The sequence below is a fragment of the Flavobacterium sp. 38 genome, from assembly GCF_057799715.1.
Map to the genome: position 1 here is coordinate 115,344 of NZ_JBYNWZ010000002.1, position 115,343 is coordinate 230,686.

The window sequence follows — 115,343 nt, forward strand, 5'->3', positions numbered from 1 at the left end:
TTAATTTCGATTTTAAAAGAAAAAATAGAAGCTGTAAAACCAACTTTGTTTTTGATTTCTGTTCCTTTTCCAGGGAATTTATACAGTGCTTTTAGATGCGCACAATGGGTAAAAGAAAATCATCCTGAAATAAAAATTTCGATGGGAGGCGGTTTTCCTAATACGGAATTGCGTTCGCTTTCTGATAAACGTGTTTTTGAATTTTTCGATTTTATTACTTTGGATGATGGTGAAGTTCCAATTGAAGAATTAATTTTTAATTTAGAAAATCCAGATATTGTCACTTCGAGCGAAGTCGAGAAGCGCTTTAAAAGAACATTTTTATTAGAAAATGGAGAAGTGGTTTACAAAAACAATTCTCTAAAACACGATTATAAACAAGCTTATGTAGGAACGCCTGATTACTCCGATCTTCCTTTAGATAAATATATTTCGGTTATAGAAATTGTAAATCCGATGCATCGAATGTGGAGTGACGGGCGCTGGAACAAACTGACCATGGCGCACGGCTGTTATTGGGGAAAATGTACGTTCTGTGATATTTCTTTAGATTATATAAAAGTATATGAGCCTGTTGCGGCAAGTTTGCTTTGCGACAGAATAGAAGAATTGATCGAGAAAACAGGTCAAAACGGATTCCATTTTGTTGATGAAGCTGCACCGCCAGCCTTAATGCGTGCTTTGGCTCTTGAAATTTTAAAAAGAAAATTAGCTGTAACGTGGTGGACGAATATTCGATTTGAAAAAAGTTTTTCAAAAGATTTGTGTCTTTTGCTAAAAGCTTCTGGCTGTATTGCTGTTTCTGGAGGTTTAGAAGTAGCTTCGGACCGATTATTAAAATTAATCGATAAAGGTGTAACGGTTGAACAAGTGGCAAAAGTAACCCGAAATTTTACTGAAGCCGGAATTATGGTTCATGCGTATTTGATGTACGGATATCCCACACAAACAATTCAAGAGACTATTGATAGTCTAGAAATGGTTCGCCAGTTGTTTGAAGCGGGAGTTTTGCAGTCTGGTTTTTGGCATCAATTTGCTCTAACTGCTCATAGTCCAGTTGGATTGTATCCAGAACAATTTGGGGTTACTAAAAAAACAGAAGCCATAGGAACTTTCGCCAATAACGATATTGAATATACTGATTCTACAGGAATCAATCATGATAAATTTAGTTTTGGCTTAAAGAAATCGCTTTTTAATTTCATGCACGGAATTTGTTTTGATTACGAATTGCAAGATTGGTTTGATTTTAAAATTCCGAAAACCAAAATTCATCCTGATTTTATTTTTAATGCCTTAGAAGAACAAAACGATTTCAATACCAAACCAAATGCAAAAGTAGTTTGGCTTGGCGGAAAACCTTCTGCATCTGCATTTACAAAATCAAAAAAAGGAAGAAGTTGGGAAATGATGTCGCTGACTTTTCACGACAAAAAAGAAAGTTTTGATATTCAAACCAGTAAAGAAGAAGGCGAGTGGCTAGTTTCTATTTTATCGAAAATAAACGTTTCTGGAGCTAAAAATTATACTTTTCAAGAAGTCAAAAATGACTTTGAAACTTCACTTGAAGATTTTGAATTGTTCTGGTATTCTAAACCTGTCAATACTTTAAGAGAATTTGGATTATTGGTCCTTTAATATTCAATACATTCTCCATCATTCGGAATAGAAGTTTTATTCAAAAGACCATGATCTGAAAGTGCAGTTCTCAATTGCAGTCTTGTTGTCGGACAATGATTTAAAGCTTCTAAATGATTAGCGAGAACTTTTCCCGGAGCAAGTGTAGCAAATTTCAAAATATCATCCATTCGCATTAACAGCGGTTGTCCAAAATCTAATCTTGCGGTACCACAGGCAACAATAGATATGTCCGGTTTCAATTGGGTTAGCACTTTTTCTACGTGTTGTGTAAAAATAGTGTCAGAGCTTATATAAACCGATTTTTGATCTGCCAATTCAATAAGAAATCCCATAACATTTCCCATCAATTTGGCTACAAAACCATAACCGTGAATAGCAGGAATTCCAGTAATTTTTCCGTCCAAAAACTTTTGTGGTTCCCAATATTCCAAAGTCTGAATTACGCTAAGACCTCTTTGGACTAGAGCTTTTTCATCTTTAGAACTGCAGATAACGGGAATGCTTTTTCGTCTTAAAAAAACTTCTCCCGCTTTGTCGATATGATCAGGATGCAAATGCGTGATCAAACAATGTGTAACACGACTTAATATCTCACGGCTGTTTTTTGGCAGCGCGACTAAAGGATTTCGTTTCGGTTTGTATCTGAAAATAGTAAAAGGCGGAATTGTTTTTCTTTTACCTAACATTGGGTCAACTAAAATGACATGCTTTTCTGTTTCAATTACCAAAGTGGCATTTCGCAAATGATGTAATTTCATATCCGAGAAAATTAGATATTAAAAATACAAAGTTTTTAGAAAAAATATTTACAGATTTTTCTTTATTTTTAGCAGAATTGTTATTATTTAATTTTATGTATTTACAAGAAGGTTTTCATACCTATTTCATTTATATTTTGACTAATAAAGCTAAATCTGTTTTTTATACTGGTGTTACTAACGATCTTAAAAAGAGAATACAAAAGCATAAAGACAATATTTTAGTACAGAATAAAACTTTTGCTTCAAAATATAATGTAGAATTTTTGCTTTACTACGAAAAATTTACTTGGATTCAGGAAGCAATTGCTAGAGAAAAAGAGATAAAAGGTTGGACAAGAGAGAAAAAGCTCGCACTAATCAAAACGATGAATCCTGATTTAGAATTTTTAGAATATTAATTCAGAATCCTAATTTAAGTCAAGTTTGTCATCCTGACGTAGGAAGGATCTCCGCAAGAAACTCCGCAATGTAAATCGACAAACTTTGTCGAGCTACTTGCGTAGATTCCTCGTTCCTCGGAATGACAAATCGTTGTGGTTATTCTGTGTGTTAAGATATTTTAAGTCTAGTTTGTCATTTCTGACGAAGGAAGGATCTCCACAAGGAACTCCGCAATGTAAATCGACAAACTTTGTCGAGCTACTTACGGAGATCCTTCCTACGTCAGGATGACAAATATTACGTGTTAGGATAATGCTCAGAATTTACCCAATAGAAAACCGAAACCCAATTCCGTGGAGGTTTTCAATCGAAATTCCCTGTTCATTGGCTAAGATTTTACGCAGACGCGAAATAAAAACATCCAAACTTCTTCCCATAAAATAGTCGTCGGTTCCCCATAAAGAGGTTAAGATTTGCTCTCTTTTTAAAACTGAATTTTTATGATCTAGAAAAAGTTTTAATAATTCAGCTTCTCGCTGAGTTAACCCAACTTTTTCTTCATTGTTGAAAAGAATAAAGTTTTTCGTGTCAAACTGATATTTTCCTACTTCGTAAATTGTTTTTGTTTGCGGAATGTTTTTCTGAGAACGCTTTAAGAAAATCTCAATCTTCAATAATAATTCTTCGATGCTGAAAGGTTTTACCAAATAATCATCGGCACCCAAACGCAGGCCTTTAATTCGGTCTTCTTTTAAAGTTTTAGCCGAAAGAAAAATAATAGGAACGTCAACATCTATTTTTCTAACCGCTTCTGCAAGTTCAAAACCGTCCATTTTTGGCATCATAATATCAAAAATGCAGATGTCAAATTCTTCTTCTTCAAAAATTTTAAGCGCCGATTTTCCGTCAGAACAATGAATAACTTCATAATTATTCTGCTCCAAATTGTCTTTGGTTAAAAACGCAAGAGTTTCGTCGTCTTCGGCATAAAGTATTTTGAAGTTTCTCATTTTTTGTAAGGAATTGATAAAGTTAAGGTAACACCTTTTTCTTGATTATTTTCGGCTTTTATTTTCCAGTTTTGCAGACTGCATATTTCTTTTACATAGTATAAACCAAGTCCAAACCCATTAACTTCATTGCTCTTTTCATTTTGAACTCTATAAAACTTATCAAAGATAAAAGATATTTTTTTAGGATTAATCCCAATTCCATTATCAATAAACTCCAGTTTTAGACAGTTATTATCTTCGGTAATTTTAATAGTAACTTCTGGCTTTTCGTTACAGTACTTTATCGCATTATCCAGCAAATTGTAAACTAAATTGGCAAAATGAAAAGTATCTGTCTCTAATACATAATCTTTAGATGAAGATTCAATTTTGATGGAAGCATCTGGATATTTCAGCTGAATATTTTCGATTGTTTCTTCAATAATAGGAACAATTAAAACACTTTCTTTCTTGATTTCCAAAGGCGCATAATCAGATTTTGCAATATTTAGAATTTTCTCAATATGCCCGTTTAACTTATTTCCTTGATTGATAATAATATCTGTATACGTATAAAGTTTCTTGTCTTCTTTAATTGGTTTTTGTTCAATCAAATATTTGGACGCAATAAGTATAGAAGCCAACGGCGTTTTAAACTCATGCGTCATATTATTAATAAAATCACGCTGCAATTCTGAATATTTTTTATGCTGTAAAAGGGTAAAAATCGAATAAACATAAATCAGTAAAATCAGAATTAATGCCGTTGAAAGAATAAACCAAAATCGCATCGAACTAAATAAATAAGTCGTTTCATTTGGGAAACGAACAGCGAAATAATAAACCAGATTTTTATGCTTAGGAAAATAAACCGTCTTTTTGCATTCGGCCTTTTTCTTATAAAGCGAAATATAATCTCCATAAATCATTTCGTCGCTTTGACAGTTGTACATCGCATATTCAAAATCGGTCGTGATATTCATTTTTTTGAATTCTGTTTTCAAATAAAATTCTAAAATATCAGGCTCAAATTCGTTATCGACATTTACGATATAATAATCATTTGCAATTTTCTGTACCGGATTCTGTACTGGAAGTTCGTGATTCGTTCCTTCGTATAATTTTTTAGCCACTTCAAGCAAGGCAATATGCGCTTTCTGGCTCAGTTTTTTTTGTTCAATTGTAAAAGCCTCTTTTGTCCATAACAATTGTGCCACCAGAATACTAATGATGGCTACCAATCCTAAGATAATGATGCTGTTGAGTTTATTAATTTTCAAGAATAGGAAATTTTGAGAGTGTAATATTAATGAATTTTAACCTGAAAATAAGCGATTAACAAGTCATTAACAAACGTTTGAAACCAGTTAACAGCGATTTGAATTTGTCTGAATTATCTTTGTAATATCAAGTTGAACTAAAAACCATTTTAAATATATCAGTTATGAAAATGATCAAAATTTCGATGTTAGCTTTGGCGTTAGGCCTAATGTCTTTTTCAGCAATTGCTCCAGTACAATCTTTAGTTTCAGAAACTAAAATTGTTGCAGAAGCTGGATCTACAATTGTTTGGAAAGCAGAAACAATTGACGTTGGACAAATTCCACAAGGAACTCCAAAAGCAATTGTTTACGAATTTAAAAATACAGGAAAAACAGCTGTAGTAATTAAAAACGTGCAAGGATCTTGCGGATGTACAGCTACAGATTATACAAAAGAACCAATTCAGCCAGGTAAATCTGCAAAAGTTACTGCAACTTACAACGCTGCAAACAAAGGTGCTTTTACAAAAACAGTTACTGTAACAACTAGTGCAGAAACAACACCAAAAGTACTTACTTTAAAAGGTACGGTTATCTAAGATTTTTAATAGGTTGGTTATATGGCAAAAGCTCCAGACATGAAAATTGTTTGGAGCTTTTTATTTATTGCTTTGTCTACAAATTTTTACCGCAAAGAACACAAGGATTTTTTAATTAAGGTTTCGCAAAAGAGTAAGTTCTCGAAGCTTTGACACATAAGCTTTGCGAACTTAAATTATTTAAGAAGAAAAATGTTTTCGATAAAAAACCTTTGCGCTCTTTGCGGTTAAAAAATAATCAGCCAGTAAGAAAACACATTCCCTTTAAATATCAAGTGTTAAGTTTAGTTTCTAAATTTTGATTTAATAGAATTTTTTTTACTTTTAATGAAAATTATAAGCTATGAAAATTTGGTATTCGCCTCTTATTGCAGTTGTGTTTTTTGCTTTTTTTTCGTGTAATTCTAAAGCAGATAAAAAAGAAGAAAATTCAATAAAAACAGTTGAAAAAATTCCAGAATTAAAACTTACAATCGACAGCGTTCGCATTGCAAAATTCTATGAAAATTATCCGAAATTGGATAAATTTAAAGGTGATGTAACTTCTCTATATCAAAAAAATAAATCGACTCAATTGTGGCAAGATAATAAAGGAATTGTCGAATTTGCCAATACTTTATTCAATCAATATAAAAATTTGGGTGAGGAAGGATTAAAAACCAATTATCCGTACAATGAACAGCTGAATTCTGTTTTTGAAAATAATCCAGCTAAAAAACTTTCCAAAGAAGATACAGATTTACTGCTTTCTAATTTGTATTATTTCTACGCCGAAAAAGTGTATGCAGGTTTTGACGAAAAAACTAGTATTTCGTTAGAATGGCTTTTACCGCGAAAAAAGTTCAACTACCAAGTGCTTTCTGATTCTATTTTTAAAAAATCGACCATTCTTGACGATAAGAAAAGAAAGATGTTCAGCCAGTATTACAAACTTCGTGATGCACTGAAAGAATATCGAGAAATTGAGAAAAATGGAGGTTGGAAAACTATTGAAATCGGAGAAGATTATAAAAGCTTAAAAGTTGGAGATTCTTCAAATACAGTTGCACAGATTAGAGAAAGGCTTTTTGTAACCAAAGACATTAAAGAAGATACTAAAAGTGCGATTTGCGACACGACTTTGATAAAAGCGATTAAGAATTACGAAATTCGTCATGGTTACGCGCCAAAAAACATCATTTTAAAAGAGCATATTAACGATTTAAATATTCCAGTTTCTGAGCGTATTAAAACCATTATTGTCAATATGGAGCGCTGCCGTTGGATTGATCCAGAATTGGAGAAAGGGCAGAAATATATTGAAGTCAATATTCCTGAGTTTAAATTGTATTTAATTGAAGACGGTAAAATTGCTTTTACGTCGGCAGTTGTGGTTGGAAGAGCCTTGACAAAAACCGTTGTTTTTAGCGGAATGATGAATAATATTGTATTCAGTCCGTATTGGAATGTGCCGCCGAGTATTATCAAAAGCGAAATCAAACCTGGAATTGCTAGGGATAAAAATTATTTAGCAAAGAAAAATCTGGAGTGGAATAATGGTGCCGTTCGTCAATTGCCTGGAAAAAACAATTCTTTAGGCTTGGTAAAATTTTTATTTCCGAATTCAAGTAATATTTACCTGCACGATACACCTTCAAAAAGTTTGTTCGAAAGAGAAAGCCGAGCGTTTAGCCACGGCTGCGTGCGTGTTGCAAAACCAAGAGAATTGGCTATCGAATTATTAAAACCAGATCCAGCCTGGAATCCAGCAAGAATAGATAAAGCCATGCACGCCGGAAAAGAAAACTGGTATACGCTTAAGAAAAAAGTACCCGTTTATATCGGCTATTTTACCGCATGGGTTGACCGCGAAGGAAATTTAAATTTCTACAAAGACATTTACAGCCGAGATGAAAGTTTGATAAAATTATTGACTGAAGAGTAGTTTTTTAAACCACAAATTACACAAATTTTCGCAAATTTCTTTTTTTGCCACTCCCGATAGCTATCGGGATAAAAAGATTTCACAGATTAATCTTTTTTAATCCTTTTAATCTGTGGCATATTTAATCGTAGCGAAATAAAATTTGTGAAAATTGCGGTAAAAAGAAATTCGCGACAATTCGTGTAATTTGTGGCTAAAAAAGCTATTCAGACAAAACATCAATACACTTATAAAAGCGTTTGGTGTAATGTTCGGTATCGAGCGCTGTAATTGTAACTTGTTGTGCTTTTCCAGAAGAAGCATGAATAAATTTAGAATGCATTCCGTTGGCTTCGCAGATTATGCCGAGGTGTCCAATAATGGTTTTGTCTTTATAACCATAAAAAACTAAAATATCGCCGACTTTAAAGTCTTCAGGTTTTACCGTTTTTCCTAAATTCTTATAAGCGCCAGAACTTCGCGGAAGCGTTAATCCAAAATTTTTAAAAACATAACTTACAAATCCCGAACAGTCAAAACCTTTTTGCGGATTACTGCTCGCATATACATAAGGAGTGCCCAAGTATTTTTTAGCGTAAACAATGATAGAATCGCGATTGATTTCAGTTTGAATTTTAGTGTTTGAAACGGCTGTTTGAGTTTCTTTCTTTTTTAAGGTAAAAGAAGAAAGCAAAATAGCAGAAATTAAAAATAATAATACGCGCGATCTCATTTTTTTAGTTTTATATCAATTTTAAACGCTAAATATAAACTGTTATTTTATTTTAAAAAGAACAAAAACACCCTAAAAAATACAAATAAGCCAAGTTTGTTTTCAAATGATGTGTTTATGTGGTGTTTTTTTATTGCTTTTTGACATTTTAGTATCTTTCTAGATATTCTCTTTCCAATATATTTGTGAATCGTATTTATATTTTAACAAATAAATTATGTTTCTCAAAAAAAGAGCACTTTTAATTTTGTTTTTGCTGATTTCGGTCCTTTTGACATCACAAACCCAAAATACCAACAAAACTTTCTTATACGAAGGAAGAGTCGAAAAATTGCAGAATGATCAAGTCATTTTAATCGGAACTGCGGCTTCGGTTTCATTCAATTTTACAGGAAATGAATGTTCGATTTCTCTTCAAAGTGTTGATTCTTATGAGCATCATAATTATGTTCAGTTGGTTTTAGATGGGAAATACATAGGAAAGATTAAAATCGAAAAAGGAGCAGTGCAATCTTTTCCAATTAAAATTAATTTAGAAAAAAAAGAACACCGACTAGAAATCTATAAAAATACCGAAGCACAAAGCGGTAATATTTTATTTGCTGGAACTACAGCAAAACTGACTTCGATTTCATTTAAAAAGAGAAAGAAAATCGAATTTATTGGTGATTCTATTACATGTGGTGCTGCGAGTGATCCTGCTGATGTTCCTTGCGATAAAGGCGAATATATGGATCATCATAACGGTTATTATGCGTACGGACCAAGAATCGCGAGAGAAATTGGAGTTGATTATTTAATGAGCTGTGTTTCTGGAATCGGAATGTACCGCAATTGGAACGACGAGAATAAAGACGAGGCCATAATGCCTGATGTTTATCAGAATCTCTATTTAGCGAAAGATGCTTCTAAGCCAAAATATGATTTTGCTTTTCAACCTGATATTATAAGTATTGCGTTAGGCACGAATGATTTTTCTGGCGGAGATGGAAAGAAAGAACGTCTGCCTTTTAATGCTGAAAAGTATGTTTCGAATTACATTAATTTCATCAAAATGCTTTACGAACACAATCCGAATGCGCAGATTGTAATTACAAACAGTCCGATGGTGGGCGGTGAACGTGGCGTTGTTTTCGAAGATTGTCTGAATAAAGTAAAAGCCGCTTTCGCGAAAGATAAAAAGCACAAAGAAATTCAGATTTTCAAATTCAAACCGATGACACCAAAAGGTTGTTCTGGACATCCAGATGTTGAAGATCATAAAGTTTTGGCAGATGAATATGCTCCATTTTTAAAGAAGTTACTAAATGAAAAATAATATCTATAAGTTTGTTTTCTTTTTATTGATTTCCAGTACTATGATGGCAAACGTGGCTCTTCCGAATATTTTTGGTGATAATATGGTTTTACAGCGCAACTCCGAAGTTAAAATTTGGGGCTGGGGAAATCCTAAAGAAGAAATCAAATTGGTTTCTGGCTGGAACAATCAGGAATATAAAACCGTTACCAATAATCAGGCGAAATGGGAATTGACGATTAAAACTCCTGAAGCGGGTGGGCCTTTTACAATTTCTATAAAAGGTTATAATGAAGTAGTTTTAAAAAACATTTTAATCGGCGAAGTCTGGCTTTGTTCGGGACAATCGAATATGGAAATGTCTGCAAGCTGGGGAATTGACGATGGCGAAGAAGAAATGAAAAATGCCACGAATCCAAACATTCGTTTTTTTACGGTTCCGAAATTAACCGCGACAACACCGCAAAATAATCTGTTGGGAAATTGGACAGAATCGACTCCAGAAACCATGAAATATTTTAGTTCAATTGGTTACTTTTTTGCGAAACGCCTTCGTGAAGATTTAAAAAATGTTCCTATTGGATTAATTTCTTCGAATTGGGGCGGAACTCCAGCTGAAATATGGATGCCCGAAGAAGTGGTAAATAACGATCCGCTTTTATTAGAAAATGCTAAAAAACTAAACGAGCAAGAATATGGGCCAAGACAGCCAGGCCGCGCATACAATGCAATGATTTATCCAATTGTTGGTTTTAAAATTGCAGGAACGCTTTGGTATCAGGGAGAATCGAATGTTGGTTCTTTGGTTTACGATAAAACTCTTGGCGCTTTAATAACTTCATGGAGAAAAGAATGGAAAGACGAATTTCCTTTTTATTATGTTCAGATAGCTCCGTTTAAAACGGGAAGTAATAATTTCTCGAATGTCACGGTTAGAAATTCGCAACGAAAATTATTAAAAGAAGTGAATAATGTTGGAATGGTTTTAACTTCAGACATTTCGGATACTATTGATATTCATCCAAAAAATAAAAAATCGGTCGGAATTCGTTTGGCAAATTTAGCTTTAGCGGAGACGTATAAAACCAATTCCAATTTGGTAAACGGGCCTTTATTTAAAGACATTAAAACCGAAAAAAATAAAGCAATTGTTTCTTTTGATTATGCTGAAGGACTTTATTTTAAAAACAAAAAATCGAATCAATTTGAAGTCGCAGGAGCAGATGGAATTTTCTATCCAGCAGAAGCTTCCATACAAAATAATCAGGTGGTTTTGACAAGTAAGAAAGTAGTTAATCCTGCAAAAGTGAGGTTTGCATGGGGAAATACAACGCAATCAGATTTGTTTAATAAAGCGAATTTGCCTGCTTCTTGTTTTACGAGTGAAGATTAGATTTTAGATTTTAGAATGTAGATTTTAGATTGTCAGGCTGAGCGAAGTCGAAGCCCGCGATGTATGATTTAATCTCGCAAAGACACCAAGTCGCAAAGAAAAAACCTTTGTGCCTTAGCGTCTTTGTGGCAAAAGCAAAAAAAACTTAGAACCTTAGTATCTCAGTACCTTAGAGGCTTAAAAAAAAAACTAACTAAACCACAATATGAAAAATAAAAAAATAATTATTATTGGGGTTTTGTCCCTGTTTACTGTTGGAAATATGAATGCACAGAAGAAACCGTATTTGGATAAAAATAAAACTATTGAACAGCGTATCGATTTGCTTTTGCCTTTGATGACTTTGGAGGAAAAAGTTGGGCAAATGAATCAGTACAACGGTTTTTGGGATGTTACTGGGCCGGCTCCAAAAGGCGGAACAGCCGAATTAAAATACGAACATTTAAGAAAAGGATTAGTGGGTTCGATGCTGACGGTTCGTGGCGTGAAAGAAGTTCGTGCGGTACAGAAAATTGCGGTTGAAGAAACCCGATTGGGAATTCCGTTAATTATTGGTTTTGATGTAATACATGGCTATAAAACGTTAAGTCCGATTCCGTTGGCAGAAGCAGCAAGTTGGGATTTAGAAGCCATTAAAAAATCGGCGACGATTGCTGCAGATGAAGCTTCGGCATCTGGAATTAACTGGACTTTTGGACCAAATGTTGACGTTGCCAATGATGCCCGCTGGGGACGTGTGATGGAAGGCGCGGGAGAAGATCCGTATTTAGGAAGTAAAGTGGGTTATGCGAGAGTAAAAGGTTTTCAGGGTGAAACGGTTGCTGATTTGGCAAAAGTAAATACGATTGCAGCCTGCGCGAAACACTTTGCGGCTTACGGTTATGTTGAAGCGGGATTGGAATATAATATTGTAGATATCAGTAATTCTAAATTATATAATTCAGTTTTGCCTCCTTTTGAAGCGACGGTTGAAGCGGGAGTTCGTACGTTTATGAATTCGTTTAATACTTTGAATGGAGTACCAGCAACTGGAAATGCCTTTTTACAAAGAGATATTTTAAAAGGAAAATGGAAGTTTGATGGATTCGTAATTTCGGATTATGCGTCAATCCGTGAAATGATCGCGCACGGATACGCCAAAGATGAAGCCGATGCAACGACAAAAGCGGTAATTGCTGGTTCTGACATGGATATGGAATCGTATTTATACGTTGCCAAACTTGTCGATTTAGTAAAATTAGGGAAAGTTAAAGAAACTTTGGTTGATGATGCCGTTCGCAGAATTTTACGTGTGAAATTTGAATTAGGTTTATTTGATGATCCGTACCGTTATTGCGACGAGAAACGCGAAAAAGAAGTTGTTGGAAGTAAAGGCAATAATGAAGGCGTTTTGGATATGGCGAAAAAGTCAATTGTTCTTTTGAAAAATGAAAAGAATTTGCTTCCGCTAAAAAAATCTGGACAGAAAATCGCTTTGATTGGCGCTTTGGCAAATGATAAAAACAGTCCGTTGGGAAGCTGGAGAATTGCGGCTGATGATAATACTGCGGTTTCGGTTTTAGAAGGAATGCAGCAATATAAAGACAATCAATTAACTTTTGAAAAAGGCGCTGATTTATTAAAACAAAAAGCAACTTTCTTAACTGAAACTGTTTTTAATACCACAGACAAAAGCGGATTTGAAGCGGCGAAAACGGCTGCTAAAAATGCTGATGTTGTCGTAATGGTTTTAGGTGAATATGGTTTTCAAAGCGGTGAGGGAAGAAGCCGTACTGATTTAAATTTGCCAGGTTTACAACAAGAATTATTGGAAGAGATTTATAAAGTGAATCCGAATGTGGTTTTGGTTTTAAATAACGGACGTCCGTTGAGTATTCCATGGGCAGCAGAAAATGTTCCGGCAATTGTAGAGGCTTGGCATTTAGGAACTCAAACCGGAAATGCTGTAGCACAGGTTTTATATGGAGATTATAATCCGAGTGGTAAATTGCCGATGTCATTCCCTAGAAATGTAGGTCAGGTGCCAATTTATTACAACAAATACAGCACTGGAAGACCAATTGATAGTGATAAAAATGTTTTCTGGTCGCATTATATGGATGTGGAGAAAACGCCTTTATTTCCGTTTGGTTTTGGATTGAGTTATACAAAATTTGATTATAAAAACTTAAAAATTAATAAAACCGCTTTTGCGAAAGGTGAAAAAGTGGAGGTTTCAGTTGAGGTTACCAATTCAGGAAATTATGACGGAAAAGAAGTGGTTCAGTTGTATATTCATGATGAATTCGCAAGTATCGTTCGCCCAATTAAAGAATTAAAAGGTTTTGAATTGGTGAATTTGAAAAAAGGCGAAACGAAAACGGTAACTTTTACTTTAACGGATAAAGAACTTGGTTTTTATAATAATGAAGGAAAATATTTAGTAGAACCGGGAACTTTTAAAATCATGGTTGGAGGAAGCTCTGATAAAGGGTTGACTGGTGGTTTTGAGATTAAGGAATAAAGTTTTTTTGCCACGAAGGCGCTAAGGCTCAAAGATTTTTTTCTAAGCTGTAAGTTTATAATCTCGCAAAGGCGCAGTCCCGAGACTTCGGGAGCAAAGTTTTTTGAATAGCCCCTAGCTTCAGCTGGGGGAAGTTGATTTTAATTAGAAAGGGCTTTAGCCAAACTATCTAAAGTTTGGCTAAAGCCCTTTTAATATTTGCTGTTTTCATCCAGCTAAAGCTGGACGCAATTCATCTTAATTTAAAAAGAAAAGCTTTGCTCCCGAAGTCTCGGGACTGCGACTTTGCGAGATTAATTTAATTTTTAGCAAAAGCAAGAGAAGCAAGAATATGTTCTCTTTTCAGTTCAGGAAAATCTTCAATAATTTCTTCAAAAGACAGTCCCGTTGATAACCAGGAAAGAATATCAGAAACACAAATTCTTGTTCCTGTAATAACAGGTTTTCCAAATCTGATATCTGGATCTATTGAAATTAAATTTTGCCAGTTACTTTCCATGTTTTTTGTATTTAAAGCAAATTTACAAAATTAAAAATGATTTAATATACTAAGTTTTTCGCCACGAAGACGCTAAGACACAAAGTTTGTTTGAATAGCCCCTAGCTTCAGCTAGGGGAACAAAGATTTTAATTATAAAGGGGCTTTAGCCAAACTTTATTTAGTTTGGCTAAAGCCCCTTTACATTACATTTGTATTTTTCATCCAGCTAAAGCTACACGCAATCCATCTTAACTTAAAAAGAAAAACTTTGCTCCCGAAGTCTTAGGACTGCGCCTTTGCGCGATTAATTTAAAATAGAAAATATTTTCTCATGCAGATTTAGCAGATCAAGCGGATTTATTTAATCTCCTAAATCTGCAAAATCTGCGGGAGTTTTTCGTATTTTTAAAATCTATTTAAAACTCCAACCAAAAAATAAAACATGAAATACAGCAGATGTGGCAGAAGCGGATTATTACTTCCTGAAATTTCTTTAGGGTTATGGCATAACTTCGGATCGGTCGATAATTTTGAGAATGCAGAAAGTATCGCCATTGAAGCTTTTGATAAAGGAATTACTCATTTTGATCTGGCGAATAACTATGGTCCAGTTCCAGGTTCTGCGGAAGAGAATTTCGGGAAAATATTGTGGCATAATTTTCAGGGAAATCTTCGCGATGAAATTGTAATTTCTACGAAAGCGGGTTACACAATGTGGAATGGTCCTTATGGCGACTGGGGTTCAAGAAAGTATTTATTATCTAGTTTAGACCAAAGTTTAAAACGAATGAATGTGGATTATGTCGATATTTTCTACTCGCATCGCCCAGATCCTGAAACACCCGTTGAAGAAACGATGATGGCTTTAGACCACGCGGTTAGAAGCGGAAAAGCATTGTATGTTGGAATCAGCAATTATTCGGCAGAACAGACGAGAGTTGCAGTGGATATTTTGAAAGAATTAGGAACGCCATGTTTGATTCATCAGGCGAAATATTCGATGTTGGAACGTTGGGTAGAAAATGGACTTTTGGATGTTTTAGAAGAAAAAGGAGTAGGCTGTATCGCGTTTTCGCCTTTGGCGCAAGGACTTTTGACAGATAAATATTTAAACGGAATTCCTGAAAATTCGCGCGCGCATAATCCAAACGGGCATTTGAGAGAAGATGAGGTGACGCAGGAAAGAATTCAGAAATTAATTCAGCTGAATGAAATTGCGAAGAATAGAAATCAGTCTTTGGCGCAAATGGCTTTGGCTTGGCTGCAAAAAGATAAACGAATTACTTCGGTTCTGATTGGAGCGAGTTCTGTAAAACAATTATGTAATAATATTGATTGTTTGCAGAATACAGAGTTTTCAAATGATGAATTGAATGCGATTGAGAAGATTTTATCATAGTGAAATGTAGAGACGCACCGCAGTGCGTCTACGTTTCGTATTAAAAAATAGTAAACCCGACAGGTTTTTAAAACCTGTCAGGTTTCTAAGCGTAAAAAATATTTCATTTATAGAATAATCATCGCCAAACCTCCGCCGTTTGCCAAATGATATTTTATTTTTGAATTAGAATCTACCGTAATAATTTCTCTTTTATAATCAACAGCTGCTTTATCGGCATTTACACCATCAGAGAAAACTTCTGCTTGGAATTTTTTACCTTTTTCAAGGAAAGAAAAATCGATTGTGATATCTCTGGAATCCCAGTTTGTTATGGCTCCTAAATACCAAATATTTCCTTTTTTACGTGCAATCGAAACAAACTTTCCAACCTCGCCGTCCAACGCCACAGTTTCATCAAAAGTAGTCGGAACTTTAGCAATAAAATCGGTACTTTCTTGTTCTTTCATAAAAGCAGTCGGACTATCGGCCATCATTTGTAATGGTGCTTCAAAAATCGTGTACAAAGCCAATTGATGGCATCTTGTTCCCTGACTCATTGGTGTGGAATGACTTGGTCTAAATTCGCTTTTTGTAGCATTTCGCATTGCACCTGGCGTATAATCCATTGGACCGGCCATCATTCTTATGAATGGAATTGTAGTATCGTATAATGGAACATCATCGTTTGGTGTCCATTTATTATTTTCTAAACCTTTAACACCTTCAAAATTTAAAATATTAGGATATGTTCGTTGAATTCCAGTTGGTTTGTACATGCCGTGGAAATCCAAAATCAATTTATAATTGGCCGCTTTCTGCGAAATATCATAAACCGAATTGACCATTTTAGCATCGTCACGATCCAAGAAATCTACTTTAAAACCTTTAATTCCTAAATCGGCATAATTTTTTAAGATGCCGTCTGTGTTTTTGGTGAGAGCCATCCATGAACTCCACAAAATAATACCGACATTTTTTTCTTTTCCGTACGCGATCAAAGCTTCCAAATCTACATTCGGATTGTGTTTCATGATGTCTTCTTCCAAACTCCAGCCTTCGTCTAGAACTACATATTCGACTTTGTTTTTCGAAGCAAAATCAATATAATATTTATAGGTTTGTGTGTTAATTCCAGCTTTAAAATCGATGTTGTAAATATTCCAATCGTTCCACCAATCCCAAGCCACTTTTCCAGGTTTGATCCATGAAATATCTTTTATTTTTGAGGGTTCGGCTAATTTCTGAACCATATCATTATTGGCTAAATCGGCATCATTTTCGGCAATAACAATTGCGCGCCACGGAAAATTTCTGGTTCCTTTTGTTTGAACTAAATAATCGGCTCTTTCAGAAATTAATCGATTAATGTTGTTGAAACCTCCATTAGTTTCTTTTGTTGGATATTTCGAAAAACGTGATTCAAAACCCGATTTGTTTTTATTATTCGTTACAAACAATCCAGGATAATCTTCTAGATTGGCCTCTAAGAAAACGGCTTTTTTATGGTTTTTATAATCAATTAAAAAAGGCAAAAATGCTAAAGTATCTTTGCTGAATTCACTAATTTTTTTGTTTTCATAATGTGCTTCAAAAGAAGAAATATAAGGATCTTTCGGATTTCTTAAATCGCGAACATAAGGCATTAAAGTTGCATAATCCTGATCGAAATTTAAGCTGACATTTTCCCATTTTACTGTAATATTTTTTTTCTTTTTAGTCACAAACCGATACGCTGCACCATCGTCAAAAACGCGATATTCAATGCTGAAATCGTTTTTAAAATTTACAGTCAGCTGATTGTATTGATTTTTTACTGACTTCTTTTTGTACAAAGGCGTTTCAAAAGAAGTATTTACACTTTCTTTCTTCGAATTTAAAACCACAGGATTTTTGCCCAAAACTTCATTTTGATCCAGAGTTAGAGACATTTCCGATGGAGCTAGAATCAAATTTTTTCCACTAGAAAGTGACCATGAAATTTTATCATTCACAGAAACTGTAACTTCAATTTTTCCATCAGGAGAAGTAACCGTAAAATCCTGTTTCTTCTGCGAAAAAGAAATATTTACAAATACGAAACAAAAAAGAACAAATATATTTTTCATGCTGGGTGTTTTTTGAAACCATATAAGTTATATAAGTTTATTTAATAAATTTTGCTGTTTAAGCTTTTTCTAAAATAAACTTAAAAATGGTTTTCTATGGACTTATATGTTTTAAAACCTTCTTTACACAAGCCTATTTAAATGAACTTATATAACTTATATGGTTTAAATATTTTATTTTTTCTTCAATTCCAGATTATATTTTTTTACAATTTCCAAGGTTGATTTGTCACCATTAAAAACAGAATTCAAGCCTTGGGGTTCTTGCGGAGGATCGGTTGTAAAAGGTTCGCCAGGATTCCATTTTCCGTCTGAGTGAATGGCTTTTCCTTCACCGCCGTAGCCCCAGAAATTGGCAGCTTGCAAAGGGCCATTATTTTTGCGACTTTCTACCACTCTTCCAAAAATATAGCTGTAAAACTGATCACGATAAACAGAAGGCGCTCCAGCATTTAGATTTTCATTTTCTCTCGGAAGTCCGAATTCTTCAATAATAATTGGTCTTTTCAAATTGTTAGCCACTTTAATGTGATCGTCAATATATTTCCCAGCGTTTTCAATAGTTTTTGGCATTGTAGCTTCGGCATTATCGGCTTTAAACCAGTTCCAGTTTTTTGGCCAAATGTGCATCGTCAGATAATCAATATTCGGATTTTGATGTGTTCTTTCAAAAATTTCCATGCTGTCGTTTGAACTGTTTTTTCCTTCAGAACCTGTAGAAACCAAATGATTTTTGTCTAAACTATCAATTAAGTCGACAATATTATTGAGCCATTTGGTAAATTTAGCTTTGTTTTCGATTGTAAAAAGTCGCGGTTCGTTTCCGACCTGCCATGCCATAATCGTATTGTCTTCGTTGTATTTCTTTTTAGAATACGCATTTGTTCTGCCAATAATAAATTTGACATGATTATTCAAGGCTTCCATACAAGGTTCGCAACTGTGAAACTGCTCCGTATACGACATAAATTGTGGCCAAGTATTTGGCGGAATAGCAGGAACCGGAACGGGACCTTTGCCATTCCATTCTAAATATTGAGACATTCCGCCCGACCATTCCCAGTTATTGGTCAAATACAAAACGGCATACATATTACGTTTCTGCATTTCATTCAATAAAAAATCCAATCCGTCCAATAAATCTTCATCATATTTTCCTTGCTCGTATTGTAAAGCTGGACGAACGGTAAAATCGTATTTTCCTCCATCAGCTCCAACCAAAACACGAAGATTATCGATTCCATTTTTCTTCATGAAGTCTAGTTCGCGTAAAAGTCTTTTACGGTCGCCAATTTTTTTAGACGCCAGCATACTTCCGTACCAATAATTGGTTCCAATATAAGCGTATGGTTTGTCGCCTTTATAAAATTCGTTTCCTTTTACAGTGATTTTTTCCTGTGCTTGACAAGCGATTACAGTAAAAATCATAACTAGTGAAAGGTTTTTTAGAAGTCTATTTTTCATAATTTATCTTTGTAATTAAACCTGACAGGTTTTAAAAACCTGTCAGGTTTCAGGATATCTTTATTTTAGTCTTTAATTCGATTGATCAATTCTAAACAAGCCCTTCCGTTATGATAAGGGCATTTCCAGAATCCAGCTTTGTCTTTTTTTATGGTATAATAATCGTCATAAATACCCCAAAACCATTCTCCATTTTTTTTGTCGAGAATGTGTTTTTTGATAAAAGACCAATTCTTAAAAACAATATCTAGATATTCTTCTTTTCCCGTTAATTGATACGCATTGTAAAAACCAATTAAAGCTTCGGCTTGCGGCCACCAATGTTTTTCGGCAATTAATTCTTTTTTTTCAGGATCATATTCATACCACAATCCGCCGTCAGTATCTAAACCTTCTTTGGTGACTTCGGCAATTTGAATGGCGTGTTTTTTATACTTGGCAATTAATTTTTCGTTTTCTGAAATTTCGGCGCATTGCAATAAAAGCCAAGCTGCTTCGATGTCATGCCCGTACGAAATAACATCTGGTTTTTCTTTCCAGTTTTCGTCAAAAAACAAGCGTAAATGACCTGTTTTGGTATTGATGAAATATTTTTCGATTGTTTCTAATAATTCAACAATGTCTGCAAGCAGTTTTTCGTCTTTCCAGACTTTATACAAATTTGCATAACCTTCAATAATATGAAGATGCGTGTTCATTGTTTTCTTTTCGTTGGCATCTTTTTCGCTTAAACGTAAATCTTCAATCGGTTTCCAGTCTCTCGTAAAAGCTTCAAAATAACCTTTGTTTTCAGGATCGTAGCTGTATTCTTGAATCTTATGATATAAGTTTTTAGCCATTTCTAAAGCTTTTTCTTCCTGTGAAATCGAATAATATTCAGACAATCCGTAAATGGCAAAAGCCAACGCATAGATCTGATTTTTGGTGTCCTTTGGAGTTTTATCCTCATTTATACTCCAAAAAAGACCTCCAAATTGGGTGTCATAAAAATAAGCTACTAGAAAATCAAATGCTCTTTCTGCCAGTAGTTTGTGGTTTTCGTTTTTTGTGGTCTTGTAACTGGCAGAGAATGTCCAAAGAATTCGGGCATTTAAAACCGAACCTTTTTCTGCATTCGCAATAAGGTGATCATTAAAGTCGATTTGTCCCACAAAACCACCATTTTGGTCGTCAATAGTACGCTTCGACCAATAATTTAGAATAGAATCAAGTTCTGCGGTTAGTTCCGATTTTAAAAGCTTTATTTGTAGTGACACGATATTTTAAATTGCGTTATTTTTTTCGATTTGATTGATAATAGTCTGCACAGAACCTGCAGAAATAAAGGTATCTGCTGGAGTATTGGTTACATAATCAACCAATTTGTCAACAGATGAAACCGCCACATGCATGCGCGTATCCGATGAAGCGTAGTAAATGTAAACAGTTCCGTCTTCATCTTCGATCCATCCGTTAGAAAATAAAACATTCGAAACGTCGCCAACTCTTTCAATTCCTTCTGGTCCCATAAAATGACCTGCGGGAACGTGAGTAACTTTCGAAATATCATTTAAATCAGTCATGAACATGTACAAAGTATAGCGTAATCCTGCGGCAGTATTTCGAACTCCGTGCGCCAAATGCAACCAGCCTTTTGAAGTTTTGATAGGAGCAGGACCCAAACCATTTTTCAATTCGTAAATAGTATGATATTGTTTTCCGAAAATGATTTTCTCGTCTTTTACAACTGGATTTGTCATGTCGTCGATATAGCCCAAGCCAATTCCGCCTCCAGAACCAACATCTATAAAACCATCTTGGGGACGAGTATATAAAGCGTATTTTCCGTTTACAAATTCTGGATGCAACACCACATTTCTTTGCTGTCCTGTATTTGAAATCAAATCTGGAAGTCTTTCCCAGTTTACTAAATCTTTAGAACGAACGATTCCTGCATTGGCTACAGCCGAACTTGTATCGCCTTTTGGTGCTTTTGGATCTTTTCTTTCCGTACAAAAAATTCCGTAAACATAACCATCTTCGTGGCTGATCAGACGCATGTCATACACATTTGTGTCTGGTTCTTCCGTTTGTGGAATCACGCAAGGTTTATCCCAAAACTTGAAATTATCGATTCCGTTTGGACTTTCTGCGATAGCGAAAAATGATTTTCTATCAATTCCTTCTACGCGAACTGCCAGTAAATGTTTTCCATTCCATTTCATTGCGCCCGCATTAAAAGCAGCATTTACTCCAATTCTTTCCTGTAAAAACGGATTTGAATTTTCGTTAAAATCAAAACGCCAGTTTAACGGAATGTGCGCTGCGGTGACAACGGGATTTTTGTAGCGTTCGTATATACCGTTTCCAACTGTTTCTTGAGGTTCATTTTTTTGCTCAAGCAGTGTTTTATGTTGTTTTTCTAATGCCGATTTTCTTTCCTGAAAAGTGGCTGAAGAGGTTATTGTTGTCATATAGATTTATTCTTTGTCTTTATTTTTAATGATTTTGATTTCTCTTTTCGTTTAAATCCTGTTCTATAAGCTGTAATTTTTCTTCAGATAAAGGATAAAATAATATGAATAAAACTGATATTGCCGCAGCGATTGCCGGAAGAATACTCAGCATTAATTGAATTCCGTTTTGTGTGAAGGCAGTTTGTTCTACATTGGCCTGAAATCCGAAGTAGCCTAAAAGCCAGCCTGCTCCAGCGCCCCCAATTGTCCAACCAAATTTTTGAGACATTGAGGAAGCTGAGAAAACCAAACCTGTTGCTCTTCGCCCTTGTTTCCATTCAGAGTAATCGGCACTGTCAGCATACATCGACCAGATCAATGGGAAAATGCAACCCGCACAAATACTGATTAAAACTTGGAAAGTCATGATTAGGAAAACATCTTCTTTTCCGAATGCATAGAAAATCAGACTTAAAATTGCAGCCAAAGCCATTGCCCCGAAAAAGGTTTTCTTTTTACCTATTTTATTGGCAATTGGTGTGGCTAGAATTACTCCGATGATATTTGCGGCTTGCCCTAAAACCAAATAAATTGAAGTTGGTGTCATGTGAAAATCGGTTCCGAAAAGCGAAAAATCGAAGTTTACCGAACTGCTTACATAATATTTGAAATAGTAAACTGCCGCACCGTCACGAATAGAATTGAAAACCAAAGCGCCAATTCCAGCACCTAATAAAATCCACCAAGGTTTATTTTTTAGAAGATCCTGTAAATCTTCTTTTAAGTTATTTTGTTCGTCACCAATTGGCTGTACTCTTTCTTTAGTAAATAAAAAACAAGCCCAGAAGAAAATAGTTGTGATTAGTCCGAAAACGGCGATTGTGGCTAGCCAGCCCGTTTTAGAATTTAAATTTCCGCCAAAATAATTTACCAAAGGCTCAATTAACCAAAGCGCTAATAAACTTCCTCCAAAAGCAAAAACCATTCGGTAAGACGATAATGTATTTCTTTCTTTTCTATCAGAAGACATTACGCCCAAAAGTGATGCATACGGCACATTGATTAACGAATAAATCATCATCATTAAAGAGTAAGTAACGTAGGCATAAATGATTTTTCCTTTTTCGTCAAAATCTGGAGTATAAAAAGTTAACACTCCAATCACGGCAAATGGTATGGCTACCCAAAGTAAATACGGTCTGAATTTTCCCCATTTGCTTTTGGTTCTATCAGCTAGAATTCCAACAATTGGGTCAAAGCAAGAATCCCAGATTCTAGTAATTAGAAACATGGTTCCAACTACGGCAGGCGCCAATCCGAAAACATCGGTGTAGAAAAATAGGAGATACATGCTGAAAATTTTCCAAAACATGGATGAAGCGGCATCTCCAAGTCCGTAACCGATTTTTTCTTTTAAACTAATTTTGTCGTGCATTGGTTAATTATTTGAGGTTTAAATTGAGTTAGTTTATTTTAGAGCTTTTTTAATGTCTTTTTCAAATATAGTCTGATTGAGATTATAAAAATCAACAAAATCTTTTTCGCTTACCTGACCAGAAAATGGCGCATAGTAATGCATTTTTTGCTCTTTTTCCTGCCAGCCGTGGTTTCTCCATAACAGCACATAAGAAATTTTATAATCTCCAATAGCTTTCAATAAAGTTCCTGTCCACCATTTTGGATCCGGAACTGCTTCGTAACCCGCTTCTGCTAAAGCCATTAATTTATGTTTTTTAAGGCTTATTTCGTTAAGGATTTTAAACTGATTTTGAACTTCAGAGATGAACTTTTCACCATTGGGATCATTGTTATTTTGATAGGTATCAAAACTTAACATATCAGCATATTGATCGCCAGGGTAATTAGTTAGGAAATCATTTTCACTGCCAAAACTTCCTGTATTGTACACATAAATTAAGTTGTGAACACCTTTTTTCTGCAGATAGTCGAAGGTAAATTTCCATGCAGTTTTGAATTCTTCTGGCGTGCAGTTTCCTTTCCCCCACCAGAACCAACCGCCTGTAAGTTCATGAAACGGACGGAAAAGAATTGGAATGTTTTTTCCGTTTTTATCTTTTAAAGAAAGAAAAAATACTGCCGCTTTATCTAACCAAGAAGTAAATTTTTTATGGTTTACTGCACCAGGCAAAATCGTTTTTAAAGAATTTGGCTGATTATCCCATGCGTTTTTTCCTGTTGCAGGATTATCAAAATGCCAACTGATTGTCGAGATTCCGCCTCTGGCATCTGCTTCGATAATATATTGTTTCATTTTGCTAAATGGAACGCCGTCAATATTATTTGGGCTGTCATTTTCTAAACCCGCAATATCCCAACCATAAACCGCAGGATAATCGCCGACTACATCTTTTATGTCGCTTCTTCCATCTTCATATTTCCATTTTACACCATACGCCAAATCGTCTTGATGTCCGAATAAAAAACCTTTTTGAGAAAGTGTGTTAAGGTTTTTGTATAAAGTTTTAGTTTCTGAAGTTGCTTTTTTATCTGAAAGTGACAAATTAGTATTAGCGGTGTTTTTTTGAGACAAACAGGAACTGCTTATTAAAGTTACGGTCAAAAGCGTTAAAAAATGTTTTTTCATTTCGAAATATAAGTTGGTTGTTTAGCTAAAAGCAAAATAAACAAGGGTTTACGGTTTGTAAAACTTAGTGTTTTTTCTTTCGAAAATTCTCTAAGCTATTATTGCTAAAATTATTAAAACTATAAAAAGTTATTTAATAAAAAATGATTAATGTTTATTATTAATGTTGTTTTTAAAGAAATGATAATTAATTTTTTCAAAGATAAACGGATGATTAAAGTGTAATTAATATTATTTTATCAATTATATATCATATTATTGCAGTCAAAAAACGAATACTTACTTCCTGAAAATAGTTTTTAAGATGGGTACTACTAAAAATTTTTATAGAGAAATTGCGCCGCTTGCTGCGAGTGACAGCTTTTTGGTTTTTGATCGCGTAAAAGACAGTTTTGATTTTCCGGTTCATTATCATCCTGAATTTGAGATCAATTTTATTTTGAATGGAAAAGGAGTGAAGCGGGTTGTGGGAGATAATATTGAAGAAATTGATAATGTGGAACTGGTTTTAATTGGTCCGAATTTATATCATGGTTGGGAGCTAAATAAATGTACCAGTAAAAAAATACACGAAATAACCATTCAGTTTCATAACGACTTATTTCATGAATCTTTATTGTCTAGAAGAATCATGAATCCGATTCGAGATATGTTTAATAGATCTATTCACGGAATTCTTTTTTCGAAAAAAACAGCAGAAGAATTGACTCCAAGGCTTGTGAGGCTTTCTAAACTCGATGGTATGGATTATTTTCTAGAAATCACTTCTTTATTATATGATCTGGCAAATTCTAGAAATCAACGTTTGCTTTCGACTTATACGGTAGACTACGATACTTTTGATGATTATGATAAAATGAAATTGGTTTACGAATATGTGCAGAAACATTTTGCTGAAAAAATAACTTTAGAAGATGTAGCAAATGTAGCGAGCATGTCGATTATTTCTTTTAACCGATTTATAAAAAAGCGTACCGGAAAAACATTTGTGAATTATATCAATGATATTAGAATCGGTTACGCGGCGCGCTGGCTTGTGGAGAAAGACATGAGTGTTTCTGAGGTTGCGTTTAAATCTGGCTTTAATAATATTGCGAACTTCAATCGCAGTTTTAAAGCAACTAAAAATTGTACTCCAAGTCAATATCGTGAAGAGTTTTCAGGTCTGAAGCGTATTTTATAGTGATACTTTTTTGTCACTCATAAATATTATTTTTAACGAAAACGTTTGATTTTTGCGTTTTCGTTGGTTTTTATTCATTAGATATGTTCTTTTAGGGTATTGTGATTGCGAATTATTTAAAATATATATGATTTTATTTTCATATCTGTTTTTTAAATCGATTCTAGTAAAAATATTATCATTAAATGATATAATACTATCGATTTGATAATTCTCTCTGTTATAGATTTGTTAAATAATTTTAAAGTAAAATCTACCCTGGCATTTACTTCTAGATTATGCAATAAACAAATAACTAACCAAACACTTATTATGAAAAAACTAATGACTAGCTTCATTCATTGGATGGCTGACCACACGGCCGTGCCTTTGATATTATTTCTGTTACTGACTAGTAATTTTATTACGGCTCAGGTAAAAGTTTCGGGAACGGTTTCTGATGAAAAGGGACTTTCTATTCCTGGTGCTAACATAGTAGTTACAGGTACAAAAAAGACGGCTTCAACCGATTTTGATGGAAAATATTCGATCGATGCACCTGCAAATTCTACTATTACTGTTTCTTTTATTGGATATGTTGCGCAAACAATCAACGTTAAAAATGGAGGAACTGTAAACGTTATTTTGAAACTAAGCGCCGAAGATTTACGCGAGGTTCTAGTAAACGTAGGGTATAGAAGTGTTAAGAGAAAGGATTTAACAGGAGCTATTTCTACTGTTACTTCTAAAGATTTTGCAGATTCTCCACAAGTGTCTGTAGATCAATTGTTACAAGGACGTGCTGCAGGGGTGACAGTGACAAATAATTCTGGACAGCCTGGAGGTAGTGTCTCAGTAAAAATTCGTGGAACTACTTCTATTTCAGGAACTAATGAGCCATTGTATATTGTAGATGGTATTCCGATTTCCGGAGATGCTGCTAATACTGCTACCGGAGGTTCAATCGTTACAGGTTATTTGGGAACAAACACAGGAAACGTAACTTCTAGTCCTATTGCTTTCTTAAATCCTAATGATATAGAAACATTAGATATTTTGAAAGATGCTTCTGCAACTGCTATTTATGGTTCTAGAGCGTCGAATGGGGTTGTTATTATTACTACAAAAAGAGGAAAAAAAGGAGTGGGAAAAATCGCGTATGACACGTATTTCTCCATTCAAAATGTAACTCGCTTATTAGATACTATGACTTTAAGTCAATATGCTGCACAGCAAAATGCTTTGGCGGCTGTCTATGGTGTGGCTCCAAGAGATGAATTTGCTGTTCCGTCTGTTTTGGGTAACGGAACAAATTGGCAGGATGAGATTTACAAAACGGCGATAATGAATAATCATCAGATTTCGTTTTCAGGGGCAAAGGATGGTACTAACTATTACATTTCTGGAGGTTACACCAATCAGGAAGGAATTGTTATTGGATCTGGTTTTAAAAGATATAGCTTTAAAACGAATGTTGATAGTAAGCTAAAAGATTGGTTAACTGTTGGAGTGTCTATTGGTGCAGGTATAACAAATGAAGATATTACAATCAACGGTGCGAGTAACGGTATTATTAGCACGTCTATATTGTCTACTCCAGATGTTGCAGTAAAAGATACTAACGGAAATTATGCTGGTCCACCGGCTGACGGCTCTATAGGAGTTTGGATTAATCCTGTGGCTTCGGCTTTGATGAATACTAATAAGTTAATTAAAAAGAATTTTATTGGGAATTTTTACGCCAATTTTAGAATAGCAAAAGGGCTTGAATATAGATTTGATCTTGGAGGATCTACTAATATTGATAATTTCGAAGGATTTCAGCCTACTTATAAATGGGGTGCAGCGGTTAGAGAAACAAATCAGTTGACAGAGCGAGCAAACAATTGGTATCAACTTAATATTAAAAACGTTTTAACTTACAAGGTTGATGCGGGTAATCATCATTTTAATATTCTGGCTGCTCAAGAGGCTAATGATAGTCATTGGTTCGGAAACTCGCAAACCGTTTCTGGCTTGTTGAGTAATGATATTCATTCTATCAGTTTAGGAGATCCAGATACAATTGTAGCTTCAGAATATAAAGGAAGTTCTGCTTTTTACTCTTTCTTCGGAACTTTTAATTATGATTATAATAATCGTTATGGATTGCAGGCAACGATGAGAGCGGATGGAAGCTCTAATTTTGGACCGGGGCAAAAATGGGGTTACTTTCCTTCTGTTTCAGGTTATTGGAAACTTTCAAACGAAAGTTTTATGGAAGGAACTAGAGAATATATTGATAACATCAAAATTAGAGGAGGTTACGGCGAGACTGGAAACCAAAATATTGGCGGTGGCGGTTATATGAGTACGGTTCGTGCCATAAAATCGGCAATGGGTAATTTCTTTACGGTTAATAATATCGCAAATCCTGATTTGACTTGGGAAACTTCTGAACAAACCAACTTAGGTTTAGATTTTACACTTTTTAATTCAAAACTTCAGGCAACATTTGATGTGTACAGAAAACAGTCCGCAGGATTTTTGTTTGTCTTACCATTGCCATATTATGTTACTGGTACAGATGCTTATCAAGGAGGTTTAGGAGCGCCTAGTGTAAATTTAGGAAGCTTAAGAAATCAAGGTTTTGAGATGACTTTAGATTACAATAATAAGTTTAGCAAAAACTTTAGCTGGAACTCAAAAGTAATTTTCTCTACCAATAAAAATAAACTGATGAGCTTACAAGATAATTTTGATTTGACAAAAGACGTAATGCTTAATGATTATACTAATAAAGCCGTAACCAAAACGGTTGTTGGTATGCCAGTTGGTCAGTTTTATGGCTATCAGACAGTAGGAATTATCAGAACTAATGAACAATTAGCAAATGCACCGATTCCTTTTACAGGAAACAAAGCAGTAAAAAGCCAATTGGGAGATGTTGAATACGTAGATCAAAATAAAGACGGTCTAATTGATGATAAGGATTTAACGTACATTGGTAATCCACAGCCAAAATTCACTTACGGATTCAATAATACTTTTACATATAAAAATATTGATTTAGGAGTCTTTTTACAAGGATCTTATGGCAATAAAGTAATGAACTTGACAAGACGTGCAGGTACTAAAAACCAGCGTTTGTATGAAAATCAATTAGCAGAAGCGGCAGATTTTTGGACACCAGAAAATACAGATGCCAAATATCCTAGACCCGATGGTGGTGATGGACATCCTAATATAGCAATCTCTGATCGCTATGTAGAAGATGGTTCGTTCTTAAGAATTCAACAGGTAACTTTAGGTTATAATATGCCGTCGGATGTGATTTCAAAAGCAAGTATTAGTAAACTGAGATTCTATTTTGGTATTCAAAATCTTTACACATTTACTAAATATACAGGATATGATCCTGAGGTAGGATCTTACAATCAAGATCCGCTATTATCAGGAATTGATTCAGGGCGTTACCCAACCAATCGTAGTTTCACTTTTGGAATGAATTTAGAATTTTAATTACTACTCTTATGAAAAAATATATCAATATAAAGACCTTAGTTTTATTCTTAACACTAGGTTTGGCAACTACTTCTTGTAGCGAAGATTTTTTGGATCGCCCATCTGAAGATAGTTATAGCAGTGATCAATTTTATAATACTGATGAGCAGGTTGCAAGAACTACTTACGGAATGTATGGCGCGATGTGGGCTCCTTATTACACTAAGAACTTTTACGCATTGTCAGAACTATCATCGGGGAATTGTTTAGCCTATGCTGATGGACCAGAATTGATTCAGTTTAAATTGACATCTGACAGCCCAATTTTGTTAGATCCTTGGAGAGCTTGTTTTGCAATTGTGGCGCAGTCCAATAACTTAATTAATAATATTGAAAAAAATGCTACTGCAGATGTGAGCAGGGCGGTAATTAAAAACACAATTGCTGAAGCGCATTTTTTTAGAGCGATAGCCTATTTTTATTTGGTTCGTTTGTATGGGCCTGTGCCAATTATAGAAGATAATCTGGCTTTGGCGAAAGATCCAATGGTGAATACAAACAGAATTGAAGATGTATACACCTTCATTGAAAACGATTTAAAATTTGCGGCAACAAATCTTAAAACAAAAGTGAGATCTAGATCTGCTAGTGGAGACAATATTTTTGTAACTCAAGGTTCTGCTGAAGCATTTTTAGCTAAAGTGTATTTGTATGAAAAGAAATATGCTGATTCTAAAACAATGGCTGAAAAAGTAATCAATTCTGGCGAGTTTGGTTTGGTGCCAAATTTTGCAGATTTGTTTTTGACAAGTAAAAATAACAACGAAGAATCTATCTATTCTTGGCAATGGTCTGGTGCTATAAACACTTACGGAGGAGGAAATTTCTCTAATATTCAATATGGTTTAGATATTTTAAATGATAATGCGTCTTACGGAGCTACTTATGTTCCAAGTAATGATGTTCAGGATGCTTTTGAAATTGGCGATTTAAGACGAAAAGAGTCGTTTATGATTTATGGAGATTCTTATCCTAACCTTAAAGGAGACGGTGTTGTAGGTTTTGTTATGGACAAAACAAAATATCCAGATGCATTAGGTAATACAGGAGCTGCTGTTAAGAAGTATGTTGTAGGCCAAGTTACTAGCGAGACAGGTCCGGCTGATGGATGGGGAGGAATGAATAACTGTAATTATATTATGCGCTATGCTGATCTTTTATTAATTCACGCTGAAGCAATTATGGCTGGAGCTGATGAAACTACTAATGCCGCAGCAAAAGATTCTTATAACAAAGTGAGATTTAGAGCGGGTCTTGGAACTTTAGGAGCTAATGTGCCCTTAACGAAAGCAGCTTTATTTCATGAGCGTAGAGTTGAATTTGCTTTTGAAGGAGAATTTTGGTTCGATTTAGGAAGATTGCCACGTCAGGAAGCAATTAATATCATTTCTCAGCAAGATAGAGGTTTTGATTCTCAAGGGGTAATGCATTATACGCCAACTCCAACAGACTTTATTTATCCAAAACCAGACATCGAAGTTAGAAAAAATCCAAAGTTGAAAGAGGCACCAGTTCCTTACACTTTCAAATAATTTTTTAAAAGTAAATCATTATGAAAAATATAAAAAATAAAATGGTATTGAAGTTATGTTTTTTGGCTTCGATTTCAATTTTGCTGTTGGCTTCTTGTTCAAATGATGATTCGGGAGGTTCTTCTGGAAAGCTTGAAGTAACAGGAATTAGTAAATCTGTTGTTGATGATCCTTTGGTTGAAGGAGATAGAGAAGTTGATGTTCCTACAGATATTATTAATGCAGGAAATTATTATATCATTAGAGGATCTGGTTTTTCGACATTAAAATCAATTTCGTTTAATGGATTAGAATCTTATTTTAACCCAACATTCGTAACAGATAATGCTATTGTGGTATTGGTCGATGCAAAAACACCATACTATAATGAAATGGATGAGATGAAAATCGTTACAGGCCAAGGAACTTTGAATTATAAAATAGCGATCAGGCCTCCAAATCCTAATATTACAGGATTTCCTGTCAATTCAAATCCAGGAGATGTTATTACTATTACAGGTGAGTATTTCTTGCGTCCTAAAGTGAATTTTGGAGATATTCAAGTAGAGCCAATTTCTTCTACATTAACAGAGATTGTGGTTAAAGTTCCTGAAGGAAGTTATCTAAAAACCTTGTCAGTAACTAATGTATCGGGAACAACAGTGGCTTCGCAAGTAATAGGTTCTGAAATTTATGATGACGCTTTCACTAATATTTGGGGCTGGCAATCTCTTTGGGATGGAACTAATGAATTTGATGCAGCTTACGCTAAAGATGTTCAGCAAGGAACTAAGTGTATTCAATGGAAAGCTGGAGAATGGGACGGATATGTTATTGGTATTAACAATTGGTCTTATCATGATACAGATAAATTCAAAGCGGTAAGATTTTGGGCTAAAGGTGAAAAAGCAGGAAAAGTGAAGTTTTTTGCCAATGGAGATGCTGAGAAGAATATTATAATAGTTGATGTCAGAACTTCTTGGACGTATATTGAGGTACCATATAGTTCACTGGGTAATCCAACTGAATTATCTCAAATTGGATATCAAGAATTTGGTGGCTTTGGCGGAAATGTGATCTATCTAGATGATATCGGATTGGTGCTAAAATAATTGTTAGGATTCAAAAAATAGATTTCAACAAAAGTGTATTCTATTGATCTGGAACCATAATTAAAAAAACTAAAAAAGAATTTATGAAACATATATATAATAAAGTAAAACATATTGCTCTAAGTGTCTTTTTGGTTGTTGCAGCTTCTTCCTGCGATAACGAAATTGAAGATATTGGAGGAGCACAGCAAAATTACAATACAGCATATGGCTTAATTAAAGCAAATAGTAATTTAACTACGTTTACAAAAGCAATAAAATTAGCTGGTTTAGAATCGACTTTAGATACAGCTGATAATTATACTTATTTTGTTCCAAACGATGCTACTTTCGATGCTTATTTGGTAGCCAACGGTTATGTTAATGATTTAGGATATCCAGATGTAAATTTAGTTCCTGTAGAAGATTTAAAACAACTTGTTTTAAGCCATGTTATTAAAGGTGTTAAAAAAAGAGTAGCTAAACTGGATGGCGTTGAAGCTGATTATTTGCAAACAGGTGATTATGCTACAATGGCAAATGCGTTGAATCCCGATCTATATCTGTTAAGTATTAATGTAACCAATAATGTTTTAAAGGTTAATGGATCTGATAAAGAAGCGCCAGGATTAGATTATTACGGAACAAACGGTTTCGTAAATGTTTTGAGTAACGTGATAGAATTGACTCCTCCGGCGCCATCAATTACAAGCTTATCGCAAGTATTGGCTTCTCCTGGAGATGTTATTACCATTACAGGTCAAAATTTTGTAAAAGTGAAAAGCGTAAAATTCGGATCTACTGCCGCTACATTTACTACAGTGTCTAAAACAGAAATAAAGGCAACTGTTCCAGCAGACTTTGATTCTTATGCTCTTATTGTGGTAGAGACTGACTTTGGAGTTTCTGCTCCGAGCGGTATTGGTCTTAAATACTTATTATACGAAGACTCATTGAAAGGATGGGGCTGGGGCTGGGGAGGCGACATCACCTGGGAAAGCACTGAAAAAGTGAGCAGAGGAACAAATGCAATCAAAAAAGTTGCCGAAGCTTGGAGCGGACTTTTCATGCACTCAGACTTGCTTCTAAAAGCTGCAGATTATCAATTCGTTAAAATGTCTATATTCCCAACAGAAAGTACTAAAATTATGGTTACCATAAATAGTGATACGGGTGATTCTGCTAAAGGTACTACAGTTACTTTAGTGCCAGGGCAATGGAATAATATTTCAATTCCTATTTCAGCTTTGCATCCTGAGCTTTTGACGGATGGAAATTTTGATAGTGTGTTTATTCAAGAATTTTCTGGAGGAACAATTACGCCAGCAAGTATACTTTATATTGATGATATAGGGTTTTTATAATAAGTATTGAGTTAGTTTGAAATGTTCCCTAGTTGAAAAATTAGGGAACATTTTTTTAATTTTTTTAAATAGAAAAAATGAAAAAAATAATTTTAGGATTTTGTCTGAGTATCTCGAGTCTTATTTTTAGCCAAGGAAATACGCATAAACAGCAAGGAGGAAAATTTGATGGACTTGCAATGACTCCGCCGATGGGTTGGAATTCGTGGAATACTTTTGCAACTAATATTGATGAAAAATTAGTAAAAGAAACTGCTGATATCATGGTTTCTTCAGGTTTAGCTGCAGCCGGATACAATTATATTGTCTTAGATGACGGATGGATGACACACGAACGCGATGCAAACGGTGATTTAGTCCCAGATCCAGTAAAGTTTCCAAACGGAATGAAAGCGCTTATCGATTATGTGCATTCTAAAGGTTTGAAATTCGGATTGTACAATTGCGCGGGAACTAAAACTTGTGCAGGTTACCCAGGAACTAGAGGATATGAATATCAAGATGCTAGATTTTATGCTAAACTAGGAATCGATTTTTTAAAATACGATTGGTGTAATACAGAAGGCATTACGGCAAAAGAAGCGTACACCACAATGAGTAATGCATTAAAAACCGCAGGAAGGCCAATTGTTTTTAGTCTTTGCGAATGGGGAGATAATCAGCCGTGGGAATGGGGAAAACCAATTGGAAATCTTTGGAGAATTTCTGGGGATATTTATCCTTGTTTCGATTGCGAATTCAAACATCCAGAAAATTGGTCGTCTTGGGGATTCATGAAAATTGCCGATATGCGAAAAGACATTCGTAAATATTCTGGCCCAGATCACTGGAATGATTTTGATATGATGGAAGTTGGAAACGAAATGAACGATACCGAAGATAAAACGCATTTTGCAATGTGGTGCATGCTTTCGTCTCCGTTATTTACAGGAAATGATTACCGTAAAATGTCAAAAGAAACTTTAGCCATTTTAACTAATAAAGAATTGCTTGCTGTAAATCAGGACAAACTTGGAATTCAAGGATTTAAATATGCTATTTTAGATGGAGTAGAAGTATGGGTAAAACCACTTTCTGATGGAGCGTGGGCAATCAGTTTTGTAAACAGAACCGAAGCTTCAAAAAAAGTAAATTTTGACTGGAAGAAAAACAATATAAAAGATACCGATTTTGGTTATGAAGCTGATTTTAGTAAAACGATCTTCAAAATCAAAGATCTTTGGAAAAATAAAGAAATCGGAAATACTAAAAAAGCCTTTTCAGCAGAAATAGCTTCTCATGACGTTATTACCTTAAAATTAATCCCTTAAATTGATATTATGAAATCAAAGGTTTGGTGTGCTGTTGTTTTTGTGCTTCTTGTAAATGTTTCAAAAGCACAATTTGTGAAAAAACATGGTCAGTTAAGTGTCCTTGGAACTCAGCTTGTAGATAAAGACAATAATCCAATAGTACTTCGCGGATTGAGCTTTGGCTGGCATAGCATGTGGCCGAGATTTTATAATGAAAAAGCAGTTAGCTGGTTAAAGAAAGACTTTAATTGCAATGTAGTTCGTGCCGCAATGGGAATCGAGCTTGGAGAATACTCTTATATAAAGGATCCGCAATTTTCAAAAGAGAAAATAGAAGCTGTAATACAGGGAGCTATAAAATCAGATATTTATGTGATTATAGATTGGCACAGTCATAATGTAAATCTGAAAGAAGCGAAGGAATTTTTTGCGGAGATATCTAAAAAGTACGCCAAATACCCTAATATAATATATGAGGTGTTTAACGAGCCAGATTATGAAACTTGGTGGGAAGTAAAAAACTATGCAGAAGAAGTGATAAAAGTTATTCGAGAAAATGATCCTAATAATATTATTTTGGTCGGCTGTCCGCATTGGGATCAGGATGTCGATCTTCCAGCCGAAGATCCAATAAGAGGTTATACTAATATAATGTATACCATGCATTTTTATGCGGCCACGCATGGAAAAGAATTAAGAGATAGGACCGATAGAGCCATTAAAGACGGATTACCTGTTTTTATTTCAGAATCAGCTGGAATGGAAGCTTCAGGTGACGGCCCTTTAAATTATAAAGCCTGGCAGGAATATGTGGATTGGATGGAAGCTCGAAAATTGAGCTGGATTACTTGGTCGGTTTCCGATAAAGACGAAACCTGTTCGATTCTGAAAAAATCAGCCAAATCAGAAGGGAAGTGGAAAGATGAGGACTTGAAAGAATCTGGAATTAAAGTCCGCGAATATTTAAGACAATATAATAAGGAAGAATAAATTATTTATACGTTAAAAAGAAAATAGAGCCTGCTTCATTTTGGAGCAGGCTCTGTTTTTTTGTGGTTGACAATTATTGAAAAAATAGAGTAAAGAAAGGCTTAGAACTTAAGCTTTGAGAATTGAATTTTTGTAAGAATAATTTCCTGATGGAATTTCATGTTTTAGTTCTCGATTTTAACAGTGTTATTTTGAGTTAAAATTTATTTTTTGAGTAGTACCCCTAAAATTTTAGGGGGGTATATATTTTTTAGTTGTAGTTATTGGTGATTTTTTGTAGTTTTTGTCTGCTTTAATTTTTAAATACCTCTAATTTTTTTTAAAATTTACTAAAAATGTGTTGTTGAATTTTCAAAAACAAATATCGATTAATATTAAATAGTGATTATTGGCGACTTAATTTTTGTAATCCGCAATTCTTCGCCTAAAACGTCAAAAAAGCACTTTTGGATTATTCTACTCATACAAAAGTTAATAAATTCGCTAATGAAAATGATGATGATTTGAAGGCGAATAAGAGGTTTTAGAAATGACTTATACTATTAAATAGATATATAAAAGATTAACTAACCAGAATCAATTAATAACTAAAAACCAATTTAAAACATGAAAAAAGCATTTCACATTTTAGCCGCGATGTTAACAAGTTCTTTTGCCTTTGCTCAAGAAGAAGAAGCTGCAACACCTCCTGCAACCACCTGGGGAGGATCTGCAGATGCGTACTATAAATATGATTTTTCAAAACAAATGAATGGATTGACGAGCTTTACCAACTCACAGAATTCATTCGAATTAGGAATGGCGTCGATCGAAGCAGGTCATACTTTTGGAAAAGCTTCTGTTTTTGTAGACTTAGGTTTCGGAAAAAGAGCAGCAGAGTTTTCATATAATGAAACGCCAGATAAAGATGCAAGTGCAAAATTTATGATTAAACAATTATTTTTCACATATAATTTAACTGATGAATTTAAAGTAGTAGCGGGTAGTTTCGGAACCCATATCGGTTATGAAGTGCTAGATGCAGTAGATAACAAAAACTATAGTATGTCTTATGCGTTTTCTTATGGACCGTTTTTTAATACAGGGGTAAAAGCACAATATACTTCTGGTAAATTTACGGCTATGGCAGGGATAACAAATCCGACAGATTTTAAATCGGCTATGGATGCAGGTTCTTACCAAAAAACATTCATCGGACAGTTAGGGTATATAGGAGATACAGGAAGTGCTTATTTAAATTTTACAACAGGAAGTAGCAATCCGATTCCAGGAAGTACAATTCCAGTTTCAGACGAAAATAAAACACAGTTTGATTTGGTAGCATCTAAAACGATTAGCGATTCATTTGCTTTAGGATTTAATGCAACGTATGCTAAAACGACAAACGATTTTGATAGTACTTTAGATGGAGAATGGTTTTCTTTGGTAGGATATGCTAATTACACTTTCAGTCCGTCACTGCTTTTAGCTTACAGAATGGAATATTTTGATGCTAAAGATGCGGCTCCAAGTTTAGGAACACTAACTGGATCAAACGTATTTGCTAATACTGTTTCTTTAAATTATAAAGTTGGAAAATTAACAATTATTCCTGAGCTAAGATACGATGCAGCTTCTGAAGATATATTCTTAGACAAAGATGCATTGCCAACAGGAGGAAGCTTCTACGCTTTAATTGCAACAACATACTCTTTCTAGAGATAAAGATTGATATTTTTTTTTTTTTTTGGAGCTGTCGAAACCTACTAATGTTTTGGCAGCTTTTTTATTTTGTTTCAGGTTTCAAGTTTCAAGTTGCACTTCAGGTTTGAATTGTTGAAATTGTTTTTTTGTAGAGGCGCATCGCAGCGTCTCCAATACTGCATAAAAAGGATTTTTATTAATTGATGAGGATTTATATGTGTTGTTTTTGTTTGTAGAGACGCACCGTAGTGGGTCTTTTTGCTAATAAGAATTTGAATGTATAAAATAAAAAAAGCGTTTCTAAATTAATAGAAACGCTTTTTTATTTTATAGTTGAGGTTTTATTGAACCTGTTTTTTATATATCGAATAAATAGCATCTATTGTTTTTCTATCTAAAACTGAAGTCGCATCAGTTTGAATATAATGCAATTTAAATGCTTGAATAGCTGAGGTTAAATTTTTGGTATTATAACCAATTATTCTTAGTGCAGGTTCAATTTTAAAATCAAACGGAGCGGGTTCTAAAACTTCGTCTGGCCAGATTCCAAATCCTTTTTCTGCTAAAATCTTCCAAGGAAATAAGGCGCTTGGGTCTTGTTTTCTTCCTGGAGCGATATCAGCATGACCTAAAAAGTTTTGTGTCGGTATGTTGTAATCTTTTTTCAATTTTGTCAAAAGAGCCACTAAACTGCTAATTTGTGCTTCAGTAAAAGGTTTAAATCCGTTATTGTCCAATTCAATCCCAATAGAACAAGAATTTAAATCGGTTACTTTTCCCCAAGTAGAATTTCCAGCATGCCATGCTCTTAGGTAATCATTAAGCATCTGTACAACTTTTCCGTTTTCAGAAATGACGTAGTGAGCGCTTACTTGAGTTTTAGTTTTTGTAAAAGTGTTAATCGTCTGTTGCAGAGAATCCTGCGCTGTATGATGAATAATTACAAAGCTAGGTTTTCTTAAATTAAAATTTACCGTACCAACCCATTCGGTATTTATTCCATTTACTAAATAAGTAGAGCCTGTTTTCGATAAAGTATCTTTTACGATTCCCAATTGCTGTGCATAAGAAGTGTCAATTGCTAAAGGTGGAACTGGAGGAATTGGTTTTGCTTCTTTGCTTGTAATTTGATTTTCTAAATTTTTCAGCTGCTGGTCGTAAGCTTTTTCAGTATTCTTGTACGGATTTGTCGAACAAGCACTGACTATAATTGCTAAAGTCAGATAACAAAAAAGTTTTTTTGTCATAATTCGTTTTTTTATAAGTTAATAACGATTATTCTGAAATTTTCGTATCTGGAGCGTCTTTTACTTCTTTGCTATCTTTAGAGTCTTTGTCTTTTTTCTTTTTAGATTTGGGCTTCTTAACCTCTTTTAAGGTATTCATAAAAGTTTTGTACTTTTCAACTTGATCAGGATTTAAGAAAGCGGTAATTTTTTTATCAGTGCTCTCTCTTAGAGCTTTAATCTGCTCAATTTTCTGATCCTGACTGCTGCTTTCGTTTTTTAACAAAATCCCTTGCTCTCTTACGCTGTCAGCCAAAACATTTGTAATTGCGATAGCTTGTAACTCGTCAAGATTTACCTGAGGTTTCATTTGTTCCACAATCATTCCAGCAGTTTCTTCAGGAGGAGTTTCTTTTGGTTTGCTTTGCGAACCTTGTTGTCCTGCGCCGGCCATCATGCTTCTGTCCATACCCATTCCGCCGCCTCTTCCGTAGCCACCGCCATATCCGTTATTGTAACCGCCATAACCGCCACCATATTGGGCTGATGCCAAATTGAAACAGCACAAAGTGAAAATCAAAAGAAAAAATATGTTCGTAGGTTTCATAATAGTTTATCTAAATTGATAATAGTTTACCGTAAATTTAAGCAGGTTCGCCGTATAAATCAAATTCTGTTGCTTCAATTATTTTTATATTAACAAATTCTCCGGTTTTAACATAATGCTTAGAAGCATCAATTAGAACTTCGTTGTCAACATCTGGGCTGTCAAATTCTGTACGTCCCACAAAATGAGCACCTTCTTTTCTGTCAATGATACATCTGAAAACTTTACCCACTTTTTCTTGGTTTAAGTCCCAAGAAATTTGAGATTGAAGCTCCATAATTTCATTTGCTCTTGCTTGTTTTACGTCATCTGGAACATTGTCTTCCAATAAATAAGCGTGAGTATTTTCTTCATGAGAATAAGCAAAACATCCCATTCTGTCAAATTTCATTTCTTGAACAAAATCTTTCAAAATTTCAAAATCTTCCTGAGTTTCACCTGGGTAACCCACAATTAAAGTAGTTCTAATGGCCATTCCTGGAACAGCAGCACGGAAATCTTTTAATAATTGAGTTGTTTTAGCCTGAGTTGTACCACGACGCATTGATTTCAAGATAGAATCTGAAATATGCTGTAATGGAATGTCAATATAATTACAGATTTTTGGCTCGCGTTTCATCAACTCCAAAACATCCATTGGGAAACCAGTTGGGTAAGCATAATGCAAACGAATCCATTCGATTCCTTCAACAGCAGCTAAAGCTTCTAGAAGTTCTGCAAGATTTCTTTTTTTATAAAGATCAAGTCCGTAATAGGTTAGATCTTGAGCAATTAAGATTAATTCTTTAACACCATTTTTAGCAAGGCCTTGAGCTTCTTTTACTAATTTTTCAATTGGCTGAGAAACGTGAGAACCTCTCATTAAAGGAATGGCACAAAAACTGCAAGGTCTGTCGCATCCTTCAGCAATTTTTAAATAAGCATAATTTTTAGGAGTTGTAGTTAAACGTTCTCCAAGTAATTCATGTTTATAATCGGCTCCAAGAGCTTTTAATAGTTGAGGTAATTCTGTAGTTCCAAAATACTGGTCAACGTTAGGGATTTCTTTTTCTAAATCTGGTCTGTAACGCTCAGACAAACATCCGGTTACAAAAACTTTGTCTACAAGTCCTCTGTCTTTTTTATCCGCATATTCCAAAATCATATTTACCGATTCTGCTTTTGCATTATCAATAAATCCGCAAGTGTTGATTACAATGATGTTTCCTTCTTTTTCTGCAGGAGCTTCATGTTCTACTTCTTTTCCATTCGCACGCAGTTGTCCCATAAGGACTTCACTGTCATAAACATTTTTTGAACACCCAAGAGTGATTACGTTAATTTTGTTCTTTTTTAAAGACTTGGTTCTCATACTTTTATAAATTGGAGTGCAAAATTACACTTTTTTTATTCAAACAGCACTAGTTTGCAGTTTGTTTTAGCTGTTTTTTATGAAGTTACCTGCGCTGACAGCCTGTTAATCTTGAATTGGGTTTAGAAAATTGCGTTTTTAAAGGATAAAAAAAATCCATCAAGTAAAACCTGACGGAAATTTTCAATCATCTATTTTGATTTTTAATTACAATTCAAATAGTAAAGTCATAGTGACATTGTTTAGCTTAGAAGTGATTTCAGCTCCATCGGTAAATCCTCTTGAGAAAAAGCCTTGATTTGATTTTCTTTCTAAATAAGAGTAAGCCAAATCTAATTTTGTAGCACCAAAACTATAACCTAAACCAGCAGAGTAACTGTTTAATTCGCCAACTGTGATTCCGTTTTTGTACGGACTTCCTTCGTAACGGTATCCACCTCTTAAACTTAATTGTTTGATTTTGTATTCACCACCAATTCGAAGCTCGCCTGTGCTAGTTAAAGTATTGCTGATGTCGCTGTTTATTTCTCTAAAACCAGCGTCGTTTGTAGATTTGAATTTACTGTTTCCGTAGTTTCTGATGCCATAATCAATGCTTAATAAACCTGATTTTCCAAATACGTATGCAGCGCTAAAAGTCCATTTGTCTGGAGTTTGTAAAGTGTAAGATTCGTAAACATTTATAACATTAGGATTTACATTAGCGTTTAATGCAGGTCCTCCGTCAGCTTGCCTAGTTGTGTATATACTTTGAGAAGTTTCGTCGTACAGCTCGTACCAAGTGTTTGATTCGTAAGCAACACCAAGTCTAAAATTGTCGGTTACTTTTCCTATTGCTCCAAGCTGGAAAGAAAAACCATTTCCATAAGTATAAAGTTCATTGTTGAAACGTAAGTTTGAAATCGTTTCATATGGCTGTAATGGATTGTCATTGTCTTCGTAGAAGCTTGTTGTTCTTCTGTAGTCTGTCACGTGAACGTTTAAATTGGCTCCAAAGTACAATTTGTCTTTATATGAAGTTGCGATATTGAAACCTAATTTGCTATTGTAGCCTCTAGTGTAAACTTCGTTTTCTTGATAGTAATTTCCGCCAGCAGGAACATTACTTATATATTCTGTATTGTTTGGGTCAAGAGCAGCTGGGTCAATTACATGTCCCCAATATCCCATGTAGGCTTGCTGTTCTCTATAATTTAAATCTCTATAATCTAAGCCGTCAATATCTTGTAAGCGGATCCCATTTGCATAATCTAAAAAGTAGCCATCTACAGAATTAGTAGGATTTGTTCCAGCTGAAAAAACTTGATTGTCAAAATTATTAGTGTTTTCGTAAGTTGCACCAATTGCGATTTTATTCCAGCCGTTGTTTGGGTTATTGTCTTTAAATACAAATACACCACCAGCTTGATTTAAAATAAAAGAGTTTTCTTTATCAGAAGTTTGAGTGCCAAAGTAATTAGAGTTATTTTTCACATTCTGATTACTAAAAGTTACTCCAACTTGGTTGCTGTTGAAAATGGCAGATCCAGCAGGGTTAACACTCAAGGCAGATATATCTCCTCCAACAGCTCCAAAGGCACCGCTCATTGCTCTATAACGTGCAGTTCCGGTAAGATTTTCTTGTGAATAACGCAAAGCATCTGAAACTTCTTGTGAATATGACGCGCTGACAGTTAGTCCTGTTATAAATAGGAAAAGTATTTTTTTCATTTTGATAAGTTTAAATTAGAATTTTAGTGGGCTGAAAAAATTATCTTCTTCCTCCACCGCCACCGCCAGATCTCATTCCGCCGCCACCGCCGCCAGATGATCTCATACTTCCGCCTCCGCCACTGCTGTTCATTGAACGAGAAGGGCTGCTGGGAGTGTAGCTTCTTGACGAACCGCTATTGCTGCTTGGTGTGTAGCTTCTGTTTGTTGTTGTGTTTCCGCTATTGTTGTATGACCTTCTGTTGCTATAGGTACCGTTGCTATAGTTAGAGTTTGAATTGCTTCTGTTGGTAAAAGTAGGACTTGTTGTTCTGCCGTTTACATTAGAGCTTCTTCTGAAATCTGTATAACCGTTAGATGATCTATTTGTGGTGTAATTTCTGTTAGTTGTATAGCTTCCTCTGTTTGTGGTGTAATTTCCTCTATTGGTAGTGTAGTTTCTATTAGTTGTATAATTTCTGTTGGTCGCATAGCCTCTGCCAGAAGAGTAATTTCTGTTGTAAGCGTAGTTGCGGTCTCCGTAATAACCTGCAGAGCCTCTTCTTCCGTAAGAATAGCTGTAGTTGTTGTAGCCGTAGTAGCCACCTCCCCAATATCCTGGATAGCCCCAGCCTGGTCCCCAATATCCTGGGTATCCCCAGCTGTAATATGGGTATCCCCATCCCCAGTAACCTCCGTAACCCCATCCGTAATATGGATAACCCATTCCGAATCCGAATGACCAAGATGGAGTAGAGTAAAGGTTTACCGAAACTTCAGAACTGCTGCTTCCCCATGCAGGATAACCTACAGAGGCAGTTTGCGTGCTGTCGTTTTCAGAATAATTAGTGTAGTTATCAACGTCAGTAAATATTTCAGTCGGCTGATCATCGTCTTGAAGCGATCTGAAATATTCTTTGTATTGGTTGTTTGTTCCGGTTTGTACATATTTTACTGATGTACCACCACCATAAACGCCATCATTATCATAATAAGATGAATTTTGGTAAGAACCACATGATGTAAGCAATAAACTCAGTAATCCAATTAAGTAAAAATGATTAGAGTTTTGGCGGAGTGAAAGGTAAGTTTTCATATCTGTGGTGTTTTTTATTGTTGCACATTACAAAATTAGTTAGTTTTGTCAAACTATTTAGTTAAAATTGTATAAAACAAAATTTGTGCCAAAATATATAATATGAGTAAGAACCTCACTACAAGATCAGAAGATTATTCGAAATGGTATAACGAACTGGTTGTTAAGGCAGATCTAGCTGAAAATTCAGGAGTTAGAGGCTGTATGGTAATAAAACCATACGGATATGCTATTTGGGAAAAAATGCAAGCTGAGTTAGATCGTATGTTCAAAGAAACTGGACATCAAAATGCTTATTTTCCTTTGTTTGTACCGAAAAGCATGTTTGAGGCGGAGGAGAAGAATGCTGAGGGATTTGCAAAAGAATGTGCGGTAGTAACGCATTACAGATTAAAAAATGATGAGGAGAGACCAGGGAAATTAATGGTTGATCCAAATGCAAGATTAGAGGAGGAGCTTATCGTTCGTCCAACAAGTGAAGCAATTATCTGGTCTACATATAAAGGATGGGTGCAATCGTATAGAGATTTACCTTTGTTGATTAATCAATGGGCAAATGTGGTTCGTTGGGAAATGCGTACGCGTTTGTTCTTGAGAACTGCTGAGTTTTTATGGCAGGAAGGACATACGGCTCACGCAACAAAAGATGAGGCAATTGAAGAGTCAGAAAAAATGATGAACGTTTATGCTGATTTTGCTGAAAACTTTATGGCAATTCCAGTAGTAAAAGGTTTTAAAACTGAGACAGAACGTTTTGCTGGAGCTGATGAAACCTATTGCATCGAAGCATTGATGCAAGACGGAAAGGCGTTGCAAGCTGGTACGTCTCACTTTTTAGGGCAAAATTTTGCAAAGGCATTTGACGTTAAGTTTGCTAATGCTGAAGGAAAACAAGAACATGTTTGGGGAACTTCTTGGGGAGTATCTACTCGTTTAATGGGTGCACTTATCATGACGCATTCTGATGATCAAGGATTGGTATTGCCTCCAAATTTGGCTCCAATTCAAGTAGTAATTGTTCCTATATATAAGACTGATGAACAATTGGCTCAGATTTCAGAAGCAGTTAAAGATTTAACGGCTAAATTGAGAAAATTAAAAATCACAGTTAAATTTGATGATAGAACAACTCAAAAGCCAGGTTTTAAATTTGCAGAATGGGAATTGAAAGGTGTGCCTGTTCGAATTGCTGTTGGTCCAAAAGATTTAGAAAACGGAACTTTTGAGGTGGCAAGAAGAGATAATTTGACAAAAGAAGTGGTTGCTGGCGAAAAAATCGTTGAACACGTAAATGATCTTTTAGAGCAGATTCAAACTGATTTATTTGCAAAAGCATTAGATTATCGCAATACTCATATTACGGAAGTAAATAGTTTTGAGGAATTTAAAGAAGTTTTAGAAGGAAAAGGAGGCTTTTTGTCTGCTCACTGGGACGGAACTGCTGAGACAGAAGAAAAGATAAAAGAGTTGACAAAAGCGACTATTCGTTGCATTCCTTTGGATGCTGTTGAAGAGGCGGGAACCTGTGTGTTTACTGGGAAACCTTCTTCTAAAAGAGTGTTTTTTGCTAAGGCATATTAAAAAAAAAATATTTTTTTTTGTATCAACTATTGTGCAACTAAAAAATAGATGTATCTTTGCATCCGCATTAGAGAAATACACGGTCCGTTCGTCTATCGGTTAGGACGCCAGGTTTTCATCCTGGTAAGGGGGGTTCGATTCCCCCACGGACTACTTTTTTTTCTGCAATTTTTAAGTTCTTTAACTTGATATAATGGTCCGTTCGTCTATCGGTTAGGACGCCAGGTTTTCATCCTGGTAAGGGGGGTTCGATTCCCCCACGGACTACAACTTCAATTTTGTTTAAATTGAAGGTAACTTAGAAGAAACGGTCTGTTCGTCTAGGGGTTAGGACTCCAGGCTTTCGTCCTGGTAACAGGGGTTCGATTCCCTTACAGACTACAAAATTAGTTGTAAATAAGTTTTGTAAAATAAAGATTGGTGTCTCGGTTTTTATTTTATTAGTTAAAACCAAAGTGATTGTTTTTATAATTGTGGGAGGTTTTTCTTTTTTAACTAGTATTTATAATAATTATTACATCTAAAATTAAAAGAAAATGGCAAATCATAAGTCAGCATTAAAAAGAATCAGAAGTAACGAAAAAAGAAGAGTTCTTAACAGATATCAGCACAAAACTACTCGTAACGCTATCAAAGCTTTAAGATTAGCTACTGATAAATCTGATGCTACTGCAAAATTATCAACTGTAATCTCTATGATTGATAAATTAGCGAAAAAGAACATCATTCATGACAATAAAGCTTCTAACTTGAAGTCTAAGTTAACTAAACATGTTGCTAAATTGTAATTAATACAATTTTTAGATATACAAAAGTCCTCTTTTTAGAGGACTTTTTTTGTTATAGGTGGAAATGAAATTCCAAAAAACAAAATCCAAATTCCAATTTTTGTAAAGTTGGAATTTGGATTTTTTTTATTTGAGAATTTAAAAATTTTTGGAATTTGGAATTTTTTATTTGAGATTTATAGATCTATTTTCTTTTTAAGGTATTCCAGCATTGGCAGTGTAATAGGTTTTGAAAGGAAATCTATTATAATAGGATATTTTTTTGCTTTAGCAAGATCTTCAGGGTCAATAGTTGAAGATAGTACGATTACAGGAACAGTATTAAATTCTTTGTAATCTGGAGAGGTAAAATGATCTAAAAACTCCCATCCGCCCATAATGGGCATGTTTAAATCTAAAAAAATTAATTCGGGTCTTTTTTTTGCTTTATCGTTGGTGTACTTTAATACATTGAAATGATGAAGAGCTTCTTCGCCGTTTTGAGCTGTAATAACTTCATGAGAAAATGAAGATTTTGAAATTACTTTTTTGCATAACATCAATGTGATAGGGTCATCATCAATGCATAAAATCTGCTCAAGCATAATAATTAATTTTTAAATGTTATGGTAAATGTAGTTCCTTTATTAACCTCGCTATCGATAGAAATTGTGCCGCCCATCGTTTCTACTTGGGATTTTACCAGATATAATCCTAATCCTTTGCTGTCAGGGTAATTGTGGAATCTTTGATAAAGTCCGAATACTTTATCGCGATTTCTTTCCAAGTCAATTCCGATTCCGTTGTCCTTAAAGGTTAAAATTGTTTTTTGTTCTATTTGCTCGGCTGTTATAGATATTTTTAGTTTTCTGTTTTCTGATTTGTATTTTATAGAATTGGTAAGCAGATTTAATAATATACTTTCAATATAAGCTTTGTTGGTAATAAGTTCTGGGACTTTATCAAATTTAAGCTTAATTATTGGTTTGTGTAATTCAATTTGAAAGGAAAGTTGGCTAAAAACATTTTCAAAAACTTCTTTTAAAGATACTTCTTCTTTTTGCATGGAAGGATTGTCTTTAATAATAATAACTTTTACTAAATCGTTGATGGTTTCATTTAGTAAGTGAGTCGATTTTGTAAATCCGGCTAAAATTTCTTGAAGTTCTTCATTTTCTATCGGAATGTCTTCTATCAAATTTAGCAAACCAATTAAATTAGAAAGCGGCGCTCTAAGATTGTGGGAGGTGATGTAAGAGAATTGCTTTAAGTCTTTGTTGTTTTGTGTTAGTTCTCGAATAAGATGTTCTTTTTCTGTTTCGAGTTTTTTCTCATCTGTAATATCTCGCTGTATAGAGATCCAGTGCGAAATTACTCCTTCATTATTAAAAATCGGAATCATAGAAAAACGTACCCAATATTCTTCTTTATTTTTGGTATAGGTGATGGTTTCTATGAGACATTCTTCCTCATTTTTTATGGCTCTTAAAAGTTTTTTTAATTCATCAGAATCAGATTTTGGCCCTTTAAAAATGTTTGGAGATTTTCCAATAATTTCATTGGATTGATAACCTGACATTTGAGAAAATGCAGGGTTCACGTATACTATTTTTGGTATTCTTCGTTCTGACGAATTGGCTTCAGTAATTAAAATAGAATCTTTAGATTGAGTAATTACTGTTTCTAAAAGTTTTAATCGCTGTTCTTCTTCTTTTTGTTTGGTAATATCCTGAATTGCACCAATCATTCTGATGGCTCTTCCGTTTTCATCTTTTAATAAAAAACCTCGGTCCAAAACATATTTATACGAACCATCTGCACATCTAAAACGGTACTGATCTTGCCATTTTTCGGTTTTTTGTTCTATAAAAGAGTATAATTTTATGGACATTCGGATGCTGTCTTCTGGATGGATTTTGTCAAACCACCATTTAGAAGTTTTGCCTACTTCTTTTGGGTCATAACCAAAAACACCTTCAATTCCTTTGTTCCAATTAATGCTGTCCTCTTGAATTTTCCAGTCCCAAATGGTATCGCTTGTTGCTTTTGCTACAATGTCATACTTCTCATTTGACTCTTCTATTTCTTCGTTGGTTTTGTTTAACTTTTCAAAGATGGTGATGTTTCTTTTTTCGTTTTTTGAAAGAATAAAACTGAAAACTAGGCCAGTAATTAAAATAAAAGCAATGTCTTTTAATAAAGAAAGAAAAAGATATTCTGAAGAAGAAAAGTAGGTTATGAGTAATTTATGACATATCACTGCCATAATTATCGAGATGATTATATAAATAAGAGTAATTTGGAGAGTTTTACTTTTCATCACCTCAAATATAGTTAATTTAACTATAACTAAACGTATGTTAATGCCATTTTGAAACCGATATTTTGATGTTTTATATTAACTAATTGATTGTATATACGCAAACTATGTTAGAAACGTTTTTTTTTAGAAAATAAAGTGTACCTTTGCGCCCATTAAAAATCACAGATGGAATCTATTAGAAACATTGCAATTATTGCCCACGTCGATCACGGTAAAACCACTTTGGTTGATAAAATTATGTATCACTGTCAGTTATTTCGTGAAAACGAAAACACAGGTGATTTAATCTTAGATAATAACGATTTAGAGCGTGAGAGAGGTATTACTATTACTTCTAAAAACGTTTCTGTTCAATATAAAGGAACAAAAATCAATATTATTGACACTCCTGGCCACGCCGATTTTGGAGGTGAAGTAGAACGTGTGTTGAACATGGCCGATGGTGTATGTTTGTTAGTGGATGCTTTTGAAGGTCCAATGCCACAGACTCGTTTCGTTTTACAAAAAGCTATTGACTTAGGTTTGAAGCCTTGCGTAGTAATCAATAAAGTAGACAAAGAAAACTGTACTCCTGAAGAAGTTCACGAAAAAGTTTTTGACTTAATGTTTGAATTAGGTGCTACTGAAGAGCAGTTGGATTTCCCAGCGGTTTATGGTTCTGCAAAAAACAACTGGATGTCTGATGATTGGAAAAACCAAACAGAAAACATTGAGCCATTATTAGACATGGTTATTGCTAATGTGCCAGCTCCAAAAGTTTCTGAAGGTACTCCACAAATGTTGATTACTTCTTTAGATTTCTCTTCTTTTACAGGTCGTATCGCTATCGGACGTCTTGAAAGAGGTACTTTAAAAGAAGGAATGCCAATTTCTTTGGTAAAAAGAGATGGTAAAGTAATCAAATCTAGAATTAAAGAATTACACACTTTTGAAGGTCTTGGCCGTAGAAAAGTGGAAGAAGTCGTTGCTGGAGATATTTGTGCTGTTGTAGGTATTGAAGGTTTTGAAATTGGTGATACTATCGCTGACTTCGAAAATCCTGAAGCTTTACAAACAATTGCTATCGACGAGCCAACAATGAGTATGTTGTTTACAATTAACGATTCTCCATTCTTTGGTAAAGAAGGTAAATTTGTTACTTCTCGTCACATCCGTGAAAGATTGACAAAAGAGTTGGAGAAAAACTTAGCAATGAAAGTTGGTGAAACTGATTCTGCTGATAAATTCATGGTATTTGGTCGTGGTGTACTTCACTTATCTGTTCTTATTGAAACTATGAGAAGAGAAGGTTATGAGCTTCAAATTGGTCAGCCACAAGTTATCATCAAAGAAATTGATGGTGTTAAATGTGAGCCAATTGAGGAATTAACTATCGACTTACCAGAAAATCTTTCAGGTAGAGCGGTTGAATTCGTAACAATCCGTAAAGGAGAAATGCTTTCTATGGAAGGTAAAGGTGAGCGTATGATCATTAAATTCAACATTCCATCTCGTGGAATTATTGGTTTAAGAAATCAATTGCTTACTGCTACTGCTGGTGAGGCTATCATGGCGCACCGTTTCATTGGATATGAGCCATACAAAGGAGAAATTCCTGGACGTAACAACGGTTCATTAATCTCTATGGAAAACGGAAAAGCAATTCCTTACTCTATCGATAAATTACAAGATCGTGGTAAATTCTTCGTTGATCCTAACGAGGATATCTACGAAGGACAAGTTATTGGAGAAAATACTCGTAGCGACGATATGACAGTTAACGTTACTAAAACGAAAAAACTTTCTAACGTACGTTCTTCTGGAGCTGATGACAAAGCTAGAATTATTCCTGCTATCAAATTCTCATTAGAAGAAGCTTTAGAGTACATTCAAAAAGATGAATACGTTGAAGTTACTCCAAAATCTTTACGTTTAAGAAAAATTTACTTAAGTGAAACAGATAGAAAAAGATACAAAATCTAATTCGGTTTAACTTTCAAAATAAAAATCCCAAATTCCATCAAGGAGTTTGGGATTCTTTTTTTTAGATATATTTTAGTTTAATGTTTCAGATTTTATGTTTCAAGTTCAACTTGGAATTTGGAATTTCAAGAGTTTCAAATTTTAAATTTAAAATTTGAGATTCAGGATTTGGAATTTGGAATTTTGAGAATTTGGAATTTCCTAAAAACTTATCTTTTCAAACTAAAGTGCCCTTTTACATTTTTTCCGTTAGCAAAAAGCAGCGTAAACCAATAATCGTCTGAAGGCATTTCTCTACCGTTGAAAAGTCCATTCCAGCCTGCGCCAGTTTGAGTCATTTGTTTTAATAATTTTCCATAACGATCAAAAATAGAAATAGTGTAATTCGGCATTTGATCTAGGTCTTTAATTACCCATAAATCATTGATTCCATCTCCATTTGGAGTAAAGAAACGCGGATAATCTAAGACATATATTAAAAATGTATTAGACGGACCACAGCCGTTTTTGTCTCGGGCAATTGCATTATAAACTCCTGAAACAACTTGAGTAAAAGTCGGACTGTCTTGATAAACGATTCCGTCAAGAGAAAATTCATAATTTCCAACACCAGTATATTTAATTTGTACGGTATTGTCGGTTCCAGAAAAATCTTTTACATCTGCTCCAGTAATTGTAGCAGGTTCAGATAAAATGATTTTGAAATTTTTAGTTTTCTTACAGCCATTTTCATCTGTTACAGTTACAGAATAATCTCCCGCGCTATTAATGAATGCTGTATTTGTAGTGCTGTCATTATTAGTCCAAGTATAACTGCTAAAACCTGTAGCGACTGTTAAAGTCATTTCATCGCCTTTGCATAAATAACGTGTTTCCTCTTCAAAATTAGGCGGATCAAAAGTGTGCACAATTAATTCTACAGGAGCTATATCATAACAATCTGAACCATTTGCAGCTCGTGCGTAAATGGTCTGGCTATTTGGAGTTGTATTTTTAAAAATATTGTCTAACTTATTTGTTTCTGTAATAGCATCTGAAGCAGTTAAGAAATAATCGATTACTAATCCTGGAGGCAAACCAGATAAAATTTGTGGTGTTACTTGATCTTGTAAATTAAATTGATATAAACCGTCTTGTATTGCATCTCCATCACAGGTTTCTACTGCAGGTTGATTTGGAATAACAGTATTAGAAACATTTAGCGTAATTTCTGCTGTTGTTCCGCAGCCAAAAGTATTTTCAAGCTGTGCGTAAACAATTTGATTTGGAATTTTGTTGGTATAACGCTGCGGATTTGAGATCGGATTTGTTTTAGCTTGCGCGTCTGCCAAAGTTTCATAATACCCTTGATTGGTGATCTGAGGGTTATTGTTTTTTACAATGTTAGCTACTTTAGTCAGATCAAAAATCGTAAATCCATCACTATCGTCATCACATTGCAGTAAAGAAGTATTGGTTTTAGCAATTTCAGAAGTAAATTCGACAGTAATTTCTCCAACCGAAATACAGGTTGTGGTGTTTAGGTTCGCTTCAACTTTATAGGTTCCTGTTGAAGGTACAGCATAAGTAGAAGATGTTGCGCCTAGAATTTGAATGTAATTATTAGACGCATCTTTTTTAAACCATTTAAACGTATAATCTGTTGCGCTTAAATTGGTATTTAAAACAAAATTTTCGCCAAAACAAACTGGATTATTATTAGCAACTGTTCGGTCTTCTCCAAAATTTATTTTAGTTACAAAACTGCCCGCTTCAATAAAAACCGCCGAATTGTAGTGTCTTGTAGCATCATCAGCAACGACAAGTTTTAAATGGTATTTTTTATTTTGTATTACCTCTGTAGAAGCATTCATTACTATAGTTTGCCCCGCATAGTTCACAGGGCTTGCTACAGTATTATAGCCATTAAAGTAATTTTCGTTTACGGCTTCACATCCAGGTATTGGTCCAGTAATTCCATTAATTGTATTAATTTTAGGATGGACTGTTGTGGCTGAAACGGCTGTGGTAGTGTTGGGCAAAACCGCAAGATTTTTATAATTATCGCTGGTTCCAGCTTCTTTAATTAAGAATGCAAACCCATCAGAATATATACACGGAAAATTATTTTGATATTCATTCGAAGCAAAAATATAATTAAAGCTAATAGAATTGGTCAATGCTATAAAATCAAACTCTAAAACTGTTGCTTGCGTACTGTTGTTAATTCCTAAGGCAGTATTAAGATCGGGATCGCCATTCCAATTTTGAACTTGGGTTCCTTTAGAATCTTGTTGAATGTAAGGTCCTTGAGCTTTTACACTAGGCGAAGTGCTTAAAACGATTCCGCTAGCAAAAGGAAAGTTTGGACCAGCAGTGAAAGAACCGTAACTCTGCTCATTTGGAGTAGGGTTGCCGGTTGCATTTACACTCTCGGTATCAATACAAGAACTATTTATTAAAACATTTTGAATTAAATCTACAGGTGTTGCTGTTGGATTAACAGAAATATTCTGCGCACTGATTTTATGACAAAAACAGCACAAAATGAAAAATAGAAAAATTCTTAGGTGACTCATAGTAACAAATATACTACAAATCTCTATTTTTTAATAATTTGTAAGAAAAATAAACAAACACAAAAGTCCAAGCTAAAACAATTAAAACAGCAGAATAGTCGACACTAAAATCGCCTTCTGTGTTAATTCCGATTTGAGTTCCAATATTTTTAACTACAGAAAGCCTCGGACCTGGATTAACAATCAGATTTGACATTGATTCTAAAGGGAAAAATTGTGTGATTATTTTGTCAGTATCACTATTTGGGAAAATTTTAAAGGCTAAAGTTCCTCTCGCAATTGCTTCAACGATACTCCAAACTAAAAGAAAACCAAGTGCAAAAGCAGAACGTTTTACTAAGATTCCTAAAAATAGACAGAAAGAAAAGAATCCAGTTAGTTTAACAAAGAAGGCTAAAAGATAATCTAAGTCAGTAAAAATGATTCCAAATTCGGTATAAGAAGAAAAGGATAATCCTAAAAGCAAACTCATGATAAAAACGAAAACAGTAGATCCAAAAGCAAATAAGACTACAGTTAAGAATTTAGATAAAATAAATTCTTTTTTGCTTAGACCATCAATTAAATTCTGTTTTAAAGTTCCGTAGCTATATTCATTCGCCATCATCGAAACGATTACAATCGCTAGAAAAAATTTTAACCAAGCCGCTACATACGTATTAAAATGCCAGATAAATGGAAAATTAAAGATTCCCATTTCGGCCAAATGAAATTTAAAAACTCCGATATCAAATTTTATCGCGGCAATAAGAGCGATAAAAGAAAGTAAAACAAAATAAGTTAAGGTTAATACACGACTGGCTTTGTTCATCCAGATTTTTTGCAATTCTATAGAGAGAAGTCTTTTCATGGTTTAGTTTTTTTGAGCGATTGCGTTTTTGGTTAATTCTAAAAATTGAGCTTCTAAACTGTTTTTGCGTTTTACTAAATGGCTTAAAACAATATTTTTAGAAAATAAAAACTGATTTAAATCTGAAGCAGATAAATCAGAATTTATGTAAACTAAAACTTTCCCTTCTTCTTCAGCAATTCTATCAACAGCGGGATGTTCTAGCAAAATGGTTTTTAAAATCGAATTGTCATCTGCTTGTAATTCAAAGAATCCTTCGTTAGAAGACATTCCGTCAACTGGACCAGAATACAAAACTTCGCCTTTTCTTAAAACAATTACCTGCGAGCAAACTTTTTCTACTTCGTCCAATAAATGAGAAGCCAGTAAGATAGTCGTTCCCTGCGATGCAATTTTTTTAATAATATCTCGAATCTGATGAATTCCCTGCGGATCTAATCCGTTGGTTGGCTCATCTAAAATTAAAATTTCTGGATCGTTTAAAAGTGCTGATGCAATAGCCAAACGCTGTTTCATTCCTAAAGAAAAAGTGCTGAATTTGCTATCTTTTCTTTCGCTCAAACCAACCAATTCCAGTTTTTCGTTAACCTTAGAATAATTGATATTTTTGATTTTGCAAACCAATTTCAGGTTTTGCTCAGCCGTCATGTACGGATAAAAATTTGGTCTTTCTATAATCGCACCAACTTTTTTCAAAGCTTCGTGCGTTTCTATAGTGCCATCAAACCAGCGATAATTGCCAGAAGATTTATTAACAACGCTTAATACAATTCCTAATGTAGTCGATTTCCCGCTGCCGTTTGGCCCTAGAATGCCATAAACACGACCTTTTTGTATTTGAAAAGATACATTTTTCAAGGCCTGGATTCGGCCGTATCTTTTGCTTAAATTCTCAATGGTTAATATGGTTTCCAAATTTTTCTGGTTTTAGTTTTTAGTATGACGAGCCAATTTGATTTTTGTTACTTTAAATTCTAACATTAAATCGTATTGATGTAAATTTGTAATAAAGATATTCAAAATGAGCGAGCCTTTAATGGTATTAAAAAAACCGTCTTACCCTTTAACACAGCCACTTTTAAGTTACTTAGAGCGATACGAACGTATTTCTAAAGTTTCTGTGTTTTATGATGACTTGCTTCGTTTTACGGGTTCTATAAACGTTTACGATAAACATGATACCGATACGCTTTGGATTCGAGTGTATTACGGCGAATTTGAACGCAATGAAATTGATTTAAATTTAAAGAAAATCTATTCGCTTCTGCATTCTGATGGTAATAGTGAGATTATTCAGTTCTTGAATGTCGATGCGATTGATTACTGTACTTTCGGAAATTCGAAGCCTTTTAGAATTAAAGTTCGAAATATTCTCAATGACAATTACGTCCATTTTTATATTAAAAAAGCAGATGCTTCACGTATTTACGGATTGGAGTTGGAAGATATTCTTTCGCCAGATAAAATCAATTTTCTGGTTTATAAAGATACTTTGATCGAAGAGCATATTATCGGAATTCCAGGTGATGTTTTTATGGATACGCTGCTGGATAAATGCAGCGAGATGGAAAAAGCGCAGATTGCAAAAGAGTTTGTGAAATTTAACGAACGTTGTATGATTCGTCTTTTGGGAGACATGCGCGCTTACAATTATGTAATTGTTCCAATTCACGATTTTGACCAAGTAGTTTATAAAATTCGTCCAATCGATTTTGACCAGCAATGTTACGAAGGGAATTTTAAAGTGTATCGTCCGCAGTTTTTCAAGGAAAATTTCCCGATGATTCAATTAATTAAAGAAAAATTAGAAGAACGTTCGATTATTCAATATAAAGACGAAGAAAGAGCGATTTTGGCAAAACGTATTCATTCAGCCGAAACGAGAATTAAAAAACTATTAAATATCATGTGTCACGATACCATTTCGACACACGAACATTTGATGCAATTAAAAATGGAATTGTATCGTTATACGAACGACATGAAATTTAAAAACGCAAAATCGATGGGACACGTCATGCATGCCGCATTTGAATTTATCATTCGCAATTTTAAAAACACTAACTTGGTTTAAAAACAAAATAATATATGAAAAAGTCTTTTTTAGTTATCTGTTCAATTGTTTTATTAGCTTGTCAGAAGCAGTCTGGTTCTGATTTGAAAGAACTGTATTCGCTTCCGAAAAAATTAAAGGAAGTTTCGGGAATTACTTATTTTCCTGAAACGAAAACTCTTTATACTCTAGAAGACAGCGGAAATAAAAATGCCATTTACGCAATTGATTCTGAAGGGAAATTAAGTAAAACGATTACGATTTCTAATGCTACAAATGTTGATTGGGAAGATATTACAAAAGATAAATCTGGAAATATCTACATTGGTGATTTTGGAAATAATGATAACGAAAGAAAAGATTTATGCATTTATAAAGTAGCAAAAAATCAATTGAATAATGATTTGGCCAAAGCCGAATATAAAATCTCATTTTCGTATCCAGAACAAAAAGAATTTCCTCCAAAGAAAAAAGAAATGTTTTACGATGTAGAAGGTTTTTTTGAACTGAATGGCTATTTCTATCTTTTCACCAAAAATAGAAGCAAAGGTTTTGACGGAACTGCTTTTATCTACAAAATCAAAAATGCTGCAGGAACGCAGAAAGCAGTAAAAATTGGAGAATTTAAAACTTGCAGCAATTACAATCATTGTGTTCTAACAAGCGCAACAATTAGCCCAGACGGAAAAAAAGTAGCGTTATTGAGTCACGATAAAGTTGTTTTATTTAAAGATTTCAAAGGAGATTTATTCCATAAAGGAAAACAAACAGAATTGAATCTAAACCACTTCTCACAAAAAGAAGCCATGGTTTTTAAAGACAATAACACTTTACTTATCGCCGACGAAAAAACAAATAAAGTAGGAGGAAAGGTGTATGAGTTTTCGCTAAGCCACTAAGGTTCTGAGATGCTAAGTTTCTAAGAAAAAGTTAGCCACGAATTCACTAATTTTTTTTATGATAATTCGTGAATTCGTAGCTAAAAACTTTACGCCTTTGTGTCTTTGCAGCTAAATATTAGAAGCAAAAAAGTTAGCCACGAATTACACGAATTTCCACTAATTTCCACTAATTTTTATTCGATATGATAAAAAATATAATTCGTGAAAATTTGTGCAATTTGTGGCAAAAAAACTTTGTGTCTTCGTGCCTTTGTGGCAAAACCATAGAGGCAAAAAAAGTTAGCCACGAATTCACGAATCTAAATAAAATTATTCGTGAATTCGTGGCTAAAAAAAACTTTGCGACTTTGTGTCTTTGCGGCAAAACCTTAGAAACTGTAAGCCGCTCCAAAAATCACCCTTCCGATTTCGTCAGGAGATTTAAAGTAAGAGATTCTTGCTGTAATAACATTTATAGCGTTCAGCCAAAGTCCGCCGCCGTAATCTTGATGCCATTTCTTAGAATTTTCGCCATCAAGCCAAACCCTTCCGTAATCGAAACCACCTAAAATTCCGTATGTCATTGGCACAATCGTGCGCTGGATTTTTCCAATGCTTAAACGTAAATCTGAACTCTGAGAGAAATAAGAACTTCCTAAAAAACGCTCATTTCTAAATCCGCGTAAATCCGTATCGCCTCCTAACGAAGCACCTTGATAAAATTCGTAATTGTTATTTAAAATGGCTTTTCCTTTTAAATAAGTAGCCAAAATAAGTTTTCCGTTATGATCAATTTTATGCGTAAAACCTAAAATACTTTCCAACGTTGGGAAATTCTTTTTGGTTTCATCCAAATTTGTCGTCCAAGTTCCAGCAATCATAAAATGCATTCCCAATGTAGGTTTTGCTGCAAAATCAGAATTTTTAAATACATATTTAACTTTTAAGCTTCCAAAATTCTGACTGTTAAATACATCTGGATTTACAATTCCCGGAATATCAATGTATCGATTTTCAGTTTCTTCAACCGTCATTCTCTGGAAAATTGGCTGAATACTAAATTCGCTACCATATCTTCCAACGTGTCTGATAGCACCCGAAGCATTAAATTTTCTAATGCGCACACGGTTATAATCCATGCTTACTTCGTCATCGTATTGCGCTTCATTTCCGTATCCAAAATAGTTCATCGCAAAATTCGGAGTCGTATATAAAGATTCTACATCAATAACCCATTTTCCTAATAAACCAGGGAAGTGTGCCGCATAGTTAAATTCTAAACCGCCAGTAGCGAAATAGTAAAATGCATTAAAAATGTGACGTTGCGTATATGGATTTTGCTTGAAATTATTAACCGTATAATTGACATTGATTCCCACTTTTACACCATCATCTGGATTAAAACCAATATTCGGAAGTCCAGAAATTACATTGTATTTCGGTTTTTCGTAATTGTATAAATTAACATCGTAATCGTCTGTTAGTTGTGTCTGAGTTTTAGAATCTAAATTATACGTGTTTTCTTTTGATTTAAAATCGTAAACGATAACCTTTCTTCCGTTTTCAATGTTGTAAATATCATTGTTCTGACCACCAATTAAACGAATTTTGATGCTCGATTTCTGATCTCCTTTTACTTCAAAAGTGTCGTTGTCGTCCAATCCGTAAATCCAAAGATTTCTGGTTTTATTGTCGGTTACGGTTTTGGTGTAAAGCAATTCATCGCCTTCTTTTTTAACTCTGAAAACCTGAACTTCAATTTCTTTTTTCGTCTTATGATTCAAAACAAACTTGTCTTTTTTATCCGTTCCAGCCATCATAACCGTTTTGCTCAAAACGTCTGAATATTCACGAGCATATTTCTGAAGATCCTTTTTTCTATTTTTCAGTTTGGTTTTGATTTCGTCAATTGTTCCATCTTGAACTTCTTTTGGTAAGTTTTTGAAAGCCTGATCGATATCAGCATCAGTTAAATTTTCTTGAATATACTTCGCCTGTTCTACCCATTCTTTTTCTTGAGAAGTTCTTAAAAAAGCCAAATCCATTGGGTAAGGTTCTCTGCTTAACCATTTTACATTATCAATTTTATTTTTAAAAGTTCTCATATGACGCAATGCTGGAATATTCATTAAAAGTGAAAGCAACGCTCCGTCATATTTCACAAATGCCTGATCACGATCTCTCGGAATCGGTCTGTAAATCACTTTTCCATCTTCTTCATATTCAGCCCAGCGCCATTGATCGCTATGTCTGTCCCAATCTCCTAAAAGCATGTCAAACAAACGCGCTTTTATGTATTCTTTTTCATCAACTGTATATTTTTCATCTTTATGAAGATTCAGCATCATATCATCAGTTCCGATAATATTGCTTGGTTTGCCAAAATCTTTTCCGTCAAGATGATTGTCTGCGGGTCTTTCTTCGACCATATACAATTGATCTCCAAAACTCGCATTAAATTCGCCCAAACCATTTTGTTTCGGGACATAATATAAAATCGGATTAGTATGTCTCAATCGAATTTTATCAGACATATCTCCAATAACAAAAGAGGAATAAGGGTAAGAAGTAGTATAAAAATCAAACAGGAAATCCTCTACATACGTTTTGTCAAAGTCATTTACAATATATTGATCTTTAAAAGCAACGGACTGTAAAAATACCGTAGCACTTTTTTTCATAGCGCGCATCACATATTCACGTCCTTGAGGATCAGACATTCTTAAAGAAACCGATTGATGTCCACCGCCTTCGCGAATTGGTTTCAAACCGCCTTTTAGCGTATCTACGGTTGCAGTTTTTGCTTCAATTGGCAAACTATAATAGTATCTGTAATGTTTTCCAAATAAAAATCGGTGAAACGCACTCTTATCGGTCATTTTTGTAGAATAGATCGAAGTCGTCACTTTTGAAGGAAACTTATTCGGAATATCTGATGCCCAGTTGATTTCTTTTGCTTTTATGATTTCGCGCTCAAAAAGCATTTTCTCTTTGTTATTTTCATTTCCGTAAAAAGTAACTTTTGCATCACCGGTTTTAAATAAAGTCAAAGTGGCATAACCATTTTTGCCATACGAAAAATCATAAGGATTGATGGCTCTTGCTGCTTCAGATTTTGATCCTGCACCGCTAATAATCTGCTGGATATTTTCTTTGCTGATAAATTGGAGATTGTGATCGTGACCAGAAACTACAATTACATTTTTCTGCTTTTGCAAAAGTGTTTTAATTCTTTTAGCATAAATCGTATATTGCTTATTCTGAATATCCTGCGGACTAACTCCAGATGTTTTTCGCACTAAATTAATGAAGGAGCCAATTACAGGAAGCGGAATTTTTTGCTCTAAAGGAAATAATTGTTTTTCTAATGAAAATTGCCCGCCGTGAGTTCCGTTGCTTAATAAAGGATGGTGAATCGCCAAAACAACTGTTTTCTCTTGATTTTTGTTTAAAAGACTTTCTAATTCTTCAAAAAAATCTTCTCGGGTTTTAATTTCGCAATTGTCATTTATAGTTGGATGATTGTTCCAGTCTTCCAGAAACCATTCACTATCAACAGCTATCAATGTCGTTACACTGTCAATTTTTACATCCTCAATCGGGCAGGTTTTTCTTGGCAGAAAACCCTTTTTATCGTTTAAATATTTGGTTACAAAATCGGCTTGGCGTTCTAAACCTTTGATACCGCTGTACCAATCGTGATTTCCTGGAATTACGATTGTTCTTCCTTTAAAACCTTTCGTCAGTTTTAATTGATTCGTGAGTTTTGTTTCGGCTAAAGCCTTGTCTTCTGGATGATTATCACTAGGAAAACCTTTTGGATAAATATTATCGCCTAAGAAAAGAAGTGTTGATTTTTTACTTGCTTTTTTTAGTTTTTGGTGTAAAAGTTCTAAGGTTTGCTGTGCTTGTTCTTCGTCGGCATTTCCAGCATCACCAACAAGAAAAAAAGTATGTGCAATTTTTAGGGTATCAGTTGCGTTTTCTGTTTCGTTGGCGCTAACATTTTTCCCGTATTGCGGTTTGCTCGTCGAACAAGAATAAACAATGAATAGCGATGCAATTGCTAAAGAAAAGTTTTTAATCTTTGCAATAAAATGATTATCCAAAAACAATTTCATAATTTAGTGGTATAAAAATATTCTCTATGAATCTAATAGAACAATCCGAAGATTTCGTCAGTAATTTACTCAAAGATAAACTTTCTAATTTATATTCTTACCATAATTTTAATCATACTTTTACTGTTGTAACAGCGGTAAAAGAACTTTGTAAGAAAGAAGATGTAAAAGATGAGGACAAAGAAGCACTTTTGGTTGCCGCATGGTTTCATGATACGGGGTATATTGAAGGATATGAAAATCATGAAAAAGAGAGCACTAAAATAGCTGCTGAATTTTTACGTGAAAAAGGAAAATCGGAAGAATTTATAGCTTTAGTGTCGAGTCTGATTATGGCTACCGTTAAAGAATATGAGCCTAGAACACATTTAGAAAAAATTATTCGCGATGCAGATTATGCGCATTTAATGGGCGAAGAATATGCTACAACCTGCGAATTGCTTCGTCTGGAATTGAAAAATGCCGGAATAGTAAGTTTTTCTAATGCCGAATGGACGAGGGAAAATTTAAATTTCTTGTTGAATAAACACCGTTTTTACACCGATTATGCCTTAAGAAAATGGCAACCTCTGAAAGAAAAAAATCTATTATTAATTCAGAAAAAAATAAATAAGCAGGAATTGAAAGCGGCGGCGGCACTAGAAGAAGAAAATAAAAAGAAAGAAAAAGCAGAAAAGGCTGAAAAACCAGATCGCGGAATCGATACTTTATTTCGTGTCACGCTCGGGAATCATACGCGTTTGAGCGGTATTGCCGATAGTAAAGCCAATATTTTATTGTCTGTAAATGCCATTATTATTTCAATTGCATTATCGTCTATTATTCCAAAATTGGATAGTCCGAAAAATGCTCATTTAGTGGTTCCAACTTTTATTATGCTGATGTCTAGTGTAATTACCATTATTTTTGCCATTCTTTCTACGCGTCCAAAAGTAACTTCTGGTTTTTTTACCAGAAAGGACGTTGAAGATAAGAAAGTCAATTTGATGTTTTTTGGAAATTTCTATAAAATGCCTCTTGAAGACTATGACTGGGCAATGAATGAAATGATGAAAGACCGAGATTATCTGTACTCTACTATGATTAAGGATTTATATTATCTAGGATTGGTTTTACAGCGAAAATATAATCTGCTAAGAATTGCCTATAACTTTTTTATGGTCGGAATAATTATAACCGTTATTGCTTTTGTTATTGCTTTTAAAGGCCTTACCCTTTAGTTTATTTTTTGATTAAACACATAGAAACATAGATTTTTTTTTATTTAAAAAAGATTATTGAAGGAAACTGGTTTCTGACACATAGCTAAAAATGCAGAAAGCTTTGTCAAAGTTTTAAACTTTGACAAAGCTTTTTTATTTGGTATTTGACCCCGCTGGGGTCATACATACATTATCGTAATTTTTTGCTATAAATATTTGACCTCTTCGAGGTCTGTTTTTTGTTGATTCTAATCAACTTCCAGCTTAATTTATTTCATCCAACAAATCTTGATATGTTATTTTTTTTATTTCTGAAACTGTTGCGTTGTTGATTACTTTTACACGAATGGCTCTCAGACCAGAAACGCCCTGAAGATCTTCAACTTCAAATTGTTCAATTGAAGGTTCTAGGATTTTTTTGTGTTGCAGGTATTTAATATATTTTAAATATTCTGCTTCTTCGCTGTTTTGAGAATATACAATTGTGATTTTTTCTTTTTCTGTAATTCTTTCTGTACTTCCTTTAATGTGTGATTTGTCAATTCGTTTTTTAACGACTTCATATCTCGCATTGTAGGTTCCGTCTACATCAAAACGTTTTTCATCCATTCTAAAGCGGATGGAAAGAGGAGAGCTGAAAACCAAAATCAAAGAAGTAACGTCCAATTCATAAGGCAATGAAGTCTTCAAATCATGATGTTCCAACTCCATTTCGCACAAAGTCTGTAATTGCCATAAACGAAGGTTGTGCAAATACATAATGTCGAATGGTTTGGTTGGAGAAATTGAAGCTCCAATGTATAAATTGTGTTCTACACCATCTGTTTTAAAACGCTCGTAATAATGCGGATAAATCTGCTGTGCTTCAACTTGTTTTCTGTCTAAGACTGTTGCCAATCTTTTGTTGATAATAGACATTGCGTTATCAAACTTTTTTCTTTCCTGATAAAACATTCCGGTTTTTTCATCAAGATTATCAAAGTATGATGTAGTCAGCTTTTCGCTTTTTGCATTGCCTTGGGTGTTTTTTAAAATTGGATGAATTTCTTCTTCAATATAGCGCTGAACATGCTGTTCGGTATCTGCTTTTAAAGGAAAATCCAATTCACTTCTAAGCGACTCCAATTCAAATTTTCTTTGTTCCAAAAGAACAAGATTAGAATTTGGTTTTTGGTTGTCAAAAATTTCCAAAAGAGCCGTAAGCTGATTTTTTAAATCGATTTTTACGGTTTCATTTCGATGTTCAGACGAACCTTTTATATCAATCTGACCATACAACGGATATACATTTTTAAAAACGATTTCTTTAAAAATATAATCTTTAGTATGACTCATATTCTGAAAATAATTCTGCGATTCTCTCTTAAATTTCCAATACACACTTGGATGAATCGTAGTATATTCTCGCTGAATAATAGCCTCAATCTGATGTTGCATGTCGGTATTGTAGCGATCGATAGTATCAGTCAAATACGGCAGAACTAAATCTAATTTTGTAGCATTTACGCTGTTTAGATCTCGCGGATTTTTAGAAACCAATTCGACAACGCCCAATAAATGTCCGTTTTTAATAACCGGAGCAAAAATACAGCTCTGAATTCCTTGCGTTAATAAATGTTCGCCAAGTCTTTTATTGGTTGATTGCTCCGTAAATTTGCTGACGTTCGAAATAACAAAAGGTTCTTTATTGTCGAGTAAATTTTCGAAAGAACATCCGAAAAAAGCATTTTTACAATCTACTTCCTGATCGGCAGAAAGTAAAAAGCTTTTCATCTGATTTTCGTATTTAGAAGGTCTTATAAATTTCTCTTCCTCAGGATTATAAATGATAAAACCTACTTTTAGGTTCGGAAGATTAAAAATCGACTGAAAAATATTAGAAATTTCCTGATCTGTCGCAACTGTTTTTGGTCCAGGTTTCAGCAAATTACTTTTTAGTATAGAAATAGCACTTTCTGTTGTAGCATCAAACAAAGAAACAATTCCGAAACCTCTTAAAATCCAGCTTCCTTTTGGGAATTTAGATTTCCACAAATTAATATCGTTATAATTATCTATTAATTGATCAATATCTTCTTGAGTTAATGGAACAGAGTTTTCAGTTGGAATAATTTCCATAAAATCAGCATTATATAAAATTCTGTAATGCTTTTCTACACCATTTTCATCTGGAATGTCATAGAAAAAAGGTTGATTAAAATCAATACGCTGATTGTAATAGTAACTTAAAATTAGGCAACAATTATTAATATAGAATTGATGGTCGCTAAAATCACGAATTTCCATATAAAACTCGTCCCCAGCATTTTTAAGAATCTTTTTAAAGCGTTCTGAATAATTGAAAGAGATGTTTTGAAATGGAATCGTTACCGCTTTTATTTCGTTGTGCGTTAATGCGGTAGGAAATAAGTCAGCAAGAATGTTTTTGATTAAAGATTCATTTTTTTTGATAACTGAATAATCTGTGATTCCGGTTCGTAATTCTGGAATCAATTCAATTTGTTCTAAAATCGCTTTGGCATAGTTGGATCTGTAATCAACATCAGACAAAGCAATTTCTTCAAAAGATTCAATTAGCTTGTGAAATGAAATTATGGTGGTAAAAGGACTTTCTTTAAAAAATTGAATATCCATGGGAGTAATTTTTTAATGCAAAATTAAGGATAAATTAAGAATGCTCGACATTTTTCGATTTCTTTCGTCTATGGCTGCATAATAGTTTTCCTTATAATTAAAGGCTTTAGAAAAGCAGTATTTTATTTTAACTAAAAATTAACATATTAAATAACGGAACGATCGTTCCGTTATTATATTTTTGTATCATAATAATTGAATAATCAATAACTTAAAAACAAATAAAATGAAAAATTTAGAAAACAAAGTAGCTATAGTAACTGGCGGTAATAGCGGAATTGGATACGCAGCAGCGGCAGATTTAGCAGCTAAAGGTGCAAAGGTCATTGTAACTGGAAGAAACAAAGCAGCTATAGAAAAAGCGGAATCAGAATTGGGAGTAAAAGGAATTGTAGCCGACCAATCTGATTTAAAATCGATCGATAATTTGGTTGAAGAAGTAAAAGCACAATACGGAAAAATTGATATTGTATTCTTAAATGCTGGTACAGCGTCATTTGCGCCTTTAGATTTAGCTTCTGAAGATCATTATGATACTATCATGAATGTGAACGTAAAAGGGGTTTATTTTTCAGTTCAAAAACTGCTTCCAATTTTAAACGACGGTGGTTCTATCATTTTTAATACTTCTATCAATGCACACGTCGGAATGCCAAATTCTAGTGTTTATGCAGCAAGTAAAGCGGCAGTATTATCTTTTAATAAAGTATTTGCAACCGAATTGGCTCCAAGAAAAATTAGAGTAAATGCTGTTTCTCCTGGGCCAGTTGAAACGCCGCTTTATGGTAAGTTAGGTTTAGAAAAACATGAAGTTGAAGGTTTTGGAGCTGTATTAAGCGAAAAGATTTTATTGAAACGTTTTGGACAATCATCAGAAGTTGCTAAAACTGTAAGTTTCTTAGCTTCAGATGATGCTTCTTTCATTACAGGAACTGAAATAGTGGTAGACGGTGGGCTTACAGTAAATTCTGTAGTTTAATTTTTGCTTTAATTTAGGAACGATTGTTCCGTATTTTTTGTATCTTTACAGTGTAATTCAAATTTTGAAGTCATGGCTAGAACAAAAGAATTTAATGAAGATCAGGCTTTAGACAAAGCGGTAGAAATTTTTTGGCACAAAGGTTACAACGGCACTTCGGCGCAGGATTTGGTCACACATTTGGGATTGAGTCGTTCGAGTTTGTACGATACTTTTGGGGATAAGCGGCAACTTTTTTTTAAAGCTTTGAAAAAATACCAGATTCAAGGTCAAGATGCTATAAAAGAACTTTTGGAAGAATCGGAAGATATAAAGGAGGCTTTTACTCAAATTTTTAAACAAGCTGTAAAAGAAAGCCTTGAAGACCGAATTACAAAAGGCTGTTTTATGGTAAACTCTTCAGTCGAATTAGCCATGCATGACGAAAATATTGCTAAAGTGGTAAGCGAGAATCGCCAAACAATGGAAGATATTTTTCTAAATGCGGTAGAAAAAGGGCAGAAGGCAGGACAAATTTCGACCAAACTTGATGCGCTCACACTGTCCAGATTTTTATACAATAATTATTCTGGAATTCGGGTTTTAGCTAGAGCTGGCGAAAAAAACAAACAAGTTTATGATGATATTCTAAAAGCGATGTTTAGTTTGTTTTAATCTATAAAGTTTAAAGCAATACTAAATGCTAATTATTTTAAACGTAAAGATCGCAAAGGATTTTATTTAAGATTTTCAAACCAACGCAAAGAGTTCGCAAAGCTTTGTCCATACTGCTTTGCGAACTTTTTATATAAAGATAAAACAAACCGAGTTTTAAAAACTTAGCGATCTTTGCGTTTAAATTTTAAAAATTATAAAGAAATAAAAAACGGCAGTTACAAATTGTAATTGCCGTTTTTTGTGTTGTAAGTAAGTAATAGAAAATGAAAACTTCTTAGCTTTTTTCTTCTTTGTTGAAGTAAACTAAGTAGTAATACATTTGTTTTTCTTCATCCCAGCCTTTTTCAACAAATTTTTCTGCACTTTCAGGATTAATAAAATCCATTTTAATCTGAATGTGAGTATCCAGATTAATTACGTTTTTAATCGATTTTCTAGCGTCAGAAACTGCTGCGTTGGCAATAGGGAATGAGGTTACATCTTCGATGCTGTATTTTTCTCCTTTATCAACTTTATAGTTTTTAAATTCAGGAATCAAATCAGGATTGTCTAGTACTTCATTCAAGAAATTCTGCTCTTCAAACTGATCATTTTTAGCGAAATAATTCACAGATCGGTTCATAAACATTACTTCCTCTTTCTTATCTTCTGCTGGCAAAACAACGTCTTTTGCGAAGTTTTGACAGAATTTTAAATATTTTTTAGTGATGAAATTTTCATCTTCAAAAGCATCAACAGATAAAAAGTGCTCTAGCCAGTAACGCGCATCATAACGGTTGCTGTCTACAGTCAGGATTTTGTATCCTTCTTCTTTTTTGTAATTGAAAATCAGACATCCTTTATCCAATTTACTTAGGTTAATTCCCTGCTGTAAAATCATTTCAAGGTTGCTTCCGTTTTCTTCAAACTGTAAAAAGTCTGCTTGAAGTTCGCTTTTAAAAATTCCGATTGCATCAACAACATTGTTATCAATACTAAGATTAGTCAAATAAGTCACATAAACCTCTCCGTTTTTAATGTGCGGGTGATTCGACTGCTCGTATAAATGCTTCGTGATATTTTTAGAAACCTCATGAATATTAGCCGGATTAGAAAAAATCTCAGTTGCGTATTTAAACATGTCGTTGTAGTCCAAGTCCACTTCGTGTGCAAACTGATAGTAGTTTTCTTCTTTTTCTCTAAAAGGCTTAAAAAAGAATTCTTTTATCAAAGGAACAATTTCATCATTCAAATTAAATGGCTGCTCCGATAAAAAAATAGCTTCATTACGGCTTTTGTTTCCTACGCGATGTATCGCAAGGGTATCGATGTGGGTGTTGAATAGGTTGATCATTTTTTTTCTAGTTTCATAGAAACAAAGTGACAAAGAGACAAAGGTTTATTTGCGGTCTTTTAATTTTTTTATAAAAGCGCTCAGCATTCGTTCCAATTCTCTACTTTCTCCGTTTGTTTTACTGAATTGATACTCGTTTATATATTTTAAATTGAATGAAATTTCAAGTTGTGTCTGCATTTCGAATAATGATGACATAGAAATATTTAAGAATCTTAATAATTCAATTTTTCCATCTCTGCCGTATCCTTCAGCAATATTACTAGGTATTGATATTGAGGATCTTCTAATTTGCGAAGATAACCCATAAATTTCTTCTTTTGGAAATGAATTTGTTAGTTGGTAAATTTCAGTTACCAGATTCATAGATTTTTGCCAGATAAAAAGGTCTCGAAAAGTTTTCATATTTTATATTTAGAAAATTAAATACAAAAATAAGAAAAAACTTACAAAGTGTTAATTCCTAAAAGCAAAAAACTTTGCTACTTTGTCACTCTGTCACTTTGAATCTATAAAACTAATTCCAATTCTCCTCAAATCCATAATCTTCGAAGCTGTCGTCGCCTTCGAACATGTCAAGATCATCTTCGTCAAGATCGTCTTCAAATTCTCCGTAGATATCGTCGTGCATGTCATCTGCCTCAAAGTTTTTTTCGATGGCGTCTGCTGGCATTTCACCGTGAGAAAATAAAGTTTCTGGATAGGTAACTCCAACTTGTTCATCTTCTACAGCAGCCAATTCAACTAAGAAAGTCCACATGCTGATGAAGTCATAAACGTAGATAATCTTTGTGTTTTCTTTGTCTAAAATACTAGATAACGGATAATCGTTCATGGTTCTTATTTCGCCAGGAACATCTCCTGTATCAAAAAGCGGAATTTCATCTTCTTGATTCCAAGTATCATCACAAGTATAAAATGAAGCCACTTCTGATCCGTCAAAGCCAAAAGAGTTGAAGATTGCATTGTGTAAATCCTCAAGTGTATCCTCCTCAAGAATTGCAATGTCTCTGAAAATATCTTCTTCGGCGTCTAGAATAACTCTAAATTTATAAACCATAATCTTTGTTTTTATTGAGAGGTCAAAGGTAAAATATAAAAAACGAAATACGAATCTCGAATCGTGATTTGTTGAAAAGATTTTAATCTTCTGGTTTTCTGTTTTTTAATTATTCCGGTCCTGCAAGGTTTCCAAAACCTTGTAGGTCTGTTTTTGTTGTTAAAGTTATACCTACAAGGTTTTGGAAAACTTGCAGGAAAGAAACAAAAACTATTTTCTCGCCAATCTCTTTCTTAATTTATGATAGTGCTTGTGATACGTGCTATGACTCGGATAACTTCTGCTCGAAGTCATATTATTAAAAATTAAAGCTGTTAAAAGTAAAATCAGAACTCCTGTAAAAACTGGTGAAAGAACATACATATATCCTAAAGCTTTTACTTTTTCTGTCCCTATAACCGCGATTAAAGCTGTTGCTCCTCCAGGCGGATGAAGCGTTTTGGTAATCTGCATTAAAATAATGGCAATTGAAACCGCAAGAGGCGCAGCAAGCCACATAATGTCTGGAACCAGTTTATGAACTGTAACCCCAACAAAAGCAGAAATTACATGTCCGCCAACTAAATTTCGTGGTTGAGAAAACGGACTCTGAATAATTCCATAAACCAAAACACTCGACGCTCCAAAAGAACCAATTAAATAAACTGCATCTGAACCCGAAAAATGTATGGATTGCACATAAGCCAAAATTCCGATTCCGACGAAAGAACCTAAAAATGACCAAAAGTGTTCTTTATAATCAATTAATGTTTCTTTATATAAAATGTAGCGTGTTTTTCGATAGCTTCTTTTTATTTTTTCAGTTGGCATAATGTGTGGTATTTTACTTGAGCGTTGTGCTTTTTAATACATTTCGATCCCTGCTATTAAACGTAGCTAAACGCTATTTTTCTAAAATTTAGGTGTTAAAATTATTTAATTAAACTTGGAGAATAACTGTATACGGTATACGGATAAATGGTTTTTGCCGTATATTTTGAGATTAAACAAACTACCAGAATTGGGAAAAATAATGTATAATCATTCGTTAAACCGCAAACCAAGAAAATGGCAGTAAAAGGCGCATGAATACTAGCGCTTAAAACCGCTGCCATTCCGATAATCATAAAGTTAACCGGAATTACATTTACATGAAAAAAGCTATTTAAGATAGAAGCCAGCAATAATCCTAAAAACGCACCGATGAATAAACTTGGAGCAAAAACACCTCCATCGCCACCAGAAGCCAGCGTGATCGAAGTTACAATTGGTTTTAGAATTAAAATACAAATAAAAGTAAGCGCTAAAGTTATCGTAAGCTGTGCTTGATGTGCGTTTCCGAAAATTCCTTTAATAGCGTGGTAACCTTCTCCGTATAACTGTGGGAAAAAGAATAAGGAAAGACTTAAAACTGCAGATCCTAAAATGATTTTGTAATAATGCGTATCGATTTTACCAAATTGTGATTTAAAGAATAAAACACAACGCGTTAGATAAACAGAATTCATTCCAGCTAAAATTCCTAAAAGAATGAAGTAGGGAATTGCTTTTAGATTCCAAGTTGCAATTGAAACGGCAAACAAAGGTTCTTCTTTTAAAATGGTCAATAAACCGAAAGCTATAGACACCGCAATTAAATTTGAAATGATAAAAGCGCGGGTTACTTTTCTTGAAATTACTTCGAAAGCAAATAAAACTCCTGCAATCGGACTGCTGAAAAGCGCTGTAACACCCGCTGCAACTCCTGCACATATTAACTCGGTTTTATACTGGCGGAAAACATTTTCTTTTTCGTGCGCAACAGAACCAATTGTTGCTGTGGCTACTACGGTAGAAACTTCGATTCCGGTTGAGCCTCCAAAAATTACCGTTAATAATCCGTTGATGAAGTGAGACGGAATTTTATAAGAAGGAAGATTTTTAGATTTTGATGCTGTACTTTCAAAAACTTCTTTGATGCCTTTGTTTTCTTTTTTCTTAAAAAGATATTGTCTGAGGAAATAAATCACCGATAATCCGAAAACTGGAAATACGATGTAAAATATCGGATGAACAGAGACTTCATGAAAGAAGATTTCTTCGTAATATTCTGTTATTTTTTTAAGTGAAATTCCGAGAAAGGCTGAAAGAAAGCCAATTAAGATAGAAACAATAACTAATTTTCGGAATTTAATGAATTGATGATTTTTTTTGATTTGCGCCGTTTTGTTCATCAGAAGTAAGTTTGCTGTCCGCACTTTTTTTATGCGGGTTACAAAATTAAGAAGCAAATTCGGTTTTTTCTAGAAAATATTGATTTTAGTGTGTTAAAATCAATATAAACAAGAAAATTCTTTCTCTTGATGGTATTGCCACGAAGTCGCTAAGGCTCGAAGTTTTTTATTTGAATTGCCTCTAGCTTTAGCTAGAGGTTAACATAAGATAAGTAAAAAAGGCTTTAGCCAAATAAATGATATTTGGCTAAAGCCCTTCTAAGAGATTAGAATTTATTCATCCAGCTAAAGCTGGACGCAATTTATTTTAATAATTATTTTTAGAGATGGACAAAAAAAAACTCAGTGCCTTAGCGCCTTAGTGGCTAAAAAAAACTTAACGCTCATAAAACTCAATCGGCAGTAAATCTGGATCGGAGATAAAAGTGAAACGTTTTTCGGTTGTTTCATCAATTCTAATTGGTTCTGATTCTATGTTTTTTGAATTTAGAAAATCTATTGTTTCTTCTAAATTAATCACTTCAAAAGCTAAGTGGCGAAGTCCAACAGCTTCAGGTCTTGAAGGCCTTTGTGGCGGATTAGGAAATGAGAATAATTCGACTACATAAGAGCCGTTTAATGCCAAATCTAATTTATAGGATTGGCGTTCTTCTCGATAAATTTCTCTAATTATGGTTAAGCCTAAAATCTGGGTATAGAAATATTTTGATTTTTCATAATCGGAACATAAAATGGCAATATGGTGGACTTTATTGAGGGTAAGCATTATTTTTTGGATTCAGATTCTTGATTTAATTTTCGAATAACTTTTGCTGGATTTCCAACAGCAAGCGAATTGTCTGGAATATCTTTCGTCACAACAGATCCAGCTCCGATAACACAGCCTTTACCGATCGTAACTCCAGGACAAATAACCGAATTTCCGCCGATCCAAGTGTCGTCTCCAATCGTAACGGGATAAGCATTTTCTAAAGTTCTTCTCAATTCAGCGTTAAGCGGATGGTGTGCTGTATAAATTTGAACATTTGGCGCAATAAAAACATTAGAGCCAATAGTTACAGGAGCGCAATCTAAAACGACACAATTCACATTAAAATAAACGTTGTCGCCTGCAAAAATATTATAACCATAATCACAGTGAAACGGCGGTTCAATATAAAATCCAGCTCCAGTATTGGGAATCAGTTCTTTCAGGATTTCTTTTGCTTTTTTGGTAACTCGATATTCTTTTACATTTAAAGTATGCAAAAGGTTCTTTGCTGCACGGCGTCCTTTAACTAATTCTGGATCAAAGGCATTATAGTATTCGCCAGAGATCATTTTTTCTTTTTCTGATTTCATATTTTACATTTTCGTCTTGGCAATTTTGTCATGAATTTTTACAGTTTCCTGCAAAGCTGCGGTGCAATACCAAGGCGTTAATTCTGCTTCGAGCAAATTGGCTTTTATGGCAGGATCAGTGGCAACAAGCGCTTTCGCTTCTTCTACAGTTTCGACATTAAAAACATAAATGCCGCGATAATTCCTATCGTTTTTCATAAAAGGTCCGGCAACAACTAGTTTTCCTTCTTTAGCCAATTTATTAATATTTGCCATGTGGCCTTCAAAAAGCTTTTTGGTTTCTTCTTTAGAAGCCGTTGTATTGCTTCCAGATTTTAAAAGACAAAAAACATATTTCTTCATTCCGTATTCGTCGGCATGAAGAGATTTGGCTAAGGCTTCATCGTATTTTACTTCAGTTTCTTGAGAAAAACCGATTGTTGTGAAAAGTAAAAATGCTATAATAAAAAGTGAGGTTTTCATATAAGTGTTTTTTTTATTTTTAACACATAGAAACATAGTTTAAAAGCGTAGTAAAGGCATTTCATTTCCATACATTCACATAGACTATGTGTAAAATCTAGATTTTTAAATATTCTTTTCTGAGAAATAAAAAATCTATGTTTCTATGTGTTTAAATGTATTAAACCAGTTTCTTCAAAATAACAATCTGCCCTAAATGATACACATCATGCTGAATAATTCCGTGAATGTGTTCGTAATACGTATGACCATTATTGACGTAGATTTTAGCTAAATCTTCATCATTAAAATTTTCAAAAAAAGCAGTCCAAGAATCCTGAGATTTGGCTAAAGTCTGAAGCGATTGTTCCCAAGCTACTTCTGAAGGATCCAGAACAGGAACAAAATAATTATGGTCTGGCGTAATAATCACTTCGCCTTGCATGCGCTCTAGAATATTTCTTCTCCATTGTATCAAATGATTCACAATTTCCCAAATCGTATTAAGATTCGGATTGGCTTTTTTGTAGGCTTGTTCTGCAGTGACATTTTTTAAGGTATCGGCTAAATTAACTTCTAGCCAAGGATTTCCGTTATAGATGGATTGATATAAATTTGAGATTCTTTTACTTTCTGACATAAAATGATGATTTTGGAATTCCAAGCTAAGATACAAATTAGTCATTTACAACTCATCCTCGAAATTCTACAATTGGGTTATTATATATTTTTTAACAATTATGGTTAAAATACATTTGCTTCATCAAAACCAAAGATGACATGAAAACCAAATTATTTTTTACCCTTAGTTTTTTATTTTTTACGGCATTAATTTTTGCTCAGAACACTATTTCAGGAAAAGTGGTTGACCAAAAAGGAAAACCAGTTGCGGGTGCAAACATATATATTGACGGAACTTACGACGGAGCAACGAGTTCTGAAACGGGAGATTTTTCTTTTGAAACTACAGAAACAGGAAACAAATTTTTAGTGGTTAGCTTTTTGCTTTTCGAAACTTACAAACAAGAAATTGATGTTGCCAATTATAAAGATCAAACGGTAAAACTGAGAGAAAATGTAAACGCGTTGGATGCAGTTGTAATCACGGCTGGAACTTTAGAATCTGGAGACAAGGCAAGAGTTTCGGTTTTAAAACCTTTAGATATTGTAACCACAGCAGGTTCTGCTGGAAATATTGTAGCAGCGTTGCAAACTTTGCCAGGAACGCAAAGTGTGGGTGAAGACGGACGTTTGTTTGTACGTGGAGGAGAGGCGAGCGAAACGCAGACTTTTGTAGATGGAATTCGCGTAGCACAGCCTTACGGAGCAACAACGAATAATTTGCCAACTAGAAGCCGTTTTTCTCCTTTCTTGTTTAGCGGTATCGCATTTTCTACAGGCGGTTATTCTGCAGAATACGGAGAAGCTTTATCTAGTGTTTTGCTTTTGAATACGAATGATGATGAAGACCACGAAAAAACAGATATCGGATTAATGACGGTTGGTTTGAGTTTAGGAAATACACAGAAATTCAAAAAAAGCACTTTGAGCGTAAATATGGCTTACATCAATCTAGCGCCATATCAGGCCGTGATTCCACAAAATGTAGATTGGAATAATCCGTATCAATCTCTTGGAGGTGAAACGGTTTACAGATATAAATTCACAAATGGAGTTTTTAAATTGTATGCTTCATTCGATTCTGAAAAATTCGATTTAAATCAGAAAAACATCAATTTCGAAAACCCGATTCGTACAGATATGAACAATAATAACTTCTATTTGAATTCATCTTATAAAGGAAGTTTCGGAACAGGTTGGACGTTAACTTCTGGAGTGAGTTACGGTTACAGCAAAAACAAATTGAAATATGATATTACCGGAATTGACGCTCAAGAAAATGCGGCTCAGTTGAAATTGAAGTTAAGCAAGAAATTTTCAAACTATTTTAGATTATCTGCCGGAACAGATTATTTTATTACAAAATACAATGAAAATGTAGCCGACAATATTTCGCTTGACGTAACAAATGGTTATAATTCTAACATTTTTGCGGCTTATACAGAAGGAGATATTTCATTTTCTAAAAACTTAGCTTTAAAAGTTGGTTTGAGATTTTCAAATAATAGTTTGCTAAACGAAAACAATATTGCGCCAAGAGCTTCATTAGGATATAAAGTTTCAAAAACGAGCCAGTTCTCTTTTGCTTACGGAGATTTTTCTCAGACGCCTGTTGTAGATTATATTAAATATTCAAAACACCATCAGTTTGAAAGCGAAAAAGCACAGCATTATATTCTAAATTACACTTTTACAAGACCAGGACAAACGCTTCGAGCAGAAGCTTATTACAAAGATTACAGCAACTTGGTGCAATACGATACGAGAGATATTCAATACAATTCGGTTTTTAATAACAACGGATCGGGTTACGCAAAAGGATTGGATATTTTTTGGAGAGACAGCAATTTGTACAAAAACTTAGAATATTGGATTTCATACTCTTATATTGATTCAGAAAGACAATACAAGAATTTTCCAAACATGGCAACTCCAAGTTTTATTGCCAATCATAATTTATCTGTCGTAACCAAATATTTTATTACAGACTGGAAATCGCAGATAGGTTTTACAAATAGTTTCAGCACAGGCCGTCCGTACAACGACCCAAATCAGACGAAGTTTATGAACGGAAAAACAAAATCGTACAATAGTTTGAGTTTTAACTGGGCGTATTTATTAACAACGCAAAAAATCCTTTATTTCTCCGTTTCAAATGTTTTAGGAACGCAAAACGTTTTCGGATACGATTATGCTAAAAATCCAGATCCAAGCGGAGTATATCAAAGACAAGCCGTAGTACCTACAGCAGACAGATTCTTCTTCGTAGGTTTCTTCTGGACGATTAGTCAGAATAAGAATGAGAATCAGTTGAAGAATTTGTAAATAAGTTGCAAAGGGGCAAAGTGACAGAGGGGCAAAGATTTTAAAAAAGCAGGTAAAAACTTTGTCACTTTGCTACTTTGAAACTTTGTCACTCAAAAAAAAACAATTCAGTAACCAAAATCAACAACTCAGTATCATTTAGTTTTAAAAGACTAAAAACCAGTATACTTTTGAAGAGTAAATTAAAAGGGACAAAGAAACAAAGTGACAAAGGTTCAAAGTTTTGGAATCTTAAAGAATCAGAAAATTAAAACTTTGCAACTATGAACTTCTGGACCTTTGAACCTACAAAAAAGAGTTTTAATCATCAACAAAAAGAAACCTTAGAACCTTAGCATCTCAGAACCTTAGAACCTTAAAAAAAAACAAATCATGACCAAAATTATCACCATAACTATTTTATTTATCTGCAGCTTAATGTCTGCACAGAATGTGAAATTGACTGTTGCTGTTTCAGGCTTGAAAAATGATACAGGAAACGTTAAAGTAGGATTGTACAATTCAGAAGGGACATTTCTTAAAACAATTTATAAAAGTCTTGCTTCAGAAATTAAAGACAATAAGGCCGTTGTAACTTTTGATAACCTTCCTGCGGGAGTATATGCCATTTCAACTTATCATGATGAAAATAGCAACGGAAAATTGGATAGAAACGCAATGGGAATTCCGTCTGAAGAATATGCAGCTTCAAACAATGCAAAAGGATTTATGGGACCTCCTTCATATAATGATACTAAATTTACTGTGAGTAAAGATTCAAAAATTGAAATTACATTCTAATAACATATAACTAATCCATATAAAAACAACCATTTAATTACTTATAAAATGAAAAAAATCATCACTTTAATCGCATTATTTATAGTAGGAATAAGTTCAGCTCAAACACAATTTGAACAAGGAATGAACAAAGCTTTCGGACTTTGGAAAGAAGGAAAAAATACTGAAGCTTCTGCTTTATTTGAAAGAATTGCGGCTGCCGAAAAAAACAGTTACCTGCCAAATTATTATGTAGGCTTAATAAATTCATTGGCTGTTTTTACTGAAAAAGATAAAACAAAAATCGACTTGCTATTGACAAAAGCTCAAGATGCTGTTGATGTTGAAATGATTAAAGATCAAAGCAATTCAGAATTGTATGTTTTACAAGCTTTAATTTACACAGGATATGTTGTGGCAGACCCAATGACAAACGGAATGAAATATTCTGGTAAAGTAATGGAAGCTTACGCGAAAGCAAAAGCATTAGACCCAACAAATCCGAGAGCAGTTTTTGGTGAAGCAGATTATCAGTTGGGCGGTGCAAAATGGACGGGAGTAGACACAAAACCTTTATGTGCGCAAGTTGATAAATCTATCGAACTTTTTAATAATTTTAAACCAGCTACGCCTTATTCTCCAAAATGGGGATTAGAAAGAGCGTTAGAAATTCAAAAAACTTGTAAATAATTTAATCGTTATAAGCCTCATGATATTAAAACCCAATTTGTTAAAAGCATGTTTAGTTGGAGGAATAGTATTTTTATTTTCTTTTCTAATTCGATTTGCTTCTTTAGGAACTGCAGTTTTCAATAAGAATCTTTCTATTTATTTCTTGTACTGCATGCTTTACAGTGTGGTTTTGTATATCGTAAACGTTGTTCTTTTTGAGTTTTTAGATAAAGTTTTCAAGGCAAATCCCTATTCCATAAAGAGAATTGTAATAGGTTTTGTAAGTTCATTTTTTATATCGATGATCATTATTGGTGTATTGCGTTTGTTTACAAGTGTAATAATCGAGAATAAGACCATCATAGGTTTTCTGGCTAATGAAAAGGCAGAAAATTATATAGAATCTGCAGTTATGACCTTTATTGTGCTGCTATTTTTTCATGGACTTAATTTTTATAAACTCTATCAGGAAAACAAAGTCACGCAGCAAAAGATTATCGCAGGAACGGCAAATGCCAAATTTGAAAGTTTAAAAAACCAGATCGATCCGCATTTTCTTTTTAATAGTTTAAATGTTCTTAGTTCTTTAATAGAAGAAAATCCAGATAATGCACAGCGTTTTACGACTTCGTTGTCTAAAATTTACCGCTATGTTTTAGAACAGAAAGATAAAGAATTGGTTTCGGTTGAAGATGAATTGTCATTTGCAAAAACGTATATGAATCTGTTGAAAATGCGTTTCGAAAATAGTTTGTTCTACGAATTGCCAACAGAAAACATCAATCCAGAAGCCAAAGTGGTGCCACTTTCTTTACAGCTTTTGCTAGAAAATACCGTAAAGCATAATGTTGTAAGTGAGCAAAAACCGCTTCATATTAGAATTTTTATTGATGGAGATTACTTGGCGATTCAGAACGATCTTCAGAAAAAAGAAGTTTTGCAGGACAGACAAGGTGTCGGACTGCAGAATATTGTAAACCGATACGGAATTATAACCGACAGGAAAGTGAAAGTTCAGGAAGATGAAAAGAATTTCACCGTTAGGATTCCGATTTTAACCAAACAAATTACGGTTATGGAAATGAGTGCAGAATATACCGACGAAGCAAAAGCTTATTACAGAGCCAAAAAAAGAGTAGAAGAGTTAAAGGGATTTTATGGAAATGTAATTTCATATTGTTGTGTAATTCCGTTTTTGATTTTTATCAATCTAAGATTTTCACCACAATTTCAATGGTTTTGGTTTTCTGCATTAGGCTGGGGGTTTGGAGTTGCCATGCATGCTTTTAAGGTTTTTGGCTACAGCTCAGATTGGGAAGAAAGAAAAATTCGTGAGATTTTAGAAAAAGACAACAAACAAAAAACGTGGAAATAATGGAAAAAGATTTCACAGAAGCAGAGCGTTATTATGATGCCCAGAAAAAAGTAAAAGAAATAAGAGGATTTTACGAGCATTTGACCGTGTACGTTTTATGCAATCCCATTGTAATTGTTGTAAATTATATGACTTCTCCAGAATATCTTTGGTGGGTATGGTCTGTAATGGGATGGGGAATGGCGATAGTATTGCATGGATTAAAAGCTTTTGAATATCCGCCTTTTTATAATAAAAAATGGGAGCAGAAAAAGATTCAGGAAATTTTAGAAAAAGAAAACCAAAAACGACTTGAAAATAATCATGGAAACAAATTTGAGTAATGATCAGGAAGAAACAATTCTAAAAGAATTGGCAAGTAAGAAAGTAATTCAGCTGAAGTATTTTTACAAACATTTGTTCATTTACACTATTGTAATGCTTCTTTTTCTTTTAAAAGAATACACAAATCTTCCCGTTAATTTCATTCCGATAAAATATTTAAATTGGGTAGTTATGATTATCTGGTCGGCTGTAGTAGCAGGTTCTGCAATAGATTTGTTTGCTTCGACTAAAATATTTGGGCAAGAATGGGAAAAGCGTAAAATGAAAAGCATTCTAGAAAAAAAATATAAAAAACAAAAATGGGAATAATTATGGAAAGGAATTTAAGCGAAGAGGAAAAATATATCCAAGCCAAAAAGAAGGTTGAAAACATTAAGGGATTTTACGGAAATCTTCTGGCTTTCGTATTAGTAAATGCAATTTTAATTTTTATCAATTTATACACATCGCCAAGTTATTTATGGTTTTTCTGGCCATTGCTGTGGTGGGGAGTTGGCGTTCTTTTTCACGGATTAAAAGTTTTTGAAGTTTTTCCAGGAATGGGTAAAGAATGGGAAGAAAGAAAAATCAGGGAGTTTATGGAAAAAGAAAAGGAAAAACAGAATAAAAATAAGTGGCAATAATTTAAAATATAGTTATGGGACGTTTTAGAAGAAATAGATACGAAGATTATACGAGTCAGCATTTTGGAGAAGAGTATACTAATGACGAAAGTTATAATGCAGCTTATAAAAGAGTAAAGAAACTTAAAGGGTTTTATTCTCATGTGAAAATTTACATTATCATAAATATTATCATCATTATATCCAGTTTAACCCGATCTAGTTTTACTAGAGGAATTGATTTTAGCGGATTATCTGAATGGCATACTTATTCGACTGCATTTTTCTGGGGAATTGGTTTAGCGGCTCACGGATTGTCTGTTTTTGGTTCTGATCTGTTTTTCGGTCAAGACTGGGAAAAGAGAAAAATTCAAAAATATATGGAGAAAGACGCCGCAAATAAAAATAAATGGGAGTAACTTTGAAATACTATTTTTTCTAAATTTTACAATCGAGTAAATGATCACATTAATTATAGAAGACGAAAAACCAGCGGCAAGACTGCTGCAAAGAAAGCTTGAAAAATTAGACGTAACCGTAGAAACAATGCTTCATTCTGTTGAAGAATCGGTAGAATGGTTCTCCAATAATCCGCATCCCGATTTGATTTTTCTGGATATTCAGCTCTCAGATGGTTTGTCATTCGAAATTTTTGAAAAAATAGACATTAAAAGCGCTATCATTTTTACAACGGCTTATGATGAGTATGCTTTAAAAGCCTTCAAACTTAACAGTATAGATTATCTTTTAAAACCAATTGACGAAGATGATCTGGAAACGGCCGTAGCAAAATTCAAATCGCGTCTTCCAAAAGCCACAACAGAGACTTCAAACTTACATCTGGATTTTGAACAGATTCGTCAGATGCTTTCTAACCCTTTTGAGAAGACGTATAAAAAAAGATTTACCGTTAAAATCGGTCAGCACCTAAAAGTAATTACCACAGAAGAAATCGAATGTTTTTTTAGCGAAAACAAAGGAACTTATATTCATACCTACGACAATCGCGATTATTTGATCGATTCGACTTTAGAGATTTTAGAACAGGAATTAGACAAAAAGGATTTCTTTCGCGTAAGCAGAAAATTTATTGTTCCGTTAAAAGCAATTAAAGAAATTCAGGTTTATACCAATTCTCGTCTAAAAGTGATTCTTCCAACTTACAAAGAAGATGAGGTAATTGTAAGCCGAGAAAAAGTTCAGGATTTTAAATCTTGGTTGGGATAGGTTTTTTTAATGTGAAATGTAAAATGTAAGATGCAAAATGTGCATTATGATTTCAACGGATTAAAATCCGTTGCTACAATATTTTTGCCATTCCTACGGAATTTCTTTTTAGATTAAATTATTCAGTTGAAAAAGAACCATCGGTTCGACCAATATTGTAGCCCCGGATTTTAATCCGGGGGCGAAGGGTATCAAAATCAAAAGAGAGCCATCGGCTCAATTCATATAAAAACAGATAAAAAAAAACAGCCGATTATTATCGGCTGTTTTTCTGTTTAAATATTTCAAGATTATTTGCTCAATCTGTGCAATGTATACGTCATAGCACTCAAAAGGAAAAATGCCATTATTTGGTGAATTAATCCTAAAGCCAATGGCACACTGTATAATAAAGTAAAAACGCCCAATAAAAACTGAATGAAAACAAAAACGACTAAAGTTTTGATTCCGTTTGCTTGAGTGTGCGTAAGCGTATATTTTTTGCTTTTGAAGAAAAGAAAAAGAATAATGGCAACCACTACATAAGCGAAAGTTCTGTGCACAAACTGAACACCGCTTTTTCCTTCGATTAAATTCTTCACTAAAGTCGATTGCTCAATAAAAACCGATTCGTGAATAAATTCGCCATCGCTCATTAAAGGCCAATGATTGTGAATTAATCCTGCATTTAACCCCGCTACAAATCCGCCGTAAATAATCTGGATTAGTAAAGCCACTAAAGCATAACGGGCAATATTTCTTAAAGGCAAAATCTTGTTGATATTTCTTTCTGGATAGATTAAGTCTAGCGCCACCCAAAGCGTATAAGCAAAAGTAATAAAGGCAAAAGTTAAGTGTAATGAAAGTCTAAAATGGCTCACATCTGGATTATCAATTAAACCACTTCTTACCATAAACCAGCCCAAGAATCCTTGAAAACCTCCCATTGCCAGAAGTACAATACATTTTTTGATTGTATCGGTATCTAATTTCTTTTTAGCTAAAAAGTAAACAAACGGTACAAAGAAAACCAAACCAATAATACGACCGATAAAACGGTGAAACCATTCCCAGAAATAAATGAATTTATAATCTGCCAATTGAAAATCGTTATGAATATTGATTTTCTGATATTCTGGAAACTTTTTGTATTCGTCAAAAGCAGCTTGCCATTTAGCATCTGTTAGAGGAGGGAAGGTGTCGGTTACCAAATGCCAGTCGGTCATTGATAAACCTGAATTGGTTAAACGGGTGATTCCGCCAACAACAACCATTAAAAATAATAATACGCAACCTGATAGTAACCAAATGATTACTGATTTATTCTGTGTTTTCATTCTTTTCCGATTAATTCGATTTCAGTTTTTTGTTGAGAAATTCTTTTTAAATAAAATTTCAGTATAAAGAAGTTTGAAATACCATTCAAAGCAAATATTACTAATGTTTTAAGTATTCTTTCAATAAAATTATTATTTAACTTGAATTTTAAAGTGTCTGTTAAAATGTAAAGTTCGAAACTAAAGTATAGTAAAACAACTGTGATATTTATAGCTATACAATAAAATATAACGATCCACTTGTATTTGCTTTTTATTTGTTCTTGCCTTCTTCTTAATTCTTTGAAAAAAAGAAAATAAGATAATGATATGAGTGCAAAAAATAAAATAAAAATTAAATAGCTTACTAGATCCATTACTTCTTAAGTGTAAGATTTAACTTTTCAGCTCTTTTAATCACAAAATCATAAGCTGCTTGATATTCGTTTGGAATATCTCCTTCTAAAATAGCTTCTTTTACAGCTTCTTTTAAAATTCCGATTTCGCGTGAAGGTTTTAAGTCAAACATTTCCATAATTTCTTCTCCCGTAATTGGCGGTTGAAAATTACGAACATGATCGCGTTCTTCGACTTCAACGATTTTCTTGCGGACAAGCTCGAAATTTTTGTGATACTTTTTAAATTTTGCTGGATTTTTGGTTGTGATATCGGCTTCACACAAAGTCATTAAGTTTTCTACATCTTCGCCAGCATCAAAAACCAAACGGCGAACCGCACTATCTGTCACAATATCCTGTGCCAAAACAATCGGGCGAGAACTCATGATAACCATTTTCTGAACGAATTTCATTTTATGGTTCAAAGGCATGTGTAAGCGTTCGAATATTTTTTTAGCCATTTTTCCGCCCAAGAATTCATGACCGTGAAAAGTCCATCCTTGTTTTTTATTGAAACGTTTTGTTGGCGCTTTTCCAATATCATGCAATAAAGCTGACCAGCGAAGCCAAACATCGTCAGTATTTGGACAAATATTATCCACTACTTCTAGCGTATGGTAAAAATTGTTTTTATGGGTATGGCCTTCAATTTCTTCCACCTGATTCAACGCTGTCAATTCAGGTAAAATGATATCCAGAAGCCCCGTTTTGTATAAAAGTAAAAATCCAGTCGAAGGTTTATCTGTCAAAAGAATTTTGTTCAATTCATCGACAATTCTTTCGCCAGAAATAATCTTGATACGATCTGCATTTTTTGTAATTGCATTCAATGAATTTTCTTCAATTTCAAAATTCAGCTGTGTAGCAAAACGAATCGCACGAAGCATGCGCAAAGGATCATCAGAATACGTAATGTCTGGATCCAAAGGTGTTTTGATTGTTTTATTTTCTAAATCTTGCAGACCGTTAAAAGGATCTAGCAGTTCTCCAAAATTATTTTCGTTTAACGAAAGAGCAAATGCATTGATTGTAAAATCACGACGGTTCTGATCGTCTTGCAAAGTTCCGTTTTCCACAATCGGATTTCGGCTGTCGCGGGTGTAAGATTCTTTTCTTGCACCAACAAATTCAATATCCGTATCTTCAAAACGAAGCATTGCAGTTCCGTAAGTTTTAAAAACCTGGACTTTTGGTTTGTTCGGAAGTAAATCAGAAACCTTAAGCGCCAGTTCGATTCCGCTTCCAACAGCCACCACGTCGATGTCTTTTTTAGAACCTCTGTTTAAAAGCAAATCACGGACAAATCCTCCTATCACATAAGAGTCAACGTTTAATTCCTTAGATGCTTTCGAAATGATATCGAAGATTTTGTTTTGTAAAGCAGATTTATAGTTTGTTTGTACAGCCACGAATTCACTAATTTTAAATATGTTTATTCTTGAAGAGAATGAACGACTGCAAATTTACAACATAGAAAATGCCTAATACAATCTATCGACGACTTTTTTGAAGAAATTCTTAGTTTGAGGCATCAATTTTTATTGAAATAGAAATGTTGAAAAAAGTTTGCCACGAATTTCACGAATTTCCGCTAATTTTTTTTCCTAACCATGTAAATTTTTGCCACAGATTAAAAGATTAAAAATGATTATAATATTTGAAAATCCTTTATTCTGTGACAAAAGTAAACCAGTGTAATTTGTGGCAAAAAAAATGCACTTCTAGAGAATTGGAATCCGAAGGATTCAAATGTTTATAGAAAAATAATTTGGCACTTTTGATTCGACCCCTTCGGGGTCGCACGCCTCTGTCAATATAACAATTCTATAAATATTTGAATCCTTCGGATTCTGTTTTATGCTTGTCTTTTAGAAACTCCAGCAATATTAATCTGTGAAAATCTTTTATCTCGATAACTATCGGGAGTGGCAAAAGAAAATTAGTGAAATTCGTGAATTCGTGGCGAAAAAAAACTATATGTCCATAAAACAAATCAATTATATTATCTCCATTTTTAGAAATTCAATTTGTATTTTTGAATCACTTTAAAAATGCACAAATGAAAATTGTTATATCGCCAGCGAAGTCATTAAATTTCGAAAAAGAATTACCTACAAAACAACATACAGAACCAGCTTTTCTAAAAGAAGCAAGAATCGTTCATAAAGTAGTAAAAACAAAAAAGCCGTCTGAATTATCAGAGTTAATGTCTATTTCAGACAAACTTGCCGATTTAAATTGGAAAAGAAATCAGGAATGGAAAACACCTTTCACACCTGAAAATGCGCGTCCAGCAGTTTATACTTTTGATGGAGATGTTTACACAGGCTTAGATGCTTACTCAATTCCATTAGAAAAATTAGATGCTTTGCAAGATAAACTAAGAATCTTATCTGGACTTTACGGACTTTTGAAACCGCTTGATTTAATGCAGGCGTACCGTTTAGAAATGGGAACCAAAATGCCAGTTGGCGAATCTAAAAATCTGCACGAGTTTTGGAAACCGACAGTAACAAAGGCTTTAAACAAAGAATTGAAAAAAGACGAGTTATTTGTGAATTTAGCCAGTAACGAATACTTTTCAGCTGTTGACGTAAAGGCTTTAAAAGTTCCTGTAATTACTCCAGATTTTAAAGACTACAAAGATGGAAAACTAAAAATGATCAGTTTTTTTGCTAAAAAGGCGAGAGGTATGATGGTTCGTTATATAATCGATACCAATGCAGAAACTATTGATGATTTAAAAGGTTTTAATTACGAAGGATATCAGTTTGATGCGAATCTTTCTAAAGGGAATCATTTGGTTTTTACTCGTTAGAAACGTTGTCTAGGTTCAAAGGGGCAAAGTGACAAAGCGACAAAGGCTTTTATAGAGTCGTAGACTCGAAACATATTGTAGGCAGGGATTTTAATCCCTGCAGATTTAGCAGATCAAATTGAAACAAAAAAAATAAACGCCGAATTCTAAATTGAATTCGGCGTTTTTGCGTATTATAAAATTATTATTATTAATGCATTGCGTCGGCTGCACTAATTTTGTTCTTCCCTTTTTTAATAAAGAGAATAATCGGTATGCAACATAAAAACATAATTCCCAGATAAAGGAAAATATCCATATAAGCCATTACAGTACTTTGCTTCATTATAGAGCCTTCTATAGCTTGATATGCTTTTTTCAAAGCGACATCTGCACTATAACCCTTTGCCATGAAGGCGTGCTGCATTCCTGCAATACGCTGCTGTACCTCAAACTTGGCAGGATCTAAATTATTAATTAAATCTACTCGGTGTGACTGGCTGAAACGTGTAATGAAAGTGGTAATGATCGCAATACCAAACGATCCGCCTAACTGACGCATCATTCCTGTAAATGCAGCTCCTTCACCAATTTGTTTTCCTTTCAAAGTAGAAAGAGAAAGCGTTGTAATAGGTACGAAAAGCAATCCTAAACCAACTCCTCTTAAGATTAGAGGCCAATACATATGTTCCACTCCAGTATCAGGTGTCATACGGCTGTACATCATAAAGGTAAAGAAGAAGAAAACTAAAAATCCAACTCCAACCATATATCCCTGCGGAACTCCTTTTTGGATCATATTACCAACAAATGGCATCATGATCGCCGTTGTAATAGATCCCGGAATTAATAATAAACCTGCGTCTGTTGCGGTCCATCCTAAAATAGACTGCGTATAAATCGGGATAATTAAAGTTGATCCATATAATCCGAAACCAAGAATAAAACACATTATGGTTCCAATTCTTAAGTTTCCATCTTTTAAAACACTCAAGTTTACAATTGGATAATCATACGTAAGTTCTCGCCAAATAAAAAGAACCAATCCCAAAACGGTTACAACACTTAACGCTACAATTGTAGAATCATTAAACCAGTCGTCTTGCTGTCCGTGCTCCAATACGAATTGTAAGGATCCGATAAAAGCGGTCAACAATATAATTCCCCACCAGTCAACCTGATTGGCTTTTAATTTCTCACCGTATTTTGGACTTTTCACAAATGTTAGAGCCAAAATAGTAGCAATAATTCCCAACGGAATATTGATATAGAAAATATAAGGCCAAGAATAATTATCAACCAGATATCCTCCTAATGGCGGACCAAGTGTTGGACCTACAATTACACCCATTCCGTAAATCGCCTGTGCCATTCCACGTTTTGCTACGGGGTAACTTTCTGTAATAATAGTTTGGGCTGTTACTAGAAGCGCTCCACCGCCCATACCTTGTACGAATCGAAAAGCGACAAGTTCCCATATATTTGTGGCATTACCACACAAGAAGGAACAGACCGTAAATACTATGATCGAAGCCACAAAATAATTACGTCGTCCAAATTGCTGTGATAGCCAGCTCGTCATCGGAATTACAATAACATTCGCAATAGCGTATGCTGTAATTACCCATGCCACATCGGTCAAGGTAGCACCAAGACTTCCGCGCATGTCTGTTAGCGCTACGTTTACAATCGTCGTATCAACAATTTCCAGCAATGCACAAAGTACTGCGGTAATCGTAATGATAACACGTCTGAAACCGTATTCTACTAAATCGTCATCTTGTACTGCTGTAGCCATTTATATTATTTCAAATGTACATCTACATCAACATTCATCCCTGGTCTTAAAAGTTTTACTTTTTCAGGATCGTTTGATTGATCGATGGTGATTTTTACTGGTAATCTCTGAATTGTTTTTACGAAGTTTCCTGTTGCATTGTCAGGAGGTAATAATGAAAAACGAGATCCTGTTGCAGGAGAAAAAGAAGATACAGTTCCTTTAAACTCATAGTTTGGATAAGCATCAACTTTTAAGCTTACTTTTTGTCCCACAACCATTTTGTTTAATTGTGTTTCTTTGAAGTTAGCTACAACCCAAGCTTCATTGTTATTGATGATGTAGAATAAAGATTGTCCTGGCTGAACTAATTGTCCTGGCTGAATATCAACTTTAGAAACCTGACCGTCAATTGCAGCTGTAACTACAGTGTAAGAAAGGTTTAAGTGTGCAACATCAAGCATTGTTTTTGCTTTTTTAATGTTTGCTGCAGCAACTTCTGTTTGTTTGTCAGAAACTTTAGATTTTGACTGGATAACCGATTTTTGGTAAGAAGTAGCTTTTTGCTGTTGTTCTAAAACGCGAACTTGATTTTCAGCTTCTTCTTTTGCTGTCAAAGCTTGCTCATATTGCTGTTTTGTAATTGTATGCGTTTTGTACAAGTTGTTGTAACGGTTATAATCGTTTGTAAGCTGTCTCAATCTAATTCTTGCACTTTCGATAGAACCGCTTGCAGATCTCATTTGAGCATCTGAAACAGAAATACTTGCATAAGCACTTCCGATATCTGCTTTTGCAGCTTCAAATTGCCCTTCAGCTCCTAATAAAGCCGCATTAGCTTCATCAATCTTTAATTGGTAATCTCTCTTATCAATTGTAAACAAAGTATCACCTTTTTTTACATAATCATTATCTTTCACATATACTTTGCTGATGTATCCTGATACTCTCGGGATAATCGGATTCATTCTTTTTTCGATCTGAGCATCATCAGTTTCTTCGTGTGCTTGAGCGTGTAAGTATTTAGATATTCCGTAAGTTCCGCCCACTAAAACCAAAACGGTTAGTATGATGATGAATTTTTTATTTGTCTTTTTCTTTTCCATGAGAGCTATCGATTATATTTTAGAAAGATTGAATGATTGTGATAATTGTCCTGATACTGAAAGTAATTCGTAATATTTTTGAATAATAGTGGCTTTAGATAAAGCAGTTTGAATTTTGGCATTTAAATGTTCTACGTCAGCTTCTACCAAATCGTTGGTGTCAGATAAACCATTGTCAAACTTATCTTTTACTAATCTGTAATTTTCTGCCGCTTGCTGAAGCGCTTCATCATAAACAACACTTTGATTAATAGCTAAGTCATAATCTTCAATAGATTTCTGAACTTCAACTTTAATACGATCCGTCATAATTGCTTCTGTGTTTTTTACTTCCAAAGCTCTGCTTTCTGCTTCTTTAACATGCACATTGTTTTTTAGAATTCCTGATAAATCATAAGATAATCCGATGCCAAAATTCATAGCATATTTTACAGTTATGATATCTTTCAGATCCAACGCTGTATAACCACCAAGTAATGAGATTGCTGGATAATATCCTGCTTTTGCAATTTTTACATTAGCTTCAGAAGCTTTGCTTTGCAATCTTATTGCTTCTAAATCTTTTCTGCTCTCAAGTGCAACAGCATCAGATGTTATGGTGTTGCTTGTTTTCAGATTAAAGAAATCTTGCTCGTTTACCTCAATTTTTACATTAGGATCTAATTTAAGCAAAGTAGTTAGGTAGTAATTGATGTTATTAATATTATTATTAGCTTCATCGATAGATAATTGCGTTTTAGAAACTAATAATTGCGCTTTTAATAAATCATTTCTCGGAATAATTCCGTTTTTCTCCAACTCTGTAAAATCGGTAACACGCTGTTTCGCACTTTTTTGATTTTCGTTTAAAACATCTAATGTTTTTTGAGCTTTGTATAGTGCTGTGTAATAAGTGATTGCTTTTAAAGCTACATCTTCTTTAGTTTTTTCAGCATTAGCAGTTTCTGCTTCGTACATTCCTTCATAGGCATCTATGCTACTTTGAATTTTAAATCCAGCAAAAATAGGAAGACTTAAATTTGCCATTCCCAACATTGCACGGTCTGGAGATGCTAAAGAAGCGCTTTCTCCTTGATTTGGCATATCAATAGAAGCTTTTGTAAGGCGCTGATATTGGCCAGAAATTTTAAGATCTGGGTACTGATTGTTTTTTACGGTTTTTAATTCGTACATTTTTGTGTTTACCTTAGTATTGGCAAGCGTAACTTCGTTACTCTTTTCCCAAGCCATCTGCACGGCTTCGCTTAAGGTTAAACTTGTTTTTTCTTGTGCTTCAATTGAAGATATTCCGATAAAGAAAACTCCAAAGAGCATTAATTGACTAATTTTCATAAACAAGTAGCGCTTTTATAGTTTGTTGAATGTGCTTTGTGAGATCGTTTTTAATGTAATTGTTAAACATTTCTTCTGTTTTTAAATCCAGTAATTCTTCGAAGAAAGAGCGATTCATGTGAAAGTGAAAAAAGGTTCCAATAATGGTTGGCGTTATAAGTTGGATATTAATATCTTTTCTAATAACTCCTTGAGCTTGCCCTTGTTTGATAATGCTTTCAACAGATTTTAAATTTCCTTTTTTAAGTTCTGTAAAAGCATTTAAGCTTTTTTCTCTTTTTTTTGCGTTAAGTTCAAAATGTAAAACCCTGTAAATCCCTTTGTTAAGGCAAATTCTACTAATGTAAATTTCGATTAATTTATTGACTTTTTCAAGAGGTTCAAGATCTTCCTGCAATAAATTTTCGAGTTGTAATTTTAAATCAACGGTTTTGTAAAGAATTAGAGCTTCCAAAAGCCTTTCCTTTGAACCAAAATAATACGAGACCATGGCAATGTTGATTTTTGCCTCTTTGGAGATATCTCGTATCGATGTACCTTCAAATCCTTTTTCAGAAAACAGCTTTTCTGCGACTTCAAGAATCTGAATTTTTTTGTCGTTTAATTCGATGTTGGACATGGTATTGTTTCTAATCGGATGCAAAATTAAACACTTGTTTAATTTAAACACTTGTTTAATTTTATTTTAACATAATATTAACATAAAACGGTTTCCATATTTTTGGTTTTATATTTCTTTTTAAGACAAATAAAAAGCCTGAAAAAGCAAGTCTTTCAGGCTAATTGTTTTCTATTTAATTCTTTGGTAACTTAACTTGTTTAAAAATGCCAATATTAGAAAATGATTGAATATTAGTTTTGTTTTTTGGTGTTAGATCATATCGGACATTAGAAATAATTTCATTTTTTTGCGATAATTTTAAATCTTCAATTGATATTTTTGAAACAATATTTGAGCTTTTTGTTCTGATGAAAATATTTGTTTTTTTGAATTTTAAAATATCTAAATGTTCAGGTTCTAAACTCTCAACGTCATTTAAATTATAAAAGAAGATACTATCGCGAGATTCTTTAAATGTTTCAAATTCATATCTTTTATAACCTTGATTTCTAAATGTAAAACCTTCATTTTGAAAAACCTTAGTTTTAACTTTAATCCCTTTTTCTTCACTATCCCTAATTTTTAAAGGTATAAAGATTTTGTTAGGAGCTATTTGATCATCAAGTTCTTCACAGACAACACCAGAAATATTTCGTTTTGTGGGAATGGTTTCAAAATATTGAAAAGGTAATGATTCTACGTGATCGATGTCAAATACTTGTGTTGAATCTAAAATGATATAACCAAAAATATATGAATCACGTCCTCCCCAAGCATCATATTTATAAATAACTTTCGAGGAATTTTCAATTTTTTGAATAAATAATTCTGAGATCTTCCATCTACGGTCACAACTCATATTTAAAAATACAGTTGCTATAATGATGATATTCTTAAAATATTTCATCCAGAATTTAATCTATCGTATCCCTCCAACAAATTCCTCAATTTTCCCACTTCCGCTTTCGCTTAGATGTTTAATAAAAGCACTTCCAATAATAGCGCCTTTAGCATATTTTGTAGCCTGATTAAAAGTCTCTCGGTTAGAAATTCCGAAACCTACTATTTGTGGGTTTTTCAAATTCATATCGGCAATTCTTTCAAAATACGTTTCTTGAGTATCGCCAAATCCAGATTGAGAACCCGTAACGCTTGCAGAACTTACCATATAAATAAATCCATTTGAAACGCTGTCAATAAAACGAATACGTTCTTCTGAAGTTTGTGGCGTAATCAAAAACACATTAATTAAACCATATTTTTCAAAAATCGCTTTGTATTCATTTGCATAAACATCAACAGGAAGATCTGGAATAATTAAACCGTCAATTCCGATTTCGGCACATTTCTGGCAGAAAGCTTCCACTCCGTATTGCAACATCGGATTAAAATATCCCATAATAATCAACGGAATTTTTACGCTTTCGCGAATGTTTTTCAGCTGATCGAAAAGAATTTGAGTTGTCATTCCGTTATGGAGAGCCTGCGTAGAACTCGCCTGAATTGTAGGTCCATCTGCCAAAGGATCACTAAATGGAAGACCAATTTCGATTAAATCAACTCCATTTTTTTCTAAGTCTTGAATAATCTGCACCGTATCATTTATATTCGGATATCCGGCAGAAAAATAAATAGAAAGTATCTTTTTATCTTCTTGTAATTTTTGAGTTATTCTGTTCATTTTACTATATTTTTTACTCCTGCAAGGTTTCAAAACCTTGTAGATATGTTTATGTTTTTCTTATCGATAAATTTTATTTCATGCTCGCGATAGCTATCGGGATTAAAAAGATTTAAGCTGATTCTCACAGATTTTTTTAATTTTAATCTGCAATGATCTGCCATCCCGATAGCTATCGGGAGCGTGAAACAATCTTAAAATTTTACGATTCGGCTTTCCCAATCATTGCCTTGTTTTTCAACAATCAATAATCCAGAATCAGAATCATTCATTTGGGCAACTAATTCACCTTTGTTATTCCAAAAAGCGCTTTGACCTGCAGAAGGCGATCCCCACGATTCACCGCTGAAATTGGACATCAAAACATTCATTTTATGTTTTTCGGCATAGCTTTGTAAATCTCTGTACGCATTCGGAATTCCGTTTGGCGAAAAGAAAATACTCGCAATATAAATATCGGTATCTCTCTTACACGCATTTTCAGGATGTAGCGGATTATCAATATCGGCACAAATAGCTAGAGAAATCTTCTGGTTTTCGATCTCAATCATCGGATTATAATCAAAAGAAGATTCGAAAAATTCATCTTCTCCCTCATGTAAAAACTGTTTTGTATATATAGAAACCGAATCATCTGGAGCTATAATAAATTCGCCAATAAACATTTTCGAATCTATCTTAATTGGTGCTCCAGCTATGATAACAATATTATTTCTAGTCGCCAATTCTTTTAAATGGTCAATCCTATAATCGTCTTCTGTAAAAACCAATTTTTCAGCATTTTCTCTTTCATAACCTGTAATAGATAACTCTGGAAATGCAATTAAATTAGCCCCATTTTCAACTGCCAATTCAATAAGTTGATAATGATTCAATAAATTAGAAGAGATATCTCCGCGTTTTGGTTTGGTTTGCGCCGCCGCTAAAATCATATTTTCTATTATTTATTTTCGGTGTAAACCCAAGCTGTTTTTCCTGATTTTAGTTTTACTTGAACTCTTTTGTACGAATTAGATTCAAATTGGTCGACTTTTAACATTTCAGAACTTGTTACTTCAAAAACAACTCCATGTATAATGTCTTCCAAACTTTCACTTGGTACTGCAACAACATAATCTGCCATTCCAAATTCTTCTTCAATTTGTAAACTTTTAAGTTTAAAACCCAGAATCTCGTCTGGACTTCCGTTTAAAACTTTATTGAAAATCTGCATTTGAATTTGTTTCGATCTTAATGTTCCGTATGAGAATAATAGTTCCATAATAATTATATTTCCCGTTAATTTTTAGCATTTAGAGTAAATCTCAGATCGCCGAAGCGCTAACACCAAAAGTATAACTTTTATTACAATTTAAAATACTCAATGTAATTATCTAAATCTTTGTCGCCACGACCAGAAAGACTTATTACGACAACATCTGTCGGCTTGAACTTTTTCTGATCTAAAACCGCAAATGCATGTGCACTTTCTATAGCTGGAATAATTCCTTCTAATTTAGTTAACTGCAGACCAGCATTCATCGCATCATCATCGGTAACAGAGAAAAATTCGCCGCGTCCAGTTTGCGCCAAATGTGCATGTAAAGGTCCAACTCCTGGATAATCTAATCCCGCAGAAATAGAATACGGTTCTGTAATTTGTCCGTCTGTAGTCTGCATTAAAAGGGTTTTGCATCCATGAATAACGCCTACTTTTCCTAATTTACTAGTCGCGGCGCTGTGTCCTGAGTCAACACCTTTTCCTGCTGCTTCAACCGCAATAATTCCAACTTCTGGTTCGTGCAAAAAGTGATAATAAGTTCCCGCAGCGTTACTTCCTCCGCCAATACAAGCTACTACATAATCAGGATTTTCACGCCCTTCTTTTTCTTTTAATTGCCATTTTATTTCTTCTGAAATAATGCTTTGAAAACGCGTAACCATATCTGGATAAGGATGTGGTCCAATTGCAGATCCGATAATATAATGCGTATCAACAGGATTATTAATCCAGTCGCGAATGGCTTCGTTTGTGGCATCTTTCAAAGTTTTTGAACCCGAAAGTGCAGGACGAACTTCTGCGCCTAACATTTTCATACGTGCTACGTTTGGTGCCTGACGCGCAATGTCGATTTCACCCATGTATACAATACACTCAATTCCCATTAAAGCACAAACTGTTGCAGTTGCTACGCCATGCTGTCCAGCACCTGTTTCTGCAATAATTCTTTTTTTACCAAGGCGTTTTGCTAATAAAATCTGTCCGATAGTATTGTTGACTTTGTGCGCTCCGGTATGGTTCAAGTCTTCTCTTTTCAAGTAAACTTTGGTATTGTATTTTTCAGATAAGCGTTTCGCAAAATACAGCGGACTAGGGCGCCCAACGTAATCTTTCAGTAATTGATTGAACTCTGCTTTAAAATCAGGTTCGTCCATTATGCTTAGATATTTCTGGCGTAATTCTTCTACGTTTGGGTATAGCATTTCTGGAATGAAAGCTCCTCCAAATTCTCCGTAATATCCTTTTTCGTTAACGTTAAAACTCATTTTTTTAAATTTTAAAAGTTGGCAACATCAAATTTGCGTTTGAAATTGCTTAATAGATTTCTATTTTTCAGCCCTGGTTCGATTTCAAATTTACTGTTTACATCAATAGCGTAAATAGGCAATTTTGTTTTTGAAATTTCTTCAATGGCTTTTAATTCATTCATTCCGATTCCGCCGCTCAAAAAGAAAGGTTTTTTCGAATTGTATTTTTTTAATATGCTCCAGTCGAAAGTGGTTCCATTTCCGCCTGGAAGTTTTCCTTTCGTGTCAAACAGAAAATAATCGCAGACATTTTCAAAAGGTTTAATAACTTCAAAATCAAAATTTTCATCTGCAGAAAAAACTTTAATGATTTCAATTTTCTTTGGAAGTTTTTCTTTTAAAGTTGCACAAAATTCAACTGATTCTTCTCCGTGTAACTGAACAGCTTGTAAATTGTATTTTTCTACTTTTTCCAGAATTTCTTCCAAACTCTGATTGACAAAAACACCTACTTTTTTGATGGTTTTGATCAGTTCGGGAACATTCCCATTGCAATATCTAGCGGATTTTTCCCAGAAAATAAATCCCATATAATCGGGTAGGAGTGCGCCTACCTCAAGGATGTTTTCTGGATTTTTCATGCCGCATATTTTAAGTTTCATTGTTGTGTGTTTTTTAACGCAAAGCGCGCTAAGATTTGTGTTAATTTTTCCGCCACGAATTCACGAATCTCTTTTAATTAATTCGTGAATTCGTGGCTATTTTTTTACTTAAGCTGATTTATAAATTTAGTTGCAGCTTCTCCTGCGTTGTCGGTTTTCATGAAGTTTTCTCCAATTAAAAATCCTTTGTATCCATAAGGTTTCAGTTCTTGAATGGCTTCTACAGATGAAATTCCGCTTTCTGAAACTTTTACAAATTCGTTTGGAATCTGCGATGCCAATTCTTTACTGAAATCTAAACTAACCTCGAAAGTTTTTAAATTTCTGTTGTTTACGCCAATCATATCTAAAGTTGGCATAATCGATTTTTCTAATTCTTCCTGATTATGAACTTCCAATAAAACCTCTAAACCTAATTTCTTAGCAAATTCAGATAAAGATTTAATTTCTTCTCTCGTCAAAACCGCTGCGATTAACAAAATCAAATCGGCTCCATGGGCTTTTGCTTCCAGAATCTGATATTCGTCTACAATAAATTCTTTTCGCAAAAGCGGAATATTTACACTCGCTCTTGCTAAAAGTAAATCGTCCAAAGATCCGCCGAAATATTTTCCGTCGGTTAAAACCGAGATTCCGCACGCGCCAGCATTTTCGTAACCTTTTACGACTTCTTCAACTGTAAAATTATTATTGATAATTGACTTGGAAGGAGAACGACGCTTGTGTTCCGCAATAATTCCAGAGTTGCTTTCTCTTAATTTCTGACTAAGAGAAATGGTTTGTTTTCCAAAAAAGACAGAAGTCTCCAACTGTGAAACCGGAATAATCGATTTCTTCAGAATCACTTCTCGTTTTTTGTCTATTATTATTTTATCTAAAATGTTCATTGTTGTTGTTTTGCCACAAAGTCACAAAGACGCAAAGTTTATTCGTGATAATTCGTGAAATTTGTGTTTAATTTTATTTACTCAATTCTTGTAACGTTTGTAATGCCTTTAATCCTTTTCCAGACAATAAACTTTCTTTTGCTAATTCAAATCCTTCTTGCGGAGAACATTTTGTAACGGTTGAAATCGCCATTGCAGCATTGGCACAAACCACATTATTCTGCGCTTCGCTTCCTTTTCCTGAAATGATATTCGTGAAAATTTCAGCCGATTCTTCAATCGTTTTTCCGCCTTCAATTTCAGTTTGAGATAAAAGACGAACACCAAAATCTTCTGGGTTTAGCATTCCTTCCATATGATTTGAAATTGTTTTGGTCGGACCTGTTAATGAAATTTCATCATATCCGTCAAGCGAATGCAGGATGGTAAAATTTACATCGGTATTTTGATATAAATAAGCATACATTCTCGCTAGTTCTAAATTGAAAACTCCAACCAATTGATTTTGCGGGAATGCCGGATTTACCATTGGGCCCAACATATTAAAGAAGGTTTTTACCGCCAACTCTTTTCTAATTGGCCCAACATTTTTCATTGCGGGGTGAAATAGGGGAGCGTGCAAAACACAGATTCCTGCTTTGTCCATACATTTTTCTAAAAATGAAGGATCGTTGCTAAATTTAATTCCCATTTTTTCCATTACGTTGCTCGATCCAGAAATAGAAGAAACGCCGTAATTTCCGTGTTTTGCCACTTTAATTCCTGCTCCAGCAGAAACAAAAGAAGCCAGAGTCGAAATGTTGAAAGTATCTTTTCCGTCACCGCCCGTTCCACACAAATCGATCGTGTTGTAAGCTGATAAATCTACTCGGATGCAAAGGTCTAATAAAGCTTCGCGAAAACCCGAAAGTTCTTCAATTGTAATGCTTCGCATCATAAAAACAGTCAAAAATGCCGAAATCTGACTCGGATTGTACTGACCGCTTGAAATATTAATCAATACGTTTTTTGCCTCTTCTTTGGTAAGGACTTCGTGGTTGATTAATTTATTTAATATTGTTTTCATTTTTTTATTCTAAGGTTCTAAGGTGCTGAGACGCTAAGGTTCTAAGTTTTTTTGACTGTAAACTGTAACTGAATACTATTTCTTAATGTTCGTTACCGTGATAAATCCACATCGGCTCTGTTTTTCCTGCTCGTTCAAATCCGTTTTTTTTATAAAAATCAACGGAGCGTCCGTCTGCCGTAAGCATCTGCATGTGAAAGCGACGATATTTTTCCTGCATTTTATCCAAAATCATCTTTCCAATTCCTTTTCCTTGGTAATCAGGAAGCACCAATAAATGCGGATAATAAACGGTTAAAAATCCATCTGAAATTGCATTTCCAAGTCCGACCAATTTTTTCCCTTCCCAAGCTGTTATCAAAGTTTCAGAATTCAAAAGGCCGTTATACAACTCATTTGGTTTGCTCGCCGAACTCCATTCATTGGCTTTATATAAAATCAAAATATCTTCAATTTTGATTTCTTTAGTTTCTAGAATTGATATTTCCATTTTTTATGGCAATAAGATGTTAAATGAATAAAGTTTTACTGTATCTGAGTACTAAAAATAATGACCACTGATCACTAACTCTTAATCCAATTCTCTAAAATCCTTTTTCCGTTTGGTGTCAAAACACTTTCTGGGTGAAACTGAACGCCTCTTACGTTATAATTTTTATGTCTTAAAGACATGATTTGGCCATTTTCATCTACCGAAGTTGCTTCTAAATCTTCAGGTAAATTTGCATCAACAACCCAAGAATGGTATCTTCCTACTTCAAATTCGTTTCCTAAACCTTCAAACAAAATTTCGTCAGAAACTACAGTTTTTACATTTGTAGCTACACCGTGATACACTTTATCCAAATTCGAAAGCGTTCCGCCAAAAACTTCTCCAATTGCTTGCTGTCCCAAACAAACTCCCAAAATACTTTTTGTCGGACTGTATTTTTCGATTACCGCTTTTAATAAACCTGCTTCGTCCGGAATTCCAGGTCCCGGAGAAAGTAAAATTTTCTCAAAAGACGCAATTTCATCAATATCAAATTCGTCGTTTCTATAAACTGTAACTTCACAGTTTAAATCTTCTAAATAGTGCACTAAATTGTAAGTGAAACTATCGTAATTGTCTATAACTAGTATTTTTTTCATTGTGTTATTTTTTGTTTCAGAGTTTCAGGTTTCAAGTTTCATGTTCCAACTAACTTGAAACTTGAAACGAAGAAAACTTGAAACTAATTTTTTTATTTCTCTCGAACGTACTTTTCAGTAATAATTCGGTCTATTCCTAATTTTTCTAATTTTTCTACTCCCTTTTGAATTAAGGTATCATTTTGAACTTTCACTACAAATTCAAATTTTCCATTTTCCCAATCACGATTATTAAAATATTCCAGATTTTCGGTATAAATGCTGTCTTTCAATGTATATTTTCCACCTCCAGCAAAATATAGCGCTGTGGTAGAATCTTTGCCGTTTTTTAAATCATGGTTCATAAAAGCAAAATGAGTGCTGTTTATAATTTTAATCATTTTGGTGTTTTTATTGAATGTAGAAAAAGTCGAATCTTTCTCAGTCGTTTCTGCCGATATAAGTCGCCAGGTTCCTTCAATCGGATTCTGTTTTTTTTCTGAATTACAAGAAGTAATGGTAATGATTAAAACTAAAATGAATACTACTTTTTTCATGATCTTTTGTGGTTTTTTTTATGGTTGTTTTTTGATTTGTTTTAAGTTTCAGGATTCACGCTTAAAAAAACTGAACACTTCGAGACTGAACACTGAACACTAAATTTTCTCTGCCATTTCAAGCGCTGTATTCAATGCTCTTAATTTATTATAAACTTCTTGCATTTCACTTTCTTCGTCAGAACTTGCTACAATTCCGGCTCCGGCTTGGCAATGCAATTGATGATTTTTAGAAAGGAAAGTTCGAATCATAATCGCATGATTAAAATTTCCGTCAAAATCCATTACGCCGATTGCGCCTCCGTAAAAATTACGATTTGTTTTTTCGCATTCTTCAATTAACTGCATTGCTCTGTGTTTTGGCGCTCCGCTCAAAGTTCCTGCTGGAAAAGTATCTGCAACGACTTGCATAGTAGTTGCTTTGTCGTGTAAATGCCCCGTAACTTTTGAAACCAAGTGAATTACGTGAGAGAAAAATTGAACTTCTCTGTATTTCTCTACGTTTACATCGTGCCCATTTCTGCTTAAATCGTTTCTTGCCAAGTCCACAAGCATAACGTGTTCGCTATTTTCTTTTTTATCTTCTGAAAGTTCTTTTGCTAAAAGCGCATCACGTTCGTCATTTCCAGTTCTTTTAAAAGTTCCTGCGATTGGATGAATTTCAGCTTTTCTGTTTTTTACAATAATTTGTGCTTCTGGCGAAGAACCAAATATTTTAAAATCTCCATAATCAAAAAAGAATAGATACGGAGAAGGATTGATGCTTCTTAAAGCTCTGTACACATTAAATTCGTCTCCTTTAAAACCTTGAGTAAATCGGCGAGAAAGAACCAATTGGAAAACATCTCCTCGGTAACAATGTTTTTTGGCTAAAGCCACATTTGCTTTAAACTCTTCATCTGTTAAATTTGAAAAACCTTCTCCTTCTTTAGAAAATTTATATGAAGCGATATTTCTGGATTGCAACAATTGCTCAATTTCTGCAATATTGTTTTTATTATCTACGCTGTGGCAGAAAATATAAGCTTCGTTTTTAAAGTGATTAATAGCAATAATGTTTTGATAAACTGCGTAAAAAACATCAGGAATAGAAGTCGCATTGTCTTTTTTGGCAATCGAAACTTTTTCAAAATAACGAACTGCATCATAAGAAATGTAGCCGAATAAACCGTTGTTGATGAATTTAAAATCGTTTTTCTCCGATTGAAACTGACTTGAAAATTCCTGAATTACCTGCGGAATATTTGTTGAAGAATCGATTGTGATTTTTTCTGAAGTTCCGTCTGGAAAAGTTTTAGAAATAACCTCGTTTTCAATTTTGATCGTTGCAATCGGGTTGCAGCAGATGTAAGAGAAACTGTTATCGTTACCGTGATAATCGCTACTTTCTAGTAATAAACTGTTTGGAAATTTATCTCTGATTTTGAAATAAATGCTCACAGGTGTAACGGTGTCTGCCAGAATTTGTTTGTAATGTGTATTAAGAATAAAAGGTTTCAAAATATATAGTTTTATGTTGTTCGTTAATGTGTTTCAGTTTTGATCAAAAAAAAAGGCTTGTCGTGATGACAAGCCCTTTAAATTTTTATAGTTTTTACAATACCATAGGAAGCTTCGTTCACGACGTCTGACGTAAATTCTTCCACCACCAAATATTGTTCATTGTTGTTTTCATATCTTATTTTGATGTCACAAAGATATAAATGTAATTTGAATTAGAGTATATAAAATTTGAAAAAAAACTTTTCGATTCTGTGAAATTTGTTAAATTTTAATCGAAAGTGTTTTTGTAATTCTTTAATTTCCAATTGCTAACGTGTTGTTTACATTTAATCTAAAATCTGGATTTCCTTTAATACTTGGAAGAGCAAATAACTCTGTAAGTTTCATTTTAGTATATTCTATTCCAAAAGCAGGATTGCTGTAATAGCTTTTTATGCCAGGAATATTGCTGCCAGATTCGCTTTCAATTTCACCTTGACAGTTGTTTGCCACGACATTTTTAAAAGTAATTTTAGATAAATTAGCTTCTCCATTTCCGATATTTCCTTCCAATAAAATGAAAGGCGCAAATCCTGAAACCACACTATTAGTTAAATTAAAAAAAGTGTTTTCTTTAATATGAGCCGATTCTCTAACCAATCCTTGATTGTTTTCTTCTAAATTAACCAAAGTAATATTGTTTGCGTTTATTTTGGTCATTTTTTTCGTCATATCAGTTGTTGCAACTTTTTCGTATGAATCAACTTCAAAACATCTTGAGCCTGAAATATCCGATGAAAATGGGTGGCGAATTGCGATACTATTGCTAATGTTTATTTGAGCACCTTGAGTAAAATCAAAATCATCATCGGTTGTTCTGTACGAAATTAGATTACTCAAATTTAAATCGCCTCCATAACATTCGAAAGAATCATCATTTGAAAAACTGATTTGTACATTGCTTACTTGAGTTTTTCTTCCAACTCCTGCTAGAGAAAGTCCGTTTAACTCTTTAGAAGCACTTAATTTTCTTCCAGCATATTCGATACGAACATATTTCATAACCCCAGAATTATCTTCAGGATCCTGACCTCCATAATGATTTAAAGTTGGATCTAAATCAAAAGGCAAAGTATTGATGCCTCCAAGAGAATTTATAGGTGCTTTTCCTAAAATAATGATTCCGCCCCAATCGCCAGGTTTTCTGTTGTTTTTTTCATTTTCTGACGTAAACACAATTGGATCAGTTTCTAAACCTTCAGCCATAATTTTTGCTCCGTTTGTAATGACAAGAGTTCCGCAGGTTTTATCGTCTCCGCGAATTACAGTTCCAGGTTCGATAGTTAAGGTTGCATTATTAGTAACATACACAACGCCAACTAAATGGTAGACACTGCGCTTTACTAATCGCGTATCTTTATCAATTGTTCCGGCAATTATATTGGTTGCTTCATCGTATTCATTTATCGCTGGTTTAAAGTTCGTCCAGTTATTCATCCAGTTTGTTGCACCAACGATTCCTTTTTGCTGTTGTTGAGCTTGTGCGAAAAAGCTGATAATGAAGATAATAGATGCAATACGTAATTTTGTTTTCATAACTATGATTTTAATTTCTAGTTTGTGATTTTTTTTAATTGTCCCAAAATTAGAAGCCGTATGTTAATCAAAGCCCCGATACTTATTACGAAAGCGTTATTATAATATTAAGAATGTTAAGATTGTGAAAAGTTTAAGGTTAGAAGTTCTGATATTCAGTACCTGTTAAATAGTTAGAATTAAATCTTGATATTCAGATAATTTGTAACTTTGAAAAAAATAGTAAAAATGGACTTAGATACTAGAAAAATAATTTTCATAAAAGAGTTTTTAAAGCTTGAGAGCGAGAAAGCTATTTTACAGTTTGAAAAATTGTTGCGTAAAGAAAATGAAAAAGAGTCTAAATTAAATCCTATGTCTATTTCTGAATTTCAAAAAAGAATTGACCTTTCTTTGCAAGATTCTAAAAATGGTCATGTGACTGAGGTTCATGATTTAATTGCAGAAATTGAAAAATGGGATTAAAAATATTTTGGACAGATTTTGCGAAGAAAGAATTACGGAATATTTTTGATTATTATAAAAGGGAAGCTAGTTTAAATGTCGCGAGAAATCTTGTGTCAGGAATTACAAAAGAAACTGTCAAATTAATTTCACATTCGGAAATTGGTCAAGAAGAAGAACTTTTAATAAATAATCCGAACGGAATACGTTATTTAATATACAAAAACTATAAAATTATTTATTGGATTAATGTGGAGAAAAACACTATCGAAATTTTGGACGTATTTGATACCAGACAAAATCCCGAGAAAATCTATAGAAATAAATAATTTAAAAAAAACAAAACCCCAACAGTTTTTTATACCGTTGGGGTTTATTCTATTTCTGAATTTAGTAAGCCTGAAATATTAGAATTTTAAAGCAACAGCTAATTCAAATTCGTCGTTGATAGTTTTATCTCCTAAACCGTCGAAGAAGCTACCTGAACCATATTTAATATCATATTTAGTTCTGTCAACTTTGAAAGCAGTTGTAGCAGTGTTTCCTTTTACAGTGATGTCAAAAGATACTGGTTTAGTGATTCCTTTGATTGTTAAATCTGCAGTTACAGAATAAACGTCAGCAGATTTAGCATTAACAGTTTTGAAAACTAATTTTGAAGTTGGGAATTTATCAGTTCCGAAGAAATCGTCAGCTTTTAAGTGACCGTTTAATTTTCCTTGGTATTCTCCAGTTAAATCTGTAGCAGTTAATGAAGTCATGTCAACTGTAAAGCTACCTCCAGCTAATTTTTTTCCTTTGAAAACTACAGCACCTTCTTTGAAGTTTACAGTTCCAGAGTGTTCTCCAGTTACTTTTTTACCTACCCATTTGATAGTAGATGCTTTTACGTCGATTTTTTTAGTTTGAGCGTTTACTGAGATTCCAGCTGCTGCTACGAATAATGCTATTGCAATTGTTTTTAAATTTTTCATGTTGTTTAAAATTAAAATTTGAATTTGATTAATAAATAATTATATAGTGATAAATAATTCCTCGTGTGATTTTCTAACTTTTTTGCTATGTTGAGATTTGTCGTCTTCGTGTCTATATCCTACAGTAGCGATAACTGAAGCATTTAGCCCTAATTTATCAAAGCCTAAAATTTCATTGAACTGAGCTGCGTTGAAACCTTCCATTGGAGTAGCGTCAATTTTTAATTCTGCAGCCGCGTTTAATAAGTTTCCTAAAGCTAAATAAGTTTGTTTTGCAGTCCAGATGTGTTTTGCATCTTCAGATAAATTGGCAATTACATTTTTCATCATGTCGCTAAATCCGCCTAAAGCATCTGTAGGAACACCTCTTACTTCGCTGATGTTGCTGATGTATTTATCAACAGAACCTGCATCTAGGTTTAAATCATTTGCAAAGATGAATAATTGAGAAGCATCTGTAATTTGAGTTTGTCCCCAAGCGGCAGCTTTTAATTGCTCTCTAATTTCTGGATTTTCCACAATAACTACTTTATAAGGTTGTAATCCGTATGAAGAAGCACTTAATCTAACAGCCTCTTTTAGTGTATTTAAATCAGCATCTGATATCTTTTTTGAAGCATCAAATTGTTTGGTTGCATATCTCCAATTTTGATTTTCTAAGAAATTGCTCATAGTATTTATTTTATTTGTTGGTTCTAAATTTTTCTAATAATTGGTTTAAGAAAACCAGTTCGTCTGGTTTCAAATTTTTAGCAAATGTGTTTTCATGCGCATCTACTTTTGGATCTAATTCTTTTAAAACGTCCAATCCTTTTTGTGTGATTAAGACTTCTATTTTTCTTCGGTTATCTGGACAAACATTTCGGGTTACCAATTCTTTTAATAATAATTTGTCTACCAATCGTGTTGTATTACTTGTTTTAGCAAGCATTCGTTCTTGAATAACGCACATATTGGCAGGTTTCCCTTTTTGTCCTCTTAATATACGCAACACATTATATTGTTCTCCAGATAAATCATACGGTTTAAGCAACTCGTTGAAATGATCCTGAACCACATTTTGTGTGTACATGATATTTAGAATAACTTTTTTCGCATTATCCATCTTAACCGTACTCTTAATAACCTCTTCAATTGTCATAGTCGTAAGTGTATAATTTGTATATACAAATGTATAACAATTAATAGTTGTATATACAAGTGTCATGTTAAATTTTTGTTAATACAGATAAATTCGTTTTAGTATGAACTAAAACATAGCTTTTAAACAATAAAATTAAAGTAATTTTTTAATATAACGTATTGATATATTGATAATTAATATTTTTTTAAACTAAAGACGAATCTTTATTAAAACTAGCCTGAAATTATTTTTTTGTAAGATGGCTTAAAGCAAAAAACGCTCAATATCAGCAAGTTTTAATGGTTTGTTGAAACTCAGAAAGAAGAAAACCTCTCGAAATTTGTCTGAAATTTGCAATTTCTTGAATAATCCACGCTTCATCGTAACCTAATTCTTTAGCAATTAATCGTGCGGTTTTTTCAGAAACTTCAATCGCAGCTCTCGCATCTAAAAATAACAAACGAACACGTCTCGCTAGAATGTCATCAACAGTTCTGGCCATTTCGTAGCGAATTGCCCAAACAACTTCTGCTAATGTGAATTCATAATTAGGGTGCAGTCTTTCCTTTAATTCAGGTTCGTTTTCCATTAATTCCATTATTTTCGGAATATCAGTACCATATATATAAAGGTGATTTTCTCTATCGAAAGAATTAGTTGGCTGGTTTCCATGAATGGAAAGATGTTCTGTACGACATTCCTTCTTAGGTAGTTTTCCCGTTTTTATTGCTTTATCAATAATATCTTCTGCAATTTTTCTATAAGTAGTCCATTTTCCACCTGTAATGGTAATCAAGCCCGTTTCTGAAACGATAATTTTATGGCTTCTAGAAACTTCTTTAGTGCTTTTTCCTTCTTCCTCAGGAGCAGCCAACGGACGTAATCCCGCAAAAACAGATAACACGTCAGCTCTTGTTGGTTTTTTTGCTAAGAATCTTTGAGCAGTTTCCAAAACAAATTGAATTTCGCTTTCTAAAGCAATTGGCTCTAAACTTTGTTTTTTAATTAAAGTATCAGTTGTTCCCACCACAATATGATTGTGCCACGGAACAGCAAATAAAACCCTCCCGTCTTTTGTTTTGGGAATCATCAAAGCATTTTCACCAGGAAGAAAAGATTTGTCAAATACCAAATGAATACCCTGACTCGGAACTATATATTTTTTATAAACCGTATCATTAAGTTTCATAATCGCATTGGTGAAAACTCCAGTAGCATTTACAATAGCAGAACCTTTCAAATCGTATTTGATGCCAGTTTCCTGATCGACAGCTTGAACACCAATAATCTGATTTTTTTCGTCTTTTACTAAATGGACAACTTTTATATAATTTAAAACACAGGCGCCATTTTCTACGGCAGTTTGAGCCATGTTTATTGCTAAACGGGAATCATCAAATTGCCCGTCATGATAAATAACACCATTTGCCAATCCGTTTTCTTCTACGTTCGGAAGCAATTCAATGGTTTTCTTTTTCGAAAGATATTTGGAGCTTCCTAAACTCAAACGGCCCGACAATAAATCGTAAATTTTTAATCCGAAAGTATAGAAATAACCGCCAAACCAATGGTAATTCGGAATTACAAAAGATTGGTTTTTGACCAAATGATTGGCATTTTGAGCCAGCAAACCTCTTTCTTTTAATGCTTCTCGAACTAAATGTATATTTCCTTGTTCCAAATAACGAACCCCGCCGTGAACCAGTTTGGTGCTTCGGCTCGAAGTTCCTTTTGCAAAATCTACCGCTTCTAATAAAATCGTTTTATAACCGCGACTCGCAGCATCGATTGCAGTTCCGAGACCACTTGCGCCTCCGCCAATTATGATTACGTCCCATTTTTCAGTATTTTGTAATTGAGAGAGCTGTTCAGAACGGATCATATATTTAGTTTGCTTGTTTGGGAAATGTTGAGAGCAAACTTAACAAAACCAAATTAAAAATCGATGAAGAATATTTCATAGAAAAATATTCCATAGGAATATCTCATCGGTAAAAAAAATATGTCGCATTGAATTGTGTCCTGTAGGGACACCTGATTTTTATGTAAATTAATCAAACGAACGTAATAATTGTAATCGAATTTAATTCTACCGATGAGACATTTCTACGGAATGAAGTAAGTGTTTAATGCACAAAGTTCGCAAAGCTTTGTCAAAAAAACTTTGCGAACTTTGCGTATATCTTAGCGTGCTTTGCGTTTAAATCAACGTATCGTAAGACAACATCTTAATGAGGCAGTTTGTCCTTAATTAATCCATAAAACCAAGTTCCTGCAATCGCACTTAGTAAAGTCACAACAATAACCGTTGCTCCAGTCCCGATTTGAGCAAAAAGCGGACCCGGACAAGCTCCTGTGATCGCCCATCCAAAACCGAACATTAGGCCTCCGTAGATTTGACCTTTGTTGAAAGTCTTAGGCTGAATCTCGATTTTTTCTCCATCAAGGGTTTTGATATTGAATTTTTTAATCAATTGTACTGATATTAATCCGACAACAACCGCACATCCAATTACGCCATACATGTGAAATGACTCTAGATTGAACATTTCCTGAATTCGGAACCAGCTGATAATTTCTGCTTTTACGAATACAATTCCGAAAAAAATGCCGACGATTAAATATTTTAAATTTCCGAATACCGATTCTTTTTTCTGGCTTGCGTTGATTCCTTCGCCGTCTATATTTTTATTTTCTAAACTCATTTTTGAAACTTTAAAGTGAAAGAATGTAAGGTAAAATCAAAAGTGCCATTACAAAACCGCCAATCATAAAACAGATTGTAGCAACAAGAGATGGCCATTGTAAATTTGATAATCCCATAATCGCATGACCGCTCGTGCATCCGCCAGCATAACGTGTTCCGAAACCTACAAGAAATCCTCCGACAACTATCATGATAAATCCGCGAAGCGTAAGTAAACTTTCCCAAGAAAATAATTGAGCAGGAACCAAACCACTATGATCTGTGATTCCGTACGTCGCTAATTTGGCTGATAATTCAGGAGCAATTTCAACAGGATTTGGATTCGTTAGGAAATAAGCAGCAATAAAACCGCCAATGAAAATTCCGAAAACAAAGAATAAATTCCAGCTTTCTTTTTTCCAGTCGTATTTAAAAAACGAAATATTGGCAGGAATGCAAGCCGCACAAATGTGACGCAGCGACGAACTAATCCCAAAAGATTTATTTCCGATAATTAATAAAATTGGAACAGTCAATCCAATCAATGGCCCCGCAACATACCACGGCCAAGGTTCTTTAATGCTTTCTAATATGCTCATAGTTAATGTTAAGTTTTTTTAAACCATATAAGTCATGTAAGAAATTTTAAGCTGTTTTGTGAAATTCTTATATTATCTAGTTAAGAAAATGTAAGTAGTTAGATCACGCCCCAATTAAAATGAACTTATATTACTTATATGGTGAAAAGTAAAATTAAAGTGTTTTTTAAACCATATAAGTCATGTAAGAAAATTTTAAGCTGTTTTGTGAAATTCTTATATTATCTAGTTAAGAAAATATAAGTAGTTAGATCACGCCCCAATTAAAATGAACTTATATCACTTATGTGGTGAAAAATAGAATTAAAGTGTTTTTTAAACCATATAAGTGATATAAGTAATTTTAAGCTGATGTGTAGAATTCTTATATGATCTAGTTAATATAAGCGATCGAAATTACGCCCCAGCTAAAATGAACTTATATGACTTATATGGTGAAAATATATTTATGCTTTCAAAACTTTGCTCTGACAAACGAAATCTGATTTTGGAACATTTGTTTTTGAGATTGCTCCGAAACCGCCTTCTACTTCAGAGAAGTTTCTGAAACCTCTTGCTTGTAAAATCGAAGCGGCAATCATACTTCTGTAACCTCCAGCACAATGCAGATAAAAATGCTCATTTGGGTTAATATCTTTTACCCAGTCATTTATATAGGCTAAAGGTTTGCTGTACGCTTCGTCAATATGTTCTGCTTCGTATTCGGTTTCTTTACGAATATCGACCACTTTATCTTCGCCGAATTTAAATTCATTAGCAAATTGTTCAGCAGTAATTCTGTTTACAGTATCAATTTCGAAACCTGCCTTTTGCCAAGCTTCAAAACCGCCTTCTAGATGACCTATAATAGTATCAAAACCAACACGGCTTAAACGTGTCACGGTTTCTTCTTCCATTCCAACGGCTGTAACTAAAATAATTGGCTGTTTTACATTCGCAATCAAAGTTCCAACCCACGGTGCAAAATCTCCATTGATTCCGATATTGATCGATTGTGGAATAAATCCTTTACTGAAATCGGCAGCACTTCTCGTGTCTAGAATTAACGCTCCAGTTTCTTCTGCAATCGCTTCAAATTCTTTTGCATTAATAGCTTTCATTCCGTTGTGCAGAACTGTTTCAAAACTTTCATAACCTTGTTTGTTCATCGCCACATTCATACTGAAATAGGCTGGAGGAGGCAACAAACCGTCTGTGACTTCTTTAATGAATTCTTCTTCAGTCATATTAGCGCGCAAAGCATAGTTTGTCGCTTTTTGATTTCCGATAGTCGAAACGGTTTCTTTACTCATGTTTTTTCCGCAGGCACTTCCAGCTCCGTGTGCTGGATAAACGATAACCTCATCAGCTAAAGTCATGATTTTATCTCTTAACGAATGATATAAAATTCCCGCCAATTGATCTTGTGTCATTCCCGCTGCTTTCTGAGCTAAATCTGGACGACCGACATCGCCGATAAATAAAGTGTCTCCAGAGAAAATCGCGTAATCTTTTCCGTTTTCATCAATTAATAAAAAAGTAGAGCTTTCCATGGTATGACCAGGAGTGTGCAAAACTTTAATAGTGATTTTTCCGATTTTAAATTCCTGTCCGTCTTTTGCAGAAATACAGTCAAATTCGCAGGCAGCATTTGGTCCGTAAACAATTGGCGCTCCTGTTTTTTTGCTCAAATCAACATGTCCCGAAACGAAATCAGCGTGGAAATGCGTTTCAAAAATATATTTCAGCTTAACTCCATCGCGTTCCAAACGATCTAAGTAAGGCTGTGTTTCTCTAAGCGGATCAATAATGGCCGCTTCGCCATTTGAAGTGATATAGTATGCACCTTGTGCTAAGCATCCGGTGTAGATTTGTTCTATTTTCATGATAGATATTGTAAAATGATGGGATACAAAGGTAACTTTGTTTTTTAATAAATTGGGTGACTAATGTTACAGAAATTAGGTTTTTGTGTAAAAAAACATGTCTTTACCATATAAGTGATATAAGTTCATTTTTTGATTATATAAATAAGTATATATCTTAATTTGCTTATATCACTTATATGGTGAAAAAACTACGTAATTTTGCTTTTTTGCTAAAATATTTAAAATGAAAACACCAGACTTATTAGATCAAATTGCTTTCATAAAAGAAATTGATAAAGTAAAATACATTCAGCGCAAAACTAAATTATTCAATAGCGACCGTTGCGAAAATGACGCCGAACACAGTTGGCATTTAGCCTTAATGGCGATCGTTTTGGCAGAACATTCTAACGAACCAATTGATGTTTTGAAAGTCGTAAAAATGGTTTTAATTCATGATATTGTAGAAATAGATGCTGGAGATGTTTTTATTTATGACACCGTAAAAAATCATTCGAACACTGATGAAGAGCGTTTGGCAGCAAATAGAATTTTTGGTTTACTGCCAGAAAAACAAAAAGAAGAATTTATCTCAATTTGGGAAGAATTTGAAGCAGGAGAAACCAACGAAGCTAAATTTGCCAAATCTATGGACAGATTAGAGCCTCTTCTGCAAAATACTTCGAATAACGGCGGGACATGGAAAGAGTTTGGAGTGAAATACGATAAAGTTTACGAAAAGAAAAGTATCATAAAAGAAGGCTCAAAATCAATTTGGAATTACGCTGAAGGCTTGATTAACGACAGCGTTGAAAAAGGGATTTTGGAGAAATAATTTTTTTTAACCATATAAGTGATATAAGCTTTTTTGTTTTCCTGCAAGGTTTCCAAAACCTTGCAGGAGCAAATCTGATATGAGCTTTTTGCGTCTACTAATTTTTATATTTACTTATATCACTTATATGGTTTAAAAAATTAAAATAAACTCTTTTTTTAGGGCAGTAATTCGGGATGTAATGGTTAAATTTGTGGAACTTCATAAACAAATTACCTTATGGAAGAAATGCTCTTTTATGACCGAATGCAATTCGCGTTCACCATTACTTTTCATTATCTCTTTCCACAACTTACAATGGGTCTTTCGCTCATCATTGTGTACTTCAAGTGGAAATTCCTCAAAACTAAAGACGAACAATACAATCACGCCACCCATTTCTGGATGAAAATCTTCGCCCTCAATTTTGCAATGGGCGTTGTAACTGGAATCCCAATGGAGTTTCAGTTTGGAACCAACTGGGCAAAGTTCTCCGAATTAACTGGCGGAATCATTGGACAAACGCTGGCGATGGAAGGAATGTTTTCGTTTTTCTTAGAATCTTCATTTTTAGGCATCTTTTTGTTTGGAGAAAAACTTCTCGGACATAAATGGCATTTTGTAACGGGATTATTAATTATGATCGGTTCGTGGGCAAGTGGATTTTTAATCATCGCTACACATTCGTGGATGCAGAATCCTGTGGGTTATGAAATCTTAGAAAATGGAAAATTTGTTTTGAATAATTTTCAAGCCTTGTTTTTAAATCCGTGGCTTTGGCCTTCTTATCTGCATAATCAAGCTGCTTCTCTGGTAACGAGTTCTTTTGTCGTTGCGGGCATTGGCGCTTTCTATATTTTAAGTAATAAAAATGTTTCGTTTGGGAAATTGTTCCTTAAAACAGGTGTTATCTTCGGATTGATTTCGAGTATAATTGTCGCAGTTCCAACGGGAGATTTATTGGCTAAAAATGTGGTAAAATACCAACCCGTAACCTTTGCCGGAATGGAAGGAATTTTTCATACCGAGAAAAAAGGTTCTGAAATTGTTTTAATCGGTCAGCCCGATGTAAAAGACAAAAAACTGGATAATAAAATTGCGGTTCCAAATATTTTAAGTTTCCTGACTTACGGAAACTGGGACCAGGAAATAAAAGGTTTAGACCAGTTTGAAGAAGATCTGCATCCAACTAATATTTCGGGATTGTATTATGCTTATCATATAATGGTCGGACTTGGAACTGTTTTTATTGGCTTGATGGTGCTTTCGCTTTTCCAATTAATTCGAGGAAAATTATTCCAAACCAAATGGATTTTATGGTCGCTGATGTTCATGATGCCGTTTCCATACATTGCCAATACTACAGGCTGGTACACGGCAGAATTGGGCAGACAACCGTGGCTAGTTTATAATTTATTGCGAACAGCAGCGGGAGCTTCGCCAACAGTTTCTTCAGGAAATACCTTATTTACTTTATTAGGTTTTATTGGTTTATACCTTTTGCTTGGAATGCTGTTTTTGCTTTTGGTTGGAAAAATTATCAATAAAGGGCCGCATCATGTGGAACTTTCAACAGAAAAAATATAAGTATGGAATTTTTTTGGTATGTAGTTTTAATGGGAATTCTGGCTGTTTATCTGGTTTTAGACGGCTATGATTTTGGCGCAGGAATTATTCATTTATTTTTTGCTGATACAGAAAGAGATAAAAAAGTAATTACCAACTCGATTGGGCCTTTTTGGGATGCCAATGAAGTCTGGCTGATTGCAGCTGGAGGCGTTTTGTTTTTTGCGTTCCCGACTTTATACGCTTCTTCTTTCAGTGGTTTTTACCTGCCTTTGATTATGATTTTATGGCTTTTGATTTTCCGTGCGATTGGTTTAGAAATGCGCGGACAGATTCACAATCATATGTGGGAAGCCATTTGGGATAAAGCGTTCGGAATTGCGAGTTTGCTTTTAGCTCTTTTCTTCGGAATTGCATTAGGAAATATCGTTCGCGGTGTCAATCTCGGAATGGTGCAAAATGGCGTTTCTACGCAAGAAGCGCATTATTTCTTTTTGCCTTTATGGAACCCGACTTTTAGTCCGCAGGCCAATGAATTGGGAATTATTGACTGGTTTACACTTTTTTTAGGAATTGTGAGCGTTGTAGCTTTGACGATTCACGGCGCCAATTGGATTATTTATAAAACGAATTCTTCTTTAAATGAAAAACTTAAAAAAGTAGTTTTTGCTTTGAATATCGTTTTGTTGGTTCTGGTTTGTATTTCACTGCAAATCTGGCATTTTATTGAACCGAAACCATTTCATAATTTTGTTGAAAATCCGATTTTGTGGTTTTTTCCAATAATGACTTTTGTTGGAATAATAGGTTTATTCAAAGTGCGTTCCTTCAAAAAAGACGGCCACGGATTTGTGTTTTCAACCTTGTTTCTCCTTGGCGGATTTGCTTCGACAGCGGTTTCTATTTTTCCGAATGTTTTGCCATCGACCAATAAAGTAAATCCGTCGTTGACGATTTATAATACTGCCGCTCACGAATATGGATTAAATGCTGGTTTAAGCTGGTTTTTTGTGGCTTTGGCTTTAGTGATTGTTTATTTTATTATTCAATATCGTGTTTTCAGTGGGAAAATGGATGATATTGGGTATGGGGAGCATTGATTTTTTTGATAGACACAAATTACACGAATTTTCACGAATTAAATTTTAATATTAATTGCCTCCAGTTTTAACTGGAGGTTTTTTGTTTGAATTTGAATTGGGCTTTAGCCAAAATTGTAAAGTTTGGCTAAAGCCTTTTTTATATACATTTGTTTACCTCCAGCTAAAGCTGGAGGCAATTCAATAAATTATATGTTTCCATCTTTTAAAATTTAAACGTTGACAAAAGATTGAAATATACTTTGGATGGAATTTAATCTAAATTATAATTAAGCAAATTATTAAATGAATCTTTGAAGTTTTATAAATCGTAAAAGACGAAAAACTGCTATTTTATCGATATGCGTTAGGGATAGTAGCGGTATCCTTTTTGTTTTTTCTTTAAAAACAAAAAGATATAGCGGATAGCCCGGCCGAAGGAAACGCCCAAAACATTCTTCTGAATTAATTTATTTTCTAATAAATAAACATAAGATAACTTTTATAAAAGATTTAATTACAACTTATAGTTATATTCTATAATGCTGATTGTAAGAAAAAAATGCAGTTAATGCTTAATATTGCGTATCTAAGAATTTTTCCCCCTAAGAATTTTTAGAAATTGATTTTCACCAAAAGATTAAATCTATTTTTACCTACTAAATTATTATGCCTTTAACAATTTTTTCCGACAAGGTTAGATTTCGTTACAAATCTAAGAATTGGCAGTATCAGTTTGATGAAATTAAAGAACTTGGACTGCTTAAAAAAAAGAGAAAATATTTTCTTGAAAATGGCGCTTTTATAGCCGTAACAATTGCCACGTACTACTGTATGATATTTTCCGACTTAATGGACTTATATTATATTATTCCTGCGCTTTTATGCTACACTCTTATTATCATTGCCCGATTTGGCAATAAGGCAGAGTTTGTATATTTTATTTTTGTTAAAGATATTTACCAAAATGAAATAAGAACTAAAATTGCGCCAAAAGACCGTGCATTGGTTGGTAAACAGATCGATTATTATTTAGATCTTCAGTTTGAACGCAGTATAAAAAGAACTGCTTAAGAAAAATCAGAAATGTTTGTATTTGATATTTCCCATTATGATATTTTGTTCATAATGGCAGCTTTGATATATGGTTACTTTATTATCAGAAAGAAAAAATTAACGAAACGCTAAGTCATATTGTTCTCATTATGAAGTAGCTTTATGAATACCCAAAAATAAGTATAGTTATGCCGTTATAATGTAACGGCTGGCTGTTTTGACTATACATGACCCCAAATCAGAAAAGAATATGGCCACAACAATAAAAAACAAAATCAAAAATATTAGAGAGTTAAAAAATTATACTCAAGAGTATATGGCAGAAAGATTAGGTGTGACTCAAGCTGGTTACAGTAAAATTGAGAAAGGAAAAACTTCTTTGAGTTATGAAAAATTGGTCGAAATAGGACGGATTTTAGATGTAAGTGTCGAGGATATAATTAGTTTTGATTACGATAAATACTTTAATAACTACAACAAAATTACAGGAAACAATAACGGAAGTATTTTAATTAATGCAGACAATACCTCGGTTTTAAAAGAACTTTATGAAGATAAAATTCAACTGCTGGAAAAACTGCTAAACAGGACCGAAATTGAGCTTGAACGCTATAAAGATAAATTTGGAGAACTTTAAAAAGGTTTTAGTTTCATCTTTGTCAAAGTTCAATACTTTGACAAAGATTACTCTACAAGTGAAAACTAAATTCAAAAATATTCAAATTAAAAAGTACACTGACGCACTTTTAAGTTTTAAAACAATACTTCTTTGGCTATGATATAAAAACCCATTATGAGGACAAACCATCCGAATAATGGTTTTAATTTTGCGCCGTCAAGTTTTTTAGAAAGCTGGCTTCCAATAAACATTCCGATTAAGGCCATTGCAGAGACGCTTAATAAGAAAGTATAGTTTATGGGGGTTCCGATGTACAAATCGCCTGCAAAACCTATTGACGAATTTATAGTAATGATTAATAAGGAAGTTCCAACGGCTTGTTTCATGGGCAGATTGGCGAAAAAAAGCAGAGCAGGAATAATTAAAAATCCGCCGCCCGCGCCTAGAAAACCCGTTACGATTCCGACCAAAAAACCGATAAAGCTAAGTTGTGAATAATTGGTTTCGGCTGATTTTATTTCGGGCTGATTTTTTTTAATCATCGAAATAGCTGCTGTAATCATAAGGATAGAAAAGATAATCATAATCAGAAAATCTTTTGAAACCGTATAAGAAGCAACAGAAAATAAAGTCGCAGCAATTTGCGGAAATATAACTTCGCGAATTATTAAAATTGAAATAACCGAAGGCAAAGCAAAATACAAAGCCGATTTAAGTTTCAGATTCCCCATTTTATAATGGCTGAAACTTCCAAACATTGCCGTTAATCCGACAATAAATAAAGAATAAGAAGTAGCCTGATCGGGATTTACTTTAAATAAATAAACTAAAATTGGAATAGTTAGAATAGAACCGCCACCGCCAATTAAGCCCAGTGTAATTCCGATTATGATGGAGGCAAAATAGCCTAAATATTCCATTGCATTTGTTTTGATGCAAAGTTGCTTCGGAAATTAGAAACCTACAGTAACATTTATCACAGAAGAGGTTTTTTGTTTGCCACGAATTTCTCGAATTTCTCGAATTTTTTTATGATGTCGAAAATTAGTTTGTGTTATTGTCACATTGAGCGAAATCTAAATGCTTTGTCGGTTCTCGACTCTGCTCGAACTAAGTTTTTTCGCCACGAATTCACAAATTATCTTTTTTGATAATAATTAGAAAAAATTAGTGAAATTAAAGACAATAAAAGTAACAGTGAAATTCGTGAATTACTTCGTCAGTTCGCTCCCGCTCGAGTCGTGGCGAAAAAAAACTTTATTTCAATAGTTCAATTTGGTTTCGGTTAAGTTTAACCAAACCGCGCTGTTCCATTTTTTTGAGTAAACGAGAAACTACTTCTCTTGAAGTATTTAGTTCAGTCGCAATTTCCTGATGCGATAAATTAACTTCAGAGCAGCCACAAGCATCAGAATGTCTTTTTAAGTAAAATTCCAAACGCTCATCCATAGAACGGAAAGCGATATTGTCAACGACTTCGAGAACTTCTTCAAAACGGCTTCGATAGGTTTCAATTACAAATTCGTACCAAGAACGATGTTCCATCATCCATTTGTCCATTAGCTGCAACGGAATCATCATGACAGTTACTTCTTCTACGACTTTCGCCATAATCTGGCTTTTTTCGCTTTTAGCAGTACAAATCATCGAAATGGCGCAGGCTTGTCCAGGCTGCAAATAGTACATTAAAAATTCTCCGCCGTCTTCGCCTTCGCGATAGATTTTGATTTTTCCTTTAATAATCAAAACAGTATTTTTAATATACTGTCCGGTACGCATTAAAACTGTTCCGGCTTCAAAATTCTGAAGACTTCCATTTTCTTCAATTGTGGCAATTAGTTCGTTGGAGAAATTGGGAAATATGGTTTTTAAGGAATGCTGCATTTGTTCTTTTTTTGTTGCCACGAATTGCACAAATTTTCACGAATTAATTTAGTGTCAGTTTGTGAATTTGATGGCGAAAAATATTTTAAAATGTTATTCTTTTTTACTGCAAATACACTAATTTCAAAAAAATAATTTGTGAAAATTTGTGCAATTCGTGGCGAAAAAAATTATCAAAATCGAATTAAAAATTGTATTTGTTTGCAAAGATAATGGTTTGAATTGGTAATAATTGCCATAAAACTAGATTTCGGATTAATTTTATGTAAATGAAAAAATCCTATTTTCTATCGATTTTGTAGGCTGAATTTTTAAAAATAGTAACTAAATTTGTAAATCACTGATTATAATACTTTCTCTAAAACGTTTTCTGAGAATAATAATCGAAATCGCATTTGGTACGTTTTTTATATATA

The 115,343-nt window shown here is 34.0% G+C and carries 101 protein-coding genes and 3 tRNA genes (1 of these 104 only partly in view); 44 read left to right on the forward strand and 60 right to left on the reverse strand.

Going from position 1 to position 115,343, the window contains the following annotated elements; genetic code table 11:
* Positions 1-1,638: the 3' portion of a B12-binding domain-containing radical SAM protein gene (locus AC3E9W_RS05720; protein ID WP_488767428.1), read on the forward strand. It extends 582 nt beyond the left edge of the window; only the last 1,638 of its 2,220 coding nucleotides appear in the window; its start codon lies beyond the left edge, outside the window; its stop codon occupies positions 1,636-1,638.
* Here the strand turns inward: AC3E9W_RS05720 and AC3E9W_RS05725 are convergent.
* Positions 1,635-2,399 carry an MBL fold metallo-hydrolase gene (locus tag AC3E9W_RS05725; RefSeq protein ID WP_488767430.1) on the reverse strand — a complete coding sequence of 255 codons (765 nt, stop codon included), beginning with the start codon at positions 2,397-2,399 and terminating at the stop codon, positions 1,635-1,637. The genes AC3E9W_RS05720 and AC3E9W_RS05725 overlap by 4 nt on opposite strands.
* A gap of 95 nt (positions 2,400-2,494) precedes the next feature.
* Here AC3E9W_RS05725 and AC3E9W_RS05730 point away from each other — a divergent pair, with 95 nt between their 5' ends.
* The gene (locus tag AC3E9W_RS05730; RefSeq protein WP_488767431.1) at positions 2,495-2,800 is read left to right on the forward strand and encodes a GIY-YIG nuclease family protein; all 306 of its coding nucleotides are present in this window, start codon (positions 2,495-2,497) and stop codon (positions 2,798-2,800) included.
* A 306-nt stretch (positions 2,801-3,106) separates the two neighbouring features.
* Here AC3E9W_RS05730 and AC3E9W_RS05735 read toward each other — a convergent pair whose 3' ends face one another.
* Positions 3,107-3,793 carry a response regulator transcription factor gene (locus tag AC3E9W_RS05735; protein ID WP_488767432.1) on the reverse strand — a complete coding sequence of 229 codons (687 nt, stop codon included), beginning with the start codon at positions 3,791-3,793 and terminating at the stop codon, positions 3,107-3,109.
* A complete protein-coding gene (locus AC3E9W_RS05740; RefSeq protein ID WP_488767433.1) occupies positions 3,790-5,055 on the reverse strand; it encodes a sensor histidine kinase in 1,266 nt (421 codons plus the stop codon). Before AC3E9W_RS05740 ends, AC3E9W_RS05735 begins: the two co-directional genes overlap by 4 nt.
* A gap of 164 nt (positions 5,056-5,219) precedes the next feature.
* On the opposite strand from AC3E9W_RS05740, the gene AC3E9W_RS05745 reads away from it, so the two are divergent.
* Positions 5,220-5,636 (forward strand): DUF1573 domain-containing protein, encoded by a 417-nt coding sequence (locus AC3E9W_RS05745; RefSeq protein ID WP_488767435.1) that lies wholly within the window; start codon positions 5,220-5,222, stop codon positions 5,634-5,636.
* A 343-nt stretch (positions 5,637-5,979) separates the two neighbouring features.
* Positions 5,980-7,560: a L,D-transpeptidase family protein gene (locus tag AC3E9W_RS05750; RefSeq protein ID WP_488767436.1), complete on the forward strand. Its 1,581-nt coding sequence runs from the start codon at positions 5,980-5,982 to the stop codon at positions 7,558-7,560.
* Between the two features lie 202 nt (positions 7,561-7,762).
* Here AC3E9W_RS05750 and AC3E9W_RS05755 read toward each other — a convergent pair whose 3' ends face one another.
* The gene (locus AC3E9W_RS05755) at positions 7,763-8,272 is read right to left on the reverse strand and encodes a C40 family peptidase (RefSeq protein ID WP_488767438.1); all 510 of its coding nucleotides are present in this window, start codon (positions 8,270-8,272) and stop codon (positions 7,763-7,765) included.
* Positions 8,273-8,489: 217 nt separating this feature from the next.
* On the opposite strand from AC3E9W_RS05755, the gene AC3E9W_RS05760 reads away from it, so the two are divergent.
* From AC3E9W_RS05760 to bglX, 3 genes are all read left to right on the forward strand, one after another.
* Complete coding sequence (locus tag AC3E9W_RS05760) at positions 8,490-9,590, forward strand: SGNH/GDSL hydrolase family protein (protein WP_488767439.1); 1,101 nt, start codon at positions 8,490-8,492, stop codon at positions 9,588-9,590.
* Positions 9,580-10,962, forward strand: coding sequence for a sialate O-acetylesterase (locus tag AC3E9W_RS05765; protein ID WP_488767441.1), 1,383 nt, complete (start codon positions 9,580-9,582; stop codon positions 10,960-10,962). The genes AC3E9W_RS05760 and AC3E9W_RS05765 overlap by 11 nt, the downstream gene beginning before the upstream one ends.
* A gap of 205 nt (positions 10,963-11,167) precedes the next feature.
* The gene (gene bglX / locus AC3E9W_RS05770; RefSeq protein ID WP_488767443.1) at positions 11,168-13,465 is read left to right on the forward strand and encodes a beta-glucosidase BglX; all 2,298 of its coding nucleotides are present in this window, start codon (positions 11,168-11,170) and stop codon (positions 13,463-13,465) included.
* Between the two features lie 298 nt (positions 13,466-13,763).
* Here bglX and AC3E9W_RS05775 read toward each other — a convergent pair whose 3' ends face one another.
* On the reverse strand, positions 13,764-13,964 hold the full coding sequence (locus AC3E9W_RS05775; RefSeq protein WP_488767445.1) for a DUF433 domain-containing protein: 201 nt from the start codon (positions 13,962-13,964) through the stop codon (positions 13,764-13,766).
* A 424-nt stretch (positions 13,965-14,388) separates the two neighbouring features.
* Here AC3E9W_RS05775 and mgrA point away from each other — a divergent pair, with 424 nt between their 5' ends.
* Positions 14,389-15,345, forward strand: coding sequence for an L-glyceraldehyde 3-phosphate reductase (gene mgrA / locus AC3E9W_RS05780; RefSeq protein ID WP_488767446.1), 957 nt, complete (start codon positions 14,389-14,391; stop codon positions 15,343-15,345).
* A 107-nt stretch (positions 15,346-15,452) separates the two neighbouring features.
* Here mgrA and AC3E9W_RS05785 read toward each other — a convergent pair whose 3' ends face one another.
* From AC3E9W_RS05785 to AC3E9W_RS05810, 6 genes are all read right to left on the reverse strand, one after another.
* Positions 15,453-17,432 carry a retaining alpha-galactosidase gene (locus AC3E9W_RS05785; RefSeq protein WP_488767448.1) on the reverse strand — a complete coding sequence of 660 codons (1,980 nt, stop codon included), beginning with the start codon at positions 17,430-17,432 and terminating at the stop codon, positions 15,453-15,455.
* 174 nt (positions 17,433-17,606) lie between these two features.
* Positions 17,607-18,896 (reverse strand): glycoside hydrolase 5 family protein, encoded by a 1,290-nt coding sequence (locus tag AC3E9W_RS05790; protein WP_488767449.1) that lies wholly within the window; start codon positions 18,894-18,896, stop codon positions 17,607-17,609.
* Between the two features lie 65 nt (positions 18,897-18,961).
* Positions 18,962-20,152, reverse strand: a complete 1,191-nt coding sequence (locus tag AC3E9W_RS05795) for an AGE family epimerase/isomerase (RefSeq protein ID WP_488767451.1) — start codon at positions 20,150-20,152, stop codon at positions 18,962-18,964.
* Between the two features lie 6 nt (positions 20,153-20,158).
* Positions 20,159-21,349 carry a glycoside hydrolase family 130 protein gene (locus tag AC3E9W_RS05800; protein WP_488767453.1) on the reverse strand — a complete coding sequence of 397 codons (1,191 nt, stop codon included), beginning with the start codon at positions 21,347-21,349 and terminating at the stop codon, positions 20,159-20,161.
* A gap of 25 nt (positions 21,350-21,374) precedes the next feature.
* Entirely contained in the window at positions 21,375-22,766 is a 1,392-nt protein-coding gene (locus tag AC3E9W_RS05805) for an MFS transporter (protein ID WP_488767454.1), read from the reverse strand.
* 33 nt (positions 22,767-22,799) lie between these two features.
* Positions 22,800-23,936 carry a glycoside hydrolase family 26 protein gene (locus AC3E9W_RS05810; protein ID WP_488767456.1) on the reverse strand — a complete coding sequence of 379 codons (1,137 nt, stop codon included), beginning with the start codon at positions 23,934-23,936 and terminating at the stop codon, positions 22,800-22,802.
* 304 nt (positions 23,937-24,240) lie between these two features.
* Between AC3E9W_RS05810 and AC3E9W_RS05815 the strand changes: the two genes are divergently transcribed.
* From AC3E9W_RS05815 to AC3E9W_RS05850, 8 genes are all read left to right on the forward strand, one after another.
* On the forward strand, positions 24,241-25,119 hold the full coding sequence (locus AC3E9W_RS05815) for an AraC family transcriptional regulator (RefSeq protein WP_306156092.1): 879 nt from the start codon (positions 24,241-24,243) through the stop codon (positions 25,117-25,119).
* Positions 25,120-25,431: 312 nt separating this feature from the next.
* Positions 25,432-28,599 (forward strand): SusC/RagA family TonB-linked outer membrane protein, encoded by a 3,168-nt coding sequence (locus AC3E9W_RS05820; protein WP_488767458.1) that lies wholly within the window; start codon positions 25,432-25,434, stop codon positions 28,597-28,599.
* An 11-nt stretch (positions 28,600-28,610) separates the two neighbouring features.
* The gene (locus AC3E9W_RS05825) at positions 28,611-30,173 is read left to right on the forward strand and encodes a RagB/SusD family nutrient uptake outer membrane protein (protein WP_488767459.1); all 1,563 of its coding nucleotides are present in this window, start codon (positions 28,611-28,613) and stop codon (positions 30,171-30,173) included.
* A 20-nt stretch (positions 30,174-30,193) separates the two neighbouring features.
* Positions 30,194-31,264, forward strand: coding sequence for an IPT/TIG domain-containing protein (locus AC3E9W_RS05830; protein ID WP_488767460.1), 1,071 nt, complete (start codon positions 30,194-30,196; stop codon positions 31,262-31,264).
* Between the two features lie 83 nt (positions 31,265-31,347).
* A complete protein-coding gene (locus AC3E9W_RS05835) occupies positions 31,348-32,607 on the forward strand; it encodes a fasciclin domain-containing protein (RefSeq protein WP_488767462.1) in 1,260 nt (419 codons plus the stop codon).
* Positions 32,608-32,684: 77 nt separating this feature from the next.
* A complete protein-coding gene (locus AC3E9W_RS05840; RefSeq protein WP_488767464.1) occupies positions 32,685-33,917 on the forward strand; it encodes a glycoside hydrolase family 27 protein in 1,233 nt (410 codons plus the stop codon).
* Positions 33,918-33,926: 9 nt separating this feature from the next.
* The gene (locus tag AC3E9W_RS05845; RefSeq protein WP_488767466.1) at positions 33,927-34,889 is read left to right on the forward strand and encodes a glycoside hydrolase family 5 protein; all 963 of its coding nucleotides are present in this window, start codon (positions 33,927-33,929) and stop codon (positions 34,887-34,889) included.
* Between the two features lie 606 nt (positions 34,890-35,495).
* Positions 35,496-36,587 (forward strand): outer membrane beta-barrel protein, encoded by a 1,092-nt coding sequence (locus AC3E9W_RS05850; RefSeq protein ID WP_306156081.1) that lies wholly within the window; start codon positions 35,496-35,498, stop codon positions 36,585-36,587.
* Positions 36,588-36,913: 326 nt separating this feature from the next.
* Here AC3E9W_RS05850 and AC3E9W_RS05855 read toward each other — a convergent pair whose 3' ends face one another.
* The 5 genes from AC3E9W_RS05855 to AC3E9W_RS05875 form a co-directional block, all read right to left on the reverse strand.
* Positions 36,914-37,819 (reverse strand): N-acetylmuramoyl-L-alanine amidase, encoded by a 906-nt coding sequence (locus tag AC3E9W_RS05855; RefSeq protein WP_306156079.1) that lies wholly within the window; start codon positions 37,817-37,819, stop codon positions 36,914-36,916.
* Positions 37,820-37,847: 28 nt separating this feature from the next.
* Positions 37,848-38,405, reverse strand: coding sequence for a hypothetical protein (locus AC3E9W_RS05860; RefSeq protein ID WP_488767468.1), 558 nt, complete (start codon positions 38,403-38,405; stop codon positions 37,848-37,850).
* 37 nt (positions 38,406-38,442) lie between these two features.
* Positions 38,443-39,756, reverse strand: coding sequence for a 30S ribosomal protein S12 methylthiotransferase RimO (gene rimO / locus AC3E9W_RS05865; protein WP_109194570.1), 1,314 nt, complete (start codon positions 39,754-39,756; stop codon positions 38,443-38,445).
* A gap of 207 nt (positions 39,757-39,963) precedes the next feature.
* Positions 39,964-41,466: an OmpP1/FadL family transporter gene (locus AC3E9W_RS05870; protein ID WP_488767470.1), complete on the reverse strand. Its 1,503-nt coding sequence runs from the start codon at positions 41,464-41,466 to the stop codon at positions 39,964-39,966.
* A gap of 40 nt (positions 41,467-41,506) precedes the next feature.
* Complete coding sequence (locus AC3E9W_RS05875) at positions 41,507-42,541, reverse strand: hypothetical protein (protein ID WP_488767472.1); 1,035 nt, start codon at positions 42,539-42,541, stop codon at positions 41,507-41,509.
* 102 nt (positions 42,542-42,643) lie between these two features.
* Here AC3E9W_RS05875 and proS point away from each other — a divergent pair, with 102 nt between their 5' ends.
* The 5 genes from proS (at position 42,644) to rpsT (ending at position 44,910) form a co-directional block, all read left to right on the forward strand.
* A complete protein-coding gene (gene proS / locus AC3E9W_RS05880) occupies positions 42,644-44,122 on the forward strand; it encodes a proline--tRNA ligase (RefSeq protein WP_306156075.1) in 1,479 nt (492 codons plus the stop codon).
* A gap of 81 nt (positions 44,123-44,203) precedes the next feature.
* Positions 44,204-44,275, forward strand: a tRNA-Glu gene (locus AC3E9W_RS05885).
* Between the two features lie 42 nt (positions 44,276-44,317).
* Positions 44,318-44,389 (forward strand) — tRNA-Glu (locus AC3E9W_RS05890).
* A 42-nt stretch (positions 44,390-44,431) separates the two neighbouring features.
* Positions 44,432-44,503 (forward strand) — tRNA-Glu (locus AC3E9W_RS05895).
* Positions 44,504-44,658: 155 nt separating this feature from the next.
* Positions 44,659-44,910, forward strand: coding sequence for a 30S ribosomal protein S20 (rpsT, locus tag AC3E9W_RS05900; protein WP_089052957.1), 252 nt, complete (start codon positions 44,659-44,661; stop codon positions 44,908-44,910).
* Between the two features lie 176 nt (positions 44,911-45,086).
* Here rpsT and AC3E9W_RS05905 read toward each other — a convergent pair whose 3' ends face one another.
* Both AC3E9W_RS05905 and AC3E9W_RS05910 read right to left on the reverse strand, forming a co-directional pair.
* Positions 45,087-45,494 (reverse strand): response regulator, encoded by a 408-nt coding sequence (locus AC3E9W_RS05905; protein WP_456897096.1) that lies wholly within the window; start codon positions 45,492-45,494, stop codon positions 45,087-45,089.
* 5 nt (positions 45,495-45,499) lie between these two features.
* Positions 45,500-47,155 carry a PAS domain-containing sensor histidine kinase gene (locus tag AC3E9W_RS05910; RefSeq protein ID WP_488767474.1) on the reverse strand — a complete coding sequence of 552 codons (1,656 nt, stop codon included), beginning with the start codon at positions 47,153-47,155 and terminating at the stop codon, positions 45,500-45,502.
* A gap of 222 nt (positions 47,156-47,377) precedes the next feature.
* Here AC3E9W_RS05910 and typA point away from each other — a divergent pair, with 222 nt between their 5' ends.
* Positions 47,378-49,174 carry a translational GTPase TypA gene (typA, locus tag AC3E9W_RS05915; RefSeq protein ID WP_306156072.1) on the forward strand — a complete coding sequence of 599 codons (1,797 nt, stop codon included), beginning with the start codon at positions 47,378-47,380 and terminating at the stop codon, positions 49,172-49,174.
* Between the two features lie 209 nt (positions 49,175-49,383).
* Here the strand turns inward: typA and AC3E9W_RS05920 are convergent, their stop codons facing one another.
* Genes AC3E9W_RS05920 through AC3E9W_RS05930 form a run of 3 tightly spaced genes read right to left on the reverse strand, consistent with a single transcriptional unit; the run spans position 49,384 to position 53,497 of the window.
* Complete coding sequence (locus AC3E9W_RS05920; protein ID WP_488767476.1) at positions 49,384-51,732, reverse strand: choice-of-anchor L domain-containing protein; 2,349 nt, start codon at positions 51,730-51,732, stop codon at positions 49,384-49,386.
* A 13-nt stretch (positions 51,733-51,745) separates the two neighbouring features.
* Positions 51,746-52,582 (reverse strand): ABC transporter permease, encoded by an 837-nt coding sequence (locus AC3E9W_RS05925; protein WP_488767478.1) that lies wholly within the window; start codon positions 52,580-52,582, stop codon positions 51,746-51,748.
* A gap of 3 nt (positions 52,583-52,585) precedes the next feature.
* Positions 52,586-53,497, reverse strand: coding sequence for an ABC transporter ATP-binding protein (locus AC3E9W_RS05930; protein ID WP_488767479.1), 912 nt, complete (start codon positions 53,495-53,497; stop codon positions 52,586-52,588).
* Between the two features lie 106 nt (positions 53,498-53,603).
* On the opposite strand from AC3E9W_RS05930, the gene AC3E9W_RS05935 reads away from it, so the two are divergent.
* Positions 53,604-54,656 carry a hypothetical protein gene (locus AC3E9W_RS05935; RefSeq protein WP_306156068.1) on the forward strand — a complete coding sequence of 351 codons (1,053 nt, stop codon included), beginning with the start codon at positions 53,604-53,606 and terminating at the stop codon, positions 54,654-54,656.
* 14 nt (positions 54,657-54,670) lie between these two features.
* Entirely contained in the window at positions 54,671-55,534 is an 864-nt protein-coding gene (locus tag AC3E9W_RS05940) for an SdiA-regulated domain-containing protein (RefSeq protein WP_488767481.1), read from the forward strand.
* A 371-nt stretch (positions 55,535-55,905) separates the two neighbouring features.
* Here the strand turns inward: AC3E9W_RS05940 and AC3E9W_RS05945 are convergent, their stop codons facing one another.
* Positions 55,906-59,637, reverse strand: coding sequence for a metallophosphoesterase (locus tag AC3E9W_RS05945; RefSeq protein ID WP_488767483.1), 3,732 nt, complete (start codon positions 59,635-59,637; stop codon positions 55,906-55,908).
* Between the two features lie 26 nt (positions 59,638-59,663).
* Between AC3E9W_RS05945 and AC3E9W_RS05950 the strand changes: the two genes are divergently transcribed.
* Positions 59,664-60,857: a Pycsar system effector family protein gene (locus AC3E9W_RS05950; protein ID WP_306156065.1), complete on the forward strand. Its 1,194-nt coding sequence runs from the start codon at positions 59,664-59,666 to the stop codon at positions 60,855-60,857.
* Between the two features lie 246 nt (positions 60,858-61,103).
* Here AC3E9W_RS05950 and AC3E9W_RS05955 read toward each other — a convergent pair whose 3' ends face one another.
* The gene (locus AC3E9W_RS05955) at positions 61,104-63,473 is read right to left on the reverse strand and encodes a GAF domain-containing protein (RefSeq protein WP_488767485.1); all 2,370 of its coding nucleotides are present in this window, start codon (positions 63,471-63,473) and stop codon (positions 61,104-61,106) included.
* Between the two features lie 226 nt (positions 63,474-63,699).
* Between AC3E9W_RS05955 and AC3E9W_RS05960 the strand changes: the two genes are divergently transcribed.
* Both AC3E9W_RS05960 and AC3E9W_RS05965 read left to right on the forward strand, forming a co-directional pair.
* A complete protein-coding gene (locus AC3E9W_RS05960) occupies positions 63,700-64,452 on the forward strand; it encodes an SDR family oxidoreductase (RefSeq protein WP_488767486.1) in 753 nt (250 codons plus the stop codon).
* 72 nt (positions 64,453-64,524) lie between these two features.
* The gene (locus AC3E9W_RS05965; protein ID WP_488767488.1) at positions 64,525-65,106 is read left to right on the forward strand and encodes a TetR/AcrR family transcriptional regulator; all 582 of its coding nucleotides are present in this window, start codon (positions 64,525-64,527) and stop codon (positions 65,104-65,106) included.
* A 277-nt stretch (positions 65,107-65,383) separates the two neighbouring features.
* Here AC3E9W_RS05965 and AC3E9W_RS05970 read toward each other — a convergent pair whose 3' ends face one another.
* The 9 genes from AC3E9W_RS05970 to AC3E9W_RS06010 all read right to left on the reverse strand — a co-directional run bounded on the left by AC3E9W_RS05970 (position 65,384) and on the right by AC3E9W_RS06010 (position 72,116).
* A complete protein-coding gene (locus tag AC3E9W_RS05970) occupies positions 65,384-66,442 on the reverse strand; it encodes a nucleoid-associated protein (RefSeq protein ID WP_488767490.1) in 1,059 nt (352 codons plus the stop codon).
* Positions 66,443-66,487: 45 nt separating this feature from the next.
* Positions 66,488-66,847, reverse strand: a complete 360-nt coding sequence (locus tag AC3E9W_RS05975) for a four helix bundle protein (RefSeq protein WP_306156060.1) — start codon at positions 66,845-66,847, stop codon at positions 66,488-66,490.
* A gap of 112 nt (positions 66,848-66,959) precedes the next feature.
* Entirely contained in the window at positions 66,960-67,502 is a 543-nt protein-coding gene (locus tag AC3E9W_RS05980; protein ID WP_125719847.1) for an IS1096 element passenger TnpR family protein, read from the reverse strand.
* 210 nt (positions 67,503-67,712) lie between these two features.
* Positions 67,713-68,312: an HPP family protein gene (locus tag AC3E9W_RS05985; RefSeq protein WP_488767492.1), complete on the reverse strand. Its 600-nt coding sequence runs from the start codon at positions 68,310-68,312 to the stop codon at positions 67,713-67,715.
* A 101-nt stretch (positions 68,313-68,413) separates the two neighbouring features.
* Positions 68,414-69,694: a chloride channel protein gene (locus AC3E9W_RS05990; protein WP_488767493.1), complete on the reverse strand. Its 1,281-nt coding sequence runs from the start codon at positions 69,692-69,694 to the stop codon at positions 68,414-68,416.
* Between the two features lie 376 nt (positions 69,695-70,070).
* Positions 70,071-70,460, reverse strand: coding sequence for an SMU1112c/YaeR family gloxylase I-like metalloprotein (gloA2, locus tag AC3E9W_RS05995; RefSeq protein ID WP_488767495.1), 390 nt, complete (start codon positions 70,458-70,460; stop codon positions 70,071-70,073).
* On the reverse strand, positions 70,460-71,035 hold the full coding sequence (locus tag AC3E9W_RS06000; protein ID WP_488767496.1) for a sugar O-acetyltransferase: 576 nt from the start codon (positions 71,033-71,035) through the stop codon (positions 70,460-70,462). Before AC3E9W_RS06000 ends, gloA2 begins: the two co-directional genes overlap by 1 nt.
* A 3-nt stretch (positions 71,036-71,038) precedes the next feature.
* Complete coding sequence (locus tag AC3E9W_RS06005) at positions 71,039-71,497, reverse strand: YciI family protein (protein WP_488767497.1); 459 nt, start codon at positions 71,495-71,497, stop codon at positions 71,039-71,041.
* A 160-nt stretch (positions 71,498-71,657) separates the two neighbouring features.
* Positions 71,658-72,116, reverse strand: a complete 459-nt coding sequence (locus tag AC3E9W_RS06010) for a DinB family protein (protein WP_306156054.1) — start codon at positions 72,114-72,116, stop codon at positions 71,658-71,660.
* A gap of 140 nt (positions 72,117-72,256) precedes the next feature.
* On the opposite strand from AC3E9W_RS06010, the gene AC3E9W_RS06015 reads away from it, so the two are divergent.
* The 9 genes from AC3E9W_RS06015 (at position 72,257) to AC3E9W_RS06055 (ending at position 79,381) form a co-directional block, all read left to right on the forward strand.
* Positions 72,257-74,422 carry a TonB-dependent receptor gene (locus AC3E9W_RS06015; protein ID WP_488767499.1) on the forward strand — a complete coding sequence of 722 codons (2,166 nt, stop codon included), beginning with the start codon at positions 72,257-72,259 and terminating at the stop codon, positions 74,420-74,422.
* A gap of 372 nt (positions 74,423-74,794) precedes the next feature.
* Complete coding sequence (locus tag AC3E9W_RS06020) at positions 74,795-75,202, forward strand: DUF2141 domain-containing protein (protein ID WP_488767501.1); 408 nt, start codon at positions 74,795-74,797, stop codon at positions 75,200-75,202.
* A gap of 48 nt (positions 75,203-75,250) precedes the next feature.
* Positions 75,251-75,871: a hypothetical protein gene (locus AC3E9W_RS06025; RefSeq protein ID WP_306156051.1), complete on the forward strand. Its 621-nt coding sequence runs from the start codon at positions 75,251-75,253 to the stop codon at positions 75,869-75,871.
* A 19-nt stretch (positions 75,872-75,890) separates the two neighbouring features.
* A complete protein-coding gene (locus tag AC3E9W_RS06030; protein WP_488767502.1) occupies positions 75,891-77,228 on the forward strand; it encodes a 2TM domain-containing protein in 1,338 nt (445 codons plus the stop codon).
* Positions 77,228-77,551: a 2TM domain-containing protein gene (locus AC3E9W_RS06035; protein ID WP_306156049.1), complete on the forward strand. Its 324-nt coding sequence runs from the start codon at positions 77,228-77,230 to the stop codon at positions 77,549-77,551. The genes AC3E9W_RS06030 and AC3E9W_RS06035 overlap by 1 nt, the downstream gene beginning before the upstream one ends.
* Positions 77,532-77,861 (forward strand): 2TM domain-containing protein, encoded by a 330-nt coding sequence (locus AC3E9W_RS06040; RefSeq protein WP_306156048.1) that lies wholly within the window; start codon positions 77,532-77,534, stop codon positions 77,859-77,861. Before AC3E9W_RS06035 ends, AC3E9W_RS06040 begins: the two co-directional genes overlap by 20 nt.
* 2 nt (positions 77,862-77,863) lie before the next feature.
* Positions 77,864-78,175: a 2TM domain-containing protein gene (locus tag AC3E9W_RS06045; protein ID WP_306156047.1), complete on the forward strand. Its 312-nt coding sequence runs from the start codon at positions 77,864-77,866 to the stop codon at positions 78,173-78,175.
* Between the two features lie 14 nt (positions 78,176-78,189).
* Positions 78,190-78,573, forward strand: coding sequence for a 2TM domain-containing protein (locus AC3E9W_RS06050; RefSeq protein WP_488767504.1), 384 nt, complete (start codon positions 78,190-78,192; stop codon positions 78,571-78,573).
* Between the two features lie 40 nt (positions 78,574-78,613).
* Positions 78,614-79,381: a LytR/AlgR family response regulator transcription factor gene (locus AC3E9W_RS06055; protein WP_306156045.1), complete on the forward strand. Its 768-nt coding sequence runs from the start codon at positions 78,614-78,616 to the stop codon at positions 79,379-79,381.
* Between the two features lie 290 nt (positions 79,382-79,671).
* Here AC3E9W_RS06055 and AC3E9W_RS06060 read toward each other — a convergent pair whose 3' ends face one another.
* Entirely contained in the window at positions 79,672-80,697 is a 1,026-nt protein-coding gene (locus tag AC3E9W_RS06060; protein ID WP_488767506.1) for a COX15/CtaA family protein, read from the reverse strand.
* 355 nt (positions 80,698-81,052) lie between these two features.
* Positions 81,053-82,483, reverse strand: a complete 1,431-nt coding sequence (locus AC3E9W_RS06065; protein ID WP_488767508.1) for a CCA tRNA nucleotidyltransferase — start codon at positions 82,481-82,483, stop codon at positions 81,053-81,055.
* A gap of 650 nt (positions 82,484-83,133) precedes the next feature.
* On the opposite strand from AC3E9W_RS06065, the gene yaaA reads away from it, so the two are divergent.
* On the forward strand, positions 83,134-83,892 hold the full coding sequence (yaaA, locus tag AC3E9W_RS06070; RefSeq protein WP_488767510.1) for a peroxide stress protein YaaA: 759 nt from the start codon (positions 83,134-83,136) through the stop codon (positions 83,890-83,892).
* A 190-nt stretch (positions 83,893-84,082) separates the two neighbouring features.
* Here the strand turns inward: yaaA and AC3E9W_RS06075 are convergent, their stop codons facing one another.
* From AC3E9W_RS06075 to AC3E9W_RS06155, 17 genes are all read right to left on the reverse strand, one after another.
* On the reverse strand, positions 84,083-85,669 hold the full coding sequence (locus AC3E9W_RS06075) for an MDR family MFS transporter (protein WP_306156041.1): 1,587 nt from the start codon (positions 85,667-85,669) through the stop codon (positions 84,083-84,085).
* Positions 85,670-85,674: 5 nt separating this feature from the next.
* A complete protein-coding gene (locus AC3E9W_RS06080) occupies positions 85,675-86,754 on the reverse strand; it encodes an HlyD family secretion protein (protein WP_306156040.1) in 1,080 nt (359 codons plus the stop codon).
* A 12-nt stretch (positions 86,755-86,766) separates the two neighbouring features.
* Positions 86,767-88,086: a TolC family protein gene (locus AC3E9W_RS06085; RefSeq protein ID WP_306156039.1), complete on the reverse strand. Its 1,320-nt coding sequence runs from the start codon at positions 88,084-88,086 to the stop codon at positions 86,767-86,769.
* On the reverse strand, positions 88,076-88,705 hold the full coding sequence (locus AC3E9W_RS06090; protein ID WP_306156038.1) for a TetR/AcrR family transcriptional regulator: 630 nt from the start codon (positions 88,703-88,705) through the stop codon (positions 88,076-88,078). The genes AC3E9W_RS06085 and AC3E9W_RS06090 overlap by 11 nt, the downstream gene beginning before the upstream one ends.
* Positions 88,706-88,880: 175 nt before the next feature.
* Positions 88,881-89,594, reverse strand: a complete 714-nt coding sequence (locus AC3E9W_RS06095; protein WP_488767512.1) for a hypothetical protein — start codon at positions 89,592-89,594, stop codon at positions 88,881-88,883.
* A 12-nt stretch (positions 89,595-89,606) separates the two neighbouring features.
* Entirely contained in the window at positions 89,607-90,368 is a 762-nt protein-coding gene (gene trpA / locus AC3E9W_RS06100; protein ID WP_488767514.1) for a tryptophan synthase subunit alpha, read from the reverse strand.
* Between the two features lie 194 nt (positions 90,369-90,562).
* Positions 90,563-91,300 carry a carbon-nitrogen hydrolase family protein gene (locus AC3E9W_RS06105; protein WP_488767515.1) on the reverse strand — a complete coding sequence of 246 codons (738 nt, stop codon included), beginning with the start codon at positions 91,298-91,300 and terminating at the stop codon, positions 90,563-90,565.
* 8 nt (positions 91,301-91,308) lie between these two features.
* A complete protein-coding gene (locus AC3E9W_RS06110) occupies positions 91,309-91,629 on the reverse strand; it encodes a gamma-glutamylcyclotransferase family protein (RefSeq protein ID WP_488767517.1) in 321 nt (106 codons plus the stop codon).
* A gap of 83 nt (positions 91,630-91,712) precedes the next feature.
* Entirely contained in the window at positions 91,713-92,894 is a 1,182-nt protein-coding gene (trpB, locus tag AC3E9W_RS06115; RefSeq protein WP_488767519.1) for a tryptophan synthase subunit beta, read from the reverse strand.
* Between the two features lie 11 nt (positions 92,895-92,905).
* Positions 92,906-93,538 (reverse strand): phosphoribosylanthranilate isomerase, encoded by a 633-nt coding sequence (locus AC3E9W_RS06120; protein WP_488767520.1) that lies wholly within the window; start codon positions 93,536-93,538, stop codon positions 92,906-92,908.
* 104 nt (positions 93,539-93,642) lie between these two features.
* The gene (trpC, locus tag AC3E9W_RS06125) at positions 93,643-94,425 is read right to left on the reverse strand and encodes an indole-3-glycerol phosphate synthase TrpC (RefSeq protein ID WP_488767521.1); all 783 of its coding nucleotides are present in this window, start codon (positions 94,423-94,425) and stop codon (positions 93,643-93,645) included.
* A gap of 73 nt (positions 94,426-94,498) precedes the next feature.
* The gene (trpD, locus tag AC3E9W_RS06130; protein WP_488767523.1) at positions 94,499-95,491 is read right to left on the reverse strand and encodes an anthranilate phosphoribosyltransferase; all 993 of its coding nucleotides are present in this window, start codon (positions 95,489-95,491) and stop codon (positions 94,499-94,501) included.
* Positions 95,492-95,573: 82 nt separating this feature from the next.
* Complete coding sequence (locus AC3E9W_RS06135) at positions 95,574-95,981, reverse strand: GNAT family N-acetyltransferase (RefSeq protein ID WP_488767525.1); 408 nt, start codon at positions 95,979-95,981, stop codon at positions 95,574-95,576.
* Positions 95,982-96,055: 74 nt separating this feature from the next.
* Positions 96,056-96,622, reverse strand: coding sequence for an anthranilate synthase component II (locus AC3E9W_RS06140; RefSeq protein ID WP_488767527.1), 567 nt, complete (start codon positions 96,620-96,622; stop codon positions 96,056-96,058).
* 92 nt (positions 96,623-96,714) lie between these two features.
* On the reverse strand, positions 96,715-97,158 hold the full coding sequence (locus AC3E9W_RS06145) for a hypothetical protein (protein ID WP_488767529.1): 444 nt from the start codon (positions 97,156-97,158) through the stop codon (positions 96,715-96,717).
* A gap of 99 nt (positions 97,159-97,257) precedes the next feature.
* Positions 97,258-98,658 carry an anthranilate synthase component I family protein gene (locus AC3E9W_RS06150; protein WP_306156025.1) on the reverse strand — a complete coding sequence of 467 codons (1,401 nt, stop codon included), beginning with the start codon at positions 98,656-98,658 and terminating at the stop codon, positions 97,258-97,260.
* A 297-nt stretch (positions 98,659-98,955) separates the two neighbouring features.
* On the reverse strand, positions 98,956-100,236 hold the full coding sequence (locus AC3E9W_RS06155) for a hypothetical protein (RefSeq protein ID WP_456895920.1): 1,281 nt from the start codon (positions 100,234-100,236) through the stop codon (positions 98,956-98,958).
* A 228-nt stretch (positions 100,237-100,464) separates the two neighbouring features.
* Between AC3E9W_RS06155 and AC3E9W_RS06160 the strand changes: the two genes are divergently transcribed.
* Positions 100,465-100,701, forward strand: coding sequence for a hypothetical protein (locus AC3E9W_RS06160; protein WP_488767531.1), 237 nt, complete (start codon positions 100,465-100,467; stop codon positions 100,699-100,701).
* Positions 100,692-101,009 (forward strand): type II toxin-antitoxin system RelE/ParE family toxin, encoded by a 318-nt coding sequence (locus tag AC3E9W_RS06165; protein WP_488767532.1) that lies wholly within the window; start codon positions 100,692-100,694, stop codon positions 101,007-101,009. The genes AC3E9W_RS06160 and AC3E9W_RS06165 overlap by 10 nt, the downstream gene beginning before the upstream one ends.
* A gap of 78 nt (positions 101,010-101,087) precedes the next feature.
* Here AC3E9W_RS06165 and AC3E9W_RS06170 read toward each other — a convergent pair whose 3' ends face one another.
* From AC3E9W_RS06170 to AC3E9W_RS06200, 7 genes are all read right to left on the reverse strand, one after another.
* The gene (locus AC3E9W_RS06170) at positions 101,088-101,654 is read right to left on the reverse strand and encodes a YceI family protein (RefSeq protein ID WP_306156021.1); all 567 of its coding nucleotides are present in this window, start codon (positions 101,652-101,654) and stop codon (positions 101,088-101,090) included.
* 39 nt (positions 101,655-101,693) lie between these two features.
* On the reverse strand, positions 101,694-102,326 hold the full coding sequence (locus AC3E9W_RS06175) for an NAD(P)H-dependent oxidoreductase (RefSeq protein WP_306156020.1): 633 nt from the start codon (positions 102,324-102,326) through the stop codon (positions 101,694-101,696).
* Positions 102,327-102,336: 10 nt separating this feature from the next.
* Positions 102,337-102,795 carry a MarR family winged helix-turn-helix transcriptional regulator gene (locus AC3E9W_RS06180; RefSeq protein ID WP_306156019.1) on the reverse strand — a complete coding sequence of 153 codons (459 nt, stop codon included), beginning with the start codon at positions 102,793-102,795 and terminating at the stop codon, positions 102,337-102,339.
* Between the two features lie 268 nt (positions 102,796-103,063).
* Positions 103,064-104,659, reverse strand: a complete 1,596-nt coding sequence (locus AC3E9W_RS06185; protein WP_488767534.1) for a glycerol-3-phosphate dehydrogenase/oxidase — start codon at positions 104,657-104,659, stop codon at positions 103,064-103,066.
* Between the two features lie 346 nt (positions 104,660-105,005).
* Positions 105,006-105,482, reverse strand: coding sequence for a DUF6691 family protein (locus AC3E9W_RS06190; protein ID WP_488767535.1), 477 nt, complete (start codon positions 105,480-105,482; stop codon positions 105,006-105,008).
* Between the two features lie 10 nt (positions 105,483-105,492).
* Positions 105,493-106,056, reverse strand: a complete 564-nt coding sequence (locus AC3E9W_RS06195; RefSeq protein WP_488768068.1) for a YeeE/YedE family protein — start codon at positions 106,054-106,056, stop codon at positions 105,493-105,495.
* Positions 106,057-106,508: 452 nt separating this feature from the next.
* Positions 106,509-107,927 (reverse strand): MBL fold metallo-hydrolase, encoded by a 1,419-nt coding sequence (locus tag AC3E9W_RS06200; RefSeq protein ID WP_488767536.1) that lies wholly within the window; start codon positions 107,925-107,927, stop codon positions 106,509-106,511.
* A gap of 226 nt (positions 107,928-108,153) precedes the next feature.
* On the opposite strand from AC3E9W_RS06200, the gene AC3E9W_RS06205 reads away from it, so the two are divergent.
* The 5 genes from AC3E9W_RS06205 to AC3E9W_RS06225 all read left to right on the forward strand — a co-directional run bounded on the left by AC3E9W_RS06205 (position 108,154) and on the right by AC3E9W_RS06225 (position 113,061).
* Positions 108,154-108,744: an HD domain-containing protein gene (locus AC3E9W_RS06205; RefSeq protein WP_488767537.1), complete on the forward strand. Its 591-nt coding sequence runs from the start codon at positions 108,154-108,156 to the stop codon at positions 108,742-108,744.
* Positions 108,745-108,963: 219 nt separating this feature from the next.
* On the forward strand, positions 108,964-110,310 hold the full coding sequence (locus AC3E9W_RS06210) for a cytochrome ubiquinol oxidase subunit I (RefSeq protein ID WP_306156014.1): 1,347 nt from the start codon (positions 108,964-108,966) through the stop codon (positions 110,308-110,310).
* A 2-nt stretch (positions 110,311-110,312) separates the two neighbouring features.
* Positions 110,313-111,389, forward strand: a complete 1,077-nt coding sequence (gene cydB / locus AC3E9W_RS06215) for a cytochrome d ubiquinol oxidase subunit II (RefSeq protein WP_488767539.1) — start codon at positions 110,313-110,315, stop codon at positions 111,387-111,389.
* A 648-nt stretch (positions 111,390-112,037) separates the two neighbouring features.
* Positions 112,038-112,442, forward strand: a complete 405-nt coding sequence (locus AC3E9W_RS06220; RefSeq protein ID WP_306156011.1) for a hypothetical protein — start codon at positions 112,038-112,040, stop codon at positions 112,440-112,442.
* Between the two features lie 232 nt (positions 112,443-112,674).
* A complete protein-coding gene (locus AC3E9W_RS06225) occupies positions 112,675-113,061 on the forward strand; it encodes a helix-turn-helix transcriptional regulator (protein WP_306156010.1) in 387 nt (128 codons plus the stop codon).
* Positions 113,062-113,177: 116 nt separating this feature from the next.
* Here the strand turns inward: AC3E9W_RS06225 and AC3E9W_RS06230 are convergent, their stop codons facing one another.
* Positions 113,178-113,963, reverse strand: a complete 786-nt coding sequence (locus tag AC3E9W_RS06230) for a sulfite exporter TauE/SafE family protein (RefSeq protein ID WP_488767541.1) — start codon at positions 113,961-113,963, stop codon at positions 113,178-113,180.
* A 337-nt stretch (positions 113,964-114,300) separates the two neighbouring features.
* The gene (locus AC3E9W_RS06235; protein ID WP_456895943.1) at positions 114,301-114,927 is read right to left on the reverse strand and encodes a Crp/Fnr family transcriptional regulator; all 627 of its coding nucleotides are present in this window, start codon (positions 114,925-114,927) and stop codon (positions 114,301-114,303) included.
* Positions 114,928-115,343 lie beyond the last annotated feature (416 nt).

What these genes read in the sequence shown, in the direction of transcription:
- AC3E9W_RS05725 (WP_488767430.1), bottom strand. Translation starts at nt 2,399, where the DNA reads ATGAAATTACATCATTTGCGAAATGCCACTTTGGTAATTGAAACAGAA.
- AC3E9W_RS05730 (WP_488767431.1), top strand. Translation starts at nt 2,495, where the DNA reads ATGTATTTACAAGAAGGTTTTCATACCTATTTCATTTATATTTTGACT.
- AC3E9W_RS05735 (WP_488767432.1), bottom strand. Translation starts at nt 3,793, where the DNA reads ATGAGAAACTTCAAAATACTTTATGCCGAAGACGACGAAACTCTTGCG.
- AC3E9W_RS05745 (WP_488767435.1), top strand. Translation starts at nt 5,220, where the DNA reads ATGAAAATGATCAAAATTTCGATGTTAGCTTTGGCGTTAGGCCTAATG.
- AC3E9W_RS05750 (WP_488767436.1), top strand. Translation starts at nt 5,980, where the DNA reads ATGAAAATTTGGTATTCGCCTCTTATTGCAGTTGTGTTTTTTGCTTTT.
- AC3E9W_RS05755 (WP_488767438.1), bottom strand. Translation starts at nt 8,272, where the DNA reads ATGAGATCGCGCGTATTATTATTTTTAATTTCTGCTATTTTGCTTTCT.
- AC3E9W_RS05760 (WP_488767439.1), top strand. Translation starts at nt 8,490, where the DNA reads ATGTTTCTCAAAAAAAGAGCACTTTTAATTTTGTTTTTGCTGATTTCG.
- AC3E9W_RS05765 (WP_488767441.1), top strand. Translation starts at nt 9,580, where the DNA reads ATGAAAAATAATATCTATAAGTTTGTTTTCTTTTTATTGATTTCCAGT.
- bglX (WP_488767443.1), top strand. Translation starts at nt 11,168, where the DNA reads ATGAAAAATAAAAAAATAATTATTATTGGGGTTTTGTCCCTGTTTACT.
- AC3E9W_RS05775 (WP_488767445.1), bottom strand. Translation starts at nt 13,964, where the DNA reads ATGGAAAGTAACTGGCAAAATTTAATTTCAATAGATCCAGATATCAGA.
- mgrA (WP_488767446.1), top strand. Translation starts at nt 14,389, where the DNA reads ATGAAATACAGCAGATGTGGCAGAAGCGGATTATTACTTCCTGAAATT.
- AC3E9W_RS05785 (WP_488767448.1), bottom strand. Translation starts at nt 17,432, where the DNA reads ATGAAAAATATATTTGTTCTTTTTTGTTTCGTATTTGTAAATATTTCT.
- AC3E9W_RS05790 (WP_488767449.1), bottom strand. Translation starts at nt 18,896, where the DNA reads ATGAAAAATAGACTTCTAAAAAACCTTTCACTAGTTATGATTTTTACT.
- AC3E9W_RS05800 (WP_488767453.1), bottom strand. Translation starts at nt 21,349, where the DNA reads ATGACAACAATAACCTCTTCAGCCACTTTTCAGGAAAGAAAATCGGCA.
- AC3E9W_RS05805 (WP_488767454.1), bottom strand. Translation starts at nt 22,766, where the DNA reads ATGCACGACAAAATTAGTTTAAAAGAAAAAATCGGTTACGGACTTGGA.
- AC3E9W_RS05810 (WP_488767456.1), bottom strand. Translation starts at nt 23,936, where the DNA reads ATGAAAAAACATTTTTTAACGCTTTTGACCGTAACTTTAATAAGCAGT.
- AC3E9W_RS05815 (WP_306156092.1), top strand. Translation starts at nt 24,241, where the DNA reads ATGGGTACTACTAAAAATTTTTATAGAGAAATTGCGCCGCTTGCTGCG.
- AC3E9W_RS05820 (WP_488767458.1), top strand. Translation starts at nt 25,432, where the DNA reads ATGAAAAAACTAATGACTAGCTTCATTCATTGGATGGCTGACCACACG.
- AC3E9W_RS05825 (WP_488767459.1), top strand. Translation starts at nt 28,611, where the DNA reads ATGAAAAAATATATCAATATAAAGACCTTAGTTTTATTCTTAACACTA.
- AC3E9W_RS05830 (WP_488767460.1), top strand. Translation starts at nt 30,194, where the DNA reads ATGAAAAATATAAAAAATAAAATGGTATTGAAGTTATGTTTTTTGGCT.
- AC3E9W_RS05835 (WP_488767462.1), top strand. Translation starts at nt 31,348, where the DNA reads ATGAAACATATATATAATAAAGTAAAACATATTGCTCTAAGTGTCTTT.
- AC3E9W_RS05840 (WP_488767464.1), top strand. Translation starts at nt 32,685, where the DNA reads ATGAAAAAAATAATTTTAGGATTTTGTCTGAGTATCTCGAGTCTTATT.
- AC3E9W_RS05845 (WP_488767466.1), top strand. Translation starts at nt 33,927, where the DNA reads ATGAAATCAAAGGTTTGGTGTGCTGTTGTTTTTGTGCTTCTTGTAAAT.
- AC3E9W_RS05850 (WP_306156081.1), top strand. Translation starts at nt 35,496, where the DNA reads ATGAAAAAAGCATTTCACATTTTAGCCGCGATGTTAACAAGTTCTTTT.
- AC3E9W_RS05855 (WP_306156079.1), bottom strand. Translation starts at nt 37,819, where the DNA reads ATGACAAAAAAACTTTTTTGTTATCTGACTTTAGCAATTATAGTCAGT.
- AC3E9W_RS05860 (WP_488767468.1), bottom strand. Translation starts at nt 38,405, where the DNA reads ATGAAACCTACGAACATATTTTTTCTTTTGATTTTCACTTTGTGCTGT.
- rimO (WP_109194570.1), bottom strand. Translation starts at nt 39,756, where the DNA reads ATGAGAACCAAGTCTTTAAAAAAGAACAAAATTAACGTAATCACTCTT.
- AC3E9W_RS05870 (WP_488767470.1), bottom strand. Translation starts at nt 41,466, where the DNA reads ATGAAAAAAATACTTTTCCTATTTATAACAGGACTAACTGTCAGCGCG.
- AC3E9W_RS05875 (WP_488767472.1), bottom strand. Translation starts at nt 42,541, where the DNA reads ATGAAAACTTACCTTTCACTCCGCCAAAACTCTAATCATTTTTACTTA.
- proS (WP_306156075.1), top strand. Translation starts at nt 42,644, where the DNA reads ATGAGTAAGAACCTCACTACAAGATCAGAAGATTATTCGAAATGGTAT.
- rpsT (WP_089052957.1), top strand. Translation starts at nt 44,659, where the DNA reads ATGGCAAATCATAAGTCAGCATTAAAAAGAATCAGAAGTAACGAAAAA.
- AC3E9W_RS05905 (WP_456897096.1), bottom strand. Translation starts at nt 45,494, where the DNA reads ATGCTTGAGCAGATTTTATGCATTGATGATGACCCTATCACATTGATG.
- AC3E9W_RS05910 (WP_488767474.1), bottom strand. Translation starts at nt 47,155, where the DNA reads ATGGCAGTGATATGTCATAAATTACTCATAACCTACTTTTCTTCTTCA.
- typA (WP_306156072.1), top strand. Translation starts at nt 47,378, where the DNA reads ATGGAATCTATTAGAAACATTGCAATTATTGCCCACGTCGATCACGGT.
- AC3E9W_RS05920 (WP_488767476.1), bottom strand. Translation starts at nt 51,732, where the DNA reads ATGAGTCACCTAAGAATTTTTCTATTTTTCATTTTGTGCTGTTTTTGT.
- AC3E9W_RS05925 (WP_488767478.1), bottom strand. Translation starts at nt 52,582, where the DNA reads ATGAAAAGACTTCTCTCTATAGAATTGCAAAAAATCTGGATGAACAAA.
- AC3E9W_RS05935 (WP_306156068.1), top strand. Translation starts at nt 53,604, where the DNA reads ATGAGCGAGCCTTTAATGGTATTAAAAAAACCGTCTTACCCTTTAACA.
- AC3E9W_RS05940 (WP_488767481.1), top strand. Translation starts at nt 54,671, where the DNA reads ATGAAAAAGTCTTTTTTAGTTATCTGTTCAATTGTTTTATTAGCTTGT.
- AC3E9W_RS05945 (WP_488767483.1), bottom strand. Translation starts at nt 59,637, where the DNA reads ATGAAATTGTTTTTGGATAATCATTTTATTGCAAAGATTAAAAACTTT.
- AC3E9W_RS05950 (WP_306156065.1), top strand. Translation starts at nt 59,664, where the DNA reads ATGAATCTAATAGAACAATCCGAAGATTTCGTCAGTAATTTACTCAAA.
- AC3E9W_RS05955 (WP_488767485.1), bottom strand. Translation starts at nt 63,473, where the DNA reads ATGGATATTCAATTTTTTAAAGAAAGTCCTTTTACCACCATAATTTCA.
- AC3E9W_RS05960 (WP_488767486.1), top strand. Translation starts at nt 63,700, where the DNA reads ATGAAAAATTTAGAAAACAAAGTAGCTATAGTAACTGGCGGTAATAGC.
- AC3E9W_RS05965 (WP_488767488.1), top strand. Translation starts at nt 64,525, where the DNA reads ATGGCTAGAACAAAAGAATTTAATGAAGATCAGGCTTTAGACAAAGCG.
- AC3E9W_RS05970 (WP_488767490.1), bottom strand. Translation starts at nt 66,442, where the DNA reads ATGATCAACCTATTCAACACCCACATCGATACCCTTGCGATACATCGC.
- AC3E9W_RS05975 (WP_306156060.1), bottom strand. Translation starts at nt 66,847, where the DNA reads ATGAAAACTTTTCGAGACCTTTTTATCTGGCAAAAATCTATGAATCTG.
- AC3E9W_RS05980 (WP_125719847.1), bottom strand. Translation starts at nt 67,502, where the DNA reads ATGGTTTATAAATTTAGAGTTATTCTAGACGCCGAAGAAGATATTTTC.
- AC3E9W_RS05985 (WP_488767492.1), bottom strand. Translation starts at nt 68,312, where the DNA reads ATGCCAACTGAAAAAATAAAAAGAAGCTATCGAAAAACACGCTACATT.
- AC3E9W_RS05990 (WP_488767493.1), bottom strand. Translation starts at nt 69,694, where the DNA reads ATGAACAAAACGGCGCAAATCAAAAAAAATCATCAATTCATTAAATTC.
- gloA2 (WP_488767495.1), bottom strand. Translation starts at nt 70,460, where the DNA reads ATGCTTACCCTCAATAAAGTCCACCATATTGCCATTTTATGTTCCGAT.
- AC3E9W_RS06000 (WP_488767496.1), bottom strand. Translation starts at nt 71,035, where the DNA reads ATGAAATCAGAAAAAGAAAAAATGATCTCTGGCGAATACTATAATGCC.
- AC3E9W_RS06005 (WP_488767497.1), bottom strand. Translation starts at nt 71,497, where the DNA reads ATGAAAACCTCACTTTTTATTATAGCATTTTTACTTTTCACAACAATC.
- AC3E9W_RS06010 (WP_306156054.1), bottom strand. Translation starts at nt 72,116, where the DNA reads ATGTCAGAAAGTAAAAGAATCTCAAATTTATATCAATCCATCTATAAC.
- AC3E9W_RS06015 (WP_488767499.1), top strand. Translation starts at nt 72,257, where the DNA reads ATGAAAACCAAATTATTTTTTACCCTTAGTTTTTTATTTTTTACGGCA.
- AC3E9W_RS06020 (WP_488767501.1), top strand. Translation starts at nt 74,795, where the DNA reads ATGACCAAAATTATCACCATAACTATTTTATTTATCTGCAGCTTAATG.
- AC3E9W_RS06025 (WP_306156051.1), top strand. Translation starts at nt 75,251, where the DNA reads ATGAAAAAAATCATCACTTTAATCGCATTATTTATAGTAGGAATAAGT.
- AC3E9W_RS06030 (WP_488767502.1), top strand. Translation starts at nt 75,891, where the DNA reads ATGATATTAAAACCCAATTTGTTAAAAGCATGTTTAGTTGGAGGAATA.
- AC3E9W_RS06035 (WP_306156049.1), top strand. Translation starts at nt 77,228, where the DNA reads ATGGAAAAAGATTTCACAGAAGCAGAGCGTTATTATGATGCCCAGAAA.
- AC3E9W_RS06040 (WP_306156048.1), top strand. Translation starts at nt 77,532, where the DNA reads ATGGAAACAAATTTGAGTAATGATCAGGAAGAAACAATTCTAAAAGAA.
- AC3E9W_RS06045 (WP_306156047.1), top strand. Translation starts at nt 77,864, where the DNA reads ATGGAAAGGAATTTAAGCGAAGAGGAAAAATATATCCAAGCCAAAAAG.
- AC3E9W_RS06050 (WP_488767504.1), top strand. Translation starts at nt 78,190, where the DNA reads ATGGGACGTTTTAGAAGAAATAGATACGAAGATTATACGAGTCAGCAT.
- AC3E9W_RS06055 (WP_306156045.1), top strand. Translation starts at nt 78,614, where the DNA reads ATGATCACATTAATTATAGAAGACGAAAAACCAGCGGCAAGACTGCTG.
- AC3E9W_RS06060 (WP_488767506.1), bottom strand. Translation starts at nt 80,697, where the DNA reads ATGAAAACACAGAATAAATCAGTAATCATTTGGTTACTATCAGGTTGC.
- yaaA (WP_488767510.1), top strand. Translation starts at nt 83,134, where the DNA reads ATGAAAATTGTTATATCGCCAGCGAAGTCATTAAATTTCGAAAAAGAA.
- AC3E9W_RS06075 (WP_306156041.1), bottom strand. Translation starts at nt 85,669, where the DNA reads ATGGCTACAGCAGTACAAGATGACGATTTAGTAGAATACGGTTTCAGA.
- AC3E9W_RS06080 (WP_306156040.1), bottom strand. Translation starts at nt 86,754, where the DNA reads ATGGAAAAGAAAAAGACAAATAAAAAATTCATCATCATACTAACCGTT.
- AC3E9W_RS06085 (WP_306156039.1), bottom strand. Translation starts at nt 88,086, where the DNA reads ATGAAAATTAGTCAATTAATGCTCTTTGGAGTTTTCTTTATCGGAATA.
- AC3E9W_RS06090 (WP_306156038.1), bottom strand. Translation starts at nt 88,705, where the DNA reads ATGTCCAACATCGAATTAAACGACAAAAAAATTCAGATTCTTGAAGTC.
- AC3E9W_RS06095 (WP_488767512.1), bottom strand. Translation starts at nt 89,594, where the DNA reads ATGAAATATTTTAAGAATATCATCATTATAGCAACTGTATTTTTAAAT.
- trpA (WP_488767514.1), bottom strand. Translation starts at nt 90,368, where the DNA reads ATGAACAGAATAACTCAAAAATTACAAGAAGATAAAAAGATACTTTCT.
- AC3E9W_RS06105 (WP_488767515.1), bottom strand. Translation starts at nt 91,300, where the DNA reads ATGATTTTAGCGGCGGCGCAAACCAAACCAAAACGCGGAGATATCTCT.
- AC3E9W_RS06110 (WP_488767517.1), bottom strand. Translation starts at nt 91,629, where the DNA reads ATGGAACTATTATTCTCATACGGAACATTAAGATCGAAACAAATTCAA.
- trpB (WP_488767519.1), bottom strand. Translation starts at nt 92,894, where the DNA reads ATGAGTTTTAACGTTAACGAAAAAGGATATTACGGAGAATTTGGAGGA.
- AC3E9W_RS06120 (WP_488767520.1), bottom strand. Translation starts at nt 93,538, where the DNA reads ATGAAACTTAAAATATGCGGCATGAAAAATCCAGAAAACATCCTTGAG.
- trpC (WP_488767521.1), bottom strand. Translation starts at nt 94,425, where the DNA reads ATGAACATTTTAGATAAAATAATAATAGACAAAAAACGAGAAGTGATT.
- trpD (WP_488767523.1), bottom strand. Translation starts at nt 95,491, where the DNA reads ATGAAAACAATATTAAATAAATTAATCAACCACGAAGTCCTTACCAAA.
- AC3E9W_RS06135 (WP_488767525.1), bottom strand. Translation starts at nt 95,981, where the DNA reads ATGGAAATATCAATTCTAGAAACTAAAGAAATCAAAATTGAAGATATT.
- AC3E9W_RS06140 (WP_488767527.1), bottom strand. Translation starts at nt 96,622, where the DNA reads ATGAAAAAAATACTAGTTATAGACAATTACGATAGTTTCACTTACAAT.
- AC3E9W_RS06145 (WP_488767529.1), bottom strand. Translation starts at nt 97,158, where the DNA reads ATGAAAAAAGTAGTATTCATTTTAGTTTTAATCATTACCATTACTTCT.
- AC3E9W_RS06155 (WP_456895920.1), bottom strand. Translation starts at nt 100,236, where the DNA reads ATGAAAACAAAATTACGTATTGCATCTATTATCTTCATTATCAGCTTT.
- AC3E9W_RS06160 (WP_488767531.1), top strand. Translation starts at nt 100,465, where the DNA reads ATGGACTTAGATACTAGAAAAATAATTTTCATAAAAGAGTTTTTAAAG.
- AC3E9W_RS06165 (WP_488767532.1), top strand. Translation starts at nt 100,692, where the DNA reads ATGGGATTAAAAATATTTTGGACAGATTTTGCGAAGAAAGAATTACGG.
- AC3E9W_RS06170 (WP_306156021.1), bottom strand. Translation starts at nt 101,654, where the DNA reads ATGAAAAATTTAAAAACAATTGCAATAGCATTATTCGTAGCAGCAGCT.
- AC3E9W_RS06175 (WP_306156020.1), bottom strand. Translation starts at nt 102,326, where the DNA reads ATGAGCAATTTCTTAGAAAATCAAAATTGGAGATATGCAACCAAACAA.
- AC3E9W_RS06180 (WP_306156019.1), bottom strand. Translation starts at nt 102,795, where the DNA reads ATGACAATTGAAGAGGTTATTAAGAGTACGGTTAAGATGGATAATGCG.
- AC3E9W_RS06185 (WP_488767534.1), bottom strand. Translation starts at nt 104,659, where the DNA reads ATGATCCGTTCTGAACAGCTCTCTCAATTACAAAATACTGAAAAATGG.
- AC3E9W_RS06190 (WP_488767535.1), bottom strand. Translation starts at nt 105,482, where the DNA reads ATGAGTTTAGAAAATAAAAATATAGACGGCGAAGGAATCAACGCAAGC.
- AC3E9W_RS06200 (WP_488767536.1), bottom strand. Translation starts at nt 107,927, where the DNA reads ATGAAAATAGAACAAATCTACACCGGATGCTTAGCACAAGGTGCATAC.
- AC3E9W_RS06205 (WP_488767537.1), top strand. Translation starts at nt 108,154, where the DNA reads ATGAAAACACCAGACTTATTAGATCAAATTGCTTTCATAAAAGAAATT.
- AC3E9W_RS06210 (WP_306156014.1), top strand. Translation starts at nt 108,964, where the DNA reads ATGGAAGAAATGCTCTTTTATGACCGAATGCAATTCGCGTTCACCATT.
- cydB (WP_488767539.1), top strand. Translation starts at nt 110,313, where the DNA reads ATGGAATTTTTTTGGTATGTAGTTTTAATGGGAATTCTGGCTGTTTAT.
- AC3E9W_RS06220 (WP_306156011.1), top strand. Translation starts at nt 112,038, where the DNA reads ATGCCTTTAACAATTTTTTCCGACAAGGTTAGATTTCGTTACAAATCT.
- AC3E9W_RS06225 (WP_306156010.1), top strand. Translation starts at nt 112,675, where the DNA reads ATGGCCACAACAATAAAAAACAAAATCAAAAATATTAGAGAGTTAAAA.
- AC3E9W_RS06230 (WP_488767541.1), bottom strand. Translation starts at nt 113,963, where the DNA reads ATGGAATATTTAGGCTATTTTGCCTCCATCATAATCGGAATTACACTG.
- AC3E9W_RS06235 (WP_456895943.1), bottom strand. Translation starts at nt 114,927, where the DNA reads ATGCAGCATTCCTTAAAAACCATATTTCCCAATTTCTCCAACGAACTA.